At 69.0% G+C, this 115,343-nt stretch carries 94 protein-coding genes, 1 tRNA gene, 13 pseudogenes and 2 other annotated features (1 of these 110 only partly in view); of the genes and pseudogenes, 43 read left to right on the forward strand and 65 right to left on the reverse strand.

The window, feature by feature from the left end; translation table 11 throughout:
• The 3 genes in view from OVA32_RS09720 to OVA32_RS09730 are tightly spaced (at most 15 nt apart) and all read right to left on the reverse strand, a layout consistent with a single transcriptional unit that may run on beyond the window.
• Nucleotides 1–1,049, reverse strand: the 5' portion of a protein-coding gene (locus OVA32_RS09720; protein WP_036314059.1) for an acyl-CoA dehydrogenase family protein. Its footprint begins 139 nt before the window's first position; only the first 1,049 of its 1,188 coding nucleotides appear in the window; the start codon lies at nt 1,047–1,049; its stop codon lies beyond the left edge, outside the window.
• A 15-nt stretch (nt 1,050–1,064) separates the two neighbouring features.
• A complete protein-coding gene (locus OVA32_RS09725; RefSeq protein ID WP_134416514.1) occupies nt 1,065–3,191 on the reverse strand; it encodes an acetyl/propionyl/methylcrotonyl-CoA carboxylase subunit alpha in 2,127 nt (708 codons plus the stop codon).
• A gap of 7 nt (nt 3,192–3,198) precedes the next feature.
• The gene (locus OVA32_RS09730; RefSeq protein ID WP_145951534.1) at nt 3,199–4,815 is read right to left on the reverse strand and encodes a carboxyl transferase domain-containing protein; all 1,617 of its coding nucleotides are present in this window, start codon (nt 4,813–4,815) and stop codon (nt 3,199–3,201) included.
• A 113-nt stretch (nt 4,816–4,928) separates the two neighbouring features.
• Between OVA32_RS09730 and OVA32_RS09735 the strand changes: the two genes are divergently transcribed.
• Entirely contained in the window at nt 4,929–5,576 is a 648-nt protein-coding gene (locus tag OVA32_RS09735; RefSeq protein ID WP_036338402.1) for a TetR/AcrR family transcriptional regulator, read from the forward strand.
• Nucleotides 5,577–5,680: 104 nt separating this feature from the next.
• On the forward strand, nt 5,681–6,154 hold the full coding sequence (locus OVA32_RS09740) for a GNAT family N-acetyltransferase (RefSeq protein ID WP_051995227.1): 474 nt from the start codon (nt 5,681–5,683) through the stop codon (nt 6,152–6,154).
• A 108-nt stretch (nt 6,155–6,262) separates the two neighbouring features.
• Here OVA32_RS09740 and OVA32_RS09745 read toward each other — a convergent pair whose 3' ends face one another.
• The 9 genes from OVA32_RS09745 to rpsB all read right to left on the reverse strand — a co-directional run bounded on the left by OVA32_RS09745 (nt 6,263) and on the right by rpsB (nt 14,978).
• Nucleotides 6,263–7,702 (reverse strand): dihydrolipoamide acetyltransferase family protein, encoded by a 1,440-nt coding sequence (locus tag OVA32_RS09745; protein ID WP_049147672.1) that lies wholly within the window; start codon nt 7,700–7,702, stop codon nt 6,263–6,265.
• Nucleotides 7,699–8,754 (reverse strand): alpha-ketoacid dehydrogenase subunit beta, encoded by a 1,056-nt coding sequence (locus OVA32_RS09750; protein WP_050773885.1) that lies wholly within the window; start codon nt 8,752–8,754, stop codon nt 7,699–7,701. Before OVA32_RS09750 ends, OVA32_RS09745 begins: the two co-directional genes overlap by 4 nt.
• 8 nt (nt 8,755–8,762) lie before the next feature.
• Nucleotides 8,763–9,917: a pyruvate dehydrogenase (acetyl-transferring) E1 component subunit alpha gene (pdhA, locus tag OVA32_RS09755; RefSeq protein ID WP_049147670.1), complete on the reverse strand. Its 1,155-nt coding sequence runs from the start codon at nt 9,915–9,917 to the stop codon at nt 8,763–8,765.
• 156 nt (nt 9,918–10,073) lie between these two features.
• Nucleotides 10,074–10,673: a DivIVA domain-containing protein gene (locus OVA32_RS09760; protein ID WP_036314046.1), complete on the reverse strand. Its 600-nt coding sequence runs from the start codon at nt 10,671–10,673 to the stop codon at nt 10,074–10,076.
• Nucleotides 10,674–10,722: 49 nt separating this feature from the next.
• Nucleotides 10,723–11,559 carry a phosphatidate cytidylyltransferase gene (locus OVA32_RS09765; RefSeq protein WP_267714235.1) on the reverse strand — a complete coding sequence of 279 codons (837 nt, stop codon included), beginning with the start codon at nt 11,557–11,559 and terminating at the stop codon, nt 10,723–10,725.
• Between the two features lie 25 nt (nt 11,560–11,584).
• Nucleotides 11,585–12,142, reverse strand: coding sequence for a ribosome recycling factor (gene frr / locus OVA32_RS09770; RefSeq protein WP_036314042.1), 558 nt, complete (start codon nt 12,140–12,142; stop codon nt 11,585–11,587).
• A gap of 53 nt (nt 12,143–12,195) precedes the next feature.
• Entirely contained in the window at nt 12,196–12,963 is a 768-nt protein-coding gene (gene pyrH, locus OVA32_RS09775; protein ID WP_002857706.1) for a UMP kinase, read from the reverse strand.
• Nucleotides 12,964–13,171: 208 nt separating this feature from the next.
• Complete coding sequence (gene tsf / locus OVA32_RS09780) at nt 13,172–14,008, reverse strand: translation elongation factor Ts (protein WP_267714238.1); 837 nt, start codon at nt 14,006–14,008, stop codon at nt 13,172–13,174.
• A gap of 103 nt (nt 14,009–14,111) precedes the next feature.
• Nucleotides 14,112–14,978, reverse strand: a complete 867-nt coding sequence (gene rpsB, locus OVA32_RS09785; RefSeq protein ID WP_061866738.1) for a 30S ribosomal protein S2 — start codon at nt 14,976–14,978, stop codon at nt 14,112–14,114.
• A 404-nt stretch (nt 14,979–15,382) separates the two neighbouring features.
• Between rpsB and OVA32_RS09790 the strand changes: the two genes are divergently transcribed.
• Entirely contained in the window at nt 15,383–16,057 is a 675-nt protein-coding gene (locus OVA32_RS09790) for a M23 family metallopeptidase (RefSeq protein WP_228070718.1), read from the forward strand.
• On the opposite strand, the gene OVA32_RS09795 is transcribed toward OVA32_RS09790, so the two are convergent.
• Nucleotides 15,993–17,189, reverse strand: coding sequence for a glycosyltransferase family 4 protein (locus OVA32_RS09795; RefSeq protein WP_080695856.1), 1,197 nt, complete (start codon nt 17,187–17,189; stop codon nt 15,993–15,995). The genes OVA32_RS09790 and OVA32_RS09795 overlap by 65 nt on opposite strands.
• A gap of 313 nt (nt 17,190–17,502) precedes the next feature.
• Between OVA32_RS09795 and OVA32_RS09800 the strand changes: the two genes are divergently transcribed.
• Complete coding sequence (locus tag OVA32_RS09800) at nt 17,503–18,381, forward strand: C40 family peptidase (RefSeq protein WP_267714243.1); 879 nt, start codon at nt 17,503–17,505, stop codon at nt 18,379–18,381.
• A 61-nt stretch (nt 18,382–18,442) separates the two neighbouring features.
• Here OVA32_RS09800 and OVA32_RS09805 read toward each other — a convergent pair.
• The 9 genes from OVA32_RS09805 to OVA32_RS09845 form a co-directional block, all read right to left on the reverse strand.
• Nucleotides 18,443–18,516: transfer RNA gene (locus tag OVA32_RS09805), tRNA-Ile, on the reverse strand.
• A gap of 45 nt (nt 18,517–18,561) precedes the next feature.
• Entirely contained in the window at nt 18,562–19,782 is a 1,221-nt protein-coding gene (locus OVA32_RS09810) for a glycosyltransferase (protein WP_267714245.1), read from the reverse strand.
• A 124-nt stretch (nt 19,783–19,906) separates the two neighbouring features.
• The gene (locus OVA32_RS09815) at nt 19,907–20,548 is read right to left on the reverse strand and encodes a CDP-alcohol phosphatidyltransferase family protein (protein ID WP_095353903.1); all 642 of its coding nucleotides are present in this window, start codon (nt 20,546–20,548) and stop codon (nt 19,907–19,909) included.
• A 152-nt stretch (nt 20,549–20,700) separates the two neighbouring features.
• The gene (locus OVA32_RS09820; protein WP_267714247.1) at nt 20,701–21,624 is read right to left on the reverse strand and encodes a phage holin family protein; all 924 of its coding nucleotides are present in this window, start codon (nt 21,622–21,624) and stop codon (nt 20,701–20,703) included.
• A 131-nt stretch (nt 21,625–21,755) separates the two neighbouring features.
• Nucleotides 21,756–22,589, reverse strand: coding sequence for an aldo/keto reductase (locus OVA32_RS09825; RefSeq protein WP_267714249.1), 834 nt, complete (start codon nt 22,587–22,589; stop codon nt 21,756–21,758).
• An 80-nt stretch (nt 22,590–22,669) separates the two neighbouring features.
• Entirely contained in the window at nt 22,670–23,740 is a 1,071-nt protein-coding gene (locus OVA32_RS09830) for a nucleoside hydrolase (protein WP_267714251.1), read from the reverse strand.
• A complete protein-coding gene (locus OVA32_RS09835) occupies nt 23,737–24,675 on the reverse strand; it encodes an SDR family oxidoreductase (RefSeq protein ID WP_230282230.1) in 939 nt (312 codons plus the stop codon). Before OVA32_RS09835 ends, OVA32_RS09830 begins: the two co-directional genes overlap by 4 nt.
• 113 nt (nt 24,676–24,788) lie before the next feature.
• Entirely contained in the window at nt 24,789–25,745 is a 957-nt protein-coding gene (gene glsA / locus OVA32_RS09840) for a glutaminase A (protein ID WP_081339263.1), read from the reverse strand.
• Nucleotides 25,746–25,806: 61 nt separating this feature from the next.
• On the reverse strand, nt 25,807–26,001 hold the full coding sequence (locus OVA32_RS09845; protein ID WP_267714255.1) for an AbgT family transporter: 195 nt from the start codon (nt 25,999–26,001) through the stop codon (nt 25,807–25,809).
• Between the two features lie 40 nt (nt 26,002–26,041).
• Between OVA32_RS09845 and OVA32_RS09850 the strand changes: the two genes are divergently transcribed.
• Complete coding sequence (locus OVA32_RS09850) at nt 26,042–26,788, forward strand: DUF72 domain-containing protein (RefSeq protein ID WP_267714257.1); 747 nt, start codon at nt 26,042–26,044, stop codon at nt 26,786–26,788.
• Between the two features lie 87 nt (nt 26,789–26,875).
• Nucleotides 26,876–27,721, forward strand: a complete 846-nt coding sequence (locus OVA32_RS09855; RefSeq protein ID WP_002857740.1) for an alpha/beta fold hydrolase — start codon at nt 26,876–26,878, stop codon at nt 27,719–27,721.
• A 478-nt stretch (nt 27,722–28,199) separates the two neighbouring features.
• Here the strand turns inward: OVA32_RS09855 and OVA32_RS09860 are convergent.
• From OVA32_RS09860 to OVA32_RS09885, 6 genes and pseudogenes are all read right to left on the reverse strand, one after another.
• Nucleotides 28,200–29,087, reverse strand: a pseudogene (locus OVA32_RS09860) (IS3 family transposase); the annotation flags it as partial.
• 160 nt (nt 29,088–29,247) lie between these two features.
• A complete protein-coding gene (gene istB, locus OVA32_RS09865; protein ID WP_010078636.1) occupies nt 29,248–30,033 on the reverse strand; it encodes an IS21-like element helper ATPase IstB in 786 nt (261 codons plus the stop codon).
• 3 nt (nt 30,034–30,036) lie between these two features.
• Nucleotides 30,037–31,554, reverse strand: a pseudogene (locus tag OVA32_RS11655) (IS21-like element ISMlu14 family transposase); the annotation flags it as partial.
• Between the two features lie 161 nt (nt 31,555–31,715).
• The gene (locus OVA32_RS09875; RefSeq protein ID WP_267714261.1) at nt 31,716–32,030 is read right to left on the reverse strand and encodes a transposase; all 315 of its coding nucleotides are present in this window, start codon (nt 32,028–32,030) and stop codon (nt 31,716–31,718) included.
• A 221-nt stretch (nt 32,031–32,251) separates the two neighbouring features.
• Nucleotides 32,252–33,817: a multicopper oxidase family protein gene (locus tag OVA32_RS09880; protein WP_225348380.1), complete on the reverse strand. Its 1,566-nt coding sequence runs from the start codon at nt 33,815–33,817 to the stop codon at nt 32,252–32,254.
• Nucleotides 33,818–34,428: 611 nt separating this feature from the next.
• Nucleotides 34,429–35,295: a F510_1955 family glycosylhydrolase gene (locus tag OVA32_RS09885; protein WP_044659899.1), complete on the reverse strand. Its 867-nt coding sequence runs from the start codon at nt 35,293–35,295 to the stop codon at nt 34,429–34,431.
• 156 nt (nt 35,296–35,451) lie between these two features.
• Here OVA32_RS09885 and OVA32_RS09890 point away from each other — a divergent pair, with 156 nt between their 5' ends.
• From OVA32_RS09890 to OVA32_RS09915, 6 genes are all read left to right on the forward strand, one after another.
• Nucleotides 35,452–36,171, forward strand: a complete 720-nt coding sequence (locus tag OVA32_RS09890; protein WP_044659898.1) for a response regulator transcription factor — start codon at nt 35,452–35,454, stop codon at nt 36,169–36,171.
• The gene (locus OVA32_RS09895) at nt 36,168–37,310 is read left to right on the forward strand and encodes a sensor histidine kinase (RefSeq protein WP_002854301.1); all 1,143 of its coding nucleotides are present in this window, start codon (nt 36,168–36,170) and stop codon (nt 37,308–37,310) included. Before OVA32_RS09890 ends, OVA32_RS09895 begins: the two co-directional genes overlap by 4 nt.
• Nucleotides 37,311–37,407: 97 nt before the next feature.
• On the forward strand, nt 37,408–37,737 hold the full coding sequence (locus tag OVA32_RS09900) for a heavy-metal-associated domain-containing protein (protein ID WP_002854303.1): 330 nt from the start codon (nt 37,408–37,410) through the stop codon (nt 37,735–37,737).
• A 75-nt stretch (nt 37,738–37,812) separates the two neighbouring features.
• On the forward strand, nt 37,813–40,050 hold the full coding sequence (locus OVA32_RS09905; RefSeq protein ID WP_113913950.1) for a copper-translocating P-type ATPase: 2,238 nt from the start codon (nt 37,813–37,815) through the stop codon (nt 40,048–40,050).
• A 59-nt stretch (nt 40,051–40,109) separates the two neighbouring features.
• A complete protein-coding gene (locus OVA32_RS09910) occupies nt 40,110–40,829 on the forward strand; it encodes a DUF305 domain-containing protein (RefSeq protein ID WP_230278239.1) in 720 nt (239 codons plus the stop codon).
• Nucleotides 40,830–40,917: 88 nt separating this feature from the next.
• Nucleotides 40,918–41,973, forward strand: a complete 1,056-nt coding sequence (locus OVA32_RS09915) for a type II glyceraldehyde-3-phosphate dehydrogenase (RefSeq protein ID WP_002854314.1) — start codon at nt 40,918–40,920, stop codon at nt 41,971–41,973.
• Nucleotides 41,974–42,079: 106 nt separating this feature from the next.
• On the opposite strand, the gene OVA32_RS09920 is transcribed toward OVA32_RS09915, so the two are convergent.
• Nucleotides 42,080–42,964, reverse strand: coding sequence for a fructose bisphosphate aldolase (locus OVA32_RS09920; RefSeq protein WP_267714267.1), 885 nt, complete (start codon nt 42,962–42,964; stop codon nt 42,080–42,082).
• Nucleotides 42,965–43,060: 96 nt separating this feature from the next.
• Nucleotides 43,061–43,471, reverse strand: a complete 411-nt coding sequence (locus tag OVA32_RS09925; RefSeq protein WP_267714269.1) for a four-helix bundle copper-binding protein — start codon at nt 43,469–43,471, stop codon at nt 43,061–43,063.
• Between the two features lie 340 nt (nt 43,472–43,811).
• Between OVA32_RS09925 and OVA32_RS09930 the strand changes: the two are divergent.
• A pseudogene (locus OVA32_RS09930) lies at nt 43,812–44,123 on the forward strand (transposase); the annotation flags it as partial.
• Nucleotides 44,124–44,462: 339 nt separating this feature from the next.
• Here OVA32_RS09930 and OVA32_RS09935 read toward each other — a convergent pair.
• Complete coding sequence (locus tag OVA32_RS09935; RefSeq protein ID WP_144786150.1) at nt 44,463–45,269, reverse strand: IS3 family transposase; 807 nt, start codon at nt 45,267–45,269, stop codon at nt 44,463–44,465.
• A gap of 56 nt (nt 45,270–45,325) precedes the next feature.
• On the opposite strand from OVA32_RS09935, the pseudogene OVA32_RS09940 reads away from it, so the two are divergent.
• The 5 genes and pseudogenes from OVA32_RS09940 to OVA32_RS09960 form a co-directional block, all read left to right on the forward strand.
• Nucleotides 45,326–46,053, forward strand: a pseudogene (locus tag OVA32_RS09940) (IS3 family transposase); the annotation flags it as partial.
• Nucleotides 46,054–46,111: 58 nt separating this feature from the next.
• Nucleotides 46,112–47,455 carry an IS256-like element ISMlu11 family transposase gene (locus OVA32_RS09945; protein WP_044658726.1) on the forward strand — a complete coding sequence of 448 codons (1,344 nt, stop codon included), beginning with the start codon at nt 46,112–46,114 and terminating at the stop codon, nt 47,453–47,455.
• A gap of 34 nt (nt 47,456–47,489) precedes the next feature.
• Nucleotides 47,490–47,918 (forward strand): annotated as a pseudogene (locus OVA32_RS09950) (integrase core domain-containing protein); the annotation flags it as partial.
• A 53-nt stretch (nt 47,919–47,971) separates the two neighbouring features.
• A pseudogene (locus OVA32_RS09955) lies at nt 47,972–48,175 on the forward strand (integrase core domain-containing protein); the annotation flags it as partial.
• Nucleotides 48,176–48,428: 253 nt separating this feature from the next.
• Complete coding sequence (locus OVA32_RS09960; RefSeq protein ID WP_267714271.1) at nt 48,429–50,537, forward strand: acyltransferase family protein; 2,109 nt, start codon at nt 48,429–48,431, stop codon at nt 50,535–50,537.
• Nucleotides 50,538–50,652: 115 nt separating this feature from the next.
• Here the strand turns inward: OVA32_RS09960 and OVA32_RS11695 are convergent.
• Nucleotides 50,653–51,380 (reverse strand): annotated as a pseudogene (locus OVA32_RS11695) (IS5/IS1182 family transposase); the annotation flags it as partial.
• A gap of 285 nt (nt 51,381–51,665) precedes the next feature.
• Here OVA32_RS11695 and OVA32_RS09965 point away from each other — a divergent pair.
• From OVA32_RS09965 to mobF, 10 genes are all read left to right on the forward strand, one after another.
• Nucleotides 51,666–51,890, forward strand: coding sequence for a hypothetical protein (locus OVA32_RS09965; protein WP_100056066.1), 225 nt, complete (start codon nt 51,666–51,668; stop codon nt 51,888–51,890).
• A gap of 115 nt (nt 51,891–52,005) precedes the next feature.
• Nucleotides 52,006–52,863 (forward strand): tyrosine-type recombinase/integrase, encoded by an 858-nt coding sequence (locus OVA32_RS09970; protein ID WP_101963358.1) that lies wholly within the window; start codon nt 52,006–52,008, stop codon nt 52,861–52,863.
• 70 nt (nt 52,864–52,933) lie between these two features.
• The gene (locus tag OVA32_RS09975) at nt 52,934–53,428 is read left to right on the forward strand and encodes a hypothetical protein (protein ID WP_180952472.1); all 495 of its coding nucleotides are present in this window, start codon (nt 52,934–52,936) and stop codon (nt 53,426–53,428) included.
• A gap of 14 nt (nt 53,429–53,442) precedes the next feature.
• The gene (locus tag OVA32_RS09980) at nt 53,443–53,733 is read left to right on the forward strand and encodes a glutaredoxin family protein (protein ID WP_180537112.1); all 291 of its coding nucleotides are present in this window, start codon (nt 53,443–53,445) and stop codon (nt 53,731–53,733) included.
• A gap of 163 nt (nt 53,734–53,896) precedes the next feature.
• Nucleotides 53,897–55,255, forward strand: coding sequence for a MinD/ParA family ATP-binding protein (locus tag OVA32_RS09985; RefSeq protein WP_267714282.1), 1,359 nt, complete (start codon nt 53,897–53,899; stop codon nt 55,253–55,255).
• Nucleotides 55,252–56,361 (forward strand): peptidoglycan DD-metalloendopeptidase family protein, encoded by a 1,110-nt coding sequence (locus OVA32_RS09990; RefSeq protein ID WP_100056062.1) that lies wholly within the window; start codon nt 55,252–55,254, stop codon nt 56,359–56,361. The genes OVA32_RS09985 and OVA32_RS09990 overlap by 4 nt, the downstream gene beginning before the upstream one ends.
• A gap of 33 nt (nt 56,362–56,394) precedes the next feature.
• Complete coding sequence (locus tag OVA32_RS09995) at nt 56,395–56,970, forward strand: hypothetical protein (protein ID WP_155933453.1); 576 nt, start codon at nt 56,395–56,397, stop codon at nt 56,968–56,970.
• A gap of 456 nt (nt 56,971–57,426) precedes the next feature.
• Complete coding sequence (locus tag OVA32_RS10000; RefSeq protein WP_222959061.1) at nt 57,427–58,050, forward strand: hypothetical protein; 624 nt, start codon at nt 57,427–57,429, stop codon at nt 58,048–58,050.
• 333 nt (nt 58,051–58,383) lie between these two features.
• Nucleotides 58,384–58,965: a hypothetical protein gene (locus tag OVA32_RS10005; RefSeq protein WP_267714289.1), complete on the forward strand. Its 582-nt coding sequence runs from the start codon at nt 58,384–58,386 to the stop codon at nt 58,963–58,965.
• Nucleotides 58,962–62,624: a MobF family relaxase gene (gene mobF, locus OVA32_RS10010; RefSeq protein WP_267714291.1), complete on the forward strand. Its 3,663-nt coding sequence runs from the start codon at nt 58,962–58,964 to the stop codon at nt 62,622–62,624. Before OVA32_RS10005 ends, mobF begins: the two co-directional genes overlap by 4 nt.
• Before the next feature lie 74 nt (nt 62,625–62,698).
• On the opposite strand, the gene OVA32_RS10015 is transcribed toward mobF, so the two are convergent.
• The 5 genes from OVA32_RS10015 to OVA32_RS10035 all read right to left on the reverse strand — a co-directional run bounded on the left by OVA32_RS10015 (nt 62,699) and on the right by OVA32_RS10035 (nt 71,864).
• Nucleotides 62,699–69,490 (reverse strand): helicase-related protein, encoded by a 6,792-nt coding sequence (locus OVA32_RS10015; protein ID WP_267714293.1) that lies wholly within the window; start codon nt 69,488–69,490, stop codon nt 62,699–62,701.
• Nucleotides 69,491–69,651: 161 nt separating this feature from the next.
• Nucleotides 69,652–70,155, reverse strand: coding sequence for a hypothetical protein (locus tag OVA32_RS10020; protein WP_248087508.1), 504 nt, complete (start codon nt 70,153–70,155; stop codon nt 69,652–69,654).
• A gap of 199 nt (nt 70,156–70,354) precedes the next feature.
• Nucleotides 70,355–70,678, reverse strand: coding sequence for a hypothetical protein (locus OVA32_RS10025; protein ID WP_248087511.1), 324 nt, complete (start codon nt 70,676–70,678; stop codon nt 70,355–70,357).
• A 12-nt stretch (nt 70,679–70,690) separates the two neighbouring features.
• Nucleotides 70,691–71,203 (reverse strand): single-stranded DNA-binding protein, encoded by a 513-nt coding sequence (locus OVA32_RS10030; RefSeq protein WP_155933463.1) that lies wholly within the window; start codon nt 71,201–71,203, stop codon nt 70,691–70,693.
• A 94-nt stretch (nt 71,204–71,297) separates the two neighbouring features.
• On the reverse strand, nt 71,298–71,864 hold the full coding sequence (locus tag OVA32_RS10035; protein WP_248087514.1) for a recombinase family protein: 567 nt from the start codon (nt 71,862–71,864) through the stop codon (nt 71,298–71,300).
• Between the two features lie 813 nt (nt 71,865–72,677).
• Here OVA32_RS10035 and OVA32_RS10040 point away from each other — a divergent pair.
• Together OVA32_RS10040 and OVA32_RS10045 are read left to right on the forward strand one after the other, a co-directional pair.
• Entirely contained in the window at nt 72,678–72,929 is a 252-nt protein-coding gene (locus OVA32_RS10040; RefSeq protein ID WP_248087516.1) for a hypothetical protein, read from the forward strand.
• Nucleotides 72,926–73,900, forward strand: a complete 975-nt coding sequence (locus OVA32_RS10045; RefSeq protein WP_248087518.1) for a Clp protease N-terminal domain-containing protein — start codon at nt 72,926–72,928, stop codon at nt 73,898–73,900. Before OVA32_RS10040 ends, OVA32_RS10045 begins: the two co-directional genes overlap by 4 nt.
• 227 nt (nt 73,901–74,127) lie before the next feature.
• On the opposite strand, the pseudogene OVA32_RS10050 reads toward OVA32_RS10045, so the two are convergent.
• The 17 genes and pseudogenes from OVA32_RS10050 to OVA32_RS10125 all read right to left on the reverse strand — a co-directional run.
• Nucleotides 74,128–74,431, reverse strand: a pseudogene (locus OVA32_RS10050) (integrase core domain-containing protein); the annotation flags it as partial.
• Nucleotides 74,432–74,435: 4 nt separating this feature from the next.
• Nucleotides 74,436–75,878, reverse strand: coding sequence for an IS30 family transposase (locus OVA32_RS10055; protein WP_420709528.1), 1,443 nt, complete (start codon nt 75,876–75,878; stop codon nt 74,436–74,438).
• Nucleotides 75,844–76,554, reverse strand: a complete 711-nt coding sequence (locus tag OVA32_RS11700) for an IS3 family transposase (protein ID WP_031943830.1) — start codon at nt 76,552–76,554, stop codon at nt 75,844–75,846. The genes OVA32_RS10055 and OVA32_RS11700 overlap by 35 nt, the downstream gene beginning before the upstream one ends.
• Nucleotides 76,551–76,880, reverse strand: coding sequence for an IS3 family transposase (locus tag OVA32_RS11705; protein ID WP_031943831.1), 330 nt, complete (start codon nt 76,878–76,880; stop codon nt 76,551–76,553). The genes OVA32_RS11700 and OVA32_RS11705 overlap by 4 nt, the downstream gene beginning before the upstream one ends.
• A gap of 252 nt (nt 76,881–77,132) precedes the next feature.
• The gene (locus OVA32_RS10065; protein ID WP_080695921.1) at nt 77,133–77,816 is read right to left on the reverse strand and encodes a vitamin K epoxide reductase family protein; all 684 of its coding nucleotides are present in this window, start codon (nt 77,814–77,816) and stop codon (nt 77,133–77,135) included.
• An 8-nt stretch (nt 77,817–77,824) separates the two neighbouring features.
• Nucleotides 77,825–78,577: a DsbA family protein gene (locus OVA32_RS10070; RefSeq protein WP_036317487.1), complete on the reverse strand. Its 753-nt coding sequence runs from the start codon at nt 78,575–78,577 to the stop codon at nt 77,825–77,827.
• Between the two features lie 80 nt (nt 78,578–78,657).
• Entirely contained in the window at nt 78,658–79,575 is a 918-nt protein-coding gene (locus tag OVA32_RS10075) for a cation diffusion facilitator family transporter (protein WP_044658555.1), read from the reverse strand.
• Between the two features lie 230 nt (nt 79,576–79,805).
• Nucleotides 79,806–80,099: pseudogene (locus tag OVA32_RS10080) on the reverse strand (transposase); the annotation flags it as partial.
• A gap of 4 nt (nt 80,100–80,103) precedes the next feature.
• Nucleotides 80,104–81,546: an IS30 family transposase gene (locus tag OVA32_RS10085; protein ID WP_420709528.1), complete on the reverse strand. Its 1,443-nt coding sequence runs from the start codon at nt 81,544–81,546 to the stop codon at nt 80,104–80,106.
• Entirely contained in the window at nt 81,512–82,126 is a 615-nt protein-coding gene (locus tag OVA32_RS10090) for an IS3 family transposase (RefSeq protein WP_248087469.1), read from the reverse strand. The genes OVA32_RS10085 and OVA32_RS10090 overlap by 35 nt, the downstream gene beginning before the upstream one ends.
• Before the next feature lie 32 nt (nt 82,127–82,158).
• Nucleotides 82,159–82,260 (reverse strand) — a sequence feature (AL1L pseudoknot).
• Nucleotides 82,218–82,532 (reverse strand): transposase, encoded by a 315-nt coding sequence (locus OVA32_RS10095; RefSeq protein ID WP_248087472.1) that lies wholly within the window; start codon nt 82,530–82,532, stop codon nt 82,218–82,220. It overlaps the preceding feature by 43 nt.
• Nucleotides 82,533–82,748: 216 nt before the next feature.
• Complete coding sequence (locus OVA32_RS10100) at nt 82,749–84,599, reverse strand: hypothetical protein (RefSeq protein WP_248087475.1); 1,851 nt, start codon at nt 84,597–84,599, stop codon at nt 82,749–82,751.
• Entirely contained in the window at nt 84,589–85,320 is a 732-nt protein-coding gene (locus OVA32_RS10105; protein WP_248087477.1) for a M48 family metallopeptidase, read from the reverse strand. Before OVA32_RS10105 ends, OVA32_RS10100 begins: the two co-directional genes overlap by 11 nt.
• Nucleotides 85,307–88,387 (reverse strand): type I restriction endonuclease subunit R, encoded by a 3,081-nt coding sequence (locus tag OVA32_RS10110; RefSeq protein ID WP_248087480.1) that lies wholly within the window; start codon nt 88,385–88,387, stop codon nt 85,307–85,309. Before OVA32_RS10110 ends, OVA32_RS10105 begins: the two co-directional genes overlap by 14 nt.
• Nucleotides 88,384–89,124 (reverse strand): TIGR02391 family protein, encoded by a 741-nt coding sequence (locus OVA32_RS10115; RefSeq protein ID WP_248087483.1) that lies wholly within the window; start codon nt 89,122–89,124, stop codon nt 88,384–88,386. The genes OVA32_RS10110 and OVA32_RS10115 overlap by 4 nt, the downstream gene beginning before the upstream one ends.
• A complete protein-coding gene (locus OVA32_RS10120) occupies nt 89,121–90,284 on the reverse strand; it encodes a restriction endonuclease subunit S (RefSeq protein ID WP_248087485.1) in 1,164 nt (387 codons plus the stop codon). The genes OVA32_RS10115 and OVA32_RS10120 overlap by 4 nt, the downstream gene beginning before the upstream one ends.
• On the reverse strand, nt 90,281–92,737 hold the full coding sequence (locus OVA32_RS10125; protein ID WP_248087488.1) for a type I restriction-modification system subunit M: 2,457 nt from the start codon (nt 92,735–92,737) through the stop codon (nt 90,281–90,283). The genes OVA32_RS10120 and OVA32_RS10125 overlap by 4 nt, the downstream gene beginning before the upstream one ends.
• 341 nt (nt 92,738–93,078) lie before the next feature.
• Here OVA32_RS10125 and OVA32_RS10130 point away from each other — a divergent pair, with 341 nt between their 5' ends.
• Both OVA32_RS10130 and OVA32_RS10135 read left to right on the forward strand, forming a co-directional pair.
• The gene (locus OVA32_RS10130; protein WP_248087491.1) at nt 93,079–93,609 is read left to right on the forward strand and encodes an ATP-binding protein; all 531 of its coding nucleotides are present in this window, start codon (nt 93,079–93,081) and stop codon (nt 93,607–93,609) included.
• A 49-nt stretch (nt 93,610–93,658) separates the two neighbouring features.
• Nucleotides 93,659–94,906 (forward strand): annotated as a pseudogene (locus OVA32_RS10135) (IS3 family transposase).
• Nucleotides 93,937–94,065, forward strand: a sequence feature (AL1L pseudoknot). (Overlaps the previous pseudogene by 129 nt.)
• A gap of 286 nt (nt 94,907–95,192) precedes the next feature.
• Here OVA32_RS10135 and OVA32_RS10140 read toward each other — a convergent pair.
• Nucleotides 95,193–95,783, reverse strand: coding sequence for a recombinase family protein (locus OVA32_RS10140; protein WP_248087494.1), 591 nt, complete (start codon nt 95,781–95,783; stop codon nt 95,193–95,195).
• A 279-nt stretch (nt 95,784–96,062) separates the two neighbouring features.
• Between OVA32_RS10140 and OVA32_RS10145 the strand changes: the two genes are divergently transcribed.
• The 3 genes from OVA32_RS10145 to OVA32_RS10155 all read left to right on the forward strand — a co-directional run bounded on the left by OVA32_RS10145 (nt 96,063) and on the right by OVA32_RS10155 (nt 99,209).
• Nucleotides 96,063–97,529 (forward strand): MFS transporter, encoded by a 1,467-nt coding sequence (locus OVA32_RS10145; RefSeq protein WP_248087497.1) that lies wholly within the window; start codon nt 96,063–96,065, stop codon nt 97,527–97,529.
• Nucleotides 97,530–97,546: 17 nt separating this feature from the next.
• On the forward strand, nt 97,547–98,116 hold the full coding sequence (locus tag OVA32_RS10150; protein ID WP_081339297.1) for a TetR/AcrR family transcriptional regulator: 570 nt from the start codon (nt 97,547–97,549) through the stop codon (nt 98,114–98,116).
• A 198-nt stretch (nt 98,117–98,314) separates the two neighbouring features.
• Nucleotides 98,315–99,209 (forward strand): IS5 family transposase gene (locus tag OVA32_RS10155; RefSeq protein WP_119217444.1). Its coding sequence is split into 2 segments (ribosomal slippage): nt 98,315–98,671 and nt 98,673–99,209, totalling 894 coding nucleotides; the frame shifts between segments, so codons are not numbered across the junction.
• A gap of 227 nt (nt 99,210–99,436) precedes the next feature.
• Here OVA32_RS10155 and OVA32_RS10160 read toward each other — a convergent pair.
• Both OVA32_RS10160 and cmtR (OVA32_RS10165) read right to left on the reverse strand, forming a co-directional pair.
• Nucleotides 99,437–100,039: a cadmium resistance transporter gene (locus OVA32_RS10160; RefSeq protein WP_036381382.1), complete on the reverse strand. Its 603-nt coding sequence runs from the start codon at nt 100,037–100,039 to the stop codon at nt 99,437–99,439.
• A complete protein-coding gene (cmtR, locus tag OVA32_RS10165) occupies nt 100,036–100,395 on the reverse strand; it encodes a Cd(II)/Pb(II)-sensing metalloregulatory transcriptional regulator CmtR (protein ID WP_248087118.1) in 360 nt (119 codons plus the stop codon). The genes OVA32_RS10160 and cmtR (OVA32_RS10165) overlap by 4 nt, the downstream gene beginning before the upstream one ends.
• A gap of 248 nt (nt 100,396–100,643) precedes the next feature.
• Here cmtR (OVA32_RS10165) and OVA32_RS10170 point away from each other — a divergent pair, with 248 nt between their 5' ends.
• Together OVA32_RS10170 and OVA32_RS10175 are read left to right on the forward strand one after the other, a co-directional pair.
• Nucleotides 100,644–102,311: a Mu transposase C-terminal domain-containing protein gene (locus tag OVA32_RS10170; protein ID WP_420709529.1), complete on the forward strand. Its 1,668-nt coding sequence runs from the start codon at nt 100,644–100,646 to the stop codon at nt 102,309–102,311.
• A pseudogene (locus OVA32_RS10175) lies at nt 102,305–102,931 on the forward strand (TniB family NTP-binding protein); the annotation flags it as partial. The gene OVA32_RS10170 and the pseudogene OVA32_RS10175, both read left to right, overlap by 7 nt.
• A 33-nt stretch (nt 102,932–102,964) precedes the next feature.
• Here OVA32_RS10175 and OVA32_RS10180 read toward each other — a convergent pair.
• Nucleotides 102,965–104,308 carry an IS256-like element ISMlu11 family transposase gene (locus tag OVA32_RS10180; protein WP_042752856.1) on the reverse strand — a complete coding sequence of 448 codons (1,344 nt, stop codon included), beginning with the start codon at nt 104,306–104,308 and terminating at the stop codon, nt 102,965–102,967.
• 56 nt (nt 104,309–104,364) lie between these two features.
• Here OVA32_RS10180 and OVA32_RS10185 point away from each other — a divergent pair.
• The 3 genes and pseudogenes from OVA32_RS10185 to OVA32_RS10195 form a co-directional block, all read left to right on the forward strand.
• Nucleotides 104,365–104,664: pseudogene (locus OVA32_RS10185) on the forward strand (transposase); the annotation flags it as partial.
• The gene (locus OVA32_RS10190; protein ID WP_248087112.1) at nt 104,661–105,827 is read left to right on the forward strand and encodes a TniQ family protein; all 1,167 of its coding nucleotides are present in this window, start codon (nt 104,661–104,663) and stop codon (nt 105,825–105,827) included. The pseudogene OVA32_RS10185 and the gene OVA32_RS10190, both read left to right, overlap by 4 nt.
• 124 nt (nt 105,828–105,951) lie before the next feature.
• Entirely contained in the window at nt 105,952–106,569 is a 618-nt protein-coding gene (locus OVA32_RS10195; RefSeq protein WP_036313821.1) for a recombinase family protein, read from the forward strand.
• Between the two features lie 205 nt (nt 106,570–106,774).
• Here the strand turns inward: OVA32_RS10195 and OVA32_RS10200 are convergent, their stop codons facing one another.
• The 5 genes from OVA32_RS10200 to OVA32_RS10220 form a co-directional block, all read right to left on the reverse strand.
• A complete protein-coding gene (locus OVA32_RS10200; protein WP_248087109.1) occupies nt 106,775–107,683 on the reverse strand; it encodes a cation diffusion facilitator family transporter in 909 nt (302 codons plus the stop codon).
• Nucleotides 107,684–107,713: 30 nt separating this feature from the next.
• Entirely contained in the window at nt 107,714–108,091 is a 378-nt protein-coding gene (locus OVA32_RS10205) for an ArsR/SmtB family transcription factor (RefSeq protein WP_248087106.1), read from the reverse strand.
• A 54-nt stretch (nt 108,092–108,145) separates the two neighbouring features.
• Complete coding sequence (locus OVA32_RS10210) at nt 108,146–108,805, reverse strand: vitamin K epoxide reductase family protein (protein WP_036313831.1); 660 nt, start codon at nt 108,803–108,805, stop codon at nt 108,146–108,148.
• 61 nt (nt 108,806–108,866) lie between these two features.
• On the reverse strand, nt 108,867–109,607 hold the full coding sequence (locus tag OVA32_RS10215; RefSeq protein ID WP_036313834.1) for a DsbA family protein: 741 nt from the start codon (nt 109,605–109,607) through the stop codon (nt 108,867–108,869).
• 42 nt (nt 109,608–109,649) lie between these two features.
• Nucleotides 109,650–110,399, reverse strand: coding sequence for a cytochrome c biogenesis CcdA family protein (locus OVA32_RS10220; protein ID WP_036313837.1), 750 nt, complete (start codon nt 110,397–110,399; stop codon nt 109,650–109,652).
• A 152-nt stretch (nt 110,400–110,551) separates the two neighbouring features.
• On the opposite strand from OVA32_RS10220, the gene cmtR (OVA32_RS10225) reads away from it, so the two are divergent.
• The 3 genes from cmtR (OVA32_RS10225) (at nt 110,552) to OVA32_RS10235 (ending at nt 113,520) form a co-directional block, all read left to right on the forward strand.
• Complete coding sequence (gene cmtR / locus OVA32_RS10225; protein WP_060775722.1) at nt 110,552–110,914, forward strand: Cd(II)/Pb(II)-sensing metalloregulatory transcriptional regulator CmtR; 363 nt, start codon at nt 110,552–110,554, stop codon at nt 110,912–110,914.
• Nucleotides 110,911–112,866, forward strand: coding sequence for a heavy metal translocating P-type ATPase (locus OVA32_RS10230; RefSeq protein WP_170721174.1), 1,956 nt, complete (start codon nt 110,911–110,913; stop codon nt 112,864–112,866). Before cmtR (OVA32_RS10225) ends, OVA32_RS10230 begins: the two co-directional genes overlap by 4 nt.
• Before the next feature lie 180 nt (nt 112,867–113,046).
• Nucleotides 113,047–113,520: a signal peptidase II gene (locus tag OVA32_RS10235; protein WP_227718746.1), complete on the forward strand. Its 474-nt coding sequence runs from the start codon at nt 113,047–113,049 to the stop codon at nt 113,518–113,520.
• 19 nt (nt 113,521–113,539) lie between these two features.
• On the opposite strand, the pseudogene OVA32_RS10240 reads toward OVA32_RS10235, so the two are convergent.
• Both OVA32_RS10240 and OVA32_RS10245 read right to left on the reverse strand, forming a co-directional pair.
• Nucleotides 113,540–114,437, reverse strand: a pseudogene (locus OVA32_RS10240) (IS5 family transposase).
• 138 nt (nt 114,438–114,575) lie between these two features.
• Nucleotides 114,576–115,337: a hypothetical protein gene (locus OVA32_RS10245; RefSeq protein ID WP_267714328.1), complete on the reverse strand. Its 762-nt coding sequence runs from the start codon at nt 115,335–115,337 to the stop codon at nt 114,576–114,578.
• Between the last annotated feature and the right edge of the window lie 6 nt (nt 115,338–115,343).

The following is a 115,343-nucleotide window of genomic DNA, read 5'->3' on the forward strand; positions in this document are numbered from 1 at the left end:
GCGTCCCGGGCGTTGTCCATGGCGGCCTCGCCGGCGATCAGCTTGGCCATGGCGGCCTCGGTCTTGAACGGCTTGCCGGCCAGCATCTTCTGGGCGGCCTCGTAGTAGGCCAGGCGGGCGGCGTGCGCGCGGGCCTGCATGCGGGCGATCTTGAAGGACACGGCCTGGAACTGCCCGATCTTCTGGCCGAACGAGGTCCGCTGCGTGGCGTAGGCGACCGACTCGTCCACGCAGCCCTGGGCCGCTCCGGTGGCCAGGGCCGCGATGGCGATGCGGCCCTCGTCGAGGATCTCGAGGAAGTGGGCGAAGCCGCGGCCGCGGGCGCCCAGCAGGTTCTCCTCCGGCACGCGCGCGTCCGTGAAGTGCAGGGCGTGGGTGTCCGAGGAGTTCCAGCCGACCTTGTCGTAGGCCTTGGCCACGGAGAAGCCCTCGGTGCCGGCGGGCACGAGGATCGTGGAGATCTCCTTGGCGGGGCGGCCGTCGTGGCCGGTCCTGCCCTCCACGGTGCCGGTCACGGCGGTGACGGTGACGAGCGAGGTGATGTCCGTGCCGGAGTTGGTGATGAACTCCTTGGCGCCGTTGATGCGCCACTGGCCGTCCTCGAGCGCGGCGGTGGTCTGGGTGCCGCCGGCGTCGGAGCCCGCGCCCGGCTCGGTGAGGCCGAAGCCGGCCAGGTGCGTGCCGGCCACGAGGTCCGGCAGCCAGCGCTGCTTCTGCTCCTCGGTGCCGAACTTCAGCAGCGGCATGGCGCCCAGGGAGACGCCGGCCTCGAGGGTGATGGCCACGGACTGGTTGACGCGGCCGAGCTGCTCGAGGGCCAGGGCCAGGGCGAAGTAGTCGCCGCCCATGCCGCCGTACTCCTCGGGGAACGGCAGGCCGAACAGGCCCATCTCGCCCATCTGGGCCACGATCTCATACGGGAACTCGTGCTTGGCGTCCAGCTCGGCGGAGACCGGGGCCACGACCTCGTCGGCGAACTCGCGGACGGTGTCGGAGAGGACCTGGTAGTCCTCCTCGAGGGCGGGCAGGGTGCGGTGCTTGGTGCTCATGGTCCTCTCCTGTTCTCAGGCGTTCTCTTCGGGTGCTGCGTTCTCGGCGGGCTCGACGACGGCGATCAACGCCTGCGCGGCCACGGGGTCGCCCTCGGCGACGTGGACGGTCACGACGCCGGCGACGGCGGCCGTGACGGGGTGCTCCATCTTCATGGCCTCGACCACCGCCAGCTCCTGGCCCGCGGCCACGGTGTCCCCGGTGGCCACGGACACGGCGACGACGGTGCCCGGCATGGGTGTGCGGGCCTCGGGGGACGCTGCGCCGGCCGGGGCACGGCGCGCGGCCGCGGCCGCGCGGGCGGCCTCGACCACCTCGGCCCGGGTGAGGCGGCGGACCTGCCACGCGGCGCCGTCGCGGTGCAGCCACGCCGAGCGCGGGTCCCGCGGGTCACCGGCCAGGAGGTTGACGCCCGCCAGGGCTCCGGCGTCTTCGTCCACCTCGGCGTCGGCGGCGGGGGCGGTGAGGATGCGGTCCTCGTCCCCCACCCGGACGCGCATCCCGGGCTGCGGGGCGCCTGCGCCGCGCCAGCCGTCCGCCCGGGCCCACGCGGTGCCGGCCGCGCGCTGCTCGGCGGCGGCCGCGTCCTCGGACACGTCGGCCAGGGCCTCGGCCGCGAGGGCGGCGAGGTCCTCGGGCAGCGCGGGGGCGGTCCACGCCTCGAGGCCGTCGATCAGCTCGGTGGTGAGCCGGCCGGCCTGCACGTCCTCACGAGCGGCGAGCTCGCGCAGCCAGCCCAGGTTGGAGCGGACGCCGAACAGCACGGTGTCCGCGAGCGCGGCGTCGAGCCGCTCGAGGGCCTCGGTGCGGTCGGCGCCACGAGCGATGAGCTTGGCGATCATCGGGTCGTAGAAGCCGGTGATCTCGGGCTGAGCGCCGTCGACGTCCACGGGGTCCACGGCGCCGACGGCGGTGGCGGGCCCAGAGCCGAACGCACGCTCCTCGCCCTGCGAGGGCAGCAGGAGCGTGTCGACGCGGACGCCCTCGCCGGCGGGCTCGCGCCAGCGCAGCACCGGCCCGGTGGAGGGCAGGAAGCCGTTCGCGGGGTCCTCCGCGTAGACGCGGGCCTCGACGGCGGCGCCGTCGAGGCTCACGTCCTCCTGGGCGAAGCCGAGCGGCTCCCCCGCGGCGATGCGCAGCTGCAGCTCCACGAAGTCCAGGCGCTGTCCGCGCACCCGGACGACCTCCTCGGAGACCGGGTGCTCCACCTGCAGGCGGGTGTTCATCTCCATGAAGAAGAACTCGTCCGGGTTCTCGTCCGAGACGAGGAACTCGACGGTGCCGGCGCCGCGATAGCCCACGGACACGGCCGCGTCCACGGCGGCCCGGCCCAGGCGCTCGCGGAGCTCGGCCCCGTGCGCCAGCCCGGTCAGCAGGGGCGCGGGGGCCTCCTCGATCACCTTCTGGTGGCGGCGCTGCAGGGAGCACTCGCGCTCACCCAGGTGCACGGTGGCGCCGTGGGCGTCCGCGAACACCTGCACCTCGACGTGCCGGGGCGCGGTGATGAGCCGCTCGAGCAGCAGGGTGTCGTCGCCGAACGCCGAGCGCGCCGTGCGTCGGGCCGAGGCGAGGGCGCCGGGCAGCTCCTCGGCGGCGCGCACGGCCACCATGCCCTTGCCGCCGCCTCCCGCGGAGGGCTTGATCAGCAGCGGGAAGCCGACGTGCTCGGCCTCGGCCGTGATCTGCGCGTCGGTGAGCGTGGGGTCCTGGATGCCGGGGACCACCGGCACGTCGTACGCGGCCACGGTCTCCTTCGCGCGGATCTTGTCCGCCATCGCGTCGAGCGAGCCCACGGGAGGGCCCACGAACACGATGCCGGCCGCCTCCAGCGCGCGGGCGAAGTCGGCGTTCTCGGACAGGAAGCCGTAGCCGGGGTGCACGGCCTGGGCGCCGGTGCGGCGCGCGGCGTCGACGACGGCGTCGATGTCCAGGTAGGACTCGCGGGCCGGTGCCGGGCCGAGGCGGACCGCCGTGTCCGCCTCGCGGACGTGCCGCGCGTCGGCGTCGGCGTCGGAGTGCACGGCCACCGAGCGGATGCCGAGGCGGCGCAGGGTGCGGATGACGCGCACGGCGATCTCGCCGCGGTTGGCCACCAGCACGGTGTCGAACAGGGGCGTCCCCTGGGCGTGGTTCTCGGTCACGGGTGCCTCACATGCGGAACAGGCCGAACCGGGAGTCCGGCAGCGGGGAACGGGAGATGACGTCGAGGGCCAGGGAGAGCACCCGGCGGGTCTGGCCGGGGGTGATCACCCCGTCGTCCCAGAGGCGGGCGGTGGAGTACAGGGGGCTGCCCTGGTCCTCGTACTGCCGACGGACCGGCGCCTGGAAGGCCTCGACCTCCTCGGGGGACATCGGCTCCTCCCCCGCGGCGGCCCGCTGGTCCTGCTTGATCTGCGTGAGCACGGAGGAGGCCTGCGGGCCGCCCATCACGGAGATGCGCGCGTTCGGCCACATCCACAGGAAGCGGGGTGAGTAGGCGCGGCCGCACATCGCGTAGTTGCCGGCGCCGAACGAGCCGCCGATCACCACGGTCAGCTTGGGCACGCGGGCGGTGGCGACGGCGGTGACCATCTTGGCGCCGTCGCGCGCGATGCCGCCGGCCTCCGCGTCCCGGCCCACCATGAAGCCGGAGATGTTCTGCAGGAACAGCAGCGGGGTGCCGCGCTGGTCGCACAGTTCGATGAAGTGCGCGCCCTTGCGGGCGGAGTCGCCGAACAGGATGCCGTTGTTGGCGAGGACGCCCACGGGGTGGCCGTCGATCCGTGCGAACGCGGTGACCAGGGTGGTGCCGTGGAGGGGTTTGAACTCGTGGACGGAGCCGCCGTCCACGAGGCGGTCGATCACCTCGCGCACGTCGTAGGGGGTGTTCACGTCCACGGGCACGACGCTGGTCAGCTCGGCCGGGTCCTTGGCGGGCTCCGCGGCGGGGGCGACCTCCCAGGCCGGCGCCTCGGCCGGGGGCAGGGTGGCCACGATGTCCCGGAGGATCTGCATGGCGTGCAGGTCGTCGTCCGCCAGGTGGTCCGCGACGCCGGAGCGCTCGGCGTGCAACCGGCCGCCGCCGAGGTCCTCGGGCGAGATGTCCTCCCCGATCGCGGCCTTCACGAGCGGGGGGCCGCCGAGGAAGATGGTGCCCTGCTCGCGCACGATCACGGTCTCGTCCGACATGGCCGGCACGTACGCGCCGCCCGCCGTGGAGGAGCCGCACACCGCGGCCAGCTGCGGGATGCGCTGCGAGGAGAGCAGCGCCTGGTTCCGGAAGATGCGGCCGAAGTGCTCGCGGTCCGGGAAGACCTCGTCCTGGCGGGGCAGGAACGCGCCGCCGGAGTCCACGAGGTAGATGCACGGCAGGCGGTTCTCCAGGGCGATCTCCTGGGCCCGCAGGTGCTTCTTCACCGTCATGGGGTAGTAGGTGCCGCCCTTCACGGTGGCGTCGTTGCCCACCACCATCACGAGGCGGCCGTGGACCAGGCCGATGCCCGCCACGACGCCGGCGGCGGGGCTGTCCCCGCCGTACAGGCCGTGCGCGGCCAGCGCGCCGACCTCGAGGAAGGGCGAGCCCTCGTCGAGCAGCGCGTCGATGCGGTCCCGCACCAGCAGCTTGCCGCGGCCGGTGTGGCGCTCGCGCGAGCGCTCGGGCCCGCCGAGCGACGTGCGGGCGACGAGGTCGGCGAGCTCCTGCTCGAGCCGAGCGTGGCCGGCCGCGTTGCGCTCGGCCACGGTGGGCGCGGACTGCGCGGCCGGGGCCGGGGTGCTGGCGGTCATGAGACCCCCTTCAGTGAATGACGACTAACTGAACCGAGCCTCAGTGTAGTGACGATCGTCACTGACGTCGACCGGGCGCCCGGCGCGCCTCGTCTCGTCCTACAGTGGAACCCATGCCCGCCGCCGATCCCGCGTCCCCCGCCGCCCCGGCGACCCCGCCGACCGCCCGGGAGGCCGCCAAGGCCCGACGCCGGGTGGACCTGCTCGCGGCCGCGGCGCGACTGTTCGCGGCCCGGGGCTTCGACGCGGTCCGCCTCGAGGACATCGGCGCCGCGGTCGGGATCAGCGGCCCCGCCATCTACCGCCACTTCGCCGGCAAGGCCGCCGTGCTCACGGCGATCCTCGACACGGCCTCGCAGGACCTGCTCGACGGCGGGCTGGCCGCCGAGGCGCAGCACGCGCCGGGGGCGGAGACCCTGCGGGCCCTCATCGGCTTCCAGGCGGACTTCGCCCTCGCCCAGCGCGACGTGATCCGCGTGCAGGACCGCGACATGTCCGCCCTGCCCGACGGCGCGCGCACGGCCATCACGCGCACCCAGCGCGCCTACATCGACGTGTGGGCGCGCCAGCTGCAGGTCGTCCACCCCCGCGAGGACCAGGCCACCGCCGTGTTCCGCGCCCAGGCCGTGCTGGGCCTGCTCAACTCCACCCCCCGCTCGGTGCGGCGCACCGCGGCCGACCGCGCGGCCCGCCGCGCGACCCTCGTGGCCATGGCCTGGGCCGCGGCCACGGCCCCCGGGCCGCTCTCCGGCGAGGACTGAGCGGGCGGCACCGGCCCGGCGGGCCGACGTCGTGCCCGGTGGTACGGTGGCCGGTACCCGCGACGGCGGACGCCGTCGAACCCCGCCCCGAGAGGTCCACCGCCGTGCTTCTTCGTGACGTCCGACCCGAGGATCTGGACGAGTTCTTCCTCCACCAGCAGGACGAGCAGGCCAACCTGATGTCCGCCTTCGCCCCCCGCAACCCCCGGGACCGCGGTGTCTTCGACTACCACTGGGCCCACCTGCTCGGGGACGAGGACACCGTCGTGCGGACCATCGAGCACGAGGGCCGCGCCGTGGGTGCGCTCGTGTGCACCCAGCAGGACGGCGTGGGCGAGCTGTCCTTCTGGACCGCGCAGGACTACTGGGGCCTGGGCCTGACGACCGCGGCCGTGGACCGGTTCCTCGAGGAGCACACCGCCCGCCCGCTGCGGGCGCACGTGCCCGAGGACAACGTGGGCTCCGTGAAGGTGCTCTCCCGCCGCGGCTTCGAGACCGTCGGCGAGGAGAAGGTCTTCTCCAACGCCCGCGCCGAGGTCATCACCGAGCTCGTGATGGAGCTGCCCGCCGCCGACTGAGCGCGCCCCGTGGCCCCCGCCGTGCCCGCGGCCGCGCCGGCCTGCCACGACGACGGCCCCGCCTCCCCCCGGTGCCCGGGCGGCGGGGCCGCGGCGCGTCCGGGGCGCTCAGACCATGGTCAGGGTCAGACCCGGGCGGCGCAGGATCGCGCCGACGTCTGCGAGGAAGCGCGAGCCCTGCTCGCCGTCCACGAAGCGGTGGTCGAACGAGAGGGACAGCGTCATGACGTCCCGCAGGGCGATCTCACCGCGGTGCTCCCACGGCATCCTCCGGACCTGGCCGATCGCGATGATCGCCCCCTCGCCCGGGTTGATGATCGGGGTGCCCGCGTCCACGCCGAACACCCCGACGTTCGTGAGCGTGAAGGTGCCGCCGGCCAGATCCGCCGGGGACAGCCGCCCCTCGCGGGCGAGGCCCGTGAGATCGCGGATGGCGTCGGCCAGCTCCCTCAGGCTCATCGCCTGGGCGTCCTTGACGTTCGGCACCATCAGCCCGCGGGGGGTGGCGGCGGCGAAGCCGAGGTTGACGAAGTTCTGCTGCACGATCGTCCCGGCGGCCTCATCCCACCGGGCGTTGACGTCCGGGGTGCGCTCCATCGCCACGAGGCACGCCTTGGCGGCGAGCGTCATGGGCGTGAGCTTGACGTCCCGGAACTCGCGGGAGGCCTTGAGCTCGGCGAGCAGCTCCATGGTCTCGGTGACGTCCACCTGCAGGAACTCGGTCACGTGCGGGGCGGTGAACGCGGACTGCACCATGGCCGCCGCCGTCGCCTTCCGCACGCCCTTGACCGGCACGGCCTCGGTGCGCGGGCGGCCGCCCAGGGTGCGGACGCCCCCGGTCGAGCCCGACTCGGCGCCGGACTGCGGCGGCGTCGCCGCGGCCGCGGGCTGCCCGCCCCCGGCCAGGAACGCCTCGACGTCCGCGCGGGTGATGACCCCGCCCACGCCGGTGCCGGTGACCTGTTCCAGATCCACGCCCGCGCGGCGCGCGTACAGGCGCACGGGTGGGGTGCAGCGGGGCCGCTCGCCCGACGCCGCGCCCCGCACTGCTTCCGGGGCCGCGTCCGCGCGGACGGGCTCGGCGGCCTCGGGCTGCGGGCGCCCGGCGCCGGCCGGGGCCGCCTCCGACGTGGACGGCGCCTGTCCGCGGGCGGGCTCACCCACCGGGGCGGCCGACGTCGCCGGTGCCGCTGAGCCGCGCCGAGCACGGCGGCCGGGCTTGCCGGTGTCCGGCGCGGCGCCGTAGCCGACGAGGGTGGGCACGCGGCCGTCGCCCTCGGCGGGCCCGCCAACGTCGGGCTCGGCGCCCTCGAGGGTGAAGGTCACCAGGGGCGCACCGACCTCGAGGGTCTCGCCCTCGGCGCCGTGCAGGGCCGCGACGACGCCCGCGAACGGGCTCGAGACCTCGACCACGGCCTTGGCCGTCTCGACGTCGGCGAGCACCTGGTTCACGGTCACCGCGTCGCCCTCGGCCACGCGCCACGTCACGATCTCGGACTCGGTCAGGCCCTCGCCGAGGTCGGGCAGGCGGAAGGTCTTCTGGCTCATCGGGTCTCCTCCCCGGCGTTCTGGGCGGCGAGGAACTGCTCGGCGGTCTCGGGGGCGGCGAACGCGTCCACGGAGTCCAGCGAATTCGGCCGGCCCAGAGCACGGTCCAGGCCGTCGAGGATGCGGTCGAGGTCCGGCAGGTGCAGGTGCTCGAGCTTGGACGGCGGGTAGGGCACGTCCATGCCGGTGACGCGCACCGGCGGGGCCTCGAGCCAATGGAACGCGCGCTCGGCCACCGTGGCCACGAGCTCGGCGCCGAGGCCGCCGGTGCGGGAGGCCTCGTGCGCGACGACGAGCCGGCCGGTGCGCCGCACCGAGGACTCGACCAGGCCGGTGTCCAGCGGGGACAGGCTGCGCAGGTCGAGCACCTCGACCTCGACGCCCTCCTCGGCCGCCACCTCGGCGGCCTGCAGGGCGGTCTTCACGAGCGGACCATAGGCCACGAGCGTGGCGTCACGGCCCTCGCGCAGGATGCGGGCGGGGCTCATCGGCGGGATCGCGACGTCCAGGTCCACGTCGCCCTTGTCGTGGTAGCGACGCTTGGGCTCGAGGTAGACCACCGGGTCCTCCGAGGCGACCGCGGCGCGGATGAGGTCGTACCCCTCCTGCGGGGAGGACGGGGAGACCACGCGCAGGCCCGCGGTGTGCAGGAAGTAGGCCTCGGGCGACTCGGAGTGGTGCTCCGGGGAGCCGATGCCGCCGCCGAAGGGGATGCGGATGGTCACCGGCATCGGCACGGCGCCACGGGTGCGGGCGCGCAGCTTGGCCAGGTTCGCCACGATCTGGTCGAACGCCGGGTACACGAAGCCGTCGAACTGGATCTCGACAACGGGACGGTAGCCGCGCATCGCCAGGCCGATGGCCGTGCCCACGATGCCGGACTCGGCCAGCGGGGTGTCGAGCACCCGGTCCTCGCCGAACTCGGCCTGCAGGCCGTCGGTGATGCGGAACACGCCGCCGAGGGCGCCGATGTCCTCGCCCATGAGCAGGACCTTGGGGTCGTCGGCCAGGGCACGGTGCAGGCCGCGGTTGATCGCACGGCCGAAGGTCATGCGCTCGCTCACGCGCCCGCCTCCTCGTCGCCGAACTGCTGCAGGTAGAGGGCGTGCTCGCGGCGCTGCCGCTCGAGCTCCTGGTGGGGCTCCGCGTAGATCTCGTCGAACAGCCTGTCCGCGCCGTCCTCCTCGAGCGCCTCGAGGGCGCGGCGGACCTCGGCCGCCAACTCGTCGGCCTCGGTCTGGGCCTGCGCGAGCACAGCGTCCACGTCCACGTCGAGGGTGCGCAGGTGTGCCTCCACGCGGGTCAGCGGGTCACGGGCCTTCCAGGCCGCGAGCTCGGCGTCGTCCCGGTAGCGGGTGGGGTCGTCCGCGGTGGTGTGCGGGCCCATGCGGTAGGTGACGGCCTCGATGAAGGTGGGGCCGCCCCCGTCGGCGGCGCGCTCGACGGCGGCGCGGGTCGCGGCGAGCACGGCCAGGACGTCGTTGCCGTCCACGCGCATCGACGGGATGCCGAAGCCCCACGGGCGGTCCGCGATGCTGCGGCGGGTCTGCAGGCGCACGGGCTCGGAGATGGCCCAGTGGTTGTTCTGGCAGAAGAACACCACGGGCGACTGGTAGGAGGCGCTGAAGACCATGGCCTCGTTGACGTCCCCCTGGCTCGTGGCGCCGTCGCCGAAGTAGACGATCGTGGCGACGTCCGCCTGGTCCCGCTGGACGCCCATCGCGTAGCCGACGGCGTGCAGGGCCTGCGCGCCGATGATGATCTGCTGGGTGGCCACCCGCGCCTCGTTCGGGTCCCAGCTCGAGAACGTGGAGCCGCGCCACACCCGCAGCAGGTCCAGCGCGGGGACGCCGCGCAGCAGGGCCACGCCGTTCTCGCGGTAGGACGGGAAGACGAAGTCGTCCGGTCGCAGCGCGACGGCGGAGCCCACCTGGGCGGCCTCCTGGCCCAACAGCGGGGGCCACAGGGCCAGCTCGCCCTGACGCTGCAGGTGCGTGGCCTCGACGTCGAGGCGCCGGACCACGGCCATCTGGCGGTACAGCGCGGCGAGGGCGTCGGCGTCGACGTCCTCGATCCACGGGTCGAGCTCCGGCTGCGGACGGCGGCGGCCCTCCGCGTCGAGCACCTGGAGCGCCACGGCCTCGGCCGGGCCCGCCGGGGGCGGAGAGCCGGCGGATCGGCCGCCGGTGGGACGGGTGTGGTCCACGAGGGTCACTGCACTGCCTTCCGATCGACGCCCACGGTGCGGGGCGAGGGAGCTGTACGCATGCGCGAGCAGGGGTGGAGCGCGCGGCGTCTCGGTGGTGCGATTGTACTCACGTGAGTGTGATCTGCGCCACTCTGCCCGGGGCCGCCGCGCGAGGGCCGGGTGTCAGGCGCGGCGCAGCAGCACGTCGACGGCGGCGTCGAGGTAGGCGTCGACCTGGCCCTCCTCGTAGCCGGCGGCACCCTCGGCCTCGCCGAACGACGCGCGGCGCACGTCGTCCGCGGTCAGCCCGCCCTCGGCGCCGGGATCCGTCGAGTCCTCCGCACCGGCCAGGGTGACGCGCAGACGGTCCACGAGCGCGTCCACCTGGTCCACGTCGTAGCTCACGGCGTCCGCGCGGGAGGGGCGGCGGAAGCGCTCCGCCGGGGCCCGGTCGGCGCGGGCCACGAGCTCGGCCACGCGCTCCTCGAGGTCTGCGGCCCAGTCCTCGTCCCCGCGCTCGGCGACGAAGGCCTGACGCTCGGCGGCGGCCAGCTCCTCTTCCAGACGGTCCAGCTCGTCGTCCACCTCGTCCGTGGCGTAGCCGCCGTTGACAGTCGCGAAGCGGGCCTGGCGCACCTCCTCCGCCGTCAGCGGGGCACCGCCGTCGCGCGCCTCACGGGCACGCGCCATGAAGGCGTCCACGTGGGTGGTCTCGTAGCCGATCTCGTCCTGCTCGACGAGCTCGAAGACCGGCTCGGCGTCCGGGGTGGTGCGGGGGGTCATGGGCGTCTCCTGCGGTGTGGGTCCCGGACGTGCCGGGTCGAGGGGTGGATCAGGTCAGGGGCAGCGCCAGCACGGTGTAGGCCACCGGCGCGGCGAACACGAGGGAGTCCAGGCGGTCCATCACGCCGCCGTGGCCGGGCAGGGCGGAGGACATGTCCTTGATGCCGAGCTCACGCTTGACCATGGACTCAGAGAAGTCCCCCGAGGTGGCGGCGGCGACGGTGGTCACGCCGAGGACGGCGCCGATCCACCACGGCTGGCCGACCAGCAGGGGGACGGCGACGACGCCCACCAGCACCGAGCCCGCCAGGGAGCCGGCCAGGCCCTCCCAGGACTTCTTGGGGCTGATGCGCGGGGCGATCGGGGTGCGGCCGAAGCGGTAGCCCACGATGTAGCCGAACGTGTCGTTGGAGACCACCATCAGCAGCAGGACCGCCACCATGCGGTGCCCCAGCGGCTCGTCCAGGAGCGCCGCGGCGAAGGAGAGCAGGAACGGCGCCCACAGCACGATGAACACGCCCGCGAGCATGAACTGGCCCGCCGGACGCCGCCGCGTCAGCGCCGTCCATACGGCCACCAGCGCCAGGCATGCCACCAGGGCGATGAACAGCGCGGGCACCCCCCACCGCCACGCGGTGAGCGGCAGGACCGCCGCGGCCACCCAGAGCGGGGGCCGCGGCACGTCCAGGCCGATGCCGCGCACCGCCGTCGCGATCTCGGACACCGCGCCGACCAGCAGGGCGACCACGAGGAGGACCAGCAGCCAGTCGAGCCAGAAGAGGCCGACCAGGGCCGTCGCCAGCAGCCCCACCCCCACGAGGACGGCGGACTTGAGGTCGCGGCCGCCGCGCGGGGGTGCGGGCGAGGTGGACACGGCGGAGGTCATGGGGCGAGCGCGGACGGCGGGAGGCTCAGACCTCCAGCAGCTCCTGCTCCTTGTTCTTGGCCATCTCGTCGATGAGCTCGACGTGGCGTTTGGTGAGCGCGTCCAGCTCCTTCTCGCCGCGGGCACCCTCGTCCTCGCCGACCTCGCCGTCCTTGACGGCCTTGTCCATGGCCTCCTTGGCCTTGCGGCGGGCATTGCGCACGGAGATCTTGTGCTCCTCCGCCTTGGACTTGACCAGCTTCACGTACTCCTTGCGGCGCTCCTCGGTCAGCTCCGGCATCACGATGCGGATGACCTTGCCGTCGTTGGACGGGTTCGCGCCGACCTCGGACTCGGACAGCGCCTTCTCGATGTTGCGCAGGGCCGACTGGTCGAACGGGGTGATGAGCAGCGTGCGGGCGTCCGTGGTGGTGAAGGACGCCAGCTGCTGCAGCGGGGTGAACGAGCCGTAGTAGTCGACCATCACCTTGGAGTAGAGGCCCGGGTTGGCGCGGCCCGTGCGCACGGAGGCGAAGTCCTCACGCGTGGCCTCGATGGTGCGGTCCATCTGCTCTTCGGCGGACTGCAGGGTCTCCTGGATCACGGTGTCTCCTCGGTGTGGTGGAACAGGTCTGCCGCCATCCTACGCGGCGCGCCTCAGACGGTGACGGTGGTGCCGATCGGCTCGCCGAGCAGGGCGCGGGTCACGTTGCCCGGGCCCTCCATGCCGAACACGCGCATGTCCAGGTCGTTGTCCTTGCACATGGTCATGGCGGTCAGGTCCATCACGCGGATGTTCCGCAGCAGCGCCTCGTCGTAGGTCAGGTGCGTGAGACGCTCGGCGGTGGGGTCCTTCTTGGGGTCCGCGGTGTAGACGCCGTCCACGCCGGACTTGGCCATCAGGACCTCGTCCGCCCCGACCTCGAGGGCACGCTGGGCCGCCACGGTGTCCGTGGAGAAGTAGGGCAGGCCGGTGCCTGCGCCGAAGATCACGACGCGGCCCTTCTGCATGTGGCGGATGGCGCGCAGCGGGATGTAGGACTCCGCCACCTGCTCCATGTGGATGGCGGACTGCACGCGCGTGGTGACCCCGGCCTGGATGAGGAAGTCCTGCAGGGCCAGGCAGTTCATCACGGTGCCGAGCATGCCCATGTAGTCGGCCCGACGGCGGTCCATCCCGTTCTCGGACAGCTCCGCGCCACGGAAGAAGTTGCCGCCGCCGACGACGATCGCGATCTCCACCTGGTCCGCCGCGGCGGCGATCTGCTCGGCGATGCCGCGGACGGTCTCCGGGTCCACGCCGATCTTGCCGCCGCCGAACACCTCGCCCGAGAGCTTGAGGAGCACGCGACGGCGGCCGGTGTCGTCCGAGGTCTGCGGGGCGTGGGCGGTGGTCGGGTCCTCGGGGGCGCGGTTCGTCTCCATGGGAAGCATCTCCTGGTCGGTGGGGGGTCGGGCCGGGGACGGCCGTCCCGGGGGCGGACACGCGGACGGGGTGGCCGCCCGGTCGGGGCGGCCACCCCGTCATGCGATGGTCGTCGGCGCCATCCGGCGCCGGAGTGGACCTCGGGTCGCTCCCGATCCTACGCCCCCGCGGGGCGTGGACCGGGAGCGGCCGGTCCGGGTGCGGCGGTCAGTTGCCGACGCGGAAGCGGGCGAACCCGGTGACGTTGGTGCCGGCGTCGGAGGCGACCTTGCCGACGGTCTGCTTCGGGTCCTTCGCGAACGGCTGGTCCACGAGCACGATCTCCTTGAAGAAGCCGGTCAGGCGGCCCTCCACGATCTTCGGCAGGGCCTGCTCCGGCTTGCCCTCGGCACGGGCGGTCTCATCGGCGATGCGACGCTCGTTCTCGACGGTCTCGGCCGGCACGTCCTCACGGGTGAGGTACGTGGGCGAATAGGCCGCGGTGTGCACGGCGATGTCGTGCGCGGCGGTCTTGGCGTCGGCGGAGTCGGCGTCCACGGCGAGGAGCACGCCCACCTGGGCCGGCAGGTCCTTGGAGGTCTTGTGCAGGTAGGCGTCCACGAAGGCGCCCTCCACGCGGGCCAGGCGGCGCACGGCCACCTTCTCGCCCAGCAGGGCGCCCTCCTCGGTCACGTAGTCGCCCAGGGTGCGCCCCTCGTAGTCGGAGGCCAGCAGGGTCTCGACGTCGGTGGCGCCGGAGGCGACGGCGGCGCGCAGCACCACGTCGCCCAGGGCGATGAACTTGTCGGCCTTGGCCACGAAGTCGGTCTCGCAGTTGAGCTCGATCATGACGCCGACGCCGTTCTCGACGGTCGCGGCCACGAGGCCCTCGGCGGCGGAGCGGCCCTCGCGCTTGGTGGCGCCCTTGAGGCCCTTCACGCGGATGATCTCGATGGCCTTCTCGGCGTCGCCGTTGGCCTCGTCCAGAGCCTTCTTCACGTCCATCATGCCGGCGCCGGTGCGCTCGCGCAGGGCCTTGATGTCAGCAGCGGTGTAGTTCGCCATGCTCGTTCGGTCCTTCCCGTGGTGTGGGTTGTGCGGGATGTTCGGGGTCTGAACCGGACCGTCGGCCCGGCCGGGTGGGGCCAGGCCGACGGACCGGCCGGGATCACTCGCCCTGCGGGGCGGCCTCGGCGGCGGGGGCCTCGGCCTGCTCGGCCGGCGCCTCGGCGGCGGGGGCCTCGGCCTGCTCGGCCTGCTCGGCCTGCTGGGCGTTGTGCTGCTCGAGCAGCTCGCGCTCCCACTCGGCCATCGGCTCGGCGGCCGCCTGGCCGGACTTGCCGCCCTGACGGGCGATCAGGCCCTCGGCGACGGCGTCCGCGACCACGCGGGTCAGCAGGTTCACGGATCGGATGGCGTCGTCGTTGCCCGGGATCGGGTAGGCGACCTCGTCCGGATCGCAGTTGGTGTCCAGGATGGCGACGACCGGGATGCCGAGCTTCTGGGCCTCGTCGACGGCCAGGTGCTCCTTCTTGGTGTCCACGACCCACACGGCGGAGGGGGTCTTGGCCATGTTGCGGATGCCGCCGAGGTTGGCCTGCAGCTTCTCGAGCTCACGGTTGAGCAGCAGCAGCTCCTTCTTGGTGAACTGCGAGCCGGCCACGTCCTCGAAGTCGATCTCCTCGAGCTCCTTCATGCGCTGCACGCGCTTGGAGACGGTGGAGAAGTTGGTCAGCATGCCGCCGAGCCAGCGGTGGTTCACGTAGGGCATGCCCACGCGACCGGCCTGCTCCGCGATGGCCTCCTGGGCCTGCTTCTTGGTGCCGACGAACAGGATGGTGCCGCCGTGGGCGACGGTCTCCTTGACGAACTCGTAGGCGCGGTCGATGTAGGACAGCGACTGCTGGAGGTCGATGATGTAGATGCCGTTGCGCTCGGTGAAGATGAAGCGCTTCATCTTGGGGTTCCAGCGGCGGGTCTGGTGGCCGAAGTGGACACCGGAGTCGAGGAGCTGGCGCATGGTCACGACGGGCATGACGTTCCCTTCTGTGGCAGCCGTGGCACCCCGCGCTTCACGCGCGGGCGGTCTGCCGGTCGATTTCTTGACGGTTGGCGGCCGGCCCGGTCGGGCGGCCCCTGGCATCACGACGGCGGGCTGCCGGGCCCCACGAGCACCCGCGCCGACGTCCTCTCCAGGAGGACGGCGGGGACGGGACCGAGCGTGGGGGCTGGGCCGCTGAAGCGACCCACCGCGATGCGCGGAGTCGGCGTCCGGGGCACAGCACAGGGCCGGCCACAGGACACCGCTGAGGTGAATCCTACCCCAGGTGGGCGCCCGCTCCCACCGCCGACTCCTGCACAGGGGCCGGTGCGGCGGGCGCTCTCCACGGTGGGACTGCGGGCCTGCCACGCGGCCGCCCGGGACGCCAGGCTGACGCCATGACCCCTCGTACGCTCCTCCCCCGTCCGCTCCCGCGTCCGCGCATCGCGGGGTGCGTCGCGGCAGCCCTGCTCGCCTGGCTCGTCCTCGCCCTGGAGATGGGCGACCTCGGCTCCGCGTCCCGGGCCACGCCCGCACCGTCCACGCGCGACGCGCTGCTCCTCGTCGCGGCGTCCCCGGCAGGTCCGGGCGCGACGGCCGCGCCGGTCGCGTGGCACCCGCCCGTCGCCGGCGCCGCCCCGGATGACGTGCTCCGCGCGTTCGTCGCACCCGAGCGACCGTGGAGTCGGGGGCACCGGGGCGTGGACCTCGCCGTGCAGACCGGGGCTCCGATCCAGGCGCCGGCGGCGGGCCGGGTCGTGTTCGCCGGGGTCGTGGTCGACCGCCCCGTGCTGACCCTCGAGCACGCGGACGGGACCCGCAGCTCCCTCGAGCCGGTGGAGGCCGACGTCGCGGTGGGGGCCGTCGTCGACGCGGGCGACCCCGTGGGGCGACTGGCCGGGGCGCCACCCCACTGCCCGCGGGCGTGCGTGCACTGGGGCGTGCGGGAGCCCGATGGCTGGCGGGTGGGGGACGCGGCCTTCGACCGCTACCTCGACCCGCTGGTGCTCATCGGCTGGAGCGGCCCGTCCGTGCTCTGGCCGCACGCCGCGCCACACCCAGCGCGGCCGTGAGGTCCAGAAGCCGGCGGGCGGACTCGTCCCAGCTGAACCGGGCCGCCTGGGCGACGCTCGCCCGGGAGGCCGCGGCGAACTCGGCGGGGTCCTCGAGCTCCCGCACGCGGGCCGCGAGCGCGGCCACCCGGTCCCCCTCGAGCGGGACACCCCGGAAGGACGCGGTGCCCGCGCCGGCGATCTCGCGGAAGATCGGCAGGTCCGAGCACACCACCGGCGTGCCGTGGGCCATCGCCTCGGCCACGGGCAGGCCGAAGCCCTCGGCGCGGGAGAGGGTGACGGCCGCGGTGGCCCGGCGGAGCAGGCGCACGTACTCGGCCTCGTCGGTGCCGTCGTGGAACACCACGTCTGCGCCGTCGGCCCCTGCGACGGCGCGACGCTCGGCCAACCGGTCCTCGAGCTGCCCGCGGCGCTCCGGGCTGATGCGGGAGAGCAGGTGCAGCGTGTAGCCCGGCAGCAGCGGCGCGGCGGCCACGAGGGACTCGACGTCCTTGTAGTCCATGAACGAGCCCATGTAGAGCAGCGTGCGCTCCGGGGTCTCGTCCGGGTCCCGCGGCTCCGGGACCGCCTGCGCCGCGTTCGCGACGACGTGGACCGGACGCCGGGTGAGGCGGTGCCGGGCGATGAGCTCCGCCGTCGTCCGGGAGACCGTGGCGACCGCGTCCGCGCGGTCGAGCAGGAGCCGCTGCGGGATCTTGGTCAGGTGATAGGCCCGCCAGAGCCAGCGGATCGGCTCGGACAGGTTCCGCGGCGGGGTGCGGTGCTCGTAGTAGATGAGGTCGTGGAGCGTGAGGATCAGGGCGTAGTCCCGCCCCCACGACCCCATGGTCTGCATGGGCGAGAAGACGACGTCCGGTCGCAGACGCGCGACCTGACGGGCCACGAACGGCTCGCGTGGGGAGGTGGGGCCGGAGACGAGGTGCCACGGCACGCCGTCCGGGAGCAGGGCCAGCTGTCGTTCGTCCGAGATCAGCATCGCGACCTCGACGTCGACCCCCGCCGGGCCCGGTGCGGCGGCCCGGCGGGCGACCGCCTCGAGGAGGCTCGCGCCGTAGCGGGAGATGCCGTCGTGGAAGTCGGTGCGGGTGTAGCGGGCGTCCATCAGCAGGCGCAGGGGGCGGGAGGGGCTCACCCGGACCACGCTAGCGCCGGGTCGGAACGGGGCCCGGGCAGCCACGCACGGAGGGTGCCGAGCGGGGGGTGTCGAGCACCGTGCGGCCACCTGGGCGTCATCCGAATTTCTGATTGCGTTTCGATAACGATCGTGTATCTTGATCACGGATCGGTTACGGCCGGTCCGCCACACCGGGGCTTCCTCCGCACCCTCGCGTAACCCGGTCATCCGCACTGCTCGTCAACTCGCACCCGCGGTCCGGCCTCGTTCCGGGCACCGCCCCGAGGCACCGCCCTCATGGGCCGCAGGTCCTGTCCGGGAAGAAGATCCGATGTCCGTGACCTCCTCGCACGCCGCTTCGCGTCGCGCCCCCCGCACCGCCGCCGCCTCCGTGGCCCTCGCCCTGGGCGCCGCCGCCCTGACCGGCGTCGGCACCGTGTCCGTCGCCGAGACCGCCCAGGCCGCCGAGACCACCTACACCGTCCGCTCCGGCGACGGCTGGTGGATCATCGCCCAGCGCACCGGCGTCTCCATGTCCACGCTGCAGTCGCTCAACGGCATGACCGCCGCGACCGTGCTGCACCCCGGCATGGTCCTCAAGACCTCCGGCACCGCCACTCCGGCCCCGGCGCCGTCCACCTCGGGCTCGACCTACACCGTGCTGGCCGGCGACGGCTGGTGGATCATCGCCCAGCGCACCGGCGTCTCCATGTCCACGCTGCAGTCGCTCAACGGCATGACCTCCTCGACCATGCTCCACCCGGGAATGGTCCTGAAGACCACCTCGGTCTCCACCTCCACCGCCCCCGCCGTCGCCCCTGCGTCGGCGCCCGCGTCCAAGCAGGCCGCCGTCGACTACGTGCGCGCCGCCGTCCGGAACCCGTCCTCCTATTACGTGTGGGGCGGCAACGGCCCCTCCGGCTTCGACTGCTCCGGCCTCACCCAGCAGGCCATGGCCCAGGCCGGCATCTCCATCCCGCGCCGCGCCGGCGACCAGTACCTCGCCGCGAAGTCCTACGTGCCGATCTCCCAGGCCCAGCCCGGCGACCTCGTGTTCTACGCGAACCAGTCCACCGGCCGCATCTACCACGTGGCCATGTACATGGGCGGCGGCCAGCTCGCCCACGCCCTCAACGAGGACGCGGGCCTGGTGTTCACCTCCACGACGATCATGAAGTCCGACATGCTCGCCGTGGCCGCCCGCTACTGAGCACCGGCACGACGACGGCCCCCGGCCCGCGCCATACCGCGCGGCCGGGGGCCGTTCCTCGTAGGGCGTGCGGGACTTGAACCCGCGACCCAGGGATTATGAGTCCCCTGCTCTGACCGACTGAGCTAACGCCCCTCCCCCGCGGCATCGCGCGGGACCCGCCCATCCTACCGACGGGTCTCAGAGCAGCGCGCGGACCTCGGCGGCCGTCGCGCCGCGGTAGAGGCGCTCGAAGATGTCCACCGTCTTCTGGGCGGAATGGTGCAGGGCCTTCGCGTGGGACGCCTCACCCATGGCGGCGCGCTCCGCGTCCGAGAGGTCGAGGATCCGGGCGATCCGCTCGGCCAGGGCCACGTGGTCCCCGGGCGGGAAGAGGTGGCCGTTGACGCCCTCGTCCACGAGGTGGGGCAACGCGAGGGCGTCCGCGAGGACCACCGGGGTGGACGCGCTGAGCGCCTCGAGGGTCACGAGGGACTGCAGCTCCGCCGTGCCCGGCTGGCAGAACACGTCGGCGCGCAGGTAGGCCGCCCGCAGCTCCTCCTCGGAGACGTGGCCGCGCAGCAGGACGCGGTCGGCCGCCCCCTCCTCGTCCACCGTGGCACGGATGCGGTCGCGCTGCTCGCCGTCGCCGACGATCTCGGCGTGCACGTCCAGGTCGGGACGGGTGCGGGCCAGGTGCGCGATCGCACGGATCAGCACCTCCACGTTCTTCTCCACGGCCAGCCGCCCCACGAAGAGCACGACCGGATGGCCGGGATGGTCCACCTTCTCCCCCGGCTGCAGCTCGTAGGCGCTCGCGTCGATGCCGTTGGAGACCGGGAGGACGTTGTCCAGGCCGGCGTGCTCGGCCATGGCCTGCGCGGCGAGGGCCGTGGGGGTGGTGACCACCGCGCCCTTGCCCATGAGCCGACCCATGTCCTTCCACGACACCCGGGAGACGATGTCCAGGAACCACTGCGGGAACGGCAGGAACGGCTCGAGGTTCTCCGGCATGAAGTGGTTCGTGGAGACGATCCGGATGCGGCGCCGCTCGGCCTCGTTGATGGCGGCCTCGCCGATCATGTAGTGGCACTGGGCGTGCACGACGTCCGGCTGGACCTCGCGGTAGATGCGGCGGAGGGAGGTCTTGGCGTGCCGCGGGAGCACCACGCGGTAGTACTCGTGCGTCGGCGCCGGCAGGGAGCGCAGCAGGTGCACGGTGGCCTCCGGCCGGTGCTCCACGGTGTCCGGGCCGGCCTCGCCGCGCGGCATCACGACGTGGACCTCGTGGCCGCGCGCGTGCAGCGCCGTGGCGAGGCGGTGGCCGAAGGTGGCGGCCCCGTTGACGTGCGGCGGATAGGTGTCAGCAGCGATCAGCACCTTCAGCGGGCGGTCGGCGGCGATCCCGGGACGGTCGGACACGGCGGTCCCTCTCTGTGGTGGCGATGGCACGACGGCGCCCGGCCCGTGCCGTGAGGATCGGCCGCGGGCACGGCGCGCGTCCCACGGTAGCAACCGTCGGCGCCGGCACGACCATGCGCCGGGGTCAGCCCCGGCGGGACGGGTGCTCGCGCGGGTCCTGACCGTCCGCCCGCAGGCCGCGGGCCTTGCCCACCGCGCGCACGAGGTAGTCCCCCGCGGCGAGGATGTGCAGCAGGCAGCCGGCGCCGACCAGAGCCAGGGCCACGCCGCTCCACGGGCCGCCGTCGACCCCCGGCACACGGGCGAGCAGCAGCAGGGGCGTGCCCACCAGCAGCAGCGCGGTGCGCACCTTGCCCAGGACCGTGACCGGCAGGTCCGGGCTGCCGCCGAACAGCCACAGGCACACGGCGGCGAGCACGACGTCCGGGATCGCGATGGCCAGGGCGAGCCAGAGCGGGGCGATGCCGGTGGCCACGAACGTCACGGCCACCACCAGCAGGGAGAGGCGGTCCGCCACCGGGTCGAGCCACCGCCCGACCGTGGAGATCATGTCGAACCGGCGCGCCACGTAGCCGTCCACCCAGTCCGTGCCGGAGAGCACCGCCAGGATCACGAACGCGTCCAGGTGCCGGCCGTCGACGGTGAGCCACACGAACACCGGGACCAGGGCGAAGCGGGCCAGGGTGATGAGGTTCGGCACGGTCAGCCAGGTGTCGCGGACGCGGTACTCGTGGCCCTCGCGCAGGCCGACGTCGATCACACGCATGGGTCGCTCCTCCAGGGTCCGCGGGCGGACGCCCCCGCCGGGCGCCCCACACGCCCAGCCTACCGACGCCGTCGCCCCTCCCCGCAGACCACGAGGCCCCGATCCGTGGGGATCGGGGCCTCAGGGGCTGGGGAGGGCGGGCACCCCCCGGGTCAGCGGCGGCGCAGGCGGCCGGCGAGCGCCACGAACGCGGCGGAGGAGGCGCCGAGCAGCGCGAGCGGCTGCCAGTTGTCCTTCACGTAGTCCTCGGCCTCGGCGGTCCGCTCCCCCGCGCGGGCGGCACCGGTGAACGGCGCGGTCTGCTCGGTGGCGTGCGCGGTCTCGGGGGTGACGCCGCGCCCCTTGCGCTGCGCGGCGAAGGCCGCGAGCTGGCCCTTCACGCTGGTCTTCTCGTCCAAGCCGGAGCGGATGTCGCCCAGGTGGCGGCGGCGCAGGTCGGCACGACGACGGATCTCCGCCTCGCTGGCGTCGTCGCGGTCCGGGTGGGGAGCGGCCTCGCCGTTCTTGCGGGCCTTCTTGTTCTCCTCCTTCTCCACCTTCTTCCGCTCGGCCTCGCGGGCGGCCTCGACGCGCTTGGCCTCGGCGCGCTCCGCCTTGAGGCGGTCGTACTCGGCCGGGTCGAAGGCGTTGCCCTCCTTGAGGTAGCCGAGGTCGTACTCGAGGTTGCGCACGGTCTCCTGCGGCACGAGCGGCATGGCGCCCTTGACCATCACGAGGCCGACGCCGGCGAAGATCAGGCCGAGCACGAGGAACGCCAGCGCCACCATGAGCGCCGGGAACCAGAATGTCGGGTCGGCGAAGGCGCCGATCAGCGTCACCACGAGGGCGACCACCATGAGCGCGAGGAAGAACAGGCCCACCACCGCGACGCCGGCGCCGATGCCGGCCTTCTTGCCCTTCGCGGCCACGTGTCCCTTGGCGAGCGCGAGCTCGTCCTTCATCTGCAGGGGCAACAGGCGCACGACGGCGCCGAGCAGGTCGGTCAGCGAGCTCGCGCGGGTCTGCGGGGTCACCGGGACGGCGGTCCGCGGCGCGCGGGCCTTCGACGCATCGGCGGGGGGAGCCTGGTGGGACATGGTGCATGCCTTCCGTGGAGTGCCTGGACAGATGCGCCCGGGCGGCGCGGCGGCCACCGGGCATTCTCCAGCAAAACTATCACCGGCCCGCCCCCAGGGGGACGGGCCGGGTGCGCGCGGTGGCGGCTGGATCAGAAGTCGATGACCGCCGGGTCGGGGCCGAGGCGGCCGTCCTCGCGGTCGAGGGCGTCGATCCGGGCGACGTCGTCGGCGGTCAGCTCCACCCCCGCGGCCTCGAGGTTCGAGACGATGCGCTCGGGCGTCACGGACTTGGGGATGACCACGAAGCCCTTCGCGAGGTGCCACGCGATGACCACCTGGGCCGGCGTCGCGCCACGGGCCTCGGCGATCTCCGTGACCACGGGGTCGGCGAGGAGGTCGCCGCCCTGACCCAGCGGGGACCAGGACTCGTGGACGATGCCGTGGCGGCCCTCGACCTCGCGCAGCTCGCGCTGCTGCCAGTACGGGTGGGTCTCGACCTGGTGGATCACGGGCACCACGCCGGTGGCCTCGATGATCTCCTCGAGCTGGGCGGCCGGGAAGTTGGAGACGCCGATCGAGCGCACCTTGCCCTGCTTCTGCGCCTCGATCAGGGCCTTCCACGTGTCCAGGTACTTCCCCTGCGCCGGCTTGGCCCAGTGGATGAGGTAGAGGTCGACGTAGTCGGTGCCGAGCTTGCCGAGCGAGACGTCGAGAGCGGCGAGCGCCTCCTCGTAGCCCTGGTCCGAGTTCCACACCTTGGTGGTGAGGAACAGCTCCTCGCGGGCGACGCCGGACGCGGCGATGCCGCGGCCCACGCCCTCCTCGTTCCCGTAGATCGCGGCGGTGTCGATGTGGCGGTAGCCGGCGCGGATCGCCTGCTCGACGACGTCGGCCGCGACGTCGTCCTCGACCTTCCACACGCCGAGCCCGAGCTGCGGGATCTGCTGGCCGTCGTGGAAGGGGACGGTGGACACGCTGGTCATGAGGGAGCTCCTGCAAGGTCGGGGTCGGGCGGATGCGTCGGGTGCAACCTCGCGCGGGCGGCCGGCATTCCCAACGGCGGTCACCGGGCCGGGGCAGCGCCGTCGGGCGTGGGCTCCCCCGCGACGACGGCGCCCACCGCGCGGGCGAAGGCCGCGAACACCTGAGCGGGGTCGTTGGCCGTGACGAGCCGGGCGTTGGGGCGCCGGCCCCAGATGTCCCGCGTGTCGTGGACGGTGGTGCCGCGCAACAGCTCCGAGTCCGCCTCGACGTCGACGACGGTGGCCCGCGTGGCGATGCGGGCCTGGCCCGCGGCCACCTGGGCGGCGAAGAGGTCGTGCAGGTGCGCGATGTAGCCCTGGTCGTAGTCGAAGTGGAACTCGAAGTAGAAGCGCAGCGCGTCGGCGAGCACGTCCAGGACGGGGCTGCCGGTCGCGGCGTCCGGCCCGGCGACCCGCGGCCGGTCCGCGGACCAGCCGACGGGGCGGGCCCCGGCGTCGGCCAAGAGTCCGTCCAGCAGGGCCGGCGTGTACTCGATCCGCTCCGTGGTCTCGAGCGCGCACACCACCGGCAGGCGATCCTCGGGCAGGCCCTCGAAGGCCGCGAACACCTCCTTCGCGGCGTCCGGGTCCACCCAGGTGTTCCACTCGGCGGTGGGCGTGGTGTTGCCCGGATGATAGAAGGAGCCGCCCATGATCACGATGCCGCGGGCGAGGAACGGCAGGCGCGGCTCGACGCGCAGCGCGAGGGCCAGGTTCGTCAGCGGCGCGGTGCAGAGGATCGTCGTCTCCCCGGGGTGGGCCCGAAGCTCGTCCAGCCACACCTCCACGGCGGGCCGGGGCGAGAGCCACTCAGGGCGCCGATCGATCCGGGCATGGCCGAGACCGCCGTCGCCGTGGGTCTCCGGGGTGGTGACCGCGGGCCGACGCAGCGGGGTCTCGGCACCGACGGCCACCTCGACGTCGGCCCGGCCGACCAGGTCCAGCACCGCGGCCGTGTTCAGGGCGCAGTCCCGGGCGGTCGCGTTGCCGCCCGTGGTGGTGACGGCCACGAGCTCGGGGCCGGCGCCGAGGCGGTGGGCGCCCACGAGGTGGAGCAGGGCGCAGGCATCGTCGATGCCGGTGTCGACGTCGGCGAGGAGGCGGGCGGTCACGGGGTGGGCGTGCCGCCGTTGGCGTTCAGGGTCTCGCCGTTGACGTAGCTGGACTCGCCCGAGGCCAGGAACACATAGGCGGGCGCCATCTCCACGGGCTGGCCGGCGCGGCCGATGGGGGTGCTGTGGCCGAACTCGGGCAGCTTCTCCTCGGGCTCACCGTAGGACACGTGCTGCACCGTCCAGATGGGCCCGGGCGCCACCGCGTTGACGCGGATGCCCTTCGGGCCGAGCTGCTCGGCCAGGCCCTTGGTGAAGTTGTTGATGGCGCCCTTGGTGGCGGCGTAGTCGAGGAGCCTCGGGTTGGGGTTGTAGGCCTGCACCGAGGTGGTGTTCACGATCGTGCTGCCCGGGCCCATGTGCTTCAGCGCGGCGCGGCTGAGCGTGAACATGGACATGATGTTGATCTGGAACGTCTCGTGGACCTGCTCGTCGGTGAGATCGGTCAGGTCATCGGAGATGAACTGCTTGCCCGCGTTGTTCACGAGGATGTCCAGGCCGCCGAGGCGCTTCGCCGCCTCGTCCACGAGGGCGGCGCGGTAGTCGGCGTCCATCAGGTCGCCCGGCAACGCGACGGCGGTGCGCCCGGCCGCCTCGATCGCCGCCAGGACGCGGTCGGCGTCGGGCTGCTCCTGAGGCAGGTAGGCGATGGCGACGTCCGCGCCCTCACGGGCGTAGGCGATGGCGACCGCGGCACCGATGCCGGAGTCGCCGCCGGTGATCAGGGCCTTGCGGCCGGTCAGCCGGCCCATCCCCCGGTACGAGTCCAGACCGATGTCCGGGACGGGATCCGTCTTCACGTCCAGGCCCGGCTCGGGCTGGCGCTGCTTGGCGACGCGGAGCTTCGGGTGGCGGGTGCGCGGGTCGTCGTGGGCCAGCTGGGAGTCCTGCACGGGGATCGCGGGGGCGTCGTCCTTCTTCTCTGGAGTGGTCATGGGCCCGATGCTACGAGGCGAGCGCCAGAGGGTGACAAGGGACGGGGCGCGGCGTCGTCGGCGGCGTGGCCCACGCGACGACGGCGCCGCAGCGGCTAGGCGTCAACGCGGGGTCAGCGGGGCCCGCTGAGGCCGCGCAGGGCGCCACGGTGCTGGAGCACGTGCAGGTCCCAGCGTGCGCTGAGCCCCTCGAACAACCCGATGCCACGCCGGGAGTTACCTTGCTCGTCCAGGCGCGGCGACCACGTGGCGATGCCCAGGGCCCCGGGCACGGCGCCGAGCAGCGCGCCCGAGACGCCGGACTTCGCGGGCACGCCGACCTCGGCCACCCACTGGCCGCTGGCGTCGTACATGCCGCAGGTGAGCATCACGGACATCGCCTGCTGCGCTACCCACTCGTCCAGCACCCGCTCCCCCGTCACGGGGTTCGTGCCGCCAGCGGCGAGGGTGGCGCCCATGACGGCCAGCTGGGGTGCGGTGACCAGGACCGAGCACTGCGCGAGGTACCCGGCCACGGCCTCGCGGGCCGAGATGGGCAGCCGGCCGGCGTCGGCGAGCAGGTGGGCCAGGCCCAGGTTGCGGTCGGCGCGGGTGCGCTCGGCGTCGAGGACGTCCTCGCAGACCTCCAGCTCGACGCCGGCCATCGCGCTGTAGCGGCGCAGTAGCAGGGCCGTCCGCTCATCCTCGTCCCCGGCGGGCAGGAGGGCGTGGACCAGGATGGCGCCGGCGTTGATCAGCGGGTTGTACGGCCGGCCGTCGTCGTGCAGGGACAGGTGGTTGAACGACTCACCGGAGGGCTCGACGCCCACGTCCTCCAGCACGTGGTCCAGGCCGATCTCCTGCAGCACCACCGCGTAGGTGAGGGCCTTGGAGACCGACTGCAGCGCGAAGGCGTGCTCGGTCTCCCCGGCGGCGGCCTGGTGACCGTCCACCGTGCACACCGCCACGGCGAGGCCGTCCACATGCTGGCCGGCGACGTCCTCGAGGTAGTCGGAGGGCTCACCGCGACGGTCGGACTCCACCTCGTCGAGCATCGCGCGCAGGTCGTCGTCGAATCGCGTCATGTCCATTCCTGGCACAGTAGTGGGCGGGCGCCCGGGTCGCGGGCGGGCGCCGGGCCGGTCACGGCGTTCACTGGACCGGTGCAATCGGGCCCAGCGGCAGGGCCAGCCACATCCAGCCGATGACCATGCCGGTCCACGCGAGCAGGAAGGCGATCGAAGACGGGAGTATCGTGGCGATCAGGGAGCCGATGCCCATCTTCCGGTCGTACCTCTGAGCCACCGCGATGATCAGCGGGACACTACGCCTGCCGCGGCGAATCAAGGCAAGACCCGGGGACCCGGGCCGGGGCTATCGTCGGGGGATGGACGTGCGGATCGGGACCTCCGGCTGGACCTACAAGCACTGGCGCGGGACCTTCTACCCGCAGGGGCTGCGGATCGCCGATCAGCTCGACCACTACACGGAGCGATTCCGGACGGTCGAGCTCAACGGCTCCCACTACCGCTGGCCGGCGGACAGCACCGTCGAGGCCTGGCGCGAGCGCCTGCCCGCCGGCTTCGAGATGGCCGTCAAGGCCTCCCGCTACCTGACCCACTACCGCAAGCTCAACGAGCCGCAGGACTGGGTGGAGCGCATCGTGCACACCCTGGACCTGCTCGGTGACCACGCCGGGCCGCTGCTGCTGCAGCTGCCGGCCAACCTGCACCGCGACGACGACCGACTCGCCGGGTTCCTCGGCCTGCTGCCCGAGCGGGTGCGCGTGGCGGTGGAGGTCCAGCACGAGTCCTGGCTGGACGAGGACGTGTTCGACCTCCTCGACCGGCACGGGGCGGGGTTCGTGGTCTCGGTGATCGCCGGGCGGGAGCCGGTGCTGCGCGCGACCGGGCGCCTCGCCTACGTGCGCTTCCACAACGCGGACCCGGACTGGCGCTACGGCGGCTCGTTCTCCGACGCCGAGCTCGCCCCCTGGGTGAAGCGGCTGCGGGAGCTGACCGGCGCGGACGCGGCGGGCGCGCGCCCCGCCTACGTCTACTTCAACAACGACAACCACGGCCACGCCGCGTTCAACGCGCTGACGCTGCGCAGGATGGCGGAGACCGAAGCCTGACACGTGCCGAGCGCGTGCCTAGCGTGAGGAGGAAGCGGCGGCCGAGCGCCGCCGTCGTCCCCCGAGAGCACAGGAAGGCAGACGCACATGACCCTCATGCAGATCCCCACGGACCACGGCACGATCGGACTGAACGTGGAGGAGGCCGGCCACGGGCGTCCCGTGGTCCTCATCCACGGCTGGCCGCTGACCCTCGACTCGTGGAAGGACCAGGTCGCAGCCCTGTCCCCGCACTACCGCGTGATCACCTATGACCGGCGGGGCTTCGGCGCCTCGGAGAAGCCCGCCGGCGGGTACGACTACGACACGATGACCGCCGACCTGCACGGTCTGCTCACCGAGCTCGACCTGCGTGACGTGACGCTCGTGGGCTTCTCGATGGGCGGTGGCGAGGTGGCGCGCTACATGTCCCGGTTCGGCGCGGACCGGATCCACTCGGTGGTGTTCGCCGGCGCGGTGCCCCCGTACCTGCTGAAGACCGACGACAACCCCGACGGCCCGCTGACCGAGAAGCAGGCCGCCGAGATGCGCGCGGGTCTCGAGAAGGACCGCGAGTCGTTCTTCGACGACTTCACGACGACGTTCTTCTCCACCCCCAAGCTGGCCGGCCTGACCAGCAGCCTCAAGGTCACCGAGGAGCAGCGCCAGGAGGCCATCCGGATGGCGCTGCAGTCCGACCAGACGGCGGCGCTGGCCTGCATGGACGCGTTCGGGGCCACCGACTTCCGCCGCGACCTGCCGGCAGTGACCGTGCCGGCCCTGGTCCTGCACGGCGACGCCGACCAGATCGTGCCGTTCAAGGGCTCCGGCAAGCGGACGCACAAGGCGATCGACGGCAGCCGCGTCGAACTGGTCAAGGATGCCCCGCACGGCTTCAACACCAGCCACTCCGAGGAGTTCAACCGGATCCTGCTGGAATTCCTGGCGGAGTGAGGGGGCAGGTAGGCCCACCAGAGTGCTGAACGCGACACGGCGCTCGTGGGGGTGGTGCATGCCATCCACCACGGCGCCGACGCTGACCTGTCAGGCTCGATCCGACGCCGTGATCACCCGGAGCGCGGGATCAGGCCGACCGGCCGGCAGAACCGCGCGTCAGGACGTCGAGTACGAAGCCGATCGGCCCATGACGGGTGCGCGCGTCCTGAAATAGGCCAGATCGGAACTGCGAGCCCCGGTCCTCGTGCACCAGGCACCCAGCCACCACGGCTGCACCGCCGCGGCCTGCGACGGCCTTGTTCGCGCAGAGACAGAGCTTCTCCTCAGCCGTGAAGTGCTTCCTGATGTCGGTCAGTCAGAGCCTGCGCGGCGCTTCTGGAGCGGGCTGGCGCACAGACCGAGGTGCTGTCGATCCATGACGGCGAGATTCAGGCGCGTGAGAAGGGTCTGCCATGAGTTTGCTTGACACGAGTTATCAGGCGGCGGCAGCCGCCTGGACTGATTGAACCATCTCGAACTCGACAGGGGTGAGCTTCCCGAGACGGGCCTGCCTACGACGGCGGTGATAGGTCCGCTCGATCCAGCTCACGATCGCGAGCCGGAGCTGGTCGAAGGACTGCCAGCGCCGCCGGTTCAGCACGTTCTTCTGCAACAGCGCGAAGAAGGATTCCATCGCCGCGTTGTCCCCAGCAGCACCGACCCGGCCCATCGACCCGACCAGGCCGTTGACCCGCAGCGTCTCCACGAACCGCCTGGCTCGAAATTGCGATCCTCGATCCGAATGCACCCGGCAACCCTGCACCTCGGCCTTGCCTCCACGCCGGGCCAGAGCCATCTGCAGGGCATCCACAGCCAGCTGCGAGCTCATCCGCCGATCGATCGAGTAGCCCACGATCCGGTTCGAGAACACGTCCTTGACCGCGCAGAGATAGAGCTTGGAATCCCCGGCCCAATGCTCCGAGATGTCCGTGAGCCACAGCTGGTTCGGCTTCTCAGCGCGGAACTCACGACGAACCAGATCATCATGAACGGCAGGGCCAGGACGCTTGCCCGAGCCGCGACGGAACCAGTGGCAGCAGCGGACCTTCACGAGCCGACAGGCCTTCAACACCTGATGGTCCGACACGGACAAGCCACGGCCGCGGAGCTCATCAGCCAGGAACCGGTATCCGAACTCCGGGTCATCGGCATGGGCATCGAGGACGGCGTTGGCGGCATGCGCGTCGGACCATTCCCGCTCGCTGACAGGTTCGGCCAGCCACTGGTAGTAGGCCTGACGGGAGAACCCGAGGACCCGGCAGGAGAGTTTCACGGGAATCCCGTCGCGGGCCAGGTCCTTCACGACGGGATAGCTCATTGTGGGGACTGACCCAATTTCAGGTTCGCCTGGGACAGATGTCAAGGGCCATTGAGTTCTGCCCATAGGCGGCCAGTGTTTCTTCCCGCTGGTGGCCATCAGAACTGCCCACTGGTGGCCAGCTGGTTTGCCCGTTTGGGTGGTGGTGCTGGCCACCGTGATGGGATCAGTTCAGTGGCATGACTCCCTTCCCGGCCATTGCCTGGGTCATCCGTACGGAGTCTCCGGTGGTCTGGCACACGTGGGCGTGGTGCAGGAGCCGGTCCACGGTGGCGGTGGCCAGGGTCTTGGGCATCAGCTCGTCGAAGCCGGCCGGGTGCAGGTTCGAGCTGATCGCTACGGAGCGTTTCTCGTAGGCGGCGTCCACGATGCGGTAGAGGCCCTCGGCGGCATCGTCGGCGACCGGCAGCAGGCCGATGTCGTCGATGACGATCAGGTCGGCGCGCAGGATTCGGGCGACGGCTTTGGTGATGGTGTCATCGGGCCGGTGGGCCCGGATCATCGCCCCGAGGTCCTCCAGGGTGAACCAGGCCACCCGCTTGCCCTCCTCCACGGCCTGCTGGCCCAGGGCCTCGAGGAAGAAGGTCTTGCCGGTGCCGGAGGGCCCGCAGACCACGAGGTTCTCTCTGCGCGAGAGCCATTCCAGGGTGCGCAGGGACTGCTGGGTCGGGGCCGGGATCGAGGAGGCGCCCGGATCCCAGGTCGTGAAGGTCTTGCCGGTGGGGAACCCGGCGGCCTTGCGCCGGGCGGCGAGCATGGATCGGGCCCGACCGGTGGTCTCCTCGACCAGCAGGGCCTTGAGGACCTCGGCCGGCTCCCAGCGTTGGGCCCGGGCGGTGGCCAGTACCTCGGCGGCGATACCGCGGGCGTGGGGCATCTTCAGCTGCCGCAACAGCGCCTCCAAATCGGCCGGCAGCGCCGGTGCGGCGGTGTTCGGGGTGTGGATGCTCACCGGGCTGCCCCCCTCGGTGTTGGAGGTACCGAGGCCGGCCCAGCCGGCGGTGCCCTGGGTCAGGGACCGTTCCTCGGTGGCGGTGTGCATCCCGGTGCGGTGGCCGGCGGCGGTGAGCAGGGAGGCCAGGTCGCCGTGGGCGAAGCGCTGGTGCACCGCGGCCACCCCGAGGGCGCGGTCGACCTGGTCGGTGCCGGCGAGCTTGGCCAGGGTGACGGCCTCGGCCATCTTCTGACCGATCCGGCTGGTGCCGGCCGCGGCGGCCTCCACCAGCCAGGTCCTCGCTCCGGCCCCGATGGCCAGGAACTCGGCCTCCGCCGCCGAACGGGGCACCGGGGTGTAGTCCCCGGGCACCTTGTCCGTCTCGTGGCCGGGGAAGTGCGCGTCGTCGATGGCCGGGGACCCGGGCCGGGCCACCCGGTGCCGGGCGACCTCCACCGGCCCCTGCGCACCGGCGTGCATGATCACCACCATCGAGTCCGGTCCGGTGCCGTGATGGCGCACGAACACCTCGGCCCCGAGCAGGTGCGCGGGCACCGAGTACTGGGCGTTTTCGAAGGAGACCATCGGCGTGTTCTCCGGCACCTTCCGTCCCACCCCGTAGGCCACGGTGTGCGCCGTGGCGGGGATCCGATGCAACGCGCTGGTCTCCTCGGCGAGCATGTGGTCCGGGCGGCGCCGGGTCACCCGGTGCTCCCGGGAGTTCACCATGGCCATGAACCCCGCGCAGGCGGCCTCGAGCTCAGCGAACGAGGCGTACTGGTCCCGCAGGTTGGTGTCCTTCGGGACCAGGTCGGCCTTGGCCAGCTTCACCGCGTTCTCCACCCCGCCCTTGGCGGCCGGATCCGCTGGCTGGCAGGTCAGCACCTCCACGCCGTAATGCCGAGCGAACGCCACGGTGGCCTGGTTACGCACCGGCACCCCGGCCACATGAGAGACCGTCACTGTCTTCTCGTTATCCGTCAGCACATAGGTCGGCGCGCCCCCGATCAGCCGGAAGCACCGGTCCAGGGCGGCGAACACACTCGGAGCCGTCCTATCACGCAGGGCGATGACGATCCGGTAGCGGGACCAGGCCAGCCAGGCCACGAACAGCACCGTCTTGGCCCCGTCGATCGCCGGCCCATCGCCGAAGTCGTACTGCAGCCATGCGCCCGGCTCGGTGATCCAGGGCCGGTGCACCCGGCGCTTCCCGGCCCGCCAGGCGGCCTTCACCTCGGCCACCGCCCGCCGGGTGGAGCGCTCAGAGCCGGTGTAGCCCATTGCGGTGAGCTTGGCGTGCACGACATCGGCGCGGATCCTGCCCGTGGAGGCCTCGACCCATTCCTCGATCTTGGGCAGCCAGACATCGGTGACCTTCGGGCGGCTGGCTCCGGATCCAGGGGTCTGGCCGGCGTCGCGGGCCCGCACCAGCCGGGCCACGGTGTGATGGGAGCAACCGGCCAGCTCGGCGGCGCCCCGCAATGACTTGGTCAGGTCATAGGCACTGAGTATTTTCATGGTTTCTGCGGCATCCTTCATTCAGGGCCTCTTCCTCGCTGGATTCGATTCGACACCGATATCCAACCCGGGGAGGAGGCCCCCGCCGGCTCACGACGCGGCGGGCAACGAGCAACGCGGGCAAACCAGATGGCCAGCACCGGGCAGTTCCCGTGGCCATCACTGGGCAGTCCTCATGGCCGTCAGCGGGTCATTCCCTGGCCACCTATGGGCAGCTTTTCATGGCCGCTTACAGACAGATACGCGGCCGCACGCCGTAGGACCTCGTTCTCCATCTCCAATTCACGGTTGCGGCGCTTGAGAGCCTTCAGCTCCTCGTTCTCAGCCTTGGTGATGCCGGGCCGGATCCCGGCCTCGACATCATCCTGGGCCAGCCAGCGCCGTAGGCAGGACTCGGCGATGCCGAAGTCCTTCGCGACCTGCGCGATCGGCATCTGACCCTTACGGGCGATCGCGACCACGTCCTGGCGGAACTCTCGGGGGTATGCAGCGGGCATGGGGTCATCCTTCCAGCAGTCCCTCCCGGGACCACAGATCAGATGTCAACCAAACTCACGGCAGACCCTTTCCTCCTACGGGTCAGGACGGGGGTGCCGGGCCAGAGGTCTCGGGCGGGCTGGGCACGGTGGGTGGGGGTGAGCGATAAAGGCATGTTCTTTCCTGGGCGGCCACCGTGCGATCCCCCCGTGGATGGAGGGGTGTGGGCCGGGCGGGAGGGTCAGTGGATGTAGGAGAAGACGCCCATCATCCCGGCCTCGGCGTGGTAAGCGTTGTGGCAGTGGGTTAGCCACTGGCCCGGGTTGTCCGCCTCGAAGTCGAAGACGATGGTTTGCCGGGGTTTGATGATGACCGTGTCCTTGCGGGCGCCATGGTCGGCCAGCTGGAAGGTGTGGCCGTGCAGGTGCATGGGGTGCCACATGTCGGTGTCGTTGGTCATCGTGACCCGCACGCGTTCGTCCAACCGGAGTTCGAAGGCGCCCTCGAAGGGGTTGGCCGGGTCGAAGCGTCGCCCGTTGATGCCCCAGTCGTACTCCATCATCGATCCGGTGAGGCGTACCTCGTGGGTCGTGGTCGGGTCCTTGGGTGGGAGCAGGACGGATTCGTGTGCCTTCAGTCGGCTGCCATCGAGCACGGTTCCGCCCAGGGTCTGTGGGAGCCGACCGGAGAGCGTGGTCTTTGGACCGGCTGCGATGATGCCGTAGGCGTGGCCGGTCTTGCCCTCGGGCAGGGCCAGTACGGGCACCGCCTGGTCGCCGAGGGTGATCAGCACGTCCAGGCGTTCGCCCATCCCCAGGACGACGGCATCGGCCTGGCAGGGCTGGACCGGGAACCCGTCGGTGTGGGTGATGGTCAGTTCCTGGCCGGGGATCCCGACCCGGTAGGCGGTGTCTCCGGCCGCGTTGATCAAGCGCAGGCGGATCCGGTTGCCCGGGGTGCTGGAGAAGGTGTCCGGGTCGGATGGGGGGCGGCCGTTGAACAGGTGCACGGGGATCTTCACGTCGCCGGCGTCCCCGCCCAGATAGTCGCTCTCAGCGCCCATGAGCATGTGCTTCATGGGCATGCCCGAGGAGCTGTCCTGGCTCATGGACCCGTGGTCCATGCCCGCCATGCCGGCCATGCCCTCCATGTCGCCGGACATGTCCATCCCGGCGGAGAGTTCCTCGACGACGTCCTGCGGTGTTCCGGTGATCCCGTCGAGCCAGTCGTCCAGGATCACGACCCATTCCTGGTCGTAGCTGAGGGGCTCGTTGGGGTCCTCGACGATCAGGGCCCCGTACAGGGCGCGTTCGCGCTGGGTGTCGAAGTGGGAGTGGTACCAGTACGTGCCCGGATGGGACAGCCGGAAGCCGTACGTATAGCGTCCTCCGGCGGCGATGGGGTCCTGGGTCACCCCCTGGACTCCGTCGGCGTCGTTGCGCAGGGCCAGCCCGTGCCAGTGCACGCTCGTGTCCTCGGGCAGGTCGTTGGCGACGCTGACCTTGAGCAGGTCCCCGGTCTGGGCGCGCAGCAGCGGCCCGTTGAGGCCGTCGTTGTATCCCCAGGTGGTCAGGCCCCGACCCTGGAGGGAGGTCTCGAGGGGTGCGGCGGAGAGCCGGTGGGTGACGGTGGTGCCCGAGGCGGCGCGTCGTTTCTCGTACTCGGCGACCAGCGGGTCGGTGGGCAGGATGCGCCCTGACGGTTGGGGGCTGATGGCGGGATCGGCGCAGGCGGCCAGCCCGGCCAGCGCCAGGGCCCCGACGGAGGCGCCCAGGAAGGTGCGGCGGGTGGTCAGTGAGGAGGTCATCGGTTCTTCTTTCCGTCATCCGGCCCCGTGTCGCAGGCGGGCGCGACGGGGCCGGGCATGGCTGATCAGTTGCTGGGTGAGGCCGGTGGCGTACCGGGGCTGCGTGCCGCTGTCACCCGGAGGTATTGGCGGACCCTGCGCTCACCGGTGGGGCGCGGCCGGGGGCTTTAGGTGCGGCTGACGGCCAGTTGAGCCAGTGAAGGGTCCACGGGGGCCGGAAATGGGCAACCCAGGGCAGGGGTGGTGCGGTCAGTCCCCCACCGGGGCTAGGCAGGAGGGCCCGGGAGGCCAAGTGGGACACGACAGGTGCCTTGGTCAGGGCCGAGGCGCAGGTATCGTCCACGGCCTCCAGGGCACAGACCGGCAGCCCGGGGTCGGCTGCCTCATCCCCGGCAGGCTCGGCCGGGAGCACGACCTCGGGCACCATGCCGGCCGGACCGATGGCCCCGGCCCGAGGTGATGAACAGTTGTGGCGGCGGCCGTACCGGTGGCGGCCCAAGCCGCGCTGGTGCCCGTACCAGCGTGCATCCCGAGCAGGCCCAGGATCAACACGAGGGTGCCCAGAACGGTTCGAAGGGCGGGCCAGCCGGACAGGGGGCGGCGGGGGGAGGTCACAGCAGCGATTCGGTGGTGTTCCCGCCGTCCGTGGTGGACAGCACGGTCGAGCCGACGACCAGCAGTGCTTCGGTCTGCCCGTCGTCGGTGATGCCCGTTCCCAGGGCGGTGGCCGTGCCGACCGGGCGGTCGCTGGCGGTCCAGGTGTCGCCGGCGTCGGTGCTGGTCAGCAGGTGTCCCTCGGTGCCGGCGCCCACGGCGGTGGTGTCATCGGCCCAGGCGACCAGGTGCATCAGCTGGGGGGTGTCCAGGGTGGTCCAGGTCGCGCCGTGGTCGGTCGAGCGCAACATGCCGGTTTCGGTGGTGGCCAGCACGGTCCCGGTTTGGGGGGAGATCGCCAGCGATGCCGGGGCGACGGGGATCTCAAGGCTCTGCCAGGTGAGGCCGTCGGTGCTGGCGCGCAGTTGCCCATCGAAGCCGAGGACCCCGTTCGGGCCGGCGGCCAGGGCGTGGAAATCGGATGCGCCGCCGCGGGAGAGCACCGTCCAGCTCTGGCCCCGGTCGGTGGACTCGGCCAGGCCCAGCGGCTCGGGCAGGTCGGTGCCCGGCGCGGGGTGACCCGAGGCCAGGTAGCGGCCCTCGGGAGTCAGGGTGAAACCCATGAAGTCCACGACCGGACCGACCTGGGTCAGCTCCCCGTCCTGGAGCCGGAACAGGCCCTGGTGGGTGGCCAGCAGCACCTCACCGGACTCGGGGTCCCGGGTGAGGGCATGGACGTGGGTGATGGCCGTGCCGGTGCCCTGCGTGCCGGTGCCGGCCGCCGGGGATGTCGCGGGGTTCGGCGCGGCGCAGGCGGTGAGGGTGCTAGCGCCGAGCAGGGTCAGCCCGCCGGCGATCAGGGTTCTGCGGGTCAGGGGGGTCATGGAGCCTTTCCGCCCCGGGCCAAAAGGCGGGGCTTCTACCATTGTCGGCCGGTGACGCGCCGGGATGGGGCGGTTTGCCTTGAAGATTCGATGAAGATTCCCCGCCCCGGCACCGTTCTGAGCCGCCGGGGCGCGAGACAGAGCGAGACTGGACCCATGAACTCTGGCACTGGGACTGACACTGGGACTGGTCCGGCGGCCGGCCGGGTGTTGGTGGTCGATGACGAGAAGCCGCTGGCGCGCATGGTGGCCACCTACCTGGAGCGGGCCGGCTACGAGGTGGCTCTCACCCACACCGGCCCGGCCGCAGTGCAGGCCGCCCGGGTTCACGAGCCCGACGTGATGGTCCTGGACCTGGGCCTGCCCGGGCTGGACGGGATCGAGGTGTGCCGGCGGGTGCGGGCCTTCTCCGAGTGCTATGTGCTGATGCTCACCGCCCGCGGCGATGAGCACCACCGGTTGGAGGGATTGGCGGTGGGGGCCGATGACTACATCACCAAACCCTTCAGCGTCCGGGAGCTGGTCGCCCGGGTGGGGGTGGTCATGCGCCGGCCGCGCACAACGGTGTCAGCCCCCGAACCGGAACGGGTCTGCGGTGACCTGGTCATCGACCTGGCCGCCCACGAAGCCCGCGTGTCGGGCCAGGTGGTGCAACTAACGCGCACGGAGTTCGACCTGCTGGCCGCCTTGTCGGGGCGCCCGCACCAGGCCTTCTGCCGGCGCCAGCTGATCGATATCGTCTGGGACCCGGCCTGGGTGGGCGATGAACGGCTCGTGGACGTGCACATCAAGAACCTGCGCCGCAAGCTCGGCGCGGACCCGGCCCGCTATATCGACACCGTCCGCGGGGTCGGCTACCGGATGGCGGAGCAATGACCGGCCGGCGGCGCTACCAAGGATTAGCGGCCCGGTTCTTCCTCGCCCAGCTGCTGGTGGTGGGGGCCAGCGTGCTGGCCGCGGTGGTGGTGGCTTCCCTGGCCGGCCCACCACTGTTCCACGAGCACCTGGAACAGGCCGGGGCCGGACACGATGCAGCCCAGATGCTGCACGTGGAGCAGGCCTACCGGGACGCCAATTTCTGGACCCTGGGCGTGGCCCTGGCCACGGCCTTGATCTGTTGTCTGGCATTGACCTGGCATGTCGCCCGCCGGATCCAGAGTCCGATCAACGCCCTGACCCAGGCGGCCAAGGCCATGGCCGGTGGACGGTACGACACCCGCGTGCCGGCCATGGGCGCCGGCACCGAGGTGGAGGAGCTGGCAGGGTCTTTCAACACCATGGCCGCACGGCTTCAGCGCACCGAGGACACCCGTCGACGGATGCTCTCGGACCTGGCCCACGAGCTGCGCACCCCCGTCTCCGTGCTGACCGTCTACCACGAGGCCCTGCAAGACGGGGTGTCCCACTGGGACGAGCCCACCGGTGAGCTGATGGGCGAGCAGCTGGCCCGGTTGACCCGGCTGGTGGAGGACATCAACGACGTCTCCCGCGCCGAGGAGGGCCGGATCGAACTGGACCGCAGCCCCCAAGGGGTCAGCGGGCTGCTGCATGCCGCGACCGAGGCCCACAAGGAGGCCTACGCCACCAAGGGCGTGGCCCTGACCATGGACGCCGATCCGGGCCTGGCCGTGGACGTGGACCGCCAGCGCATGGGCCAGGTCCTGGGCAACCTGCTCACCAACGCCCTGCGCCACACCCCGGCCGGGGGCCGGGTCACCCTCGAGGCCCGACAAAGCCCGTCCGGGGTCACGCTCAGCGTCACCGACACCGGGGAGGGGATCTCTCCCGAGCACCTGCCGCACGTCTTCGAACGCTTCTACCGCGGGGACACCGCCCGCGACCGTGACCACGGCGGCTCCGGGGTCGGCCTGGCCATCTCCCGAGCTCTCATCCAGACCCACGGCGGCACCTTGAGCGCCACCTCCACCACGGCCGGGGCGACGTTCACCATCGACCTGCCCACCAAGCAGCCCCCGACCAGCCCACCTACCGGCGCACCCGTTTATCCACCGTGAACACCGGCGCTCCACCCCTTGAATGATACCCCTGGGGGGTATATACCAAGAGGAGAGGCGCCGTCCGGCGCCGCCCTCAGACCTGAAGGAGACCGTCATGACCGAATCCGCCCGCACCCCGCTGCCGGGGGCCACCAACGGCTGCTCGTGCTGCGCCCCAGCCGCCGACGCCACCGCCCCCGCCGGGCACCAGAGTGCCGACCCAACCGGGACGAGCGCCGGCGACGCGACCTACCAGGTGGAGGGCATGACCTGCGGACACTGCGTGGGCTCCGTCGCCGAGGCCGTGAGCGCCCTGGACGGGGTGGACGATGTCCGGGTCGAACTGGTCGCCGGCGGGGCCTCCCCCGTCACCGTGACCGGGCCCGCCTCCGCGGACTCCGTGCGGACGGCCATCGAAGCGGCCGGCTACCGCGTCCGGATCTAACCGACCCATCCCCTCGAGGTCGGCGCCCCACCGCCGAGCCGGTCGCCGAACAGACCGCCGAGCAGAAGGAACACCATGAGCACCCCGCACCACCACGATCACCCCACCGACCAGACCGCCGAACACCCAGACCCGAACCCCCACGCCGGCCACGCCAACCACACCGACCATGCCGCCCACCACCCCGCGGACGCGGCCACCCACGGGCAGGCCATGCCCCAGGGCCACGCCCACTCGGCCCTGGACGAGGACCACCAGGTCCACGACCACGGTCAGCACGCCGGGCATTCCACCGCGATGTTCAAGAACCGGTTCTGGGTCTCACTGGTGCTCTCTATCCCGGTGGTGTTCTTCAGCCACATGGTCGGGCAGCTGCTGGGCTACCACGTCCCCGAGTTCCCGGGCTCGGCGTGGATCGCCCCGGTGCTGGGCACCGTGATCTACCTCTATGGCGGCATGCCCTTCCTGAAGGGCGGGCTGACCGAGTTGCGCGCCCGCCAGCCCGGGATGATGCTGCTGATCGCGATGGCCATCACGGTGGCCTTCGTCGCCTCCTGGGTCACGACCCTGGGCATCGGGGACCTGATGCTGGACTTCTGGTGGGAGCTGGCGCTGCTGGTGGTCATCATGCTGCTGGGCCACTGGATGGAGATGCGCGCCCTGGGCGCGGCCTCCTCCGCCTTGGACGCGCTGGCGGCGCTGCTGCCGGAGGAGGCCGAGAAGGTCGTGGACGGTGACACCATCACCGTGCCGATCACCGAGTTGGCCGTGGGCGATGTGGTGCTAGTGCGGGCCGGGGCCCGGGTGCCGGCCGACGGGACCATCCTCGAGGGCGCCGCGGAGTTCGACGAGGCGATGATCACCGGGGAGTCGAAGCCCGTGCTGCGCCAGGCCGGGGACACGGTGGTCGCTGGGACCGTGGCCACCGACAACACCGTGCGGGTGAAGGTGGCCGCCGTCGGGACCGACACGACCCTGGCCGGGATCCAGCGGATGGTCGCCGACGCCCAGGAATCCTCCTCCCGCGCCCAGGCGTTGGCCGACCGGGCGGCGGCCCTGCTGTTCTGGTTCGCCCTGGTTGCGGCGATCATCACCGCGATCGTGTGGACCGCGATCGGCCAGCCCACCGACGCGGTCACCCGCACCGTGACCGTGCTGGTGATCGCCTGCCCGCACGCCCTGGGCCTGGCCATCCCGCTGGTGATCGCCCTCTCCACGGAGAAGGCCGCCAAGTCCGGGGTCCTGATCAAGGACCGGATGGCCCTGGAGCGGATGCGCACCATCGACGTGGTCCTGTTCGACAAGACCGGCACCCTGACCGAGGGCGCCCACGTCGTCACCGCCGTCACCGCGATGCCCGGCGTGTCCGAGGCAGAACTGCTGGCGGTGGCCGCCGCGGCCGAGGCTGACAGCGAGCACCCCGTGGCCCGGGCCATCGTCACCGCCGCCGGGCAGCACCCGCAGGCCAGCACGTTGCGCAAGCGCGGCACGGACTTCAGTGCTGCCATGGGCCGCGGGGTGCGCGCCACCGTGGACGGCTCCGAGATCCTCGTCGGGGGCCCGAACATGCTGCGCGAGCTTAACCTGACCATGCCGGCGGAGATCACTGAGCACACCGCCTCCTGGACCGCGCGCGGGGCCGGGGTGTTGCACGTGCTGCGCGAGGGGTCCGTTATCGGCGCGGTCGCCGTGGAGGACAAGGTCCGCCCCGAGTCCCGGGCCGCCGTGGCCGCCCTGCACGCCCGCGGCATCAAGGTCGCGATGATCACCGGCGATGCCCGCCAGGTCGCCGAGGCCGTCGGGGCGGACCTGGGCATCGACGAGGTCTTCGCCGAGGTCCTCCCCCAGGACAAGGACACCAAGGTCACCGAGTTGCAGTCCCGGGGACTGTCCGTGGCCATGGTGGGCGACGGCGTCAACGACGCCCCGGCGCTGGCGCGGGCCGAGGTCGGCATCGCCATCGGCGCCGGCACCGACGTGGCCATGGAGTCCGCCGGCGTTGTGCTGGCCAGCAACGACCCCCGCGCGGTGCTGTCGATGATCGAGCTCTCCCAGGCCAGCTACACCAAGATGATCCAGAACCTGGTGTGGGCCACCGGCTACAACGTGCTCGCCGTGCCGCTGGCCGCCGGCGTGCTCGCCCCGATCGGGTTCGTGCTCTCCCCCGCGGTGGGCGCGATCCTGATGTCCGTCTCCACCATCGTGGTGGCCCTCAACGCCCAGCTGCTGCGCCGGATCGACCTGGACCCGGAGCACCTGGCTCCTCTCGAGCGCCCCCGGTCGCAGGCTGCCCTTCAACCCGCGACCTCCTGATCGCGCCTCTTGGCGCTAACTCTGATATGAACCCTCAACCCACTGTGGAAGGACCCACCATGAAACGCACCATGACGCTGACCGCCCTGGCCCTGGCCTCCGCCCTGACCTTGACCGCCTGCGGCACCGGCGCCCAGGACGAGAACGCCGGCGCTGAGGCCTCGGCCACCGCGACCAGCTCCGCCCCCGCCGCCACCCCTGCGGCCACGGCCACCGCGACCAGCTCCGCCCCCGCCGCCACCCCTGCGGCCACGGCCACCGCGACACCGTCCACCACGGCGACCGGTTCGGCCGAGGAGGTCTCCGCCGAGCACAACGACGCGGACGTGATGTTCGCCCAAATGATGATCCCGCACCACCAGCAGGCCGTTGAGATGAGCGAGATGCTGCTGGCCAAGGATGACGTCCCGGCGGAGGTGGCCGCGTTCGCCCAGAAGGTCATCGACGCCCAGGGCCCGGAGATCGAGCGCATGAACGCCATGCTCACCGCCTGGGGCCAAGACCCCGTGGACACGGACGGTATGGAGGGCATGGACCACGGCGGGATGTCCGGGATGATGTCCGAGGAGGACATGGCCGCCCTGGAGCAGGCCCAGGGCACCGAGGCCGCCCGGTTGTACCTGGAGCAGATGACCGCCCACCACAAGGGCGCCGTGGACATGGCCAAGGACGAGGTCGAGGACGGCCAGAACCCGCAGGCCGTGCAGCTCGCCGAGCAGGTCATCGCCGACCAGGAGGCCGAGATCACCGAAATGCAACAGATGCTCGACAAGCTCTGAGCACCGTCGTCCGCTGCGGGCATCCGGTGAGACGCGGCTGGCGATAGACCCCGAAACCGGAACGGGTCCTCCAGGAAAGGAGACGAGCATGCAGGACAAGATCAAGGTCGCGGTGAACGGGTACGGGGTCATCGGCAAACGCGTCGCCGACGCGGTCCGGGCCCAGGAGGACATGGCGCTGGTCGGAGTCAGTGACGTCATCGCTGACTACCGGATCGCGACTGCGGCCGGGAAGGGTATCCCCGTCTACGCCTCTACCGAGCAGGCCCTACCGGTGATGGCGGATGCCGGCCTTCCCGTCGTCGGAGGCCTGCACGACCTGCTCGAGAACGTTGACGTCGTGGTGGACTGCACCCCGGCCCAGGTGGGCGCCGGCAACCTGGAGCTCTACCGTGCCCACGGGGTCAAATCCGTGTTCCAGGGCGGGGAGAAGCACGATCTCACCGGCCACTCCTTCGTCGCCCACGCCAACTACGCCACCGCCCTGGGCCGGGACAGCACCCGGGTGGTGTCCTGCAATACCACCGCCACCGTCCGGGCCCTTACCGCGCTGAAGGACGTCGGACTGCTGTCCAAGGCCCGGGGGGTGCTCATCCGCCGGGCCACCGATCCGTGGGAATCGGACCACTCGGGGATCATGAACACCATCGTCCCCGAGGGCCGAATCCCCAGCCATCAGGGGCCCGACGCCCAGTCGGTGGTCCCGGACCTGGACGTGGTCACCATGGCCGCCAAGGGAGCCCACACTCAGAACCACCTGCACTACTGGACGATCGAGCTCACCCGCCCGGCCGAGAAGCAGGAGGTGTTGGAGGCGTTCCGGGCGATGCCGCGGATCGCCTTCGTCCGGCGCTCGGACGGCGTCGTGGCGGTCAATAGCACCGTGGAACTCATGGAGGACCTGGGCCGGCCCCGGGGTGATATGTATGAGGTGGCCCTCTGGGAAGACATCCTCACCGTGGACGGCAACGAGCTGTACTACACCTACACGGTGGACAACCAGGCGATCGTCGTCCCCGAGAACATCGACGCGATCCGGGCCCTCACCGGAACCGTCGACGACGGCGGCGAGTCCATCCGGCGCACCGACCGCGCCTTGGGGGTGCGCCAGGACTTCGTGCGCTCCTCGGTGGCTGCCCGTTGAACTGCGCGGCAGACGCCGCTGAGGCGGTGCCCGGCCCCAGGAATGGGGGGTGGTCGGACACCGCTTCGGCGGCCGCGGACTACCGCAGCGGTCCTATGGCCTCCGGTCAGGTGCGAGAGGCCGTCGCGATCGCGTTGATGGCCTCATCCAACACCGCATTGAACTGCGCTGGGCTCTGGGCCGTACTCAGCCCTTCGGTCAGGGCGCGGGAGAAGCTGGCGATCACGCCGTGGTTGCGGGCCAGCAGGGTGGTGGCCTGGGCCCGGGTATAGCCGCCCGACAGGGCCAGGACGCGGATCACTCGGGGATGGTCCACGAACTCGCGGTAGAAGTCCGCCCGCTCCGGCAGCGTCACTTTAAGGATGACCGACTGGTCGTCTCCGAGCTTGTCCAGTTGGGCGAGGATTGCCGCCTTGAGCTGGTCCTCCACCTCGGCCTTGCGGGGGCTGCGGATATCCCCCTCGGGCTCGATGATGGGCACCAGCCCGGTAACGAGGATCTGACGGGCGAGCCCGAACTGCTGCTCCACGACGGAGCCCACCCCGTCCCCGGGCAGCTTGATGACCGAGCGCATCTTCGTCCCGAACATGTGCTTTTCGACGGCTCGAGACAGTAAGTCATCCAGGTGCGGGATGGGTTTCATGAGCTGGGCGCCTTGCTGTTCCGGGGCCAAGCCCTGGTCGATTTTGAGGAAGGGCACGATGCCTTTGCTGTTCCACAGGTAGTCGCCCGTGGGGGAACCCTCCACCTGGCGGTTCATTGTGTTCTCGAACAGGATGGCCCCCATGACGCGCTCACCGTCGAAGCTGGGGCTGGTGATGATACGTGTGCGCACCTGGTGTACCAGGTCGAACATCTCCTCTGGGCCGGAGTAGGCATCCTTGTCGATCCCATAGAGGTGCAAGGCCGCCGGGGTGCTGCCCCCGCTCTGGTCCAGCGCCGCGACGAATCCGGCACCGTTCCTGACCCTCTGATACTTCTCCGAGTCCATGGGAGCCTTCCGCGGCGAGGGAGCACGGTGGTCCGGGTTCCCTGCGCGCGTCATGGACGACTGGCCGCCCTCAAGGGGGAACGGTCATCAGCAGGCTCAACCCAGGGTGACGAGCAGGTCCACGCAGGCCTGCTCACACCGGCGGCAGGCCTCGGCACACACCTTGCAGTGCTCGTGCATCTGGGCGTGGCTCTCGCATTCGTCCCCGCACGTCTTGCAGGCGGCCCGGCAGGCCTCGAGCAGGGCGCGGGTGGTCTCGACGTTGTTGCCGGTCTGCCGGGACAGCATCCGGCCTGTGGCGGCGCAAACATCGGCGCAGTCCAGGTTCAACCGGATGCACTGCCTCAGGTCGGCCACCATGTCCTCGGCCAGGCAGGCGTCCGCGCAGGCCGTGCAGGTCTGGGCGCACTCGAAGCAGGCCTGGATGCACTCGGCCAGCTTCTGCCGGTCGATGTTGCCCACATTCTTTGGGTAGGTGTCCAGCATGGCGCTCACGTGATGGGTCATGATGTGCTCCTTCGTCGATCTGATCCGACGCACCGGCCTTCGCCGGCCCGCCCTGCCATCGACCGTAGACCGCCCCGCCGACGCGGGTGAAGGGCTCAACCTTGAAGGTTCCGTGAAGATCGCCGGCCACGGAGGCCCGCGGACTCCTTTACGGGCAGGGATGACGAAGGTGTGACCAGCCGCCCCTCAGCCCGGCCGACGGCCCTGAGGACCACGCCGACGGGGAGGACCAGCAGGGCTCGCCTCAACGTGGATCCTGTCGGACCGGACGGTCGGTGTCGGGAAGAGCGCTTATGCGATCCGACCAGGGGCGTCGAGGCCGCCGGTGCAGGGTTGCCGGGTGCATTCGGATCGAGGATCGCAATTTCGAGCCAGGCGGTTCGTGGAGACGCTCCGGGTCAACGGCCTGGTCGGGTCGATGGGCAGGGTCGGTGCTGCTGGGGACAACGCGGCAATGGAATCCTTCTTCGCGCTGTTGCAGAAGAACGTGCTGAACCGGCGTCGCTGGCAGTCCTTCGACCAGCTCCGGCTCGCGATCGTGAGCTGGATCGAGCGGACCTATCACCGCCGTCGTAGGCAGGCCCGTCTCGGGAAGCTCACCCCTGTCGAGTTCGAGATGGTTCAATCAGTCCAGGCGGCTGCCGCCGCCTGATAACTCGTGTCAAGCAAACTCATGGCAGACCCCCAGCACGAGACCAGGCCCGCGGACCGTCACCGGCCAATGCATAGAGGCATCTGACAGGGGCGATCGTTCATCGACGCCAGATGGCCCAGGGCACCCCGCGACCCAGAACCGCCATCTAGTTGTTGTGGGTCATGAGGTTCTTGGCACGAGGCCCGGGCTGAGATGAGACGAGCGGGCCCCGCCCGGCAGGATGGAAGTTCCTCAACAACCCCTCCGCTGGAAAGAGCCCGCTCATGACCCACGCTAACGCACCCCTGACCCCCACCGGCCGTCTCAGGATGAAGCGTCCCGGGTTTCGTGCCGCTCCTATGTGGGTGCCAGCTCTCGGTTGAGGGCGGCGTAGTAGGCAGTCTCGTACTCGGCCGGGGTGGTCATAGCCAGGGACGAGTGGAGCCTTCGATTGTTGTACCACTCGACCCATCCGGCGGTGGCGTACTCGACGTCGGCGATGGTCTTGTACGGGCCGTTGTGGAAGATCGTGGTGGTGATGCACTCGGTCTTGTACAAGCCGATGACGCATTCCATGAGCGCGTTGTCATACGCATCGGCGACGGTCCCGATGGACGCGGCGATGCCCTCGGCGGCCAGGTGCTCGGCGAAGCGAAGGCTCGTGTACTGCGACCCGGCATCGCTGTGCGCGATCAGCTCGCCGGGCTGCACAGGGTGCCCGTGCCGGTCACGGTCCCACAACGCGGTCCGCAGCGGGGTCAGGACCAGCGGGGTCGTCTTGGCCGTCGCGGCATGCCAGGCGAGGATTCTCTGCGAGTAGCAGTCCAGCACGAACGCGACGTATACGAAGCCCGCCCACGTGCGCACATAGGTGAAGTCCGCGACCCACTTCGTGTTCGGCGCGGCCGCGGTGAAGTCTCGATTGAGCAGGTCACCGGCACGGCAGCCGTCCTTGGCCGGGACGGTGGTGCGCACTGGCCTGCCTCGACGCACACCGTTCATCCCCGCAACCCGCATGAGCCGGTCCACACGACCGGCGCCGACCTGGTGACCTTCTCGACGCAGCCACGCGGTCATCTTCCGACGCCCGTACAGCCCTTCCGGGGTGCCGACAAGGTCGTGCAGGACGTTGAGCAGTGGGCTGACCCCGTTTCGTAGGTCCAGTCGTTATGAGAGTCGTCCTGTTGCCCGCGGTCGCGGGCAGGGAGACTGGTCAGATCATGACGAACAGCAGGAAGCGTCACACCCCCGAGCAGGTCGTCCGTAAGCTCGGGCAGGCCGACAGGATGCTCGCCGATGGTCAGGACGTCGCGGCGGTGTGCCGGGAGCTCGGGGTGTCCGAGCAGACGTACTACCGGTGGCGGAACCAGTACGGCGGCCTCAAGGCCGACGACGCAAAGCGCCTGAAGGAGCTGGAGAAGCAGAACGCGACCCTGAAGCGTCTGCTCGCGGAAGCGGAGCTGGAGAAGGCCGCGCTCAAGGAGCTGGCTGAGGGAAACTTCTAAGCCCGGACAGGCGCCGCGCCGCCGTCGATCACCTCAAGCGCAAGTTGCGGGTGAGCGAACGGATGGCGTGCCGTCTGGTCGGGCTGAGCCGCTCCGCGTACCGGCGACCGCTCAAGGGCGACACGGTCGCGGACCCGGATCGGGCGCTCAGGGAGTGGCTGCGCGCCTGGGCGAAGGACCATCCCCGCTACGGGTATCGGCGGGCGTATCACGACGCCCGCGCCGAGGGGTGGGTGGTGAACCACAAGAAGATCCAACGCCTGTGGCGTGACGAAGGGCTCCGGGTCCCGCAGCGGCGTCGACGCAAGCGCGTCGGGTCCTCGACCGTCGACGCGCCGACGGCGGACGCGCCGAACGTGGTGTGGGCGGTGGACTTCCAGTTCGACGCCGACGAGCACGGACGACCGATCAAGATCTGCTCGATCGTCGACGAACACACCCGGGGGGCGTGTCAGATGGTCTGTGTAAGCCGTACCGAGAGGAACGGTAAGAATCATGACCATGATCGACGAGAAGAACCCAGGCGAGCCCTCGGGCCAGGACCTGGTCGAGCAGCTGAAAGCCTCAGGGCAGCTTGATGCCCTGTTCGCGCAGATCGACGCGGGCGGCGTCGAGCTCACCGGTGACGGCGGGTTCGTGCCCGCGCTGGTCAAGGCCGCGCTCGAGCGGGGCCTGCAGGCCGAGCTGACCAGCCATCTGGGCTACGAGAAGGGCTCGAGCGAGGCGCTGAAGCACGCCAACTCCCGCAACGGGACCACCCCGAAGACCGTGGAGTCCGAGGTCGGGCCGATCGAGCTGGACGTCCCGCGAGACCGGGGCGGGTCGTTCACCCCGCGCCTGGTGCCCAAGGGCCAGCGGCGCCTCGGGGGCCTGGATGACATGATCATCAGCCTCTATGCCGGCGGAATGACGATCCGGGACATCCAGCACCACCTGGCCTCCACGATCGGCACGGACCTGTCGCACGAGACGATCTCCAACATCACCGACGCCGTGAGCGAAGAGGTCCTGGCGTGGCAGTCGCGGCCGCTGGAGGAGTTCTATCCGGTGATCTATCTCGACGCAATCCGGATCAAGATCCGAGAGAACAGCCAGGTCCTCAACCGTGCCGCCTACATCGCCGTCGGCGTGGACCTCGAGGGCATCAAGCACGTGCTGGGGATCTGGGTCCAGGACACCGAGGGCTCGGCGTTCTGGGCCCACGTCTGCGCCGATCTCGCCAACCGGGGCGTGCAGGACGTGCTGATCGTGTGCTGCGACGGGCTCAAGGGCCTGCCGGAGGCGGTCGAGGCGACGTGGCCGGACTCGATGGTCCAGACCTGCGTGGTTCACCTGATCCGGGCCGCGATGCGGTTCGTGGCCTACCAGGACCGCAAGAAGGTCGCCGCCGCGCTGAAGCCGATCTACACCGCCCCCAACGAAGAGACCGCGAGGAAGGCGCTGGCCGAGTTCGAGGCCTCCGAGCTCGGCACGAAGTACCCGTCTGCAGCCGCGACCTGGGCGAACTCCTGGGAGCGGTTCATCCCGTTCCTGCAGTTCCCACCCATGCTCCGCAAGGTCATCTACACGACCAACAGCATCGAGTCGCTGAACTTCCAGCTACGGAAGGTGACCAAGAACCGCGGCCACTTCCCCTCGACCGAGGCGGCGGTGAAGCTGCTCTGGCTGGCGATCTGCAACATCGAAGACAAACGCGCCGCCGAACGCGCTCGGGACCGGGGCAAACCCGCCGGCCAGCGCAAAGCCCAGGGCCGGCTCGTCGAAGGTCAGGCCGTCACGAACTGGAAGCAGGCCCTCGCCCAGCTCGCCGCGGCCTACCCCGACCGGATCAACCCCTACCTGTGACCACCCCGCTTACACAGACAAGTTGACACGCCCCACCCGGGAGTGCATCGGCGGGCTCGTGGAGCGCTCGATTACCGCCGACCGACTCACCGCCCACCTCGAGGACCTCGTCGCCGCCCGGGGCGCCCCGGCGGTGCTCAGGTCGGACAACGGGCCGGAGTTCATCAGCGAGGCGATGGCCGACTGGGCCGGCACCCGCACCGGCCTGTCCTACATCCCTCCGGGCTCGCCGTGGCGCAACGGGTACGTCGAGTCGTTCAACAGCCGGATCCGCGACGAGTGCCTCAACATCAACAGCTTCTACTCGCTGCTGCACGCACAGGTCATCATCGGCGACTGGAAGGACGAGTACAACCACCACCGCCGGCACTCCTCGCTCGGCTACCTAACCCCAGCCGAGTACGCTCGGCAGTGCACCCATCAAATGGAAACCGACGACTCACAGAACGTCCGGACCGAATGAAGGGGGCGGCTCACACCCACATAGGAGCGGCACGAAACCCGGGACGCTTCAAGGAGACCGTGAACGGGCTCTACAAGGCCGAGCTCATCCACGCCAAGCGGGTGTGGGAGTCGACCGAGGCGGTCGAGCTGGCCACCATGGGGTGGGTGCACTGGTGGAACACCACCCGCCTGCATGAGGCCCTTGGCTATCACACTCCCGCAGAGGTTGAGGCGGCTTACACTCACGATCAGGATTCAGCGCCCGTCGCATCCTGACCTCGGAACGGAACCCAGGGCGCTTCAGTGAGCAGTAGTCCGGGGAGGCCGACGACGCCTGCGCCTGAGGCGTTCCCTTTCACCTCCACGACGGCGCCCGCGCCCTACCGCGCGAGGGTGCGGGCGCCGTTGTGCGACGTGAGGGCTGGACCACGAGCCTTAATCCGCTGGTCAGCTTCCCGTTCGAAAGAATCACCCTCAGGCATGATGTTGCCGTTTGCCTTCCCATCCCTCTGACACTGCTGAGGCCACCATGACCAATCCGCCCGTCTATCCCCGCGGCTACCGCCCCCGACACGCGGCTGATGGGCCCGATTCGACTCCTGCGGCGGCCCGACGGCGGGCGGACTGGCGACCCGAGATCCAGGGTTTGCGCGCGGTAGCCGTCCTTCTGGTGGTGGTGTTCCACATCTTCACGGACAGGGTGTCGGGCGGCGTCGACATCTTCCTGTTCATCTCGGCTTTCTTCCTGACAGGCTCCTTCACCCGCAAGATGGAGTCCGGAAGGCCCCTCGCGGTGGGGCGCTACTGGCTTCACGTCTTCACGCGCCTCATGCCCATGGCGGTGCTGACGATCTTGACCACCCTGGTTGCCGTGGCCACGGTGTATCCGCTGGCCGACCGTGCTTCGTGGCGGACGGAGGCGCTGGCGTCGGCCCTCTACGTGGAAAACTGGGCCCTGGCGTTCAATGCCGTCGACTACTACGCCGCCGACAACACCTCGCTGTCCCCCTTCCAGCATTTCTGGTCGCTGTCGGTCCAGGGGCAGGTGTTCATCCTGTGGCCGCTCCTCTTCCTTGTCTCAGCCCTGGTGGCCCGCCGCACCGGGGCGCGGCCCCGAGCCGTCCTCACGACTGCGTTCGCCTCGGTGTTCGTCGTGTCCCTGCTGTGGTCGGTGACCCAGACCTCCCAGAACCAGGCGTTCACGTACTTCGACACCCGGGCGCGCCTATGGGAGTTCGCCCTCGGTTCCCTCCTCGCGCTTGCCCTTCCATTCCTTCACCTGGGACGGCGCACACGGGTGTTCCTCGGCTGGGCAGGGCTCGCGAGCATGATCGCCGTCGGCGTCGTGGTGGACGTCCAGGGCGCCTTCCCCGGCTGGATCGCGCTGTGGCCGCTGATGTCGGCCACTGCTGTGATCGTCGCGGGCACCAGCGGCTCCCATTTCGGTGTGGACCGGATACTGGCCTCCCGGCCCCTCACCCGCTTGGGTGACTCCGCCTACGCCCTTTACCTCGTTCACTGGCCGCTGCTCATCACCTACTCCGTCCTCACAGGATCGCAGAAGCCCGGCGCAGCCGCGGGCGTTGCTCTCGTCCTTGTCTCCCTCGGCACGGCCATCCTCCTCTCGGCGCGCGTGGAGCGTCCGCTGCGGGCGTGGGGCTGGCCCCAGACGGCCGCCTGGCGGTCCGCCGTCGTACTGGGGGCCTGCGCCGCTCTCGTTGTGGCGCCGGTGACCCTGTGGCGCGGCGCCGAGGCAGCGGAGTCCGCACGAGTCCTCGAGGCGGCCGACCGGAACAACCCGGGCGCCGCCGTCCTGCGCCCCGACTACGAGCCAGCTGGAGACCCCGGTGCCCCTGTTCTGCCCGTGGTGGAGGGACGGTACCCCTTCCCCGAGTACCCCGAGGAGTGCGACCCCGCCCTGGAAGCACAGTTGACCGAGGTCGGAGCCGAGTCGTGCCATGTCCTCGTCCCACAAGCAGATCCGGCCGGCGTCGTGCTGATGGCCGGCAACAGCCACGTGATGCAGTGGTCCCCCGCTCTCCGGCACCTCGGCGAGGAGAGGCGGCTGGAGGTCGTCAGCTATACGCGGGGCAGCTGCCTGGTAGCGCCGATGGAGGAGCAGGTGGACGACTCCCCGAAGTGCCCGGACTTCCTCGCGGACCTCAACCTGGTCGTGGAGCATGTACGCCCGGACGTCGTCTTCATGCAGGGCACACGCAGCACCTATGAGGACGAGGAGATGCTCACCCCGGGGATGGTCGGGCGGATGGAGGAGATTGCGGGGACGGGTGCCCATGTCCTCGCACTCCGGGACAACCCCCGGTTCGCGGCCGGATCACCCACAACCTGCGGAAGGACACACGGGATCGATGCGGCGACATGCCGCTGGACGCATACCGTGCTCGATCCGAACACCAGCCCCCTGACCGGACTGGCCGATGCTCATCCCCGCATCGCGCAGGTGCAGCTGAACGACATGATCTGCCCGGGCCGTCAGTGCCAGCCCACGGTGGGCAACGTCCATGTGTACTGGGACGACAACCACCTCACCCCAACGTATGTAGAGACTCTTGCTCCCGTCTTCATCGAGCGTGCGCTGGCGGCCCTGGAGCACGACGGCATGCGTCTAGGACGCTGAGGCTCTCTCGAGCGCGCTGATCAAGGGATGGGAATGGTGCGGGTGTTGATGACACCCTCAGTCCGTTCCCGCTCCTCTATCGGCCTCGAAGAGGTGGGCAGCATGCGGAGCAGAACTACGGCGCCGGGCGCGCCCAGGGCGTGTCTGACACCAGCTTCAACCATGTGACCCCAGTGGTCAGGCGCTCGGCGGGCCGGTAGATGATCGTGCACTCGTCATACCTGGCCACCCGTCCGCGCGACTGCTGCAGGGGCGCATACTGACGTTCGATGACATTGCGGCCCCTACAGGCGACTGCGTCGAAGCCGACGGGGCACCCGCTGCTGCAGCCACGACGCCTGCGGTGGCCCTGATGGCCAGCTCACACGGGGATGACCGCCGCGGCTGCCACGCAGTGGAGTCGGCATCGGTCAATCCCCTGCCTGGCTCAGGCGATCAAGCTGGCCAATGGCATTCCTGCCCCCGCGTCGAGCTGATGGATCTTCGTGCTCAACCTGCCACGTGAGCGTCCGATACCGCGACCGGCAGGTTCATCCCGCAGATTCCCGTAGTTCGATCCATCCCCTGCATGGCGGGCAATGTCCGTGGCTTGCTGATGAGCGTGGGCGATCGCGGAGTCCAGTCCGGACCGATCCATAGATGAGGCCCTGGGCGTCGCTGGCGGCCGCAAATGTTGCTAGCACTTCATGCCAGGTGCCCTCAGCTGCCATCCGCCAGCACCAGGTCAGCGCGGTCTGCCAGGGCCCGTAGACCTCGGGCAGATCCCGCCACAGAACTCACGTGCTGATACCGGCAGATGATGACCTCGGCCATCACCCGGGCGTCGGAGAGCGTCTGGATACGAAAGATGCGATCCAGGGTGTCAGCTGACCCCTGGATTCATTGCCAGACACGTTCTAGGCCCGGTCATCCTCCAGGCACGAAGAAGCCCCCACACCGACATGGTCGGTGCAGGGGCCTCTGCTCGGCTCCCCCGGTTGGATTCGAACCAACAACCCTTCGGTTACTTGTCCCCCAAGCTCATTAACGACACAGTAAAGTGGACCATCGCCCTCACGCTCGTCTTAACGCGTCCGCGCGGGCGCACAGTCTGAACGGACCAGTCACTCCGCACTAGGAAGGCCCGCCATGTGGTTCCTGATCGCCCTCGCAGTCATGGCCGTGATCGGCTTCATCCTCCGCCCCATCAGCTCGCTCCTCGCGATGGCCAAGTTCATTGCGTTCGCCGTCGCCGCAGTCGCCGGCTTCGCCTGGTACATGGGTGGCCCCGCAGACCTATACGCCGGTCCCACCATTCTCGGGGCGCTGGCCTGGATCGGCCTCATGTTCGTCCCGCAGCCACGCTTCGGTTGAGTCCTGCACAACGTCCGACGACGCCGGGACCGCCCACAACTGGGCGGTCCCTCCCTTTTTGCCCACGCCACCTCTGCCAAGATCACTGCACCCGGTCCGATGGCAGGAGGCACCCATGTCGAAGCAACGTCACACTACGGCCGACGTGGCGGCGTTCGAGTCCTGGCTCAGCGTGTTCAGACGGCCACAGACCGTCAATAACCGCGTGCATTACGCCACCCGCCTCGAGACGTGGGCCACGGCTCACGGCTGCACACCCTGGACGCTCGACACGACCCAGATCAGCGCGTGGCTGACCACGGTCGGAAAGTCCCCGGCGACCCGCAAGAACGCTCTCGACGCGATCCGGGCCTTTTACCGGTGGGGGCAACATGCAGGGCGAGTGACCGGCGACCCGACCGCAGGACTCCCCCACATCCGTGTGCCCCGCGGCCTACCGCGTCCCACACCAGACCACGTCCTCCGTAGCGCCGTCGCCCGATGCACTCGCCCCACCGACATCCTCATGCTCCTACTCGGCTCCCTCGGCGGGCTCCGCGTGGGCGAGATGGCCATCCTGCGTGGAGAAGACATCAACGACGGCACCATCCGGGTCACCGGCAAAGGCGGCCACATCCGCCATGTCCCCGTCCACCCGATCCTGGCCGAAGCCCTCCAACTCGTACCCTCACACGGCTGGCTGTTCCCCTCTGACCGCAACCCCAGCGGCCACTACCTCCCCAACTCCATCGCTCAACGCATCAACGACCTCCTAGAAGAGGGCTGGTCCGCACACACCCTGCGCCACCGCTTCGCTACGCACGTCTACTCCGCTTCCCTCGACATCCTTGCCCTGCGCGATCTCCTGGGCCACGCCGACGTCTCAACGACGATGGTCTACACCCGGGTCGCCGCCGCCAAGCTCGCCCGCGACGTCGCCGCGATTAGCACGCTTCCCGCCGTGGCCGACCGCATCCACGCGCTCGCCTCCTAGCCGACGGACACACCACCGCCGCCGCCCCCCGCGAACCTCGTTCGACCACACCGTCCGACGAAGGATCATCATGGCGATCAAGACCAAGCTCCCCATCGAGTTCAGCTGCGGCCACACCGAGACCGTGGACCTCGCCCGCGTCCCCGCTGGCCGGCGCAAGGCTCACGCCTTCGGTCTGGGCAAGAACCGCGTCTGTACCTCGTGCTTCCGCAAGAAGAGTGCTGAGGACCTCGAGTTGCAGAACCGGCAGACACTCCTGGACGCCGACCAGTTCGCGCAAGAACATGACCTGCCCGACCTCACCGGCTCTGACAAGCAGGTCAATTGGGCCACCCGTGTGCGCTACCAGGTGCTCTCCGACGTCCTGGTCTCCGATGAGACCCCGGACCAGCACCAGCAGATCACCGACGTCCTGGCGGCCGCCCAGACCCTGACCCGGGCTGGATGGTGGCTGGACAACGCCACGGACAAGGACCTCACCGTCGAGGACATCTGCGAGCTGATCCTCACCGCCGAGGAGCCGGCCGAGGACGTCGAGCGCATCGAGACCGAGAACCCGTTCTGATGCAGGAGGACACCATGACCACCGCCATCACCCTCTACGGCCAACCGCGCTGCGATCCCTGCCGTCTGGCCCGGAAGGTGCTCGACCGCGCGCAGGTCCCGTACACCTACGTCGACCTCACCGAGCGCCCTGACCTCGTGGACGCTTTCCGCCAGGCCGGCCACCTCCAGACCCCGATCCTGCAAACCCCGACCACGACCACCAGCGGATTCAACCCCGACGCCTACACCCGAGCCGTGGCCGAGGCCCGCGCCCTGGAGTCCGGGACCGCCCCGACCCCAGCCGTCGCCGGACCCAGCCTCTAGGCACCGCCCGACCAGCGACGACGCAGCCAAGGCCCCCACCCGCCCGGGTGGGGGCCTTGCTCATGCTCAGCCTTGCCACACATCCCCACCCCTTGCACGCGAATCCAGGACGACCCCAGACAAGACGCGGCCACCCCGGCCACCGTTCCAGGAGGACATGACCATGAGCACCACCCTGCATCTGACCGGACAGGTCATCCTGACCGATTCCACCGGCACCCGCCTGCCGGCCACCGACCTGGCCACCGCCCTGGACACCGTGACCACCTCCCGGAGCGGCCACACCCCCACCATCGCGGTCACGGACACCTACAACGCCCTGCCGGTGGACCCGGCCACCTTCACCGTCCACGAGGACGGGCAGCTCACGCCCGCCCCGGACACCACGGCCCGGCCCGCCTACACGTTCTCCTACACCGCCTTCACCCTGACCGACCCCACTGGTGTCGCCTCACCCGTGCAGCCCTCGGCCCTGGCCGCCATCGGCCAGTCCGCCGCCGACCGGCTCGGCCACGAGGTCACGATCACCTCCGACCTGCCCGGCATCACCGACCAGCACTTCACCCCCACCGCGCCCACACCCCCCGCGGCCCCGGTCTCGACCGCCGAGACGTTCGCCACCCGCACCCGCCCCGAGCGCCGCCGCAAGGCCCCGGCCCGCGAAGGCTGGCGCGGCGCACTCAACGAGGCTTTCGGCTGGCACCTGGCCCCTTCCGCCGACGAGCTGCACGCCCGCGAGCTGATCACCACCGTTCAGCGCGGACTGCCCGGACACCGCACCGCCGTCGTCGTGAACATCAAGGGCGGCGCGTCCAAGACCACCGCCACCTACCTGCTCTCGGCCACCCTCGGCCGCGTCCGTGGCGGCACCGTCCTGGCCTGGGACAACAACGAGAACGCAGGCAACCTGGCCGACCGCGCCATGCCGGCCTCCCACCACCACACCGCCCTGGACCTGCTGGCCAACATCGACCAGTTCCGCACCCCCGAGCACGTCGACAAGCTCCCCGGCTACGTTCGCGCTCAGGGCGACAACCGCTTCCACGTCCTGGCCTCACAGGACCACGCAGGCGACCGCGAGGTCATCGACGCCGACGCCTTCCGTCAGATGCACGCCGTCCTGCGCCAGCACTACAACCTGGCCATCGTGGACACCGGCAACGCCTCCACCGCCGCCACCTGGCAGGCAGCCGTGGACGTGGCCGACACCGTCGTCGTGGCCATCACGAACAAGGAGGACGCCGCCCGCCGCGCCTTCGTGACCATCGACGCCCTGCGCAAGGCCGGCCACGCCGACAAGCTCTCCCGCTCCATCGCGCTGATCACCCAGCCCGCCGAAGCCTCCACCGAACGCTTGGACAAGGTCCGCGAGCTGCTGGCCCAGCACGTCGCCGCAGTCATCGTCATCCCCTTCGACCCCGCTCTGGACGAGGGCGACGAGATCGACTGGGACCGCCTGCACAAGAAGACCCGCCGCGCCTACCTCGAGGCCACCGCTGCCCTCATCGAGGGGCTGGCGTGAAGCGCGCAGGACTGGCCCTCGTTGTCCTGTTCCTGCTGATCCTGGGCGCGGCCCTCGTCATGCTCCCGTTTGTGGCCGCGGCGAGCTTCCACGCCTCCAAGACCACACAGACCGGCGGCGGTGGCGTCGCGGAAATCTGCGCCGCCGGTGAGGCCGGCCAAGCCCAGATCCCCGAGGAGTACCGCGAGGACGTGGCCAAGGCCGCCCAGGTCTCCGGCTTCAGCCAGGAACTCATCGCCTCCCAGATCTTCCAGGAGTCCACCTGGGACCCCTCCGTCACCTCCCCCTCCGGGGCGCGTGGGCTGGCCCAGTTCAAGGACGACACCTGGCCCGATTTCGGCGAGGGAGGCGACCCCTACAACGGCCACGACGCCATTGCAGCCCAGGCCCGATTCTTGAAGTGGCTCAAGGACCGCTTCACCGACCTCGCCAACGGCGACGAGGAGGAGCTGGTCAAGATGGTTCTGTCTGGCTACCGGCTCGGATTCAACGTCGTCGAGGACGCCGGAGGCGTGCCCGACCACCCCGACTCCACCGCCTACTGGACCGAAATCCTGGCCCGCACCGCGATCTACACCACCGAGTGCAAGCCCGTCGTCGGCGGCGATGATGTCGTCGTCGCCGGTGACTGGACCCATCCCCTGCCCGGTTCGTACTTCACTTCCGGCTTCGGCTACCGCGGCTGCGTCGCAGGTGTGGGCTGCGACGACTTCATCGCCAACCACAACGCCCTGGACTTCGCCAACCCGGCAGGCTCCCCGGGCACCGTGGTCGCAGCCACCGCCATGACCGTCACCGGCATCAACAGCGACCCCGCCTCTGGCATGTACGTCGAAGGCGTCCAGGACGAAGCCCCCCACTACACGCTCAAGTACCTTCACTGCGCCGCCGGCTCTATCCGCGTCTCCGAGGGTGAAGCCGTGCCCGCAGGCAAGGCCCTGTGCACCGAGGGCAACACCGGCCTGGACGGCATGAAGCCCCACCTGCACTTCCAGATCAACGCCCCCAACGGCGGCGCCCCGATTGACCCCCGCCCCATCCTCGAAGCCAACGGCGTGGCCGTCTGCCCACCCGGCCGTGACGTCACCGACGCCTGCGCGTCCTAACCCGAAAGGCACCCGATGAACCGCCAACGTCTCATGGCCCTGACCAGCCTGACCCTGCTGTGCGTGGCTGCCCTGGCCGGTGCTCTGCTGCTCTGGACCTTCACCCGCCCTGCGGCGACACCCGAGGGCCAAGCCGCCGCAGCTACCACCCCAGCCCCGGCCTCGGCCTCGATGAGCACGACCACCCCCACGCCCACGGCTGGACCCCTGAGCTACGCGCCCGCCAACAAGGCCGAAGAAGTCGCCGTCGAGGCCGCGCGCATCATGACCACCTGGAAGCCGGCCGAGGACCTGGACGAGTCCGCGTCGGCCCCGCGCGCGGCGCACCTGATGACCCCAGCGCGAGCCAAGAAGATCTTCGTCTCCGATCGCGGGACCTCCACCCCGGAGTGGATCGCCGCAGCCGAAGGGAACTGGACCAGCGAACCGAACGTGACCATCGTCCCCGACAGCGACCCGAACGCGATCTACGTCAACGTCACCTGGACCTGGCGCGAACCGGGGGGCAAGACCCACGACGGCCACACCCGCCGTATGTTCGTCTTCCAGATGACCGACGACAAGAAGAATCCACAGATCAGCGACTACACCTGGCAGAACCTGTTCTGACCGATACGCTGAACCCGCGCGGTCGCAGGCCCACCCCCTCCGGGCCTCCCGCGAAGGCCCCTCCAGCCCATCCCGTTTCAGGCTGGAGGGGCCGCCCTTTGTTCAGATGTGCCTGCAACATGCCTCATGAACCCATCACCTGTGGGGGCCTACGCGGCCCCCACACCCCCGCGGCAGGGCGGGCGCCCTGCACGGCCACGGGTGAGCACCGGCTCCGCTAGCGCTCCGCCGGCGCTCACCCCAGGGGACCGAGGCCCGGCCCGCCTGTGCAAGACGGAGACGTTGGCACCATGCGTGCCCCGCTCACCTTCGGAGGTGGTCACCAGACCCCCGGTTCCGTTCTCGCGCGAGAGCAGGTAGCCCGTGCACGAGTTCCGCCCCTTGCGCTGTCCACCGCACACCCCAAGATCAAGACCACGACGCCGCGCCCGCGTCCCCCGTCGAGCTGGAGCCAGCATGAGCCGCCCCCACTCCGTCCCTCCGCTTCCCGTCCTGCCCGGGGCCACGGCCCCAGTGTCTGCGTGGGACGGCGTCCGCGTCCTCATGTGGACCCTGCGCGGCTACCGCTACACGGTCCAGAAGAACCCCGACCCAGCAGCGCGCCGGTACGCACGCACCGTCCTGCTCGTCATCACGGTCCCCCTGCTCGTGCTCCCCGTCGCCGTCGCAGCCGTCCTGCACCCGCCCGGCACGCCCCTGTTGTTCCTCGCCACCCTCGCGCAGTACGCGCTCCTTGCCCTGATCCTGCTGGCCTCGCTCCACCGCCGCTCGTACCGCACCTACATCAGCACCGACCGTCGCGCCGCCCTGACCGTCCGGACGACCCCTGCCGGCTGGCACGTCGAGTCGTTCTTCACGGCCACCCCCGGTACAGGTGCCGCAGCCCCTGTGTGGCACCACGTCATCCCTGCCCTGCTCGACGCCGCCGACGCCCAGCAGGTCACAGTCACCGCCACCGCCATGAACGCCACCGTGGCCGCGCACTACGTCTCCCGAGTTCCCGACCTCCACCCGAGGCCCACGCAGCGCCCCGGCCCCCGCGTCCACCTGATCCGCCACCCCCAGCCGATCCGCCGCTGAACCTCCATGGCGCAGGCCCCGCGCAGGCCAGCACTCCAGGTGCAGGGGAGACCTGCACCCCAGGGGAGCACCGCGCACAGCGCGGAGCCCCCCTGCAAAAGACCGTTCACACGTCTGGCACCAAGGTGCACTGCCGTCACGCTTCGCGTGACACACCCGCCTCCAGATGGGAGGCGAACAGCCTGCATGAACGCTTCACGTTCCTGCAGACACTGCGCGCGGCCGCTCCCAGATGGGTCGCCGGCCTCGCGCCGGTACTGCTCGGCCGCGTGCCGCACAGCGGCCTACCGGGCGCGCACGACCAGCGCCCCGCCCCACCCGGCCGTGGCCAGGGTGGCCGAGCTGGAGGCCCAGCTCGTGGCCGCTGAGACGCGCATCGGCCAGCTGACCGCCGCCACGCGCCGCAAGACCGGCCAGGTGAAGTACCTGGCCGGGCTGCTGGCCGACGAGCGGCGCAGCGCGGACACGGCCATCGCGGACCAGGCCGTGCGGACGCAGGCTGTCCGGTCGGACAACGCCCGGCTGGCCGGCCAGGTGGCCGACCTGCGCCGGTCATGGTCCGTGGCCACCGCGGACACTGACCTGACCCCTGACCAGGTGGCCGCCCTGCGTGGCCAGCTGGCCGCTGTCCGTGGCCAGCTCGAGCAGCTGTCCGGACGGCACCGTCGCCTGTCCGCAGCAGCCGAGGTGGCCGCGACCGAACGCGGCCAGCTCCAGGGCATCGTCCGGCAGTGGGACACGCTCTGCCGCCGCCTGGCCAAGGCCGTGGCCGGTCAGCCGGTCAGCCCGGCGGACAAGCGCATCCTGGCCACGCACGCCCGGTTCCGGTCAGCCCTGGCCGGACCTGACCGGACACGCGGGGGCGGACAGCACCGGACAGCCCCGGCCACTGACCGGGGAGGTGTCCGGCCATGACCGTGTCCATCTCGAAGATGTCCATCGACTACTACCTGGACTCCGTGGCCACCGGTGACCGGTCCCTGTCCGCCGACGCCGTGGCCACTTCCCGGCGTGATCTGACCGCCTACTACACGGAGGCCGAGGCCCCGCCCGGGCTCTGGCTTGGCCGTGGCCTGGCCGGCACCTCGCTGACCGCTGGCCAGCAGGTGGCCAAACTCGATGCCGTGTCCGTCTACGAACTGGCCAAGGACCCGGACACCGGCCAGCGGCTCGGACGTCCGCCGATCAAGGAGGTGGACGCGCCCCAGGGGGCCACCACCCCGTCTGGCCGGAAAGCGAAGGCCACCCGCAAGCCCGTGGCCGGGTTCGATCTGACCTTCTCCGTCCCGAAGTCCGTGTCCACGCTCTGGGCCATGTCCGGTCCGGCCCTTCAGGGCCAGATCCAGGACGCCCACCGACAGGCCATGCACGAGGCCCTGGCCTGGGTGGAGGACAACGTCCTTCAGTCCCGGGCCGGCCACGGCGGCGTCGCCCACGTGCCCGTGACCGGCCTGGTGGCCAGCGCCTTCGACCACTGGGACTCTCGCGCCGGAGACCCCCAGCTGCACACGCACGTGGTCGTGTCCAACCGGGTCCAGCGGATCATGGATGGCCAGTGGGCCACCCTGGACTCTTACACGCTGCACCGCCACGTGGTGGCGATCTCGGAGAAGTACAACGCGCTGCTGTTCGACCGGCTCCACGGCCAGATCGGCGCGCTGGCCGAGTCCCGCGACCCGGCCCTGTCCGACGCCCTGGACCGTGTGCTGTCCGGCCAGGAGCTGGAGGCGGAAACGGTCAAGGACTCCCCCGGCCACAGGATCGAGCTGGCCGGCGTCCCGGACAGCCTCATCGAGGAGTTCTCCACTCGATCCCGACTCATCGAGGCCCGCAAGGACGAGCTGATCCGCCAGTGGACGGACAACCACGGGCGTACCCCGCCGGCGGCCGTCGTGCTCCAGCTGCGCCAGCAGGCCACCTTGGAGACCCGGACACCGAAGCGGACGTCGAACGAGACCCTGGCCGAGAAGATGGTCAGCTGGCGTGACCGCGCCCTGGCCGATGGCCACGACCCCGCGGCCATCGTGGCCGCCGCCGTCGGCCACGACCGGCGCACCGTGGCCGCTGACCAGCTCACCCCGGACGCCGGCGAGGCGATGGCCGTCTGGGTCCTCACGGACGCCTCTGTCCGGCGGACCACCTTCACCCGGGCCAACGTGCTGGCCTCCGCCGAGCGCGTGCTGGCCCTGGTCCGGTTCGACACCGCCGAGGACCGGCACGCGGCCGCAGACGAGCTGGTGGACAAGGCCCTGGACAAGGCCGTGTCCCTGACCCCGGACCGGATGAGCGCCCCGCCCGAGTTCGACCCCGTGCTGTCCGCCCCCGGTGGCCGGTCAGGACTAGACCACAAGCGCGTGTCCGGCCTCTGGACGACCGGACAGATCATGTCCGACGAGGCATTCCTGATGGACCGTGTCCGGTCAGCCGACGCCCCGGTCATCGCCCCGGACACGTTGGCCGCACAGGTGGCCGAGGTGACCACCAAGGACGGTCACGCCCTCTCGGCTGACCAGGCCCGTGCCACCGAACATGTGCTCTCATCCCCCGCAGGGATCGACGCGATCATCGGTCCGGCCGGCACCGGCAAGACCACCACGATGGCCGCCGTCGCCCGGCTGTGGGAGCGCCAGCACGGGGAGAACTCCGTGGTCGGTCTGGCCCCGTCCGCCGTGGCCGCTGGAGTCCTGGCCGATGAGCTCGGCGTGGAGACCGAGAACACGGCCAAGTGGCTGTACGAGTCCGTGGGCGACGGCGCGGCCCGCCGCGCCGAGCGCGTGGCCGGGCTTGAAGCACGCTTGGCTCAGCTCTGGGACGCCGCCCCCACGGACAACCGCACCCGGCAGATCGAGACGATCACCGCCCGCCTGGCCGAGCAGCACGCCGCCCAGGCCCGGTTCACCCTCCACCCTGGCCAGCTGCTCATCGTGGACGAGGCATCGATGGTGGCCACCGCGCAGATGGCCGAACTGGCCCGCCAGGCCGAACAGGCCGGAGCCAAGGTGCTGCTCGTGGGCGACCCCGCCCAGCTCGAAGCCGTCGAGGCCGGCGGCTTCCTGGGTTGGATGGACCGCGCCGAGGACGTGAACGTGGCCCGCCTGGACCAGGTGTGGCGATTCCGCAATCAGTGGGAGCGCAAAGCCTCCCTGCTGCTGCGCGAGGGCAACCACAGCGCCCTGGACATCTACGAGCACAACGGCAGACTCCACGGCCATCCCAACGTGGACGCCGCGGACACCGCCTACACCGCCTGGCTCAACGACAAGCACCAGGGATTGTCCACGATCCTGATTGCCTCGGACAACGCCACCGTGGCCGACCTCAACGCCCGCGCCCAGGCCGACCTCGTGGCCGAAGGACTCGTGGACATCGAGACCACCGTGCGACTCCGCGCCGACATCGCCGCCGGTGTGGGCGACGAGGTCCTGGCCCGCCGCAACGACCGGTCCCTGCGCGACTCGACCGGAGCGTTCATCGCCAACGGCACCCGGCTCACCCTGACCGGCATCAACCCGGACGGGTCCGCCCACGCCGTCGTGGACGGCACCGGTGGAACGGTCACCCTGGACCCGGACTACCTGGCTTCCTCAACCGAGCTGGGCTACGCCACGACCGCGCACCGTGCACAGGGCGTCACCGTGGACACCGGCCACACCGTGGTCGAGATCGGCCAGTCCCGCGAGCTGTTCTACGTGGCCATGACCCGGGGCAAGCAGGCCAACAACGCCTACGTCGACCTCGCCCCCGATGACCACGCATCCCCCGATGAGTGGGGCCTGTTCCAGCGCACCCCCGGAGCCGACACCCCCGTGGGCGCGCTGAAGGCGGTGCTGGACCACACCACCGCGGAACGCTCGGCCCACGAGGTCCAGGGCGCAGAACGCGCGTGGGCGAACGACCTGGGCCGCATGGTCCACGAGCACGAGTTCCTCGATTGGGCCGCCCGAGCAGAACGCACCAGCACCTGGATAGACCAGCACATCCACGACCCGGCCACCAACGCCGCCTTCCGCGACCTTGAGACCTGGAATCGTCTCGTCAAGGCCGACCCCGCCCGCACCCTGCCCGAGGACATCGAGACCCCCGACTCCGTCACGGCAGTCCTCACGCAGTGCGAGGTCCGGACACCGCCCTCGATCCTGGACGCCCCCTCGCCGGCCAACGAGCAGCGTGCCGAAGCCGCCGCGCAGGTGCGCGAACGGGCTCTCGCGGAGCTGGAGCACCGCTGCTCCGTCATCCGTGAAGAACAGCCCGCCTGGTTCGAGCTCATGCAGGACGAGGGGGCCAGTGACGAAGCGCTGCGGCACGTCATCATCTGGCGGGCCGTGTCCAACCAGGACGACGAGCTGGACACACCTCTCGGCCGTGAGCCGGATCCCGAGGACGCTCTCGCACACCACTATCAGCGAGCAGTGCACGCCCTCACCGCGTCCACCGATGAACAGACCATCGCCCAGCTCACGGACCACCAGATCGACATGTCCTGGGTCGCGGAGATGGCGGATGACCCGGGGTATGACCTACACACCATGCCCGAATGGGACCTGGACGAGTCCGCGTCCGGACCCACTCGCTGAAACAGGCGCAGGGCCTGGAGCGTCACCCGCTCCAGGCCCTGCGCCATGATCCCGTCCCGCTCTCTACGTGTGGCTCACCGCCCGGGTCCGTCGAAGTCGGGCCTGCTCGGTGCGACTGGAATCAGGTCGATGGTGCGCTCTCCAGGCGTCTTGACGGTCTCCCGGTGCACCGTCGCCACCTGAGTCTTCCGCTCCTGATCCGAATCCATGTTCGGGACCTGCTTCGCCGGCGACGCAGCCTCCCCGGTCACCCCCACTGTGGTCGGCACAGCGCCCGTGTCCGCGACAGCCCCTTCCAGAGAACGGCCTCCAAACGTGGCTGTCGCATCCAACGGCCCGTCGATCTCCCACACGTGGCCCGCATCCCGGGTGCTGACCTGGAACGTGGCTCCGTCGTCGCCGCGCAGGGTCAGCACCCCGACGTCGACGCGCTGGCCGTAGTCGGTGACCACGGTCTGTTCCTGACCGATGACCTGTCCGATCTTCACGCCGTCGCGTGACCGGTCACGCATCCGGTAGTCGGCCACCGTGTCCACCACGAGTGTCCGCCCCTGCCAGTCCGCGGACATCGCGATGTCCTTGGCCGGACACGCCTTGACCGGCTGTCCGGCCGGCGTGGCCAGCCTGGCCAACTCCTGCACCGTCAACGCGGCCCGTGTCCGGCCATGAACGTTCACCACGGTCGTTTCCTTCCGCGTGCACTCGCGCTTTTCGCCGTCCTGGCCGGCGTAGGTGATGTTCTTGGTGCCGCCGTACCCGACGCTCAGGACGGTGACCGCTTCCTTGACCGTCGAGTTCCGGTCAATGTCTGCCGCCATGACCGTGTCTCCTGGCCGCAACTGTCCGACCTGGACAGAGGTCGTGGCCGCGCCCCACAGTCGTGTCCGCTCCTGCTCGGACAGCTGCACCGGTGCGGCCGTCTTCCACAGGCCACGGTCCGTGCCCTCCTTCCACGCGGCACGGTCTCGGGCCTGGCCAGTGTCCGGGCTGACCGCGATCGTCTGCCCGGACCCGTGCGTGGCCGGTATCAGCCGCACGATGTCGCCCTCGTACCCGAACCCAGGCACGTCCTCGAGCAGCACCTCACCCGGCAGGAACTCACGCGGCCACCGCTTCAGGGCATCCTCTGCCTCCGCCGCACGTCGAGCAGCCTCCTTCTCCGGACAGGTCGCGTCCAGCAGGATCACCGGAGTTCCGTGCGCCACGAAATCCTCGTTCGGAATGAACTCCCCCGTCCCGGAGACGATCATGTTCCCGTTTCCGTCCAGACGTCCCTGCCGGGCCTCCTTCACCTTCGGCGTCGTCCCCGGACCCCGCTGTTCTGGGTCGGCCTCGACCCAGACTTCGCGGAGCACTTCGCCGTCGTAGCCGAACGCGTCCTGCGGCCGCCTCACGATCTTGTGGCGGTCCAGGTCAGCGGTCATGCACTCCCGCTCCAGCGGACTGAGTCCGGCCTCGCGGCGCACCACGAGCTTGCCCTGGCTGCGGATTCGAAAGGCGGGGATCGCCTCGGTGGGCTCTTCACCCACCGGCCAGGCCCACAGCTCTCGCTGGTTCACCCCAACGGAATCCGTGGTGTACCCGACCGCGTAGAACCCCTTGTTGTACTCCCACACGTCTCCCTCGTGCGGAGTGTTTGCGTGACCGACGAGGCCGCGTTCTTCGAGCTGCTCGGGGGTGTACTCGACCTCCTTCGGCATCGACAAGGACTGGTCCTCGTCTTCCATCTCGGCCTGCAACGCTGCCAGCTCGCGCTGTTTGTCGGCCAGCTCAGCTGCCTGCGGGAACGCACCCTCCAGACCGGCGCGCATGTCCGGGATCGCGGCCGCCAAGCGGTCTGCCTCGGCCTTGTCGGAGATGAGCTGCTCGGGCAGGCCAGCCACGAAGTTCTCCACGGAGCGGATCGCGCCCGCCGCAGAGACCTCCCCACCGAGCACATGGGCGGCCTGCCAGTCCCGACGCACGCTCGGGGCGCCCATCGGCACCACGAACACGCGTGTCCCCTGACGGACCGTGCCCAGCTCCACTCCGCCGAGCGTGCCCACCGGCTCCGGCTCGGTGGCCTCCATGAAGTCGGGCCGGTCCGAGCGCGCCGCCTCCTGGCGCAGCGCGTCCACGATGACCTGCCCAGCCTCTTCACGCGAGGTCGTCGTCCGTCCGTCCGTCGTCGTGAACGCGAACGCGTCCCCGTCCGTGGGCCGAACTCCTGCGGCGATCCCGATCAGCGCGTCCTGCCGGCCGGTCAGGAACTGCTGACGCTGGGTCATCGTGTTCAACTCGACCCGCTGCGTGGCCCGCTGCTGTGCCCACCCGGACTGTGCGCGGGTCAGCTGCTCGACGTCCATCTGCAGCTGGGCCATCTCAAGCACGCGCGGGTCGTTGGCCAGCACCGCCGCCGCCGTCGCCCCGGAGATGTCCAGGCCGGCCACGACGTCCTCCATTGCACGCCCGTTGACCTGCCCGTTCTTCACCTGAGCGATGAACCCGGCCTTCCGGGCGATCATGTCCCACGAGTACACGTCGAACGTGGATTGCGTGGCCCACGAGTAGATCCGCACTTCCTCGTTCTGGTTGCCCTGCCGGATGATCCGGCCTTCACGCTGCTCCAGGTCCGCCGGACGCCACGGCACGTCCATGTGATGCAGGGCGGTGGCACGGGCCTGGATGTTCGTGCCGGTGCCCATCTTCTGCGTCGAGCCGATGATCACGTTGATCCGCCCGTCGCGGCACTTCTCGAACAGCTCCTTGCGGGCCTCATCGGTCTTCGCGTCGTGGATGAACGCGACCTTCTCCGGGTCCATGCCCCGAGCGGCCAACTCCTCCCGGAGGCCCTCGTACACGTTCCACTCCCCATCGCCCTTCGGCGTGGACTGGTCGCAGAACACGATCTGAAGACCGCCGGTGACCGGCGACGGCTCCCCGTCGGCCCCGCGGTACACCGTGTCCTTGGTCTGCTCATGTACCGTCATGATCTGATCGGCCACCGCCGCGACACGGCCCCCATCCGGGTCAGCTGGCAGCCCCACCAGGCGCGGGTCCAGGGCGACCTTCCGCCCATCACCAACGATCACGAGCATGTTGTCCCCGCCCTTGACCGGAGGGCTGTTCTTCACCGCCTCGATGCGCGTCTTCAACGACTCCACGTACGCGGCCACCTGCTCGGAGGGTTCCCGGGCCATGAGGATGCGGTCCCCGGTGGCGACCTTCGGCAGCGTCGTCTCCAGCTGGTCCCGGAGCACCACGTCCGTGAACGTGGAGTTGATCGACAGCAGCTCGGGCACGTTCACGTACTCCGACACCTTGACCACCTGCTGGAACCCGTCGCCGGTGACCGTGGGCCGCAGCTGTGGCTTCACCTTCGTGAACGCCTGACCCCAGGCGGTCACCGTGTCCGCGTGGGCTGCCTCCAGCAAGTCCGGGCGCAGGTAGTGCTGCATCACCCACATCTCGGCCATGTTGTTGGCCACCGGAGTGCCGGTGGCGAACGTGGCCACCGCCGGCAGATACCCCGGCCCAGCGATCCCGGCCCGCTCGGCCGCCTCGGTCTTCACCTCTCGCAGGGCACGAAGCTTGAAATCCAGGTCCATCGCTCGGCCGGACCCGGCGCAGGCCAGCTCGGCCAGGTCCGAGGACCGGGCCAGGTTCTTGTAGTGGTGGGCCTCGTCCACCAGCAGGTAGTCGATGCCGGACTCTTCGAACGTCACCCCAGGATCGGTGTTCGCCGCGATCCGGGCGTGCTGACGCTCCAGCGTCTTCTTCGCCTTCTCCGACCGCTTCACCCAGCCAGCGTCCTGATCTTCCCCGGCCGTGGCCGAGTCCAGCTCATCCTGGGCATCCTTCAGCCACTGGGCTTGCTTAGCCGGGTCGATCTGCACCCGCTCGAACGTGGTCTGCGGCATGACCACCAGGTCCCACTCGCCGGCGGCGACCTGACCGATCCACTCCTGCCGCTCACCCTTGGACAGTCCCGTGGGCACCGCGATCACGTTCGCCCCCGGGTACCACTGCACGGCCTCCGTGGCGATCTGGTCCACCAGGTGGTTCGGGACCACCATGCACGGCTTGGACACGATCCCCGTGCGCTTGAGTTCCATTGCGGACATGATCATCGACCCGGTCTTGCCCGCGCCCACGACGTGGTCCAGCAGCACCGTCGGCTCGGACACCGCCCGCGCCACCGCCGACCGCTGGTACGTGTACGGCGTCATCGCCTCCGACAGCCCCGGCAAGGACAGCCGCTCACCTGCGGCCGAATAGTCCGGGGCCACCGTCGAGTTGAACACGTCGTTGTACCGGGCCTGCAACTGGATGACCCGGTCCGGGTCGGCCATCATCCATCGCCCGAACTCGGCCCGGATTTCCTCGACCTTCGCACGCGCGGCCGCCGTCGCGGTCTCGTCCTTGACCCGCTCTCCGTCGCCCACATCCTTGGTGACGGTCACGGTCTTCATGTTCATCGCGGAGACCATCAGCTGAGCCGGAGTGCGCTCCTTGATCCCCCAGGCGTACCGGACGGACGGGTCCAGTCCCCCGCGGGGCACCTCGACCTCCCAGGCATCCGTGCCCGGGTTCAGCCGCACCTGGCACTGGGCCTTCAGCGTCTCGGACACGAACTGGCGGTACGTCTCCTCCGGCACCCAGCGGACACCGACGTTCACCGCGACGTCCTGCAACGCGATCTCGTCCGGGACCACGGCCTCCAACGCACCGACGTTCTCGGCGAACTGCCCGTCCTCGGCCATCGCCTCCCGCGCGGCCGCGAGCTTGGCCCGCACGTTGCCCGACAGGTACGTCGTCTTCGGGACCAGTACGCCCGTGCCCGGCTCCTCGAACACCTCACCGGCCAGCCGGCCACGCGCGGTCTCCGCGTCCACGTCCAGCAGCTCGGCCACCCGGTCCACGTCCACGGTCCGGGTCTCGTCCATGCTGATGGCGATCGCGTCCTCCACGGACTCGGCCCGCTCGGGCCGGGTCCGGTGCGTGACCACGTCGCGGGTCAGCAACGCCCCCGCCGTCGCGGTCTGGCTCGCCTCGTCGAAGACCTCCATCGAACGCAACAAGCCCATCTTCGGGTCTCCGGCCAGCCAGGCGATGTGCGGCTGTTCCCGCTTCTTGAACTCCGGACGGCGCGCACGCTCGTCCCATTCCGCCGCCAGTTCCTCGGGCACGGGGACATCTGCTGGAGCGATGTCGCCGTCTTGCGGCAGGCTGTCCCGCCACTCCGCCTCCAACTCGGCCCGCTTCTTCTCACGGTCGGCCTTCGAGGGCGGTCCGTACTTGTCCTCGCCACGCCCCAGCGCCCCGTATTCCGCCGTGTAGGACTCCCACATGCTCCGCAGCTCGCCACGCACCCGCTCCCGTTCAGCCTCCGGCGCCCCCTGACGCTGCACCGTCATGACCTCCGTGGCCTTGTCGCGCAACGCGAGGATGGCCCGTGCCTCTCGGCTCAGCTTCTTCGCCACACGAACTTCTGCCCAGACCATCCCCGCGCGGTACTGCTCGAACCGGCCCTCGTCGGAGTTGAACCGGATGTGTCCGATCTGCGCCTCCGGCTCCGGCGCAAACCGCAGACCCGCCTCCGTGTCCACCGCGACGGCCGGTGCCGGGTCGTAGCCCAGCCCCGAGACCAGCCGCGCGTCCAGCACCTGCTCGGACAACCGCGCCCGCACCTGTTCGGCCACATCCACGCCCTCGCCCGGGGTGACCTGGTAGGTCGCCCCGAACGCGGACGAGGCGTACGCCGGCTCACCGATCACCGCCTCCGGGTGCGCGCTGAACCATGCCGAGTACGGCACCTCATGCTGACCACCGTCACGGTCCGTCACCGTCATCTTGGCCGGCTCGACCCACGCGTTGACCCGGTCCAGGTCGATCTTCTCCCCAGGCTTGCGACGCCGGAACACGAGCACATCGGTCTTCACGTCCGTGCCCGCACTGGCCTGCATCGCCCCGTTCGGCAGACGCACCGCGCCTACCAGGTCCCCGTACCGGGCCATCTCTCGCCGCGCGGTCGCCCGCTGTGAGTCCATCGTGTACGTCGAGGTCATCACGGCCACATACCCGCCCGGGGCCGTCAGCCGCAGCGACTTGATGATGAAGTGATTGTGGATCGAGTGCCGCATCGCGTTGTGCGTCGGGTCAGTCACGGAGAACTCCCCGAACGGCACGTTGCCCACCACAGCGTGGAACGAGTCCTCCGGCAGCATCGTCTTCTCGAACCCGGCCGCGTGGATCTGCTGGTCCGGGTGCAGGTGCGCGGCGATCCGTGCCGTCGTCTGGTCCACCTCTACACCGACCATGCGCGCACCTTCCGGGGCCAGCCCCAGGAACTCACCCGAGCCGCATCCCGGCTCGAGCACCGCGCCGTCCTCGAACCCGGCCGTGTCCAACACGTCCCACATCGCCGCGGCCACCGCCGGGTCCGTGTAGTGAGCGTTCAGCGTCGTCGCCCGCGCCTGTAACCACCCCTCCGGCCCCAGCAGCTCCCGCACCCGCGCCCGGTCCGTCTCGCTGATCCTCGTGTCCGCGTCATCGAACACGAACGGCAGAGCACCCCAGGCCGACCACCCGGCCAGCACCTCCTGCTCGGCCTCGGTGGCCGGCCGCCGCTCCTGATCGAGCGTGGTCAGCACCTCAAGTGCAGCCAGGTTGGCCGCGAACCGCTCCTGAACCCTGGCCGGACGCCGCGTGCCACCTGTCCACGGCTGGCCGGCCACCACGGCCACCTCCGGCCCGCTGTCCGCGTCGGTGGCCACCTCCGGCTCAGCGGTCTGGACAGCGGCCACCGTGGCCGTGCTCGCTTCGTTCTGGCCGGTCAGGCTGTCCGGCTCGTACGGCAGCTGTCCGGCCAGCACCCGCTGCGTCATCTCGCTGAATCCAGACACGCCCTCGGACGTGTCCGGACCGCCCGCCCGGCCTGTCCGGTCAGTGTCCGCGTCAGAGGTCACGCTGTCCGCCGTCACGGACACGGCCCCCTCCGGTGTCCGGTCCGTGGCCGTGCTCGTGTCCGCGTCTGCGGACAGGCCGGTCAGACCTCCTTGGCCGCCATCAGCTCCCGCAGCTTCTCGTTCACCAGACGCGGCGGTGCCTGCCGCCCCGGCCACGGGTCCATCCCCTGCGACCGCATCCAGCTGAAGACCTCGTCCACCATTGCCTCCAGCCGTTCCGCCCCGGCCAGCTGCGTCCGCGCCGGAAGCGCCTCGAACTCCGCCCGATCCACCGGCTCCACCCGGCCCGGAGCCATCTGCGCGTGCCGACTCAGCACCATCGCCCGCAGGTGCCGGCCGAACAGCTCGCTCGCCCCCTGGAACGCCTCCAGCGACATCAGCGCGTCCGCCACCGTCGGGAACTCCTCCAGAATCGCCGGGTCCTCGTACTGCCCCGTCCGGTCCACCGAGTCGTCCCCGTACGGCGTCGGCTCGTCCAGTCGCTGCCACACCGTCGGGTCCGCCTCCCACTCCCGCTGTGCCTGCGCGTTCACGGTCGCCGCCAGCAGCTGGTCCTCGGTGACCTCCGCTTCGAACTGCTCCATCGTTCCGCGTCCCTTCTTCCTCGAATGCAATCGCCTCGTCCAGCGCATCGAACAGCGACAGCTGCCCCGATACCGGACCCTTGGACTTTCTCGCCATGACCTGCTCCTGACGTACTTGACATAACTCCACAGCACCGGTGGGAAGTCAAGCGACTTCCCACCGGTGCCGTGAGCGACCGTTATTGGGTGTGACAGCGGCTCAGAGGGACGGCCCGTTCACAGACGCCCCGCCCATCCCGAAACCGCCGATCTCTCCGCGCTCCATCGCCTTCGCGGCCCGGTCCACCTCGGAGCGCCTGCCCGGTGAGCCAGGCGGCCGCCGCCGCGCCGTGTATCCCGGCTCTGGCGCTGCGACCTTGTTCTGCGACGCCTCCAGCGCGCGCAGCTTCTCCTTGGCCGCCCGGCCGGATTCGCCCGGCAAGAACTCCGCCCCCAGCTCCAGAGACAACCGCTGCACGCCACGCTCCAGCCGCTCCTGGCGGCTCTCTGCCCCGCTGTGCACCTGATCAGAGGGAGTAGCCATCGTCGCTCACCCTCACCGCGACGGGCCGGACATCGCCGGCCCGCTCTGCTCGACCCCGAAGTGCTGCTCCACCGGACGCTGGGAGGCCTGCCACGCCGGATCAGCGACCACGTTCTCCGGCCCCTGGGCCTCCAGCCCCCGACCACGCCCAGCACCGGCCCCCGGCCCGACCTCGACCGTGTTGTGCTGCATCGACGCGGACACGTCCTCAGCCCAGATCCGGTTGTTCAGCCCGGCCTCGCCGTCCCGGTTCACGTACGGCTCCACGCTGTACCGGCCCGTCACGCTCAGCCGCTGGCCCTGCTCGACGGAGGCCAACACGTTCTTGCCCAGCTGCTCCCGACCCACGGCGACGTCGTAGTAGATCGGGTCCACGTCCTTGTACTGCCGGCTCTCCCGGTCGAACACCTGCTGGGGCTCGGCCAGCCGGAACGCCACCAGCTGCCCTCGCTGGGTGTCCACGGTCTTCGGGTCCGTCGCCACGTAACCGGTCACGGTCTTCTCACGGTCGATGTTCTGACGCATCAGGATTCCTCCTCGAGTCCCGCCCGAACCCCCGTGGCCCGGACACCACTGATACGTCCCGCCCCCACCGCCCGCGTGTGACACACATCCCGTCTCAGTCGTAGTCACCCGCCCGCACCCGCGTGATCGTCCGCCTGCTCACCCCTTGCAGTGCGGCCACCTCGGCCACCGACAGCCCTGCCTCCAGCGCGGCCTTGACGGCATCCACCGCCACCGGGGACAGCGCACGCGGCCGGCCACCGACCCTGCCCTGCCGGCGGGCGTGCGCCAGCCCCTCACGAGTGCGTTCCACGATGACCTCCCGCTCCCACTCCGCCAGCGACGCGATGGTCCGCACCACCAGCCGTCCCGCCGGCGTCCCGGTGTCCAGGTCCAGGTCCAACGCCTTCAGCCGGACACCGGCTGCTTCCAGCTGCGCCACCGTCCGCAGCGTGTCCACCGTCGACCGGCCGAGCCGATCCAGCCGAGTTACTACGAGCATGTCCCCCTCACGCAGCCACCCCAGGGCTTCACGCAGACCCGGCCGCCCGGATTTCGCCCCGCTGATCACGTCCGTGAAAACCCGCTGGGCACCCACCCCAGCCAACGCGAGCTTCTGTGCTTCCAGTGACTCCGCCTGATCCCGCGTCGAGACGCGCGCATACCCTGCCACACCATTCATCCCCGGACTCCTTCAGGACGCCACTACCTAGACATGAGTGGATTCGTCCGCCGAGGCGAACATGTATGTCTCTTACGCGGGCAAGTCGTATGGTGCCCGCCAGCTCGACTCCTCCCGACTGATTCGCGTGACCCATTGCGCCGGCACCCACGCATTCCGCGGGGCAGCGCCTGGGGCCGGGATCCAGTGCAAGAGCACGTGCGTGCGAGACCACCGGGCCGCCTTCGCATCCACCACCTCATCAGGCAGCCTCGCCCGGACGTACGGCTCACGCCGGTACGGGGCACTGCCGATCTCGTCCACGGACTGCCACGCCGGCCCATCGAACACCTCAACTCCGCCTGCAAGCACCAGCCGAGGAAACATCACCGAGTGGACGGGATAGCCCGCAGCCACCATCGCGGGCGCTCAAGCCGCCCCGCACCCCGGCTGCCCGGACGCCCGGGCGGGCCGCGCCCGCCGACCGCTCGCTGCGCTCCCGGCCGGCGGGCCTAAGAACCGACACGCTCGCCCCCGACAGAGCGCCAAGAATCGGAGACAGCCCGCCTTTTGGCCCACGGGGTTCTGTCCAGAATTTTGCCCACCCTCGGAACCCTTCCCGTGGCCCTTCCCGAGCGCGCCAAAAAACCTTCGTATCTGCCGCCACCACATACGACGGCGCCCGCCACTAACCAAATGGGCAGCGGCTATGACAGGAGGCTAGTAGTCGCAGCCCCACTGGCAGATGCCCACACCCCGGCGACGGCCGCGCCCGATCAAAGCCGTAGAGCAACCATGGTTGACAAGCGGGGGGATAGCAACCAAGGTTGACGTATGGGCGGACAAGACCTCGCTACCTCGGCGGCCGACACCAACGATCCCCGCCGTGGCCTGCGCGCCGTTTCGGCCCTGCGACGGCTCGCCGACGAGCTGGAACTGCGGCAGGTGGAGGCCGCCCTGGCTCAGGGCATGGGCTGGCCGGAGATCGCCGACGCCCTGGGCGTCACCCGGCAGGCCGTCCACAAGAAGTTCGCCAAGCGGGTCGACCCGACCCTGCTCCACCCCACCCGTCAGGAGAAGCGATGAATCGCATCCAGAGGCTCTTCATGGGCACCGGCCGCAACATGGGCATCATCGTGACCGCCTGGCGCGAGGCACTGCTGGCCGGTGCCCAGGAGGTCACCCCTGACCACCTGCTCACCGCCCTGGCAGTCTCGGGGGGCCCTGCCGCCGAGCTGTTGGCCCGCCATGGCGTGACCGTCGCGAGGTTGCGTGAGGCCACCCACACCCGCGACGTCAACGACTTGGCCAGCCTGGGAATCGATGCGAGCACCCTCGGACAGCCGCGGCGGCGCTCGATCGCCCAACTGTGGAGTACCACTCCCAAGCTTGAGATGAGCCCGCTCACCGAGCAGCTGGTCAATTCCTCGCAGGGGGCAGGCGGGGAGCTGGAGGCGCTGCGCACCCTCATCGACCACCCCACCACGGGTGCTGCCGAGGCACTGCGCGGCTGCGGGGTCGACATCGAGGCCCTACGGGCAGACCTGGACGCCGACACGTCTGCCATTGTCCACAGCATCCGGCACGTGGCCCCGATCCCCGGGCTGCTCGACGGACTGGTTGAGTCCACGGTCGCGGTGACGCGCTTCGTGCCGGTGGACATCGAGCGCCTTGCAACGGTGACGCGCAGCCCGGAACTGGTGGTCCAGTGGTTCTACGGCGGTCCGGATGTGCACCTCGACGAGCAGCACCGCATCCTGCGCGAGCAGAAGGCGGCCACGATCGAACTGCGCAAGGTCGTCGACGAGCGCACCGGCGACCGGCTGGCGATCGCCTGGCAGGAGCACTGGAGCGGCAACAAGCACCACGACCCACGCGGCTACTATCTGCACCTGCTCATGCAGCCGGCCGGGATGGGCACGCGCATCACGTTCACCCGGGGGTTTCGTGGCTTCGGTCGGGGCGGGCGCGTGATCGCCCGACTCAGCGCCGAGCTGTCCCGGTTGAGCGTGAACCCGACCATCCAGAACTTGGTCCAGGTGGCCGAGGATGAATGAGGTTCATACCCAGGCGGTTGGCGGCACTACGACAACCATCACCGACCCCACACAGCCTGCGGAAACCAGCTGCCCTTCTCACGGTTGACCAACGTCCCCGGTCAGTACACCCAGGGATGCGATCCGTCGAAGCTGGCAGAATCACCGGCTTTCTCATCTTCAGGTGAGGGCCGGTCTTGTTGAGATGTCCACCCCCCGCCTGAAGCGCCCTGGGTCTCGTTCCGAGGTCAGGACGCAACGGGCGCTGAATCCTGGTCGTGAGTGTAGGCCGCCTCGACCTCCACTGGAGTGCGGTAGCCGAGCGCTTCATGGAGACGCTGCGTGTCCCACCACTGCACCCACCCCATGGTGGCCAGCTCAACCGCCTGCACGGACTCCCAGATCCGCTTGGAATGGATGAGCTCGGCCTTGTAGAACCCGCTCACGCTCTGAAGCCAGGGCGTTGTCGTAAGAATCGCCCACGGTGCCCACCGGAGCCGTCACCCCGGCGGTGATCAGCGCGTCCGAGTACGCCAAGCTGACGTACTGGGCGGGTTCAACCGGTCGTTGCAACACCGTGCGTTGAGAGCGAGCGTAGCTGCTCGGCGAAGACCTCCGCGGGAGTCTTCCAGTCCAGGACCTTCCTGGGCCTGTTGTTCAGCGTGTACGCGACTGCTGCGAGGTCCTCGGCCGACCATCTCGACAGGTCCGTGCCCTTGGGGAAGTACTGCCGCAGCACCCCGTTCGTGTTCTCGTTCGTCGGCCGCTGCCACGGCGAGTGGGGGTCAGCGAAGAACACCTTCGTGCCCGTGGCCATCGTGAACTGGACATGCCCGGCCAGCTCCTTGCCCCGATCCCACGTCAAGCTCTGACGCAGCTGCTCCGGCACCGTCGCCATCGCCTTGATCAGGGCCGCGGTCATCGCCTCGGCCCCGTACCCACCCAGCGACGGCCCGTTCTTCACCGGCGGCCGCTCACCCCATCCCTCCAGGCGGGGCAAGTGGACCAGGATCGTGGCCCGGCTCTTGCGCTCGGCCAGAGTCCCGATCGCTGAACGCTCGGTCCCGATGATCAGGTCCCCTTCCCAGTGCCCGGGCACAGCACGATCAGCGGCCTCGGGTGGGCGCTTGCTGAACACCACGTCCTCGGTGACGTGGCCCTGGGGCTTGTTCCGGGTACGTGCCCGCGGCTCGCGCAGAGCCCGCCCGGTACGTAGGCACCCGACGAGTTCGCGTTTGAGTGCGCCCCGTCCCTCGACGAACAGGGACTGATAGATCGCCTCGTGAGAGATCCGCATGGACACATCATCCGGGAACTCCAGGCGCAGCCGGTGGCTGATCTGCTCAGGGCTCCACGCCGTGGACCACCGCCGGTCCGCCCGGCGCGGTTTCATCTTCCGCCCCTTGAAACCGGGCCCGACCGGTCCCGGCACGGCCACGCCATCGGGGCCCAGGACCACCCCGTTCAGGCGTGCCTGGACGTAGTCGTGCAGTCGCTGGTTCGTGGCCAGCTTCGCCGGCTTGGGCCGCCTGGCAGCTTCCTGGGCCTTCCACTGCGCCACCGTGGCCCGGTACTCCTGCTTCCCGGAACGAGTGGCGCAGTTACGGCGCAGCTCACGGCTGATCGTGCCGGGATCACGTTCCAGCGTGCGTGCGATCTGACGGACCCCCTGGCCCTGGGCATGGAGGATCGCGAGCTCCTCACGCTCAGCGAAGGACAGATACCGGCCGGTGGGCTCGGCTAAGGACAGCGGGGTCATCCCGCCAGCGTGACGGAACCAGCGCGCCCCGACGGGCCAGGACACGCCCACAGTCAGGGATGCCTCGACCGTGGTGACACCGGTGGCGATCACACGCCAGAACTGGCGTTGGACCTCCCGTGAGGGCTGCGGCCTGCCAGGAGAGCGCATCGGGGCCCGCAAAGCCCGATCCGCTCTCCACTGCCGACGTGTCCCCTCGGGCACGTCACTGATCTTCCTCGCCCAGTCCTTGCTTGCCATCGCCCATACCTCCAGTGATTCCGAGAGGGTGTTGCGACGACCGATTGAATCCACCGACGCTGCCGTGGTCGGAGTGGAAGATCGCGCCGACCAGCGACCCGCGGTCGTGGTGCGCGGCACGGAGGGCGTCTTCGACGAGTTCGGTGCGCATGTGGTCGGCGACTTGCCAGCCCGCGAGCTTCCGGGAGCCGAGATCGATGCAGGACGCGAGGTAGAGGTTCGTGCCGTCGGCGATAGGCAGGTAGGTGATGTCGCCCACGTAGCGGCGGCCGGGGTCGCCGACGGAGAAGTCCCGTCCGATCAGGTCGGGGAAGCGCCTGGCGGACTGGTCCGGGATCGTGGTCTTCACCCGTCGTCGCAACCGGATCCCCGCGAGACGGTGCTCACGCATTACCCGCGCGACGCGCTTGTGATTCACCCGCTCCGCAACGGGCACACCGTCGTTGAGGTCGGCGGTGATCCTGGGCGCCCCGTAGGCGCGGTCGCCACCCTGAGCGGGGTCTTGCAGCACCCGGATCCGCGCCGCCAACACCGCGTCGTCTGTCGCCTTCGCGGCTCGCCGCCCGGCGGAGTCCAGCCAGGCGTAGAACGACGAGCGGGCGACCTCGACGACCTCACACAACCGCTTCACGCCGTAGGCGTCCTTGTGATCCTCAACAAACTGGAAGCGGTTCACCAGTTCGTCTCCCCGGCGAAATACTTCGCCGCCTGACGGAGGATGTCCCGCTCCGTCTCGAGCTTGCGGGCCTCGGCCTGCAAGGCTGCGAGGTCGGCCTCCAACCGGAGGACCTTCGCCGCCTGCGACTCCGGTCGCCCCGTCGCCCCCGGCGGCGACGCAGCGGCAACCGTGACCCCGGAGCCGAACTTGTCGACCCACTCTTTCAGCGCACCCCGAGAGATCCCGAGATCCCCGGCGATGCCCTTGAGCGTCGAACCCGGCGTGGACTCATACAAGTCCACCGCGCGCTGCCGGAACTCGTCCGTGTAGTTCTTCCTAGCCATCCCTTGGATTCTCGCTTCCCCAGCATCGTGCTGGAATCAGCGTGTCCAAGATCAGGGGTCAAGCGCCGCCCTGCCCTTCTCGGTTTCCCAACCTGTGTCCGGCTTTGCCGACAGCTCGGCTCCTCACGCCTCAGGTAGTGCCCGAGCGCCAGCCCTGCTTGGCGGGCGCCGATCACTAGCACGTCGGTCTCGGCCATGGTGTGGTTTCTCCTCGTTGCGGGCGCGTGGGCGGGCCGTAGTGCGGCTGGTGTGTCAGTAACCGGTGAGGGCCGGGAAGAAGGTCCAGAACACCGAGGCGGCCACGGCCACATAGGCGATGGCCACCAGGGTTCCGGCCCAGCCGGCGGAGAACCGCACCACCGCGGCGTGCGCGGGGATCACGCCGTGGGCGAGGTTGCGCACGGTGAGCAGGATGAACAGCGGGATCATCGCCGCCCACACGATCATGCAGTACAGGCACAGGATGTGGATCTCGAACAACGCCTGGGACCACAGCCAGATGGTGAACACCGTGCCGGCGGTGACCCCGGCCTGCAGGCCGGCCCAGTACCAGCGCCCGGGGCTCGCCCCGGAGAGGGTCACCATGGCGGTGGTGATGACCACGGCGAACGCCACGATGCCGATCAACGGGTTGGGGAAGCCGAACAGCTCGGACTGCCAGGTCCCCATCACCTTCCCGCAAGACACCCAGGGGTTGATGTCACAGCTGGTGATGTACCCGGCATCCTCGTACAGCTCCAGGCGTTCGAGCACCAGGATCGCCGAGGCCACCCAGCCGACCACCCCGGTGATCAACAGCACCAGGCCGAACGGACGGTGCCGGGCGACAGTCGGTATCCCCGCTACGTCGGAGGCCTGCCCGGTACCGGCAGGGCGGTCGGTGGTGGTCGTGGGGATCGTCACGGGTGAATTGGTGTCGGTGTCGGGGACACTCATGGGCCCGGTCAGTCCGTCGTGGCGGCGGCGTCGACCTCGGCGCGGAACTGCTCGAGGGTGTTCAGAGTGAGCATCTGTCCGTCCAGGAAGAAGGTCGGGGTGCCCTGCACGCCCAGCGCGGTCCCGTCGGCCACGTCGGCCTCGATGCGGTCGCGGGTGGCCGGGTCAGCCACCGCGGCATCGTAGGCGGCCATGTCCAGGCCGAGATCCTCGGCGTAACCGCGGAACACCGGGCTCCGGTCCTCAGTGGTATGGCTCCACTGCTCCTGGGTGTCGAACATCTGCTGATACATCGCCTCGTACTGTCCCTGCTGGCCGGCGGCTTCCACGGCTACGGCGGCGGTCATCGAGTTGGGATGTCCGGGCAGCGGGAAGTAGCGGTGCACAAAGGTCACCGTGTCGGCGTACTCGGCGCGCAGTTCTTCCACGACCGGGTAGGCGGCCTTGCAGCCCTCGCACTCGAAGTCCAGGAACTCCACCAGCACGGCCTGCTCGTTCGGGGCCTTGGACAGTACCCGGCTGTCTGGGCGCATCACCGGCGTGGCCTCCGAGGGGGCGCTCTGCCCGGTCCCGGAGGAGGCAGTTTGCCCGGAGCCCTGGGGGGCGGCGTCGCGGGGGCCGCTGGCGGCCACCACTCCGACGATCAGCCCGGCCAGCACCACAGCGGCCAGTACGACCCAGACGATGGTCTTGGCCTTGCGGGATGTGGTGCCCGGTGTTGACGGATCAGAGGGGGTCGGATTGCGGGTCGGTGTGCTCACGAAGGGATCCGTTTCGGTCGGTGGCGACGGCACCGTGCCGTCGGGGTGGGAATGAGCTGGGGCTGGGATGCAGGGGTGGGTCAGGGGTGGAGGGTCTCAGTGTGGGGGTGGGTGGCCGGTTCGATTTGGAAGGTGGAGTGTTCGATGGGTACTTGGAAATCCTGGGCCACGCACCGTTGCAGGTCGGTCAGCACAGTGCCCAGGTGCGCGGCGGTCAGGCAGCCGTTGTGCACGGTGACGTGCGCGGAGAGCACGGGGGTGTCGGAGTCGATGCGTGAAGCGTGCAGGTCATGGACCTCCAGCACGTGCGGCAGCTCCGATAGCCGGATGCGGACCGCCTCCAGGTCCAAGCCCTTGGGGGTGGTCTCCATGAGTACGTCGATGGTGTCGCGAAGCAGGATCAGGGCTCTGGGCACGATCAGTGCGGCGATCAACAGGGACACCACCGCATCGGCGCGATTCCAGCCGGTGGTGGCGATCACGATCGCCGAAACGATCACTGCGACCGATCCCAGGGCGTCGTTGAGTACCTCCAGGAACGCGGCCTTCATGTTCAGGTTCTGCCCCCGGGCCGAGGCCAGGATCGCCAGCCCGATGAGGTTGCCGGCCAGCCCGATCACCCCGAACCAGAACATGGTGGTGGATTCGACCTCGGGCGGGGCCAGGAGCCGGCGCACGCCCTCCACGGCCACGAAACCGCCCACGGCCAGCAGCACCGCCGCCTGCGCGGCCGCGGCGATGATCTCGGCCCGCTGGTACCCCCAGGTGCGCTTGTCCGTGGCCGGGCGCAGCGCCAGGGACGCCGCGATCAGGGCGATCAGCAACCCGGCTGAGTCAGTAAACATGTGCCCGGCGTCGGCCAGCAGGGCCAGACTGCCCGAAGCCAGCGCGCCGATGACCTCGGCGACCATGATCGTCGCGGTGATGGAGAAGACCACGGCCAGCCGGCCCCGCCGGCCCGCCGCCGGAAGAGCATGGGAATGATCGTGTCCGCTCATACCAGGGTCTCTTCCACTCGATGAATCATCAGCTGAACGTCACCATCCTGTCCGGCGATACTGAAGGCACGCTCAATGCGCACAGCAGGCGCAATCCGCCCCGCAGCCATCGCCGTCCTTCTCGTTCTGGTCCCCGGCGATCAGCGCGGAGGCGGGGGTGCAGCAGGCATCCCCGCGCCAGGCCTCCACCCGGGCCTTGGCCCTTGATCGTGGACACGGTGTCGGTTCGGTTATGCCGCTTCCGCAAGCGTAGCGGAGCGTGCGGCTTCGTAGGCGTTCGGGCTGATGTTGCCGATCGCGGAGTGGCGCCGGCGAGTGTTGTAGCGGTTCGCCCACCGGAACACGGCCCGGTAGGCGGTGGCCTGGTCCGGGAACGCTGACCGGCCGGCGAGGAGTTCGCGCTTGAGCGTGGCGTTGAAGCTTTCCGCGAGTGAGTTGTCGGCACTCGTGCCGACCGCGCCCGTGGACTGGGTCACGCCCAGCTGCTCGCAGAGCGCGGCGTAGGCCTTCGAGGTGTAGACGGCGGGTTCAACCGGTCGTTGCAACACCGTGCGTTGAGAGCGAGCGTAGCTGCTCGGCGAAGACCTCCGCGGGAGTCTTCCAGTCCAGGACCTTCCTGGGCCTGTTGTTCAGCGTGTACGCGACTGCTGCGAGGTCCTCGGCCGACCATCTCGACAGGTCCGTGCCCTTGGGGAAGTACTGCCGCAGCACCCCGTTCGTGTTCTCGTTCGTCGGCCGCTGCCACGGCGAGTGGGGGTCAGCGAAGAACACCTTCGTGCCCGTGGCCATCGTGAACTGGACATGCCCGGCCAGCTCCTTGCCCCGATCCCACGTCAAGCTCTGACGCAGCTGCTCCGGCACCGTCGCCATCGCCTTGATCAGGGCCGCGGTCATCGCCTCGGCCCCGTACCCACCCAGCGACGGCCCGTTCTTCACCGGCGGCCGCTCACCCCATCCCTCCAGGCGGGGCAAGTGGACCAGGATCGTGGCCCGGCTCTTGCGCTCGGCCAGAGTCCCGATCGCTGAACGCTCGGTCCCGATGATCAGGTCCCCTTCCCAGTGCCCGGGCACAGCACGATCAGCGGCCTCGGGTGGGCGCTTGCTGAACACCACGTCCTCGGTGACGTGGCCCTGGGGCTTGTTCCGGGTACGTGCCCGCGGCTCGCGCAGAGCCCGCCCGGTACGTAGGCACCCGACGAGTTCGCGTTTGAGTGCGCCCCGTCCCTCGACGAACAGGGACTGATAGATCGCCTCGTGAGAGATCCGCATGGACACATCATCCGGGAACTCCAGGCGCAGCCGGTGGCTGATCTGCTCAGGGCTCCACGCCGTGGACCACCGCCGGTCCGCCCGGCGCGGTTTCATCTTCCGCCCCTTGAAACCGGGCCCGACCGGTCCCGGCACGGCCACGCCATCGGGGCCCAGGACCACCCCGTTCAGGCGTGCCTGGACGTAGTCGTGCAGTCGCTGGTTCGTGGCCAGCTTCGCCGGCTTGGGCCGCCTGGCAGCTTCCTGGGCCTTCCACTGCGCCACCGTGGCCCGGTACTCCTGCTTCCCGGAACGAGTGGCGCAGTTACGGCGCAGCTCACGGCTGATCGTGCCGGGATCACGTTCCAGCGTGCGTGCGATCTGACGGACCCCCTGGCCCTGGGCATGGAGGATCGCGAGCTCCTCACGCTCAGCGAAGGACAGATACCGGCCGGTGGGCTCGGCTAAGGACAGCGGGGTCATCCCGCCAGCGTGACGGAACCAGCGCGCCCCGACGGGCCAGGACACGCCCACAGTCAGGGATGCCTCGACCGTGGTGACACCGGTGGCGATCACACGCCAGAACTGGCGTTGGACCTCCCGTGAGGGCTGCGGCCTGCCAGGAGAGCGCATCGGGGCCCGCAAAGCCCGATCCGCTCTCCACTGCCGACGTGTCCCCTCGGGCACGTCACTGATCTTCCTCGCCCAGTCCTTGCTTGCCATCGCCCATACCTCCAGTGATTCCGAGAGGGTGTTGCGACGACCGATTGAATCCACCCTGGGCGCCTCGGTCCGAGTGGTGGATCAGGCCCTGCCGCCCGCGGGTAGCGCCGGTGGAGACCAGTGCGTGCTCCAGGGCCAGCAACGGTAGCCCCGCGGTGTGCAGGCTGCCCGAGACCGCCCATCCCACGACGCGCCGGGAGTACACGTCGGTGATGAAAGCGACATAGCAGAACCCGCCCAGGATCCTCACGTAGGTGATGTCTGCGACCCAGAGCTGATGCGGGCCATCCGCGGTGAACTGCCGCTCCACCAAGTCAGGGCGGGTATCCGGCTCACCAGTGGGCTTCGTGGTGACCGGCTTGCGGCCACGGCGAACCCCTTCGAGGCCGGCGGCCTTCATCAGCCGCCCGACCTGGTCTCGGCCTACTTCCCAGCCGGCCCGGACCATCGCGTGGTGCATCTTCCGGACCCCGTAGACGCTGTAGTTCTTCGCGTGGATCCGCTCGAGCTCCTCGATGAGGAGCTCGTCTCGTAGAGCCCTCTCGGAGGCAGGCCGTCTTTTCGCGGCGCGGTAGCTCACGTCGAGGTGATGAACCCACATTCCGTCGCACGCAGGGTGCGACAGATGGCCTCGACCCCGAATTGATCGCGGTGTTCGTCGATGAACGCGATCATCTCGTCGTGGGGCGGTCGAGTTCCCTGGCGAAAAAAGCCGAGGCGGCTTTGAGGATCTCGTTCGCTCGCCGGGCCTCGGCGAGCTCACGCTTGAGGCGCTTGTTTTCCTCCTGCATGCTCTCGCCGGCAGGCGCTGGTGCTATCTGGTGGCCGTGGCGGTTGCACCACATGCGCAGTGTCTCTTCACCGGCTCCGACCTGCGGGGCGATGGCTCGGATGGAGTGCGAGCGAGGCCCTCCTTGAGCGGCTTGGCGTTCCAGGACCATCCGCACAGCGCGCTCACGCAGCTCGGGGGTGTACTTCTTGGGCATGTTCCGATTCTCCGTCAGTTGGATCGGAACGAAACCCAGGGCGCTTCAGTCGCTCGAGTCCAGAACCTGCTGCTCTACCGTTGCCATGTCGAGTTATCCGTCCTCGTGTCCTGGCTCCGGCGTCTCGTCCGTTCACGCATCGGCTTCAATGCTCGACGCCGACAGTGGGCCGCGCGCGTCGATAGCGGCGACTCAAGCTTGAGGTTGTCCAAGCTTCTACCGGTCGCCTGCATCATGAGCAGCCCCCCTCTGGTCCAGCAGTGACGAGCGTTCTTGAACGTCAACATAAAGCACAAACTGGCGCGGTACTCGCTGACCTCGACCACCCACTCGAAGAGCTCCGCGCCACGCCGCTACACATAGCGCCCAGAGGAGCTTCAAGAGCCACCATCCGATCGCACCGATGAGTGGAGCAAGAACGACGAGCCAAGGCCCCCATGCTCCGAAGTTGGCCACCCACATCAGCGGAGTGAGGAGGCCGGCAAGGGTCGAACCTTCTGGAGTCTCCCTGACCAGGTCGAGTAATTCCGAGAGCGTCGGAATGGCTACCAGAACGGCGAGGACGGTCCCCACCCACGTCAGCGCGAGCGATCGTCGCGCTTGTATAGATGCATCGCGCGTCGCGTTCGCTTGTGCTGCGAGCCCAAGTGCCGTCTCGATGGTGCGGCGGATGTCATCACCGCCGAGATCAGCGAGAAGGTGAGTAGCAATCTCACGAGCAGATCCGTACCGAATCTCGTACTGGCGCATGGCCGAAAACACGGCAACTGCCTCGTTCTGCACCGACTGAAGCCGCGCTCCGAACAGATTCGAGCTCGAGACCGCGTCCTCAAGCGACCGCAATCGGAAGTACTGGAGAAGTACGTGCTCAATCAGTAGCACCGTCTTGAGGTGCTCTATTGGCGCAGGCGGCTCACCTTGAGTCTGAATCCTGGTCGTAGAGGCCTGGTTCGATATCAAGATCGAGTCTGGGTTGAGCGAGAAGTTCTTCCCAGTGAGCTTGTCGTGATGTATCCGCCCACCGTTGTTGTAGCGAGTTGTGATCCGGGCGAGATCTTCCTGATGTTCTGTCGGCCACTGAGCAGTTTCACAACACTCCCCAGCGGTGGCAAACAGGGTGGCGTAGGTGTTCCACTCGCGAGGGATCCTCTTGCCGATCGCCGCACCGACTGCGATGAGGTAACGCTCCAGTGACTCTGCCATCGTGACCTTCTCGTCGAAGACCATCTCGCGGAGACGGGCGCCAGCGTCAAGTTCGTCAAGCCATCGTCCTCGCAGTTGGCGAGCGGGCAGACCCTTGAGGAGAGGCTCTGCCATCTGAGACTTGGCGATGACAGCGCGATCTGAGCGTGAAAGCTGCACGAGCTGCGGCGTAGTCAGTTCACGATCGACGGGCATAGCTATCGTGAGCTGTACTGCTCCGGAAGAGTGAATAATCAGGCGAGGCTCAAACACGACGTAAAACGTCTCGTCAGTGCCGGGAAGACGAATATCGTGGTACGAGCCCCGAAGCGTAAGGCGAACAAACTCGTCCTCATCGCGACTCCGTCCGCCGAACAGGCCCGCATCGAGTGTGCGTTCAACCGCAGCAATTGTTTGTGCCCCAGCGACGACATCGGTGCCAAACTCTACTGCTTCATCGAGCGACGAGAGTCCCGCATCTGCTTCCCCTTCCACCTCGGCCTCAGTAGCAGTCAACTTGCGCCGTCGCACTAGATTGCGGCCAACCATCGACGGGTGACGCAGCACAAGGCGCGAGATCGATCTAAATGTCTTCTCATCTTGGAAGGTCAGGAAATCTTCTTTGAGTCGCTCGGCGTTCCGTAGCGATGAAGTCAGCCGACGCAGGCTCGGAGTGACGCGCACATCAGACTCTGAGGGCCAGGCAGCGGCCACAGCCAGATCCGCGGCGAGTAGGCGGCGAACAGCTCGATTGAGGTCAAAGGGGCCGCCAGCATGCGTTGTCATCGTGAAGTGGACGGTTGCATCACTAAACTGCGCGAAGTGACGCCCGTCATCATCGGCTTGAATTGGGATGACCGTCTCGGGCACTCGCTCAGCCTTCATAGCTCCACTCCTCCTCGGCAAGCGGCGAGCCATTGAGCAGGTCACGTCGCATCCGCCAGTCAGGCAAATGCTTGTCCATGAGCGCAGCGAACCTTGCGCCATGCCCTCGCTCGAAGTAGTGCATGAGTTCGTGCGCCACGATGTACTCTAGGCACACCGGGTCCTTCTTCGCCAGCTCCACGTTGAACCAGACGTTGTGCGTCTCGCGGTTGCAGGAGCCCCATTTGGTCTTCATCTTGCGAACCGTCCACTTCGGCACGGTGACATCGAGCTCGGACTCCCACCTGGAGATGAGATCCGGCAGCGCGTTGCGCAGCAGCTCCCGGTACCAGCGATCAAGAACCGCCCGACGCTGCTCAGGCGTGGAGACAGTCGACGCGTAGAGAACGAGGCGCTCTCCATCGAGTTCAATATGAGATCGTCCGGGCCGCTCAACGACCTTGAGGCGCTTACGCGTCCCCCAGACATAGTGACTCTCGCCCGTCACCATCTCGCGCATCGACTGGCGTGCGGCCCCAGCCAGCTCCTTGCGCTGCCGACGGATCCACGAGAGCCGCTGCACCACCGCGAGACGGATGGTGTCGTCATCGAAGCGCGTCGGCGCCGCGACCCGAACACGACCAGCGGGCGGGTAGACGCCGATGTGCAGATGCTTGATGTCCTTGTAGACGACGTCGATGTCGATGCCGCGGACGGTGAGGTACGCGTTAGCTGTACTCATCATGCCTCTTCACCAAGTCGAACAGCGCGTCCGCACGCGGATCTCCCTCGGGGAACTTGCGGGCGATCGCACGTTTGACCTGCTTGCGCTTGAGCGCATTACCTTTCCAGCCATGCTGCTTGTTGTTGCGCACGGTTGACTCGACCTGGTGCGCAAGGTCAGCATCACCATCGAGGGCATCAACGATCGCGCGCTGGCCGTCGCTCTTCACCCATGACGGGTAGCTCTTGCCAGTGTCCTTGCTGCCGGCCTGCTGTGCGATGTCGAGGATCTTGGCGAGGTACTCCTCGTACTCGAGTGCCTGCTGGCGTCGCTCTTCAAGAACGGCGTCGAGAAGCTCGCTTATGCGGTCGAAGAACTTCGGATTCGTCCCGTGCTCGTCGATGATGAGCTTGCGGGTGTTGTTGACGATGGTTTCGGCCACCGCCTCCTTGTTCTTCTTGACGTTCGGCGGCAGCTTGTCGATCGCTCCTGCGCCCAGCTTCACGATCAGGTCGATGAGCCCGTCGTTCTCAAAGTTCGAGACGACCTCAGACGCGCCGGCCTTGATGTATGTGTCCAGCAGGAAGCGCATGTCCGCCTCGTAGGCCTTGAAGTCGACGTCCTCGCCAGCGGCAAGCTTCACCTCTGCCCGCACATCGCTGTAGTGCGCAATCTCCGCCTTGATCTTCTCGACGTCGGCAGGGCTGTAGCCGGCCGCGCTCATGTCGTTGGCGATGTTCGCAAACGCCCGCGTGACTCCGGCCACGGCCTTGTAGAGCTCGACGCGCTTGGGCTCGTTGTCCTTGATCTCCTGCGCATTTCCAGCCTCGCGAGCAACAAAGTAGGCCCGGTACTCATCCGTACCCTTCGGCGGCAGCACTGGTTCACAGAGGGCTCGGATCTGCTCAAGGGCGTCCTCGAGGTTCTCACGCGCCTTCTCAATGCGGTCGGAGAGCAGGCCTTCGATGTCCTGCTTGTCGTACCCCTCGAAGGCACCGGTCGTGTAGTCGTCGATGGCCTTCTCGAGCGACTTGAAGAGGTCGCGGTAGTCGACGATGTAACCGTAGTCCTTGTCGTCACCGTCGAGGCGGTTGACGCGGCAGATCGCCTGGAAGAGCCCGTGATCCTGCATCTTCTTGTCGATGTACAGGTACGTGGCGCTCGGAGCGTCGAAACCAGTCAGCAGCTTGTCCACCACGATGAGGAGGCGCATCTGGCCCGGCTCATCGATGAACTGCTTCTTCACGGCAGCCTCGAACTCCTCGACCCGGCCCATGGCTTCGTCTTCGGACGTCTCGAAGTAGTCCGCGAGCATGCGCCGGTACGTGTTGAAACGTGCCATCTTCTCGGTCAGCCCAGCGCCGGAGTCCTCCTTCGAGATCTCGCTGACACTCGGCTCGTAGCTCGTGACGATGGCGCACTTGCCCTTGAACCCGGCGGCCACGAAGAGGTCATAGAATGTGCAAGCCTGGCTGATGCTCGAGCCAACGAGCATCGCGTTGCCGCGACCATCCATGAGCCTCGGGCGCGTGTCCATGTCGAACAGGATGTCCGCCACGATCTGCGATGCCCGCGACTTGCTCGAGATCACCTTCTGCATGGTGCCCCAGCGCTTCTTCAGCTCGGCGCGACTGAGGTCGGTCATGCCTTTGGTCTTCGCCTCGAACCACTTGTCGACGTGCTGCGGCGACGTCATCTCTTGGTCGATGTCACGCGCCTCGTAGCGCAGATCCAGCACGACGCCGTCGTCGACAGCCTCATTGAACTTGTAGGTGTGGATGAACGAGCCGAACGTCTCGATGCTCGTAGCCTTGTCCTGCTTGAGCAACGGCGTGCCCGTAAAGCCGATGAACATCGCCTCGGGCAGGAGCTTCTTCATCGCGTCGTGCATCTTCCCCGACTGCGTGCGATGGGCCTCGTCGACGAAGACGAAGATGTTGCCCTTGGCCTTGAAGTCAGCGGGCCGGGAAGCGCTGAGCTGTTCGATGTAGTCGTCCGTGTCCGCCGTCGCCTCATCGTCGTTGCCGCGGAACTTGTGGACGAGCGAGCCGATCAGCCACTGCTCGGACTTGTTGAGTGTCGCGATCAGGTCGGCGCCGCTCTTGGTGCGGTAGAGCGACTCGCTGACGCCGTTGAAGACCTTCTCGATCTGGTCGTCGAGCTCGGTGCGGTCAGTGATGAGGAGTACGCGCGCATCCGGCTGGTTCTCGCGGATCCACTTGGCGAGCCACACCATCGTGAGGCTCTTGCCGGATCCCTGGGTGTGCCAGATGATGCCGTCCTCGCGCTTGGCGATACGTGCCTGCGCGGCCTTGATGCCGAAGTATTGGTTGTGACGTGGGCCCTTCTTGACGCCCTTGTCGAATACGATGAAGTCGTGGATCAGTTCGAGGAAGCGGCCCTTCGAGCACATCTGCAGCAGCGCACGATCGAGCGGGGACTGGACGTTAGAGTCTTCCTTCCACTCGAGCCAGTACTTCTCTGGGGTGTCGATCACGCCGTAGCGGAGCCCCTCGGCGTCGTTGCCAGCGAAAAGGAACTGCGTCGGGGCGAAGAACGGCCGAATGAAGTCCTTGCTCTGGTTACCGATGTTCTGGCGAATGCCTTCGCTGACCGAGACCTTGGAGCGCTTGAGTTCGATGATGCCGAGCGCCAGGCCGTTGACGTAGAGCACGACGTCAGGGCGCTTCGTGTGCTGGCCGAGCACCGTGACCTCTTCGGCGATAGCGAAGTGGTTCGCGTTCGGATCCGCCCAATTGATGAGATGTACGGTCTCGGACTGCTCGCCGACGGTTGCCTTGACCTTCACGCCGTAGCGGAGCAGTTCGTAGACATCGCGATTAGCTTCGTAGAGGTTACGCCCGGCGCCAACTGCCGCTGCCTTGTGCAGGCGATCGAGCGCCCGACTGATGAGCGCCGGGTCGTACCCGCGCGCTTGCAGGTTCTGGATCAGCAGATCGTCTTCGATGCCGCTGCTGCGGTTGCCGTCGTGCCAGTCGCCGAGGTACTCGTAGTCGAGCTGCTCCCTGAACAGCTTGACGACGCGACTCTGCGTCTTACGTTCGATCTGGCCTACGGTGCTCATGACGATTCTCCTGCGTGCTCCACAGTTGATTCATCCACCCACCGCGCGAGCACGCTCAACGCGGCCAGGTGTTCAAGTGCCACTTGCTCAGACATCTCTTGATCCACCTCGTGGCTGAGCGGATTCCGGATCCCTGCGAAAACGCCCTCCGCGAACGCCATCGCGCCACGCTGTACCGAACGATACGTGTCACTGTCCTCCGGAGTCAGGCGACGAAGCCGGGCCATTCCGGGCTTCGCCTCGTCAAGCGAGAACGACTGCTTGAACAGATCCGTCTCGCTGACATCACGACGGCCAACCTTGTTCTGCGTCTCCGCATTCAGCTTGGTCGCGGCATCGCGCACAGCCTGGACGAAGTGGCCCGACTGCCACAGCGAGCGTGCACCACTCCAGATCCAGGGGTGAAGGTTGGAAGCAGAGATCTCAGGGGCGTCGTCGCCGAGGTTCTGCCGGATCTCGTCGGCACGGATAAGTTCTTCGCGAGCTCGGATCACCGCTTCTCGATGCTTCGCCCACCGGTTGTTGGCCATCTTGCCCGTGAGTTCGTCGCGCCAGTTCGGCGTGACGCGCACCAGGATCTTCTCGACGATCTGCGCTTGCTTGGCGACCTCCGCCTCCGGCGCAGCGGTGTAGTCAGCGGTCGTGATGAACCCATCCACGCTACCGTTGCGCATCACGGTTTGGTCGATGAACTTGTCGAATTGCTCGATCGCCCATTCGGTATTTAGTCCGCTCATTCGGCGTCCTCCGCAGGGAGGCGCACCCGACCCGTGAGGAGTTGTTGCATCATGCCACTCTTGACAGTTAACGCCTTGGTGAGACGTAAGCGCAGGAGCCGGACCTCGGAGTCCGCATCATCCAAGACTGCCGTGAGCGCAGCAGCCTCCCGCGGATCAGTCGGAACAGAGACACCGAACTCAGCGAGGCGCTTCTTCTGTATGTTCGGTAACCCGGAGCCGACCCGCAGGCCCATTATCTGAGGCTGCACCGACTTGAGACGGTGATACAAGAACCCGACGGTGTGACCTTCGTGTCGTGGGTCGAGGGCATAGCAGTGGCCGCCGAGCCAGAAGTCCCCTTCAGGTCGTCCAACCCAGCCGCAGGAATTTCCACCTTCGCTCACAGTCACCACGGCGCGCCGGACGTTCGGGGTCGACGTGTACCCAGACGGCTCGACCCCTCCGTTCCATACAGGAACAGGCTGAGTCGCATCCATTGCGGCACGGCCGAGTTGCGCGCCCTTCGCAATCGACGCGATGTCACTGATCCGCCGCTCGACCCAGGGCCGGACGAAACCGGGAAGACGCGCCTTGCCGGACAGAAGCTGCTGCTGCATGCCGGTGCTGACTGCCTGCTTCTTGGTCAGGCCGCGCGCCAGCGCTGAAATGAGGTCGTCGACATCGGAGAGCACGGCGGCGACACGCTCCTGCTCCCTCCGATCTGGAAACCGGAAACTCAGCATCTTCAGCGTGCCGATCGAAAGCTCCTGGCGCGTCGAACCCACGGCAGCCTGCTGAAGGGTCTGCTGTGCCAGAGGAAACTGCAACATCTGAAACCAATACGACGGATCGTGCACGTCCCCTAGCCGCAGGCGAGCGACATCGCGACTGATATTTCCAACGAACCCTTCAGGGACCAGGCCAATGCGCCCGGTAGTACCCTTGACCGAAATTAAGACATCTCCACCAGATACTCGGCTTCTCCTGTAAGCCGCCTCCACCGAGAGAGCGCTCCGGTGAACTTTGTCGATCGAAGGGATCGGGAGATCCCGAATCGCAATAACCGGGATGCCATCTCGTACATGTGCGCCAGGTTGCACGATGCCGTATCCGATCGGCGCATCAGTCCGCGCGACGTCGCGGAGCTGAGCCTCCTGCCAGTGGGTAGGCACGTTCATCTGGCGACCCCCATGGATACGAGGTGTTCTGCGACCCTGGCCCCTAGTTTTGTCAGTTCGGCGTCGAGTTCATCGATAGTTTCGGCATAGCGCTCTCCGAGCTGGCGGATACGGACGACGAGGGCGTGCGTCAGCGCGTTGACCTCACCGTCAATCTTCGCCGCGATGGCGGCATGCCACTTGTCGTCCAGCATGATCGACTTGACCTCGTCGTCCGTAAGGTCGCCGTACTTGCGGAGTGTCATCTCGTCGAGCGCCACTTGATCACGCTTCGCAATCCGCTTCAATGAGGCTTCTGCATCTACGAGCGCAAGAGCACCACGCGCGACATCGAGGGTTTCTCCATCGTGAGCAAGCTTCGCCGCCTTGATGACCGCATTCACAAGCTGTTTCGTGTAGGCGCCTTTGTCGTTCGTCGCTTCAGCGAGCACGCCTTCATCGACACCGTGCTCCTCTGCGTGCTCAGTGACCGCTGTCGTCGCCGCCTCGAGCTCTGCATTCACCTCATCGACGCGCGCCTGCTCATCTGTGAAGTAGCGCGCCACGATGAGCGATGGCGGGACGAGATCCATCTTGTACTTGGTCTTTTTGCGACCGGTGCCGAGCTCGAGGTCTGGAGTCTCGTTAAGCTTGCGCTCCTTGTCCTCGATGGTCAGGCGGGGTGCCGCGGCTTTCGCCCAGTCTCCGCCTGCGCTCAGCTCCGCCATGATCAGGCTCAGGTCGTCGTGCATGACGTCATGCCAGTAACTCATGAGCTGCTGGTACGCGTCATACTCGTTGAGAAGCGGAACGGGCTTGAACCGCTCGAGCAGGTCGTCGCTCAGCGTCGTAATGAGGTCACCCGGCTTGGTCTCGGCCGTGAGGTTCAGGAGCGCGTCACGATGAGCGGCGAACCACTCGTCGACGATGGCCGCGACCTGTGCCCGGAGTCTGTCGAGCCCGCTGCGGTGAAGCGCGTAGTTCTGCACCTCACTCAATTCGACCTTGAGGCTGGAGTATCCCTCACGGAGCGGCTTGAAGAGCGCGTCCTTCAGTGACGGCAACGCATCCCAATACTTCTGAAGTGCCTCGACGTCGCGGTTCGGGATGCCTCCGTTGAAGTGCGCGGAGAGATCCTGCAGGTCTTCGGGCTCCGAGCTGTCGATGTAGCGCGGGATGTTGAGGTTGTAGTCGTTCTTCGGATCAGCGATCTCGCTCATCGGCACCATGCGCGAATAGCGATCGATCTCGATCTGCTTATTGAACGCGTCGACGATGCGGTGAATGTCCTGGTCGCGAAGACGGTTCTTGGCACCGTCCTTGATGAATCCCTTGGACGCGTCCACCATGAAGACGCCGGTACGTCCAACGGCGTTCTCCTTGTCGAGCACCACGATGCAGGCAGGGATTCCTGTGCCGTAGAAGAGGTTGGCCGGCAGACCGATGACGCCCTTGATGAAGCCGCGCTTGAGCAGCTCGCGGCGGATGTTTCCCTCGGCATTGCCGCGGAACAACACACCGTGCGGAAGGATGACGGCCGCCTTACCTTCGGACTTCAGCGACGTCAGTGCGTGAAGCAGGAAGGCGTAGTCACCGTTCTTCTCTGGCGGGCGGCCGTACTCGAAGCGGCCGTAGTCCTCCTCGAGCCCGTTGCTCCAGGACTTTACTGAGAACGGCGGGTTCATAACGACGTAGTCGAAGGTCTTGAGCCTCGTCCCGTTCGTCAGCTGCGGGTTGGTGATCGTGTCGCCCTTGTAGATCTCCGCGGTCTCGTTGCCGTGGAGGATCATGTTCATCTTGGACAGCGCCCACGTGGCGTTATCCTTCTCCTGGCCATAGATCGTCATGCCGCGCGGCGCCTCAGCAGCCGCCTTGAGCAAGAGCGATCCGGAACCGGCTGCGGCGTCGTAGACCGTCTCGTCCTGACGCGTCTGGCGGCCGATGCCGACAACCTTCGCGACGACGCGCGACACCTCGGCAGGCGTGTAGAACTGGCCCTTGCTCTTGCCCGACTCCGTCGCGAAGTGACGCATCAGGTACTCGTAGGCGTCCCCGAGCAGGTCGTCGCCCTCGGCGCGCGAGCCACTGAAGTCGAGATCGTTGAAGATCGTGACCAGCTTGGAGAGGCGATCTTGCATCTCCTTGCCGCTGCCGAGCTTCTCCGGGTCGTTGAAGTCGGCCTGGTCGATGACGTTGCGCAGGTCGTTGGCTTCGGCGAGCTTGCCGATGATCTTGTTGAACCGGTCGCCGATCTCCTTATCGCCCTTCGCGGCGAACATGTCGTCGAACGAACCACCTTCGGGCACCTCGATGAGACTGTCCGGATCAGACTTCGCCTTGTCCGTGACGTACTTCATGAAGAGCAGCGTCAGGACATAGTCCTTGTACTGGCTGGCGTCCATGCCGCCACGGAGCTGGTCCGCGCTGGCCCACAGCGAGCTGTAGAGGTCCGACTTCTTGAGCGCCACCGTCACGCCACCACCCTCGAGGGCGTCACGCCGCTGCTTCGTTCGTTGCTCAGACGGCTCGTCATGTCGTGTTCGTCTCCTGCGCACTGCGGCGCGTTAAATATCGGTGGGTCGCTGATCTCACGGTATCGGGGGCCTCTGACTTTCGGAGACTCCGACACCGTCACGATCGGCGTAGACATGCGTCACGACCGGGAGGCAGAACGCCTCGACCGAGCGTCGCAATCTGCCCTGATTTTACTCTGACCTGCGGTTTTAGTCGATATCGATCGTAGCCCACGGCCTCGCAGGCGACCCACCTGCGTCGCCTAACCAGTCGTGTCGCACGGGCGACGTAGGCTCTGATCATGGCAGACCTGAGGCTCCGGGCCAGCGACGACCACGTGGCCCGCATCGCCCACGAGGGCGACCCCGTGCGTGCCGTCGTCGAGCTGATCTGGAACGCCATCGATGCCGAGGCCAGTACCGTCGACGTCACCCTGAAGCGCAGCGAGTCGGAGGCCATCGACGAAGTGCGTGTCATCGACGATGGTCACGGCATCGCAAGCGCAGAGGTGGAGTCCACTTTCGGGCGCATCGGTGGCTCCTGGAAGCAACGTGCCGAGAAGTCGAAGAACGACAAGCGCACGCTTCACGGGAAGCTCGGCGAGGGGCGCCTCCGCGCCCTGGCCCTGGGCTCACGTGTGACCTGGTCGAGCCGAAGCACGTCGGTCGCCGGCGAACAGGAGGTCGTCACTATCTCGGGCAGTCGCCGCGAGCGAGACCGCTTCACGTGGGAGCACCGCTCCGCGTCGAGCAATGAACGCACCAGCGGCACCACCGTTGCCGCATACAACGAGGAGCAGCGATCGCTCAGCGTGCTGGACGCGAAGGACTGAATCGCTCCGGGTCTGGTGGAGGCTCTGATCCAACGGAAGGATGCAGAGCATGCCTGCACCACGGAAGTACCCCGACGAGCTCCGCGAACGCGCCACGCGGATGACGCTGGAAGCCCGTCAAGACCCCGCCACGAGGACCGGAGCGTTCCGCCGTGTGGGAGAACAGCTCGGGATCAATCCCGAGACGCTGCGCAACTGGGTCCGCCAAGCCGAGATCGACGGTGGCCACCGCCCCGGGATCACGACCAGCGAAGCCGCCCGGGTGGCCGAGCTGGAGAAGGAGAACCGTGAACTGCGGCGGGCGAACGCGATCCTGCGCTCGGCGTCGGCTTTCTTCGCGGCGGAGCTCGACCGCCCACAGCGCTGATCGTGGACTATATCGACGAACACAAGCACGAGTTCGGTGTCGAGCCGATCTGCACCACGCTCTCCGCAGCAGGCACGCAGATCGCACCGAGCACGTATTACGCGGCCAAGACGCGCCCTCCTTCAGCGCGCAGCCTGCGCGATGAGCAGGTGCTCGTGGAGATCCGGCGGGTGCATGAGGCCAACTACGGGGTCTACGGGGCCCGAAAGGTCCACGCGCAACTGCGGCGGGAGGGCCTGCAGGTGGCCAGGTGCACGGTGGAGCGGCTCATGCGAGCCGCAGGCCTGCGCGGGATCAGCCGCGCGAAGGGCCCGAGGACCACGGTCCCAGGCCGCGGCCCGGATGAGCGTCAGGACCTGGTGCAGCGCGACTTCACCGCGGCGGCTCCGAACCAGCTGTGGGTCGTAAGACATCACCTACTGCCGCACTTTCAGCGGATGGGTGTACGCCGCGTTCATCATCGACGTGTTCTCCCGACGGGTGCTGGGCTGGCAGCTGTCGAAGTCGCTGCGCACGGACCTGGCCCTGGATGCCCTCGAGATGGCGTTCTGGACGCGTCAGCGTGCAGGCCAAGACGTGGCCGGGCTACGGCATCACAGCGATAAAGGAGTCCAGTACGTCGCCGTGCGATACACCCAGCGGCTCGCCCAGGCCGGCGCAGTCGCCTCAGTCGGCTCGACGGGGGACTCGTATGACAATGCCCTCGCGGAGGCGTTCAACTCGCTGTTCAAGGCGGGGCTGATCCGGAACAAGGGGCCATTCAAGTCCATCGAGGGCCTGGAGATCGCGGTCGCGGAGTACATCGACTGGTTCAACCATCGGCGTGTGCACGGCGAGATCGGGATGGTTCCTCCGGTCGAGTTCGAGGACGTCTACCATCATGAGAATCCCGTGCCGGCGCCTGCCGGGGCGGCACTTACGAGCCTCTAACAAACCCGGGGCGATTCAGTCAGCACACCGTCGACGCGCACCCCGAAGTCCGGACGGACGGCCTCGCCCTCGTCCCCGACCACGGTGACCTCACTGTGGGCTACAACTCGGCGCCCTACCAGCTCCCCCACACCGCGCATCAGAGCAGCCACGGGTGCTGAGAGCGCCGCCTCTGCCTGCCCTGGACCACGCAGGTTCTCCCGCGCTGACACCGCGTAGGCGTTGACCAACTCGGGAAAACTCATCAAGCGTCCTTTCAAGAGCGGGAGCAGGGGCGTCGCCTTGCTCATAGATCGGAGGGTACTTCTTTTCTCGCACCCCGGGACAGCGAGGTGTACAGCGTCTGCCGGCTCACCCCGAACGCGCGCGCCACCTCCGCCTTCGGGATCCCCATCTCGATCATCACGCGCGCCTGCTCCACGTCGGTGTCCGAGAGCTTCGGGGCCTGGACGTACTTGCCGCGGGCTTTGGCTAGGGCGATGCCCTCGGCCTGGCGCTCCTTGATCCGCCGGCGCTCGAACTCAGCGAACGCCGCCAGGATGCCTAGCATGAGCCCATCTACTGGGGAGGTGCCGGACTTGTCCACGATGATCCGCTCGGACACGAACTGCACCGCGCATCCCTTGTCGGTGAGCTCGTCCACGATCGCGTACAGGTCCCGGGTGTCGCGGCCCAGGCGGTCCATCGAGGCGACCTTCACCAGGTCACCCTCCCGGACGTAGGCCATCAGCTCCGCCAGCCCGGTGCGCTTGGCCCTGGAGCTGCCGCTGATCTTGTCCTGGAAGATCCGGTCACACTCCCCCACCGCCTCGAGCTGACGGTCCAGGTTCTGCTCCGCCGAGCTCACCCGCACATAGGCCACCGTCTGTCCAACCATGTTTAAGACCCTCCGTCAATTGTGTCCAACGACCCGATTTGGGACCCACTCTGACGTGATGGTCTCGTAGGCGGCAGGGACGTGTAAAGGGGTATACCCGGCTTGACGCCGGGATGGGGCAATGAACACCCAGCTGGATTGTGAGGCATCCCTCTGTCGGAGCGTTGACGTTTACTTTACTAACCTGTTAGTATAGTTTCGTTGATGCGACTACAGGCAGAGGACAGGGGTACAACAGTGAACGACGTTGGATCATCGCCGCGGCGGTGGTGGCTGCTCATGACCGTGGGGGCCGGCCTGCTACTCATCACCCTCGACAATTCGATCCTCTACACCGCCTTGCCTACGTTGACCGCAGACCTCGGCGCGTCCGGATCCTCGACACTGTGGATCATCAACGCCTACCCCCTGGTCATGGCTGGCCTCCTCTTGGGAGCAGGCACACTGGGCGATCGCATCGGCCACCGCCGAATGTTCGTCGTCGGCCTGTGGATCTTCGGTGCCGCATCACTGGCAGCGGCATTCTCGCCCAACCCTGCCTTCCTGATCGGCGCCAGGGCACTCCTCGCTGTGGGGGCCGCAGCGATGATGCCCGCCACGCTTGCTCTGATCCGCCTCGCGTTCGACGATCCTCGTGAGCGCAACATCGCCATCGCCATCTGGGGGAGCCTGTCGATCGCGGGGGCAGCGCTCGGACCCATTCTCGGCGGCGCCCTTCTCGAACGGTTCTGGTGGGGATCTGTTTTCCTCATCAATGTCCCCGTTGTTGCCATCGCACTTGTGGCGACCGCAATCATCGCGCCGCACAACCATCCCGATCCGTCGAAGAAGTGGGATCTCGTCTCATCCCTCTATGCGATGGTCGGGCTGGTGGGCACCGTGCTCGTCATCAAGGAACTGGCCCATATTCCACAGAACTGGGTTCTGATCGCAGGGGCGCTGGCGTCAGCAGTCATCGGGTTCGTCCTCTTCGTGCGACGCCAGGGCCGATTGGAAGAACCACTCATCGAGTTCTCCATCTTCCGCAACCGCGCCTTCGCTGGCGGCTCTCTGGCAGCCTTCTTCGCGATGTTCACCATCGCTGGCGCCCAGCTCGCGACCACACAGCGCTTCCAGCTCGTCGAGGGCTTCACCCCCCTGCAAGCAGGCCTGCTAGTCGCAGCCACCGCGCTTGGCGCCCTGCCCTCAGGTGTCCTAGGGGCCGCGATCCTGCACATCGTGGGCCTGCGGATCATTATCTCCGGCAGCCTCGCCATCGCCGCCCTAGGACTAGCTCTCGCCGTGCTGGCCTCTGCGAACGGATCACTACCCCTGCTGGTCGTCAGCTTCATCGTGACCGGCTTCGGCCTGGGCGGCACCTTCGCCGTCGCTTCCGCCGCCATTATGGGCAACGCGCCTCCGCGAAAGGCCGGCATGGCGGCCTCGATCGAAGAAGTCTCCTATGAGATGGGCTCCCTCTCGGCTGTAGCACTCCTCGGGAGCCTCCTGACCTTCGTCTACGCCACAGTCGTCCGACTCCCGGATGGCACTCCCGCCGCAGCGGGGGAGAGCATTGCCGATGCCCTCGGGATCGCCGACGGAGATCTCGACGTGATCGCAGCCGCCACCTCCGCCTACGACACGGCCTATTTGGTCACGATGATCGTCCTCGCTGTCATGCTGGCTAGTGGAGCCGCTCTGACCAATCGGCTGCTCCGCGCTTACGGGCGCGGCAGCGAGGCAATGGAGTACGCCGAAAACCACTGAACCAATCGGAGGGGCGCATGATGGTGCGTGAGAGCAAGAAGACCATGATCCTCGACGCCGCGATCCAAGTGATCGAGGAAGACGGGATCACAGCAGTCACGTTTGACTCTGTCGCGGCCGCTGCAGGGATCACCAGGGCCGGGATCATCTACCACTTCCCGTCACGAGACGACTTGATCGCTGCGATCCACCAGAGACTCGCTGATCGCTGGGAGCGGCAGTTAGAGATCGCCTGTGGAAAGCCGACCGCTGAGGCAACGCCGATGGAGCGCCTGACCGCCTACATACTCACTTGTTCGACAGCCGCCTCCCGCGCCGAGTTCCAGCTGATTCTCGACAGCCAGCACACCCAGCACAAGGCGATCTGGGAAGACCTCATCGACCGATGGACCGGACGTAGCGAACGAGACGAAGCTGAGCGCGACCAGATGACCTCGCTCGCCCTGCTCGCTGCTGACGGGCTCTGGGTCAACGACCTGATCGGAAGCAGGCCCATCTCACAGGACCACCGGAGTGAAACCGCAAAGCAGATCATCGCGCTACTCCAGAATGACGTCCATGAATCCGAGGCCAAGCCCAACGGGTAAGCGAGCCAGCGCGCGGTTGGAGAAGGCCGGATCGACGAATCCGTCGAGCGCGATGATGGGCAACCCTGTCAAGCAAGATCGCACCCTGGCACCTCTGTCCAGCAGCACCCAACTGGCTCTGACACATGCGCCTAGTGGGTATACCCGCCTAGGGCGTGTCTGAGAATAGATGCACGAGTCAGCTGAGACCCTGGGGACATGTCCCGGTTCCAGATGCTCTCTGACACCCAATGGGAGTTGATCGCCCCGATGCTCCCGACCCGGACCGGCCGCGCCGGCAGGCCGTTCGCCGACGCCCGCACCATGGTGGAGGCGATCATCTACCGGTACCGGTGCGGAATCGCTTGGAGGGATCTGCCCGAGGTCTACGGGCCCTGGCAGACCGTGTGGACCTGGCATCGGCGCTTGGCCGAAGAGGGCACCTGGGACACGGTGCTGGCCACGCTGACCGCCGCCGCTGACGCCGAAGGCCTGATCGATTGGTCGGTCTCGGTGGACTCCACGATCGCCCGCGCGCATCAGCACGCGACGAACATCACCCGCCACACAGGGGGATGGATCGAACTACAAGAATCCGCGTGAGGAGCCGGCCGATCACGGCATCGGGCGCTCCCGTGGCGGGCTGAGCACGAAGATCCATCAGCTCGTCGACGGGACCGGGCTGCCGCTGGTCAGCCTGATCACCCCCGGCCAGGCAGGGGACTCCCCGATGCTGCTTCCTCTTCTGGCGCAGCTGCGCGTGACCCGGCCAGTAGGGCGGCCCCGGACCCGCCCCGAGGCCGTGCTGGGCGATAAGGCGTACTCCTCCCGGGCGATCCGCACCCACCTACGTGCCCGTGGGATCAAAGCGGTCATCCCCGAACCGGCCGACCAGCAGGGCCACCGCAGACGGCGCGGTGCCCGCGGCGGGCGCCCCGTCAGCCTCGACGCGGACGCCTACAAGGGCCGCAACGTCATCGAGCGTCAGTACGCGCACCTGAAGCAGTGGCGGGGTCTGGCGACCCGGTATGACAAGTACGCGATCGTCTACCGGTCCGCTGTGGTGCTGAATGCTGTGATCGCATGGTCCAAACGATTGTCAGACATGCCCTAGACGCCGACCACGTGCCTCTGCGTATCGCTCCGCTCCCCTACCCGTACCCGGTGGCCTGTGGATACCGCTCAAGTAGCTGTGGCTTCGTTCGCTTGGTGGCGGGGTTTTTGCAGCGCTCCGTGGCGGTCTTGTTGCCGCGATCACGCAGGACTGGCTGCAGGTAGGTGTCGCGGTCTGAACCGAGAGGGGTGCGCCCGGTCGGGGCCGTTTGGATCGCTGCCGCTACGTCAGAGTCCGAAGGCTCCGCCGCTGACGAGGATCACGATGCCGAGGCCGATGAGAACGATGGGGAAGAGGACGTGCTCCCAGCGTTCGAGCACTTCGGCGATCGGGGGGCGGGTGGCGACGAACTTTGCCAGGGCCACCAGGACCGCGACGAGCGCGAGGAAGACGATGCAGTAGGCGACTACTGCGAGAGGTTCCACGCTGAGGAAGACAGGGGTGTAGACGCCGATGTTGTCGCCGCCGTTGGCAAGGGTGACGCCTGCGACTGTCCACACGCCGACCTTCTTGCCGGCAACCTTGGCCTCGTCGTCATCGTCGTCATCGTCTCCGCGCCAGGCCTGCCATGCGGCCCATAGGCCGAGGCCCAGCGGGATGAGACCGAAGTACGGGATGGCTGCCGAGGGCAGGAATGCTCCGGCGCCGATGGTCACCAGGACCGCGGCACCGAGGATGCCGGCGAATCCGAGGTACTGGCCGGCCAGAATGCGGGCGGTAGTGCCGCGCTGGCCTGCCCCTCGCGCGAAGAAGAGGGAGAGCACGATGATGTCGTCGATGTTGGTCGCTGCGAACAGGCCCATCGCCTGCAAGACCGAGGTGAGGATCATGCGCCCTCCCCAGCTGCGTCGCATCCGGGAAGCGAGCAGGCGGGATCGATGCACGGGGCGTCTTCGTCCACTGCCAGGGTGGCATCGACCAGTGCCGTCAGCGCCTGCGCCAGGTGCGAATCGGCGATCTCATATCGTGTCCGACGACCCTCGGGCTCGGAGACGACGATCCCGCAATCGCGCAGGCATGCCAGGTGGTTGGACACGTTCGGGCGTGTCAGGTTCAGATCTCGGGCCAGTTCCGCCGGGTAAGCGGGATGGTCGAGCAGGGTCAAGATGATCCGGGATCGAGTGGGGTCGGCCAGTGCACGACCCAGGCGGTTCATCACGTCGAGACGCGAAGCAATAGTCATCATGGACTGAACTATACAGCGCGAACTGAACACTCGGTCACAGGCGTCAGCCCAGATCGCATGCCCGTAAGGGGATCCTTCACCGTACGTCGGGCGAGCTCAGTCCTCGTGTCATTTTCAGAAGTCGACTGCGCTCTCGGGCCCGTCCTCTCGGGGGTGGTGTCGTCGACTCCCGAGCCCTGGTCGTTCAGTAGTCCTGTGCACTAGCGTCGCATCTGCTCAGTAGTCCTGTTCTCTATGAGGAGGCGGGCGTGGACGGCGACCAGGATGAGATGGCTGGACCGGGCGTGCTTGCGGTGCCCGAGCGTGAGTGGGAGCAGGCCCGGTTGCGGGCCGGGGTGATCGGTCGCCTGGCCGAGCACGATCCAGTGGGACTGGCTGCCGTCGACGAAGCCGCGATGGAACTGGGGATCTCCCGGCGCCGGGTGTACGTGCTGCTGGAGCGGTACCGGCGGGGCTCGGGCCTGGTCACTGATCTTGTCCCCCGGCGATCGGATGGTGGCAAGGGTGGGGGCCGGCTGACGGAGCCAGTGGAGCAGATCATCCGTGAGCTGGTGCGCCAGCGGTACTTGACCCGGCAGAAGCGCAGCATTGCCTCCCTGCATCGGGAGATCACGCGGGCCTGCGCCGTGCAGGGGCTGCCGGCTCCGGCACGGAACACGGTGGCCGCGCGGATCGCTCGGATGAATCCGGTCGAGGTGGGCCGGCGGCGCGAGGGGGCCGAGAGCGTCCGGCCGTTGCAATCGGCCGGGGACGAGGTTCCGGTAGTCGAGTCGATCCTGGACCAGGTGCAGATCGATCACACGGTCATGGATCTGATCGTGGTCGATGACCGTGACCGTCAGCCGATCGGACGGCCGTATCTGACGGTGGCCATCGACGTGGGCAGTCGGTGTCTGGTTGGAATGGTGGTGACCTTGGAGCCGCCCTCGGCGGTGTCGGTGGGGTTGTGCCTGGCCCATGCGGCCGGTGACAAGCGGCCCTGGCTGGAGCGGCTCGGAATCGACGCGGCCTGGCCGATGAGTGGCAAGCCGAAGGCCCTGTATGTGGACAATGCTCGGGAGTTCAAGAGCGAAGCGCTCACCCGCGGGTGCGACCAGCACGGTATCAGCCTCGACTACCGCCCGCTGGGCCGGCCGCATTACGGCGGGATCGTCGAGCGGGTCATCGGCACGGCCATGCGACAGATCCACGAGCTGCCGGGGACCACGTTTTCGAACCCAGTCGAGCGTGGAGCGTACGACGCCGAGAAGATGGCCGCACTGACGATTGCCGAGTTGGAGCGGTGGCTGGTGTTGGCTGTGGCGACCTACCACGGCACGGTGCACTCCACGCTGGGCCAGACCCCGGCCGGACGGTGGGTCGAGTCGGTCGCAGCGACCAGTACCCCGATGACGACGGCCAACCCGACGGCGTTCTTAGTGGACTTTCTGCCCGTGTTCCGCCGCAAGCTCACGCGCACCGGGTTTGTTCTGGACCATGTCCACTATTTCGCCAATGCGCTCAAGCCGTGGATCGCACGCCGCGAGGCCCTGGAGCGGTTCCTCATCCGGCGGGATCCGCGCGATATCAGCCGCATCTGGGTGCTGGACCCCGAGGGCACCGCGTACATCGAGGTCCCGTATCGGGCGTTGTCGAACCCGGCGGTCAGCGTGTGGGAGCACCGGCAGGCTCTGGCCCGGCTGCGCGAGCGTGGGGCCACCGAAGTCGACGAGTCGGGCCTGTTCCGGATGATCGAGCAGATGCGCACCATCTCCGAGACCGCCCAGAAGACCACCAAGCGCACCCGCCGCGAGAGGCAACGCCGCACCCAGACCGGGACGACCACTACGAGGCCGACGCCCCCGGTGCCGGAACCACCGGTCGTACCAACGGACTTGGATGTGGTGGCCCGGTTCGGGGAGATCGAGCAATGGTGAATGCCAACGAGTACGAGCCGCTGGAGCTGTCCCACTTGCACCCGGCCGCGCAGCCGGTGGCGCGATTGCCGGCGGCCGAGCGGGTCCAGCGGATCCGCGCGGACCGCTGGATCGGCTACCCGAAGGCGGTCGAGGCCGTCGAGCGTCTGGAGACCATGCTCGGCTGGCCGGCGAAGCAGCGCATGCCCAACCTGCTACTGGTGGGCCCGACAAACAACGGCAAGTCGATGATCATCGAGCGCTTCCGCCGGCAGCACCCGCCCAGCTCCGAACCGGACCGGGAGCAGGTCCCGGTGGTGTGCGTGCAGATGCCCTCGGAACCATCACCCTTGCGGTTCTACACCGCGATCCTGTCCGTCCTGGGCGCACCCCTGCGGCCCCGGCCTCGTCTGGTGGAGCTCGAACGCCTCGCCTTGTCCCTGCTGCGCGAGGTCGGGGCGCGGATGCTGGTCGTTGATGAGCTGCACAACGTGCTGGCCGGTCGCGGGGACACCCGTCGGGAGTTCCTGAACCTACTGCGGTTTCTGGGCAACGAACTGCGCATCCCGCTGGTCGGGGTCGGCACCCGCGAGGCCTACCTGGCGGTGCGCTCCGATGACCAGTTGGAGAACCGCTTCGAAGGGCGTGTCAACTTGTCTGTGTAAGCGGGGTGGTCACAGGTAGGGGTTGATCCGGTCGGGGTAGGCCGCGGCGAGCTGGGCGAGGGCCTGCTTCCAGTTCGTGACGGCCTGACCTTCGACGAGCCGGCCCTGGGCTTTGCGCTGGCCGGCGGGTTTGCCCCGGTCCCGAGCGCGTTCGGCGGCGCGTTTGTCTTCGATGTTGCAGATCGCCAGCCAGAGCAGCTTCACCGCCGCCTCGGTCGAGGGGAAGTGGCCGCGGTTCTTGGTCACCTTCCGTAGCTGGAAGTTCAGCGACTCGATGCTGTTGGTCGTGTAGATGACCTTGCGGAGCATGGGTGGGAACTGCAGGAACGGGATGAACCGCTCCCAGGAGTTCGCCCAGGTCGCGGCTGCAGACGGGTACTTCGTGCCGAGCTCGGAGGCCTCGAACTCGGCCAGCGCCTTCCTCGCGGTCTCTTCGTTGGGGGCGGTGTAGATCGGCTTCAGCGCGGCGGCGACCTTCTTGCGGTCCTGGTAGGCCACGAACCGCATCGCGGCCCGGATCAGGTGAACCACGCAGGTCTGGACCATCGAGTCCGGCCACGTCGCCTCGATCGCCTCCGGCAGGCCCTTGAGCCCGTCGCAGCACACGATCAGCACGTCCTGCACGCCCCGGTTGGCGAGATCGGCGCAGACGTGGGCCCAGAACGCCGAGCCCTCGGTGTCCTGGACCCAGATCCCCAGCACGTGCTTGATGCCCTCGAGGTCCACGCCGACGGCGATGTAGGCGGCACGGTTGAGGACCTGGCTGTTCTCTCGGATCTTGATCCGGATTGCGTCGAGATAGATCACCGGATAGAACTCCTCCAGCGGCCGCGACTGCCACGCCAGGACCTCTTCGCTCACGGCGTCGGTGATGTTGGAGATCGTCTCGTGCGACAGGTCCGTGCCGATCGTGGAGGCCAGGTGGTGCTGGATGTCCCGGATCGTCATTCCGCCGGCATAGAGGCTGATGATCATGTCATCCAGGCCCCCGAGGCGCCGCTGGCCCTTGGGCACCAGGCGCGGGGTGAACGACCCGCCCCGGTCTCGCGGGACGTCCAGCTCGATCGGCCCGACCTCGGACTCCACGGTCTTCGGGGTGGTCCCGTTGCGGGAGTTGGCGTGCTTCGGCGCCTCGCTCGAGCCCTTCTCGTAGCCCAGATGGCTGGTCAGCTCGGCCTGCAGGCCCCGCTCGAGCGCGGCCTTGACCAGCGCGGGCACGAACCCGCCGTCACCGGTGAGCTCGACGCCGCCCGCGTCGATCTGCGCGAATAGGGAATCAAGCTGCCCTGAGGCTTTCAGCTGCTCGACCAGGTCCTGGCCCGAGGGCTCGCCTGGGTTCTTCTCGTCGATCATGGTCATGATTCTTACCGTTCCTCTCGGTACGGCTTACACAGACCATCTGACACGCCCGCTTCGAACCCTTCGTGCTCCCGCTCTGGGAGGCCGACGACCAGGCGAGATCCCTGCTGGCCAGCTTCGCCGCCTCCTTCCCCCTCCGGAAACCATCGGTGATCGACACCGAGGACATGGCCCGCTACCTGCTGGCCCGCAGCGAGGGCACCATCGGGGAGCTGGCCCACCTGCTGACCGCGGCCGCGGTGACCGCCGTCGAGTCCGGCCTCGAGGCCATCGACCACCGGACCCTGACGATGGCTAACTACACCGGGCCGACCGAACGCCGCCGGGTCTTCGAACGCGAGCTGCTGTGAGCACTCGGTGGCCGGTGCACCCGGCCCCGGTCACCGGTGAGGCACTCACCTCCTGGCTGCGCCGGATAGCCCACCGCTACGGGGCCGAGGTCGAGGACCTCGTTCTCGATACCGGGTTCTGCATCTCCCGCCCCGGGGACCTGGACGTGGCCGCCCCGGAGGAACTCATCAACCAGCTAGCCGGCCGCACCAGAACCGGAACCGACACCATACGGGCCATGACTCTCGGCGGGCAGACCCCCTGGCTGCTGGACCAACTCGAGCCAGCGGCGGAGGCCTACACCACCTATACCCGCCAGCTGGCGGTACTGCTGCCCCGGGGAAGGAGACGCGACCGTACCGTGGAGGACTGGCGGGCCTGGTTGCCCACGGATGCCGGCTGGCAACACCGGGCCTGTCCGCGCTGCACCATGGAATCCACCCCTCCCTGCCCCTACCAACTGGCGTGGCTGGTGCCCCTAATGCTCTCCTGCCCCGTCCACCACTGCCGACTCGAACGCCACAACGGCCCGGTGGGCTACCACGACTTCTGGCACGTCTCGCCGGGTAGGCCCGAGCCGCGACCGGTCGGGGCGGCGATCCGGAGCATGGACCAGCGGACCTGGCAGGCCCTGACCACAGGATCCGTCGCCCTTCCCCGACACCGGGTGCACGCAGGCCTCTGGTTCCGACTACTCAGGACGCTGCTCGACGAGCTCGGCGCGACCATCATCGAATGCGGCGCACCCGGCCGGCTGACACGACAGGTGTGGGACCGCACCGGCCACCCGGTCCGCGCCGGACAGGGCCCGTGGCGCCCCTACGAGGAACTCTCCGATCAGCGCCAACTCCAGTCCCTGGAAGCCGCCGCCACCGCGATACACCTGCTCGAAACCCGGGCCATGACCTGCCCCGGACGCGAAGCCGAGGTGTTCCTGCCCCAACCGGACATTTCCCGCGACCCCGGCAGCACCGAACAAACCACGGACCCCACCGCCATCCGTTGGCAGGAGATCAAAAAGAACTTTCAGGCCGTCGTCGAGGAAGCCCGGACCACCCCCGAGACCGCCCGCCAACTCTTCAACTTCTGCACGATGTACCGCCGCGACAACGACGAAGTGATCCAAGGCGTCCGGAGCAATTTCACCGAGCTCGGCATCCCTTCGGACTACCTGTCACCATAGCTGCGCCGTGACCGTCTGCGAGACGTAGAATAAATGACCGGTTACGTGACAATATTTCTCAACACCTCGCTCTGCGGGCCTCGTGTCACATAAACGATCGAATAAATGACCGGGGTGGTGGGCGGTGCTCGTGGGGTACATGCGGGTGTCTAAGGCTGACGGCTCCCAGGCCACCGACCTGCAACGCGACGCCCTGCTCGAAGCCGGCGTGGAACCGGAGGCTCTGTACGAGGACAAGGCCTCCGGCAAGAGCGATGACCGTCCCCATCTGGCCGCGTGCCTGAAAGCGCTGCGGGCCGGGGATACCCTGCTGGTGTGGAAGCTGGACCGACTCGGCCGGGACCTGCGCCACCTGGTCAACATCGTGCACGAGCTCACCGAGCGGGGCGTGGGCCTGAAGGTGCTCACCGGCCAGGGGGCGGCGATTGACACCACGACCGCCTCCGGCAAGCTGGTGTTCGGGATCTTCGCCGCCCTGGCCGAGTTCGAACGCGAGCTGATCTCCGAACGCACCAAGGCCGGCCTGGCCTCGGCCCGGGCCCGAGGCCGCAAGGGCGGCCGGCCCTACAAGATGACCCCGGCCAAGATCCGCCTGGCGATGGCCTCGATGGGGAACAAGGACACCAACGTCGGTGCCCTGTGTAAGGAACTGGGCATCACCCGCCAGACCCTCTACCGCCACGTCTCACCCACGGGGGAACTGCGCGAAGCCGGACAGAAGGTGCTGGCCCAACGCCGATGACCACCGCGGGCTGCGGAGCTGTGTGCCGCCGATGGTGACCCACCCGGGGGCGTGTCGTATGACGTGCCGTCGCGGGACGGACCACCGGACGGGTCATGCGGGATGTCCCTAGTGGCGTGCCACTGTTCATCCATGTCGGCTGCGGGTGTGTCCGGTGGGGGGTTCCTCCTGCGGACGCGTCTATTGCTCAACCAGCCCCACTGGGTCAGTGGTGGGTGGGGTGTTCGTGGTGGGCGTGGGCGGCGGGTTCGAGTTGGAAGGTGGAGTGGTCGATCGCCACGTCGAAGTGCTCGGCGACGCAGTGTTGGAGCTGGTCCAGGATCTGGGGGGCGTGCCCGTCGTGGAAGCAGTGGTCCTCGACGACGACGTGGGCGCTGAGCACGGGGACCCCGGTGGCGATCTGGGAGGCGTGCAGGTCGTGCACGGACACCACGTGCGGCACCGCTTCAAGGTGGTCCCGAACCTCGGCGAGGTCCAGGTCCCGGGGGGTGGATTCGAGCAGGATGTGCGCGGCCTCGGCCAGGATCTTCAGGGCGCGGGGCACAATCAACACGGCGATGAGCATCCCGGCCACGGCGTCGGCCTGCGCCCAGCCGGTGGTGGCGATGACCAGGGCGCTGGCGATCACGGCCACCGAGCCCAGCGCATCGTTGAGGACCTCCAGGAACGCGGCGCGCATGTTCAGGTTGGCCCCGCGGCCGGAGCCGAGGACGGCCAGCGAGGCGAGGTTACCGGCCAAGCCGAGGATCCCGAACAGCAGCAGAGGGCCGGAGGCTACCTCGGGCGGGGCGAACAGTCGCTGCAGGCCCTCGATGAAGGCGTAGAGACCCACGGCCAGCAGGATGGCGGCCTGGGCCAGGGCGGCCAACACCTCGGCGCGCAGGAACCCCCAGGTGCGCCGGGCCGTGGGCGGCCGGGCCATCAGGGTGGAGGCCAGCAGGGCCATCAGCAACCCGCCAGCGTCGGTGAGCATGTGCGCCGCGTCCACCAGTAGGGCCAGGCTGCCGGTGATCAGCGCCCCGGCCACCTCGGCCAGCAGCACCGCCGTGGTGATGGCGAAAGCGACCGCCAGCCGCCAGCGGTGCGCCGGCGAGGCGTGGTGGTGTGCACCCATTAACTGTGTCCTCCTTCTCCGGGACCGGGCTCAGGCCACGGCGGGGCCGTCGGGGCCCGGGGTGCCGGAGTGTGGGCAGAGCTCGACCGCGTGCCCGGTGACCGTCAGCAGCCGCTCGGCGGCGGCCAGCACCTGAAGCAGCTCGGGCTCGGCGGCCAGGGCGTACAGCGAGGCCCGGCCCACCGGCCGGGAGGCCACCAACCCGCAGCCGGCCAGGCAGGCCAGGTGCGCACTGACCGTGGACTGGGCCAACCCGAGGTGCTCGGTCAGCTCGCGCACCTTGTGCTCCCCGGTGGCCAGGTGCCGCAGGATCGCCAACCGGGTGGGGTCGGAGAACCCGTGGAACAGCGCCGCCGCCGGGCCCAGGCCCGCCGCCGGGGACACCCCCGGCTCCTTAATCATCGTCATACGACGATGATAGCGCCTTCAGTCGATAATGGCGAGGTCGCGCCCCAGGACCGGTCAGAAGCCGGTGAAGGCGGGGAGGAACTGGACGAAGACCGAGCCGGCGACGGCGACGTAGGCGACGGCGATGAGGGTCCCGGCCCAGCCGGTGGCGAACCGGACCACCCCCGGCGGGGCGGGGATCACGCCGTGGGCGAGGTTGCGGGCGGTGAGCAGGAGGAACAGGGGGATCATGGCCGCCCAGACGATCATGCAGTACAGGCAGAGGATGTAGATCTCGTACAGGGCCTGGAACCACAGCCAGGCCACGAACCCTATCCCGAGGGTGACCCCGGCCTGCAGCCCGAGCCAGTACCCGCGGCCGGGCCGGGCCCCGGAGAGCACGACCATCGCGGTGGAGATCACCACGGCGAAGGCGACGATGCCGATCAGCGGGTTGGGGAAGCCGAACAGCTCGGACTGCCAGGTGCCCATGACCCGTCCGCAGGACACCCAGGGGTTGATGTCACAGCTGGTGGTGTGGCCGGGGTTCTCGTAGAGGGCGAGGCGTTCGAGGACCAGGGTCGCCGAGGCGATCCAGCCGACGGCGCCGGTGACGAGCAGCACCAGGCCGAAGGCCCGGCGCCCGGTGAACCACGCCGGGGCCGGCGCCGGGCCGGCTGCCGATACTGGGGAGGCGGCGCTCGGGGCGGTGGGCTCGGTGAGCCGGTCGGTCATGGGAAGTCCTTTGCTCTCGGTCCTCTGCTCTGGCCCGGGTGGCCGCGGATGGTCCGGGCGGTCAGTCCTGGGTGGCGGCCTCGACGGCGGCGGTGAACTCTTCCAGGCTGTTCACGGTGAGCGGCTCACCGTCGAGGTAGAAGGTCGGGGTCCCGGCCACGCCCAGGGCGGTGCCGTCGGCCACGTCCAGCTCGACCCGGTCCCGGGTGGCCGGGTCGGCCACCGCGGCATCGTAGGCGGCCATGTCCAGGCCCAACTCTTCGGCGTAGGCCCGGAAGACCGGGCTGCGGTCCTCCGTGGTGTGGCTCCACTCGGTCTGGGTCTCGAACATCTTCTGGTACATCGACTCGTAGGCGCCCTGCTGGGCAGCGGCCTCCACGGCGATGGCCGCGGTGACCGAGTTCGGGTGGCCCGGCAGCGGGAAGTACCGGTGCACGAAGGTCACGGTGTCCGCATACTCGGCGCGCAGGTCCTCCACGAAGGGGTAAGCCGCCGCGCAGGCCTCGCACTCGAAGTCCAGGAACTCCACCAGCACGGCCTTCTCATTGGGGGCCTGCGAGAGCACCCGGCTATTCTCCCGCACCAACTGACCGGCAGACCCAGTCGACTGCCCGGTGGACTGGGCGGTGGACTGGTTGGGGTCCTGCTGCTGGGCGGTGGCGGTCCCGCGGGCCACAAGGTAACCGATGAGGGCGGCGGCCACGACCAGGCCCAGCAGCACCCAGACCACGATCTTGGCCCGGCGCTGCCGGGACGGGGTGGGAGAAGACGGGGTGGAAGCGGTGGGGTCAGGGGAAGTCACGAGCGGTCCAATCCGTGAGGTGGGGGGCGTGTGCGGGCGGGGTTAGACGGGGGTGGTGAAGGTGCCGGCCAGGTTCTGCAGCTGGTAGATCCACAGGGTCCAGATCCCGGTGACCATCAGCACCCCGACGAGCACCAGCAGTACCCCGCCGATGATGTTGAAGGCGCGGATGTGGCGGCGGACGAAGCCCAGCGTTCGGGTGACCCAGTCCAGGCCCATCGCCACCAGCACGAAGGGGATGCCCAGGCCCAGACAGTAGAGGAAGCCCAGCAGGGCCCCGCGCCAGGGGTCCCCGGTGGTGGTGCTCAACGCCAGCACGGCGCTGAGGGTCGGGCCCATACACGGGGTCCAGCCCAGGCCGAAGACCACCCCGAGCAGCGGGGCCCCGGCGATCCCGGTCCTGGGCTGGAAGGACATCCGCCGGGTGTTCTGCAGGAACGGCAGCCAGCCGATGAGCACCAGGCCCATCAGGATCACGAACACCCCCAAGGCCCGGATCAGCGCGTCCTGCCACTGCAACAGCCACCCGCCGATCACCCCGAAGGCGGCCCCGTAGAGGGTGAACACCGCGGCGAAGCCCATAATGAACAGTCCCACCCCGGTCATCACCCGGCGCCGGTTGTCCGCCCGGCGCGGGTCGGCCAGCCCGGAGACATACCCCAGGTATCCGGGCACCAGCGGCAAGATGCACGGGGAGAGGAAGGACACCAGCCCGGCGACCACGGCCAGCGGCATCGCCACCAGCAGTGCCCCGGACTGGACCATCTCGGCGAAGAACCCACCCAGGCTCATGGCCGTCCTCCTCGGCCCCGGCAGCGGCGATGCGGGAAGGTGGGGCAGCAACGGGCAGTCACGGAGGGTCCTCACTGATTCAATCGATCGGGGTCGCCCGGCCCGGGCGAAACCCCGCAAGAGACTACAGCGCAGGCTGTATAGTTCACCACATGCTGACGATTGCGACACGGTTGGACGTGATGAACCGGCTGGGCCGGGCGATGGCCGACCCCACCCGATCCCGGATCCTGCTGTCCCTGCTGGAGGGCCCCGGGTATCCGGCCGAGCTGGCCCAGGCCCTGGGGCTGAGCCGGTCGAACGTGTCGAACCACCTGGCCTGCCTGCGGGACTGCGGGATCGTGGCCGTCGAGCACCAGGGCCGCCGCACCCGGTACGCGATCGTCGATGCGCACCTGGCCCGGGCGCTGAGCAGTCTGCTCGAGGTGACCCTCGCGGTGGATGCCTCCGCGCCCTGCCTGGACCCGGGCTGCCCGGTACCCGGGTGCTGCGACACGGCGGAGGTGGCCTCGTGAGCGCCGCCTGCGGCTGCGAGGCCCCGACCCCCACTCCCGGTGCACCCGAGGAGCACGAGGAGCACCGGCCGTGGTGGCGCGATGCAGCCATCCTGCTCCCGGCGCTCTCCGGGCTGGCGTTCCTCACCGGGCTGGTCCTGGAATGGTCCGGGGCCGGTCTCGTGGCCACGGTGGTGTTCTGGGTCGGGCTGGTGCTGGGCGCCTGGACCTTCGTGCCCGGGGCGCTGCGCGGATTGTTCACCCGGGGCCGGCTCGGGATCGGACTGCTGATGACGATCAGCGCCATCGGCGCGGTGATCCTGGGCTACATCGAGGAGGCCGCCGCCCTGGCGTTCCTGTACTCCATCGCCGAGGCCCTGGAAGACAAGGCCATGGACCGGGCCCGGGCGGGCCTGCGCGCCCTGCTGAAACTGGTGCCCGAGACCGCGACCATCCGGGCCGGCGGGGCCACGGTGGAGGTCGAGGCCAAGGACCTGCGACCCGGGCAGGTGCTCGTGGTCCGGCCCGGGGAACGGGTCGCCACCGACGGGATCGTGCGTACCGGGCGCAGTTCCCTGGACACCTCGGCGATCACCGGCGAGTCCATCCCGGTCGAGGTCGGCCCGGGAGACACCGTCTCGGCCGGGTCGATCAATACCGCCGGGGCCCTGGAGATTGACGCCACCGCCGCCGGCACCGACAACTCCCTGACCACCATCGTGCACCTGGTCGAACAGGCCCAGGCCGAGAAGGGGGACCGGGCCCGGCTGGCCGACCGGATCGCGAAGCCCCTGGTGCCCGGGGTGCTCATCCTGGCCGTGCTCGTCGCGGCCCTCGGGTCCCTGCTCGGGGACCCGGAACTGTGGATCACCCGCGCCCTGGTGGTGTTGGTGGCCGCCTCGCCCTGCGCGCTGGCCATCGCGGTGCCGGTCACCGTGGTCTCGGCGATCGGCGCGGCCAGCCGGTTCGGGGTGGTCATCAAATCCGGGGCCGCCTTCGAGCGCCTCGGCGGGATCCGCCACCTGGCGGTGGACAAGACCGGGACCCTGACCCGCAACCAGCCCACCGTCACCGCCGTGCTCGCCGCCCCCGGCATCACCGAGGACCAAGTGCTGGGCTGGGCCGCGGCACTGGAACAGCACAGCACCCACCCGTTGGCCGCGGCCATCACCGCCGCCACCCCGGACACGCCCGCGGCCGAGGGCGTCACCGAGACCGCCGGGCACGGGATCACCGGCCGCCTGGACGGGGCTACCGTCACCGTCGGCAGCCCCCGCTGGCTGGCCCCCGGCCCCCTGGCGGCCCAGGTCCAGGGGCTGGAGGACCAGGGCATGACCGTGGTCATCATCCACCGCGACGGGGCGGTCGCCGGGGCCATCGGGGTCCGTGACGAACTGCGCCCTGAGGTCCCCACCGTCGTGACCACCCTGACCGGCCAGGGCATCGACCTGACCATGCTCACCGGGGACAACGCCCGCACCGCCCGGGCGATCGCCGACCAGGCCGGCATCGACGACGTGCGCGCCGAGTTGCGCCCCGAGGACAAGGCCACCGCCGTCCACCAGTTGACCGGCACCCGGCCCACCGCGATGATCGGTGACGGCATCAACGACTCTCCCGCCCTGGCCGCCGCCGAGGTCGGCATCGCCATGGGCGCCACCGGCTCGGACGCAGCCATCGAATCCGCCGATGTCGCCTTCACCGGCCACGACCTGCGCCTGATCCCCCAAGCTCTGGCCCACGCCCGCCGCGGCCGGGCCATCATCAATCAGAACATCATTCTCTCGCTGCTGATCATCGCCGTGCTGCTGCCGCTGGCCATCACCGGCGTCCTCGGCCTGGCCGCCGTGGTCCTGGTCCACGAGGTCGCCGAGGTCATCGTCATCGGCAACGGCCTGCGCGCCGCCACCACCCGACGCACCGCCCTGGAACCCCTCACCGACCGGCAAGCCCAACCCGCCACCACGGGATGAGCTCCTACCGTGCCTGCGGGACAGAGACGCCCAGGCCCGGTGAGACCCGACCTGTCCGGTCCATCCGGTACCTGCCAGCGATTTCACAGGTCGCGCCGGGGTCAGCAGATCCACTGAGGCGCCGGGAAACGGGCGCATCGCGAAAGGACACGAATGAACCACCGGCGCAGGTACCCCCTGGTGCTCTTGACCATTGCGATCGGGGCCGGCGTAGTGGTCCTGGACCAGGTGACCAAGTGGTGGGCGGAGAACAGCCTGTCCACGGGCGAGCGAGTCCCGCTCCTGGGTGAGCTGCTCGGGCTCCAGCTGGCCTACAACCCCGGGGCGGCCTTCTCGTTCGGGGCCAACTCGACCTGGATCTTCACCATCATCTCGGCGGTGGCGGTCGCCGCGGCGATCTGGTTCACCCTCCGGGTCCGTACCGTGTCCTGGGCGATCGTGATCGGGTGTCTCGGCGGCGCGGTGACTTCCCACCTGGGTGACCGGCTCCTGCGCCCACCGTCATTCGGGCAAGGCCACGTGGTGGACTTCCTCGCCTACGGGAACTGGTTCATCGGCAACATCGCGGACATCTTCATTGTCGGCGGGGCGCTGGCCGCGGTCCTCCTGACCGCCACGGTGCCCGACCGGGGCACCGTCGACGCCGCGCGATAACCACTACTAGGGCGTGTTGCTAAAGGAGGGTAGTCAGCCAGTGCAGTGTCGCTGCGAGGCTGAGCCCGGCGTGATAGTTCCGGGCGTGCTTGTCCGAGCGCATCGCGATCCCTCGCCACTGCTTGAGCCGGTTGAAGCACCGCTCTACGACATTGCGGCCCCGGTAGCGCTGGCGCTGGTCTTCACCGAAGTCGATCGGTCTTCCTGGGCGGCGGCGCCGGTGCGTGATCTGATCGGCCCGCTCGGGGATCGTGGCCGCGATGCCATGCCGGCGCAGCCAGGCCCGGTTCGCCTTCGAGGGGTAGCCCTTGTCTGCAATCAGGCGGTCAGGCCGTATCCGGGGCCGCCCACGGGCCCCGGCAACGCTGATCTGCTCCAGCGTGGTGGCCAGCATCGAGGTGTCCGCCACCTGCCCGCCGGTCGCCACGAACGCCAGCACCCTGCCCTTGCCATCACAGACCAGATGATTCTTCGTCGTCAGACCGCCACGGGAGCGTCCGATGGCATGGTCAGCCGGCTCGTCCGTTGATTTCTTGTAGTTCATCCAGGCCCCCTGTGGGGCGGGGCAGGGTCGCCCCGTGCTGGTGGACGCGCACGATCGTGGAATCGATCGAAGCCACCCAATCCAGCTCGCCAGCCTGCTGTGCCATGGACTGAGTACGCTCGAGCACCTGCTCCCACACGCCTTGGGCGGCCCACCGGTTGAAGTTCTTGTAGATCGTGTTCCAGTTCCCGAACCGCTCGGGCAGATCCCGCCACGGCGCCCCCGTGCGGAAGCGCCACGCGGTGGCCTCGACCACGATGCGCCGATCCACGGGCGGACGCCCGGTGGTCTTGGCTTCGGGGAACAGTGGGCCGATCACGGCCCAGAGCTCGTCTGAGATGACATCACGCGACAGGACCCCAGACTCGCGCATCCACGTCCCCGAACCCTTTAGCAACACGCCCTAGAGGGGTTATGTCAGTGTTGAAGCCGGAAGCCGACATGGTCGGGCTCTGCGGGTCGGGTGTATCAGCCAAGGCATCAGCTCTCGTCTCAGGAAGCATCGGGTGGCTCACCTGAGCTCTCCCTTCAGGCGTTGGGGTGCAGGCCGTCCGGGGACCCAGATCTCCCCGCCGATTTTCTTCCCTAGGTCCCCGAAGGCGCCCTGTACGCCGAGTCTGTGCACACAGAACCACCAGGCCTCTAGATCCTCTGCGATGTACTCCCGCAGGCGCCGTCGGTAATCGTCGAGCGCGGCCGAATCGTGGAACGGGACCGAGGAGAACTCGGGTACTGACTGCTGGACGTGTTGCTCGACGCGTTCCCAGTACTCGGAAGGCTGGTCGAACTCTCCCGGCTCGTCCGTCGCCAGAATGTCCAGATGGTGGAACCGTCCTGATCTGCCGTATCGAGCCAAGGTTGCGAAGACGAGGGGGATTGTTGAGTTCTCCCGGAGCCACTCGGCGAGCTGCTGCGCGTAGCCCGGGGCCGTCGTCTGAGCCAGACCCTCTGCAATTGCCTTCTGGAGCTGGGAGCTGAGCATTTCGATGTCATGTCCCCAACTGCACAGCGCCGATTTGGAAGGCCAAGAGCCCGTCCGCTCAAGTGCGTGGCACCCAAGAACGACCTTCATGGTCTTCTCTACCCCTATGCTTCCGACGGTGAAGACCGCGTCGCCGTCGACGTGGATGTAGCGCATCTGGCGGACCGCTTCGACGGTGTGCACCAGAAGGTTCCGTACCGACTCGGACTCCTCCAGCAGCGCCCTGCTCTGACGTGTGGAAAGAAACGGGTGCAGCGAGTTCCCTCGCTCAGCCGGGTGGCTAGGTGTCATGGCGCT

The sequence above is a fragment of the Micrococcus sp. SL257 genome, from assembly GCF_026625585.1.
GTDB classification, from domain to species: Bacteria; Actinomycetota; Actinomycetes; order Actinomycetales; family Micrococcaceae; genus Micrococcus; species Micrococcus luteus.

Excerpts from the sequence above, each read along its gene's own strand:
- OVA32_RS10200 (WP_248087109.1), bottom strand. The coding sequence starts at position 107,683 with ATGGGTGCACACCACCACGCCTCGCCGGCGCACCGCTGGCGGCTGGCG.
- OVA32_RS10095 (WP_248087472.1), bottom strand. The coding sequence starts at position 82,532 with ATGCCCAAGAAGTACACCCCCGAGCTGCGTGAGCGCGCTGTGCGGATG.
- OVA32_RS09995 (WP_155933453.1), top strand. The coding sequence starts at position 56,395 with ATGGCCCTGACCAGCCTGACCCTGCTGTGCGTGGCTGCCCTGGCCGGT.
- OVA32_RS09890 (WP_044659898.1), top strand. The coding sequence starts at position 35,452 with ATGAACTCTGGCACTGGGACTGACACTGGGACTGGTCCGGCGGCCGGC.
- OVA32_RS10140 (WP_248087494.1), bottom strand. The coding sequence starts at position 95,783 with ATGGTTGGACAGACGGTGGCCTATGTGCGGGTGAGCTCGGCGGAGCAG.
- OVA32_RS10015 (WP_267714293.1), bottom strand. The coding sequence starts at position 69,490 with ATGACGCAGCGGGTGCTGGCCGGACAGCTGCCGTACGAGCCGGACAGC.
- OVA32_RS10085 (WP_420709528.1), bottom strand. The coding sequence starts at position 81,546 with ATGGCAAGCAAGGACTGGGCGAGGAAGATCAGTGACGTGCCCGAGGGG.
- OVA32_RS09980 (WP_180537112.1), top strand. The coding sequence starts at position 53,443 with ATGACCACCGCCATCACCCTCTACGGCCAACCGCGCTGCGATCCCTGC.
- OVA32_RS09965 (WP_100056066.1), top strand. The coding sequence starts at position 51,666 with ATGTGGTTCCTGATCGCCCTCGCAGTCATGGCCGTGATCGGCTTCATC.
- OVA32_RS10000 (WP_222959061.1), top strand. The coding sequence starts at position 57,427 with ATGAGCCGCCCCCACTCCGTCCCTCCGCTTCCCGTCCTGCCCGGGGCC.
- cmtR (WP_060775722.1), top strand. The coding sequence starts at position 110,552 with ATGCTGACGATTGCGACACGGTTGGACGTGATGAACCGGCTGGGCCGG.
- OVA32_RS09900 (WP_002854303.1), top strand. The coding sequence starts at position 37,408 with ATGACCGAATCCGCCCGCACCCCGCTGCCGGGGGCCACCAACGGCTGC.
- OVA32_RS09735 (WP_036338402.1), top strand. The coding sequence starts at position 4,929 with ATGCCCGCCGCCGATCCCGCGTCCCCCGCCGCCCCGGCGACCCCGCCG.
- OVA32_RS09745 (WP_049147672.1), bottom strand. The coding sequence starts at position 7,702 with ATGAGCCAGAAGACCTTCCGCCTGCCCGACCTCGGCGAGGGCCTGACC.
- OVA32_RS09730 (WP_145951534.1), bottom strand. The coding sequence starts at position 4,815 with ATGACCGCCAGCACCCCGGCCCCGGCCGCGCAGTCCGCGCCCACCGTG.
- OVA32_RS09880 (WP_225348380.1), bottom strand. The coding sequence starts at position 33,817 with ATGACCTCCTCACTGACCACCCGCCGCACCTTCCTGGGCGCCTCCGTC.
- mobF (WP_267714291.1), top strand. The coding sequence starts at position 58,962 with ATGACCGTGTCCATCTCGAAGATGTCCATCGACTACTACCTGGACTCC.
- OVA32_RS10115 (WP_248087483.1), bottom strand. The coding sequence starts at position 89,124 with ATGAGCGGACTAAATACCGAATGGGCGATCGAGCAATTCGACAAGTTC.
- OVA32_RS10035 (WP_248087514.1), bottom strand. The coding sequence starts at position 71,864 with ATGAATGGTGTGGCAGGGTATGCGCGCGTCTCGACGCGGGATCAGGCG.
- OVA32_RS09820 (WP_267714247.1), bottom strand. The coding sequence starts at position 21,624 with ATGTCCCACCAGGCTCCCCCCGCCGATGCGTCGAAGGCCCGCGCGCCG.
- OVA32_RS09975 (WP_180952472.1), top strand. The coding sequence starts at position 52,934 with ATGGCGATCAAGACCAAGCTCCCCATCGAGTTCAGCTGCGGCCACACC.
- OVA32_RS09760 (WP_036314046.1), bottom strand. The coding sequence starts at position 10,673 with ATGACCCCCCGCACCACCCCGGACGCCGAGCCGGTCTTCGAGCTCGTC.
- OVA32_RS10025 (WP_248087511.1), bottom strand. The coding sequence starts at position 70,678 with ATGGCTACTCCCTCTGATCAGGTGCACAGCGGGGCAGAGAGCCGCCAG.
- OVA32_RS09905 (WP_113913950.1), top strand. The coding sequence starts at position 37,813 with ATGAGCACCCCGCACCACCACGATCACCCCACCGACCAGACCGCCGAA.
- OVA32_RS09765 (WP_267714235.1), bottom strand. The coding sequence starts at position 11,559 with ATGACCTCCGCCGTGTCCACCTCGCCCGCACCCCCGCGCGGCGGCCGC.
- OVA32_RS10110 (WP_248087480.1), bottom strand. The coding sequence starts at position 88,387 with ATGAGCACCGTAGGCCAGATCGAACGTAAGACGCAGAGTCGCGTCGTC.
- OVA32_RS10145 (WP_248087497.1), top strand. The coding sequence starts at position 96,063 with ATGACCGTGGGGGCCGGCCTGCTACTCATCACCCTCGACAATTCGATC.
- OVA32_RS09970 (WP_101963358.1), top strand. The coding sequence starts at position 52,006 with ATGTCGAAGCAACGTCACACTACGGCCGACGTGGCGGCGTTCGAGTCC.
- OVA32_RS10150 (WP_081339297.1), top strand. The coding sequence starts at position 97,547 with ATGATGGTGCGTGAGAGCAAGAAGACCATGATCCTCGACGCCGCGATC.
- OVA32_RS10205 (WP_248087106.1), bottom strand. The coding sequence starts at position 108,091 with ATGACGATGATTAAGGAGCCGGGGGTGTCCCCGGCGGCGGGCCTGGGC.
- OVA32_RS09920 (WP_267714267.1), bottom strand. The coding sequence starts at position 42,964 with ATGGACTCGGAGAAGTATCAGAGGGTCAGGAACGGTGCCGGATTCGTC.
- OVA32_RS09925 (WP_267714269.1), bottom strand. The coding sequence starts at position 43,471 with ATGACCCATCACGTGAGCGCCATGCTGGACACCTACCCAAAGAATGTG.
- OVA32_RS09985 (WP_267714282.1), top strand. The coding sequence starts at position 53,897 with ATGAGCACCACCCTGCATCTGACCGGACAGGTCATCCTGACCGATTCC.
- OVA32_RS10120 (WP_248087485.1), bottom strand. The coding sequence starts at position 90,284 with ATGAACGTGCCTACCCACTGGCAGGAGGCTCAGCTCCGCGACGTCGCG.
- OVA32_RS09875 (WP_267714261.1), bottom strand. The coding sequence starts at position 32,030 with ATGCCCGCTGCATACCCCCGAGAGTTCCGCCAGGACGTGGTCGCGATC.
- OVA32_RS09815 (WP_095353903.1), bottom strand. The coding sequence starts at position 20,548 with ATGCGTGTGATCGACGTCGGCCTGCGCGAGGGCCACGAGTACCGCGTC.
- OVA32_RS10160 (WP_036381382.1), bottom strand. The coding sequence starts at position 100,039 with ATGATCCTCACCTCGGTCTTGCAGGCGATGGGCCTGTTCGCAGCGACC.
- OVA32_RS09945 (WP_044658726.1), top strand. The coding sequence starts at position 46,112 with ATGATCGACGAGAAGAACCCAGGCGAGCCCTCGGGCCAGGACCTGGTC.
- OVA32_RS09910 (WP_230278239.1), top strand. The coding sequence starts at position 40,110 with ATGAAACGCACCATGACGCTGACCGCCCTGGCCCTGGCCTCCGCCCTG.
- OVA32_RS09790 (WP_228070718.1), top strand. The coding sequence starts at position 15,383 with ATGACCCCTCGTACGCTCCTCCCCCGTCCGCTCCCGCGTCCGCGCATC.
- rpsB (WP_061866738.1), bottom strand. The coding sequence starts at position 14,978 with ATGCCCGTCGTGACCATGCGCCAGCTCCTCGACTCCGGTGTCCACTTC.
- OVA32_RS11705 (WP_031943831.1), bottom strand. The coding sequence starts at position 76,880 with ATGGCTAGGAAGAACTACACGGACGAGTTCCGGCAGCGCGCGGTGGAC.
- OVA32_RS09915 (WP_002854314.1), top strand. The coding sequence starts at position 40,918 with ATGCAGGACAAGATCAAGGTCGCGGTGAACGGGTACGGGGTCATCGGC.
- OVA32_RS10105 (WP_248087477.1), bottom strand. The coding sequence starts at position 85,320 with ATGAGTACAGCTAACGCGTACCTCACCGTCCGCGGCATCGACATCGAC.
- OVA32_RS10045 (WP_248087518.1), top strand. The coding sequence starts at position 72,926 with ATGAATCGCATCCAGAGGCTCTTCATGGGCACCGGCCGCAACATGGGC.
- OVA32_RS10130 (WP_248087491.1), top strand. The coding sequence starts at position 93,079 with ATGGCAGACCTGAGGCTCCGGGCCAGCGACGACCACGTGGCCCGCATC.
- glsA (WP_081339263.1), bottom strand. The coding sequence starts at position 25,745 with ATGGACATGACGCGATTCGACGACGACCTGCGCGCGATGCTCGACGAG.
- OVA32_RS10075 (WP_044658555.1), bottom strand. The coding sequence starts at position 79,575 with ATGAGCGGACACGATCATTCCCATGCTCTTCCGGCGGCGGGCCGGCGG.
- OVA32_RS10245 (WP_267714328.1), bottom strand. The coding sequence starts at position 115,337 with ATGACACCTAGCCACCCGGCTGAGCGAGGGAACTCGCTGCACCCGTTT.
- OVA32_RS10210 (WP_036313831.1), bottom strand. The coding sequence starts at position 108,805 with ATGACCGACCGGCTCACCGAGCCCACCGCCCCGAGCGCCGCCTCCCCA.
- OVA32_RS09825 (WP_267714249.1), bottom strand. The coding sequence starts at position 22,589 with ATGACCAGCGTGTCCACCGTCCCCTTCCACGACGGCCAGCAGATCCCG.
- OVA32_RS09895 (WP_002854301.1), top strand. The coding sequence starts at position 36,168 with ATGACCGGCCGGCGGCGCTACCAAGGATTAGCGGCCCGGTTCTTCCTC.
- pyrH (WP_002857706.1), bottom strand. The coding sequence starts at position 12,963 with ATGGAGACGAACCGCGCCCCCGAGGACCCGACCACCGCCCACGCCCCG.
- OVA32_RS10040 (WP_248087516.1), top strand. The coding sequence starts at position 72,678 with ATGGGCGGACAAGACCTCGCTACCTCGGCGGCCGACACCAACGATCCC.
- OVA32_RS10180 (WP_042752856.1), bottom strand. The coding sequence starts at position 104,308 with ATGATCGACGAGAAGAACCCAGGCGAGCCCTCGGGCCAGGACCTGGTC.
- cmtR (WP_248087118.1), bottom strand. The coding sequence starts at position 100,395 with ATGATGACTATTGCTTCGCGTCTCGACGTGATGAACCGCCTGGGTCGT.
- OVA32_RS09750 (WP_050773885.1), bottom strand. The coding sequence starts at position 8,754 with ATGACCTTCGGCCGTGCGATCAACCGCGGCCTGCACCGTGCCCTGGCC.
- OVA32_RS10065 (WP_080695921.1), bottom strand. The coding sequence starts at position 77,816 with ATGAGTGTCCCCGACACCGACACCAATTCACCCGTGACGATCCCCACG.
- OVA32_RS09960 (WP_267714271.1), top strand. The coding sequence starts at position 48,429 with ATGACCAATCCGCCCGTCTATCCCCGCGGCTACCGCCCCCGACACGCG.
- tsf (WP_267714238.1), bottom strand. The coding sequence starts at position 14,008 with ATGGCGAACTACACCGCTGCTGACATCAAGGCCCTGCGCGAGCGCACC.
- OVA32_RS09885 (WP_044659899.1), bottom strand. The coding sequence starts at position 35,295 with ATGACCCCCCTGACCCGCAGAACCCTGATCGCCGGCGGGCTGACCCTG.
- OVA32_RS10100 (WP_248087475.1), bottom strand. The coding sequence starts at position 84,599 with ATGAAGGCTGAGCGAGTGCCCGAGACGGTCATCCCAATTCAAGCCGAT.
- OVA32_RS09835 (WP_230282230.1), bottom strand. The coding sequence starts at position 24,675 with ATGACCACTCCAGAGAAGAAGGACGACGCCCCCGCGATCCCCGTGCAG.
- OVA32_RS10030 (WP_155933463.1), bottom strand. The coding sequence starts at position 71,203 with ATGCGTCAGAACATCGACCGTGAGAAGACCGTGACCGGTTACGTGGCG.
- OVA32_RS09800 (WP_267714243.1), top strand. The coding sequence starts at position 17,503 with ATGTCCGTGACCTCCTCGCACGCCGCTTCGCGTCGCGCCCCCCGCACC.
- OVA32_RS10055 (WP_420709528.1), bottom strand. The coding sequence starts at position 75,878 with ATGGCAAGCAAGGACTGGGCGAGGAAGATCAGTGACGTGCCCGAGGGG.
- OVA32_RS10220 (WP_036313837.1), bottom strand. The coding sequence starts at position 110,399 with ATGAGCCTGGGTGGGTTCTTCGCCGAGATGGTCCAGTCCGGGGCACTG.
- OVA32_RS10020 (WP_248087508.1), bottom strand. The coding sequence starts at position 70,155 with ATGGAGCAGTTCGAAGCGGAGGTCACCGAGGACCAGCTGCTGGCGGCG.
- OVA32_RS09850 (WP_267714257.1), top strand. The coding sequence starts at position 26,042 with ATGGACGTGCGGATCGGGACCTCCGGCTGGACCTACAAGCACTGGCGC.
- OVA32_RS09855 (WP_002857740.1), top strand. The coding sequence starts at position 26,876 with ATGACCCTCATGCAGATCCCCACGGACCACGGCACGATCGGACTGAAC.